The sequence below is a fragment of the Kitasatospora sp. NPDC053308 genome (assembly GCF_055585785.1).
Genome location: NZ_JBVJJY010000013.1, coordinates 123,733 through 216,828, shown reverse-complemented (window position 1 = coordinate 216,828; position 93,096 = coordinate 123,733). Strand labels below are relative to the sequence as shown.

Annotated in this window: 72 protein-coding genes, 4 pseudogenes and 4 CRISPR repeat arrays (1 of these 80 only partly in view); of the genes and pseudogenes, 49 read left to right on the top strand and 27 right to left on the bottom strand. The window is 70.0% G+C overall.

Annotated elements, in window-relative coordinates:
* Positions 1–517: direct repeats of the CRISPR family, unit length 29 nt; unit sequence GTCCTCCCCGCACCCGCGGGGGTCAGCCG.
* Positions 518–608: 91 nt separating this feature from the next.
* Positions 609–1,126: a CRISPR direct-repeat array (repeat unit 29 nt; unit sequence GTCCTCCCCGCACCCGCGGGGGTCAGCCG).
* A gap of 99 nt (positions 1,127–1,225) precedes the next feature.
* From ACZ6Y7_RS26580 to ACZ6Y7_RS26570, 3 genes are all read right to left on the bottom strand, one after another.
* On the bottom strand, positions 1,226–1,363 hold the full coding sequence (locus ACZ6Y7_RS26580; RefSeq protein WP_465760445.1) for a hypothetical protein: 138 nt from the start codon (positions 1,361–1,363) through the stop codon (positions 1,226–1,228).
* Between the two features lie 129 nt (positions 1,364–1,492).
* Positions 1,493–2,872: a hypothetical protein gene (locus tag ACZ6Y7_RS26575; protein ID WP_465760444.1), complete on the bottom strand. Its 1,380-nt coding sequence runs from the start codon at positions 2,870–2,872 to the stop codon at positions 1,493–1,495.
* A gap of 10 nt (positions 2,873–2,882) precedes the next feature.
* Positions 2,883–3,632: a hypothetical protein gene (locus ACZ6Y7_RS26570; RefSeq protein ID WP_465760443.1), complete on the bottom strand. Its 750-nt coding sequence runs from the start codon at positions 3,630–3,632 to the stop codon at positions 2,883–2,885.
* Between the two features lie 26 nt (positions 3,633–3,658).
* On the opposite strand from ACZ6Y7_RS26570, the gene ACZ6Y7_RS26565 reads away from it, so the two are divergent.
* Positions 3,659–4,537, top strand: coding sequence for a glycosyltransferase family 2 protein (locus ACZ6Y7_RS26565; protein ID WP_465760442.1), 879 nt, complete (start codon positions 3,659–3,661; stop codon positions 4,535–4,537).
* A 21-nt stretch (positions 4,538–4,558) separates the two neighbouring features.
* Here the strand turns inward: ACZ6Y7_RS26565 and ACZ6Y7_RS26560 are convergent, their stop codons facing one another.
* The 3 genes from ACZ6Y7_RS26560 to ACZ6Y7_RS26550 are packed head-to-tail and all read right to left on the bottom strand — an operon-like array spanning position 4,559 to position 7,805.
* A complete protein-coding gene (locus ACZ6Y7_RS26560) occupies positions 4,559–5,698 on the bottom strand; it encodes a DegT/DnrJ/EryC1/StrS family aminotransferase (protein WP_465760441.1) in 1,140 nt (379 codons plus the stop codon).
* Positions 5,695–6,750 (bottom strand): NAD-dependent epimerase/dehydratase family protein, encoded by a 1,056-nt coding sequence (locus ACZ6Y7_RS26555; protein ID WP_465760440.1) that lies wholly within the window; start codon positions 6,748–6,750, stop codon positions 5,695–5,697. Before ACZ6Y7_RS26555 ends, ACZ6Y7_RS26560 begins: the two co-directional genes overlap by 4 nt.
* 17 nt (positions 6,751–6,767) lie before the next feature.
* Positions 6,768–7,805, bottom strand: a complete 1,038-nt coding sequence (locus ACZ6Y7_RS26550; protein WP_465760439.1) for an NAD-dependent epimerase/dehydratase family protein — start codon at positions 7,803–7,805, stop codon at positions 6,768–6,770.
* 124 nt (positions 7,806–7,929) lie between these two features.
* Between ACZ6Y7_RS26550 and ACZ6Y7_RS26545 the strand changes: the two genes are divergently transcribed.
* Positions 7,930–9,285, top strand: coding sequence for a tetratricopeptide repeat protein (locus ACZ6Y7_RS26545; RefSeq protein ID WP_465760438.1), 1,356 nt, complete (start codon positions 7,930–7,932; stop codon positions 9,283–9,285).
* 354 nt (positions 9,286–9,639) lie between these two features.
* Here the strand turns inward: ACZ6Y7_RS26545 and ACZ6Y7_RS26540 are convergent, their stop codons facing one another.
* Both ACZ6Y7_RS26540 and ACZ6Y7_RS26535 read right to left on the bottom strand, forming a co-directional pair.
* On the bottom strand, positions 9,640–12,717 hold the full coding sequence (locus ACZ6Y7_RS26540; RefSeq protein WP_465760437.1) for an ATP-binding protein: 3,078 nt from the start codon (positions 12,715–12,717) through the stop codon (positions 9,640–9,642).
* Positions 12,710–12,979 carry a hypothetical protein gene (locus ACZ6Y7_RS26535; protein ID WP_465760449.1) on the bottom strand — a complete coding sequence of 90 codons (270 nt, stop codon included), beginning with the start codon at positions 12,977–12,979 and terminating at the stop codon, positions 12,710–12,712. The genes ACZ6Y7_RS26540 and ACZ6Y7_RS26535 overlap by 8 nt, the downstream gene beginning before the upstream one ends.
* Before the next feature lie 441 nt (positions 12,980–13,420).
* A CRISPR array of direct repeats spans positions 13,421–14,242; the repeat unit is 29 nt; unit sequence GTCCTCCCCGCACCCGCGGGGGTCAGCCG.
* A gap of 185 nt (positions 14,243–14,427) precedes the next feature.
* On the opposite strand from ACZ6Y7_RS26535, the gene ACZ6Y7_RS26530 reads away from it, so the two are divergent.
* Positions 14,428–15,477 (top strand): hypothetical protein, encoded by a 1,050-nt coding sequence (locus tag ACZ6Y7_RS26530; protein WP_465760436.1) that lies wholly within the window; start codon positions 14,428–14,430, stop codon positions 15,475–15,477.
* A 142-nt stretch (positions 15,478–15,619) separates the two neighbouring features.
* On the top strand, positions 15,620–16,279 hold the full coding sequence (locus ACZ6Y7_RS26525) for an HAD family hydrolase (RefSeq protein WP_465760435.1): 660 nt from the start codon (positions 15,620–15,622) through the stop codon (positions 16,277–16,279).
* Here the strand turns inward: ACZ6Y7_RS26525 and ACZ6Y7_RS26520 are convergent.
* Positions 16,260–17,528: a transcriptional regulator gene (locus ACZ6Y7_RS26520; protein WP_465760434.1), complete on the bottom strand. Its 1,269-nt coding sequence runs from the start codon at positions 17,526–17,528 to the stop codon at positions 16,260–16,262. The two genes, ACZ6Y7_RS26525 and ACZ6Y7_RS26520, sit on opposite strands and share 20 nt — an antisense overlap.
* Before the next feature lie 206 nt (positions 17,529–17,734).
* Between ACZ6Y7_RS26520 and ACZ6Y7_RS26515 the strand changes: the two genes are divergently transcribed.
* From ACZ6Y7_RS26515 to ACZ6Y7_RS26505, 3 genes are read left to right on the top strand one after another with little or no spacing between them, the layout of a single operon-like run.
* A complete protein-coding gene (locus tag ACZ6Y7_RS26515) occupies positions 17,735–17,926 on the top strand; it encodes a hypothetical protein (protein WP_465760433.1) in 192 nt (63 codons plus the stop codon).
* Positions 17,923–18,234, top strand: a complete 312-nt coding sequence (locus tag ACZ6Y7_RS26510; protein WP_465760432.1) for a hypothetical protein — start codon at positions 17,923–17,925, stop codon at positions 18,232–18,234. The genes ACZ6Y7_RS26515 and ACZ6Y7_RS26510 overlap by 4 nt, the downstream gene beginning before the upstream one ends.
* On the top strand, positions 18,231–18,413 hold the full coding sequence (locus tag ACZ6Y7_RS26505; RefSeq protein ID WP_465760431.1) for a hypothetical protein: 183 nt from the start codon (positions 18,231–18,233) through the stop codon (positions 18,411–18,413). The genes ACZ6Y7_RS26510 and ACZ6Y7_RS26505 overlap by 4 nt, the downstream gene beginning before the upstream one ends.
* Before the next feature lie 155 nt (positions 18,414–18,568).
* On the opposite strand, the gene ACZ6Y7_RS26500 is transcribed toward ACZ6Y7_RS26505, so the two are convergent.
* Positions 18,569–19,366, bottom strand: coding sequence for a hypothetical protein (locus tag ACZ6Y7_RS26500; protein WP_465760430.1), 798 nt, complete (start codon positions 19,364–19,366; stop codon positions 18,569–18,571).
* 425 nt (positions 19,367–19,791) lie between these two features.
* On the opposite strand from ACZ6Y7_RS26500, the gene ACZ6Y7_RS26495 reads away from it, so the two are divergent.
* The gene (locus ACZ6Y7_RS26495; protein ID WP_465760429.1) at positions 19,792–20,433 is read left to right on the top strand and encodes a DUF4352 domain-containing protein; all 642 of its coding nucleotides are present in this window, start codon (positions 19,792–19,794) and stop codon (positions 20,431–20,433) included.
* Between the two features lie 234 nt (positions 20,434–20,667).
* Entirely contained in the window at positions 20,668–22,260 is a 1,593-nt protein-coding gene (locus ACZ6Y7_RS26490; RefSeq protein WP_465760448.1) for an ISL3 family transposase, read from the top strand.
* 292 nt (positions 22,261–22,552) lie between these two features.
* Here ACZ6Y7_RS26490 and ACZ6Y7_RS26485 read toward each other — a convergent pair whose 3' ends face one another.
* Both ACZ6Y7_RS26485 and ACZ6Y7_RS26480 read right to left on the bottom strand, forming a co-directional pair.
* Positions 22,553–22,969 carry a DUF5959 family protein gene (locus tag ACZ6Y7_RS26485; protein WP_465760428.1) on the bottom strand — a complete coding sequence of 139 codons (417 nt, stop codon included), beginning with the start codon at positions 22,967–22,969 and terminating at the stop codon, positions 22,553–22,555.
* 576 nt (positions 22,970–23,545) lie between these two features.
* The gene (locus tag ACZ6Y7_RS26480) at positions 23,546–24,394 is read right to left on the bottom strand and encodes a hypothetical protein (RefSeq protein ID WP_465760427.1); all 849 of its coding nucleotides are present in this window, start codon (positions 24,392–24,394) and stop codon (positions 23,546–23,548) included.
* 574 nt (positions 24,395–24,968) lie between these two features.
* Between ACZ6Y7_RS26480 and ACZ6Y7_RS26475 the strand changes: the two genes are divergently transcribed.
* The 6 genes from ACZ6Y7_RS26475 (at position 24,969) to ACZ6Y7_RS26450 (ending at position 33,620) form a co-directional block, all read left to right on the top strand.
* Positions 24,969–25,529, top strand: coding sequence for a hypothetical protein (locus ACZ6Y7_RS26475; RefSeq protein WP_465760426.1), 561 nt, complete (start codon positions 24,969–24,971; stop codon positions 25,527–25,529).
* A gap of 299 nt (positions 25,530–25,828) precedes the next feature.
* Positions 25,829–26,749 (top strand): phosphorothioated DNA-binding restriction endonuclease, encoded by a 921-nt coding sequence (locus tag ACZ6Y7_RS26470; protein WP_465760425.1) that lies wholly within the window; start codon positions 25,829–25,831, stop codon positions 26,747–26,749.
* Positions 26,750–27,506: 757 nt separating this feature from the next.
* Entirely contained in the window at positions 27,507–28,124 is a 618-nt protein-coding gene (locus ACZ6Y7_RS26465; protein WP_465760424.1) for a HEAT repeat domain-containing protein, read from the top strand.
* A gap of 543 nt (positions 28,125–28,667) precedes the next feature.
* Entirely contained in the window at positions 28,668–30,599 is a 1,932-nt protein-coding gene (locus tag ACZ6Y7_RS26460) for a DNA/RNA helicase domain-containing protein (RefSeq protein ID WP_465760423.1), read from the top strand.
* A 7-nt stretch (positions 30,600–30,606) separates the two neighbouring features.
* A complete protein-coding gene (locus ACZ6Y7_RS26455; protein WP_465760422.1) occupies positions 30,607–32,043 on the top strand; it encodes a restriction endonuclease subunit S in 1,437 nt (478 codons plus the stop codon).
* On the top strand, positions 32,040–33,620 hold the full coding sequence (locus ACZ6Y7_RS26450) for an N-6 DNA methylase (RefSeq protein WP_465760421.1): 1,581 nt from the start codon (positions 32,040–32,042) through the stop codon (positions 33,618–33,620). The genes ACZ6Y7_RS26455 and ACZ6Y7_RS26450 overlap by 4 nt, the downstream gene beginning before the upstream one ends.
* Positions 33,621–34,473: 853 nt before the next feature.
* Here ACZ6Y7_RS26450 and gcvH read toward each other — a convergent pair.
* Positions 34,474–34,854: a glycine cleavage system protein GcvH gene (gcvH, locus tag ACZ6Y7_RS26445; RefSeq protein ID WP_465760420.1), complete on the bottom strand. Its 381-nt coding sequence runs from the start codon at positions 34,852–34,854 to the stop codon at positions 34,474–34,476.
* Between the two features lie 132 nt (positions 34,855–34,986).
* Between gcvH and ACZ6Y7_RS26440 the strand changes: the two genes are divergently transcribed.
* The 4 genes from ACZ6Y7_RS26440 (at position 34,987) to ACZ6Y7_RS26425 (ending at position 40,557) form a co-directional block, all read left to right on the top strand.
* Positions 34,987–35,262, top strand: coding sequence for a hypothetical protein (locus ACZ6Y7_RS26440; RefSeq protein WP_465760419.1), 276 nt, complete (start codon positions 34,987–34,989; stop codon positions 35,260–35,262).
* A 995-nt stretch (positions 35,263–36,257) separates the two neighbouring features.
* On the top strand, positions 36,258–36,857 hold the full coding sequence (locus ACZ6Y7_RS26435) for a hypothetical protein (protein ID WP_465760418.1): 600 nt from the start codon (positions 36,258–36,260) through the stop codon (positions 36,855–36,857).
* Positions 36,858–37,336: 479 nt separating this feature from the next.
* A complete protein-coding gene (locus ACZ6Y7_RS26430) occupies positions 37,337–37,588 on the top strand; it encodes a hypothetical protein (RefSeq protein ID WP_465760417.1) in 252 nt (83 codons plus the stop codon).
* A gap of 417 nt (positions 37,589–38,005) precedes the next feature.
* Positions 38,006–38,340: direct repeats of the CRISPR family, unit length 29 nt; unit sequence GTCCTCCCCGCACCCGCGGGGGTCAGCCG.
* A 777-nt stretch (positions 38,341–39,117) separates the two neighbouring features.
* Positions 39,118–40,557, top strand: a complete 1,440-nt coding sequence (locus ACZ6Y7_RS26425; protein WP_465760416.1) for a tetratricopeptide repeat protein — start codon at positions 39,118–39,120, stop codon at positions 40,555–40,557.
* Between the two features lie 18 nt (positions 40,558–40,575).
* Here the strand turns inward: ACZ6Y7_RS26425 and ACZ6Y7_RS26420 are convergent, their stop codons facing one another.
* Positions 40,576–40,995: a hypothetical protein gene (locus ACZ6Y7_RS26420; protein WP_465760415.1), complete on the bottom strand. Its 420-nt coding sequence runs from the start codon at positions 40,993–40,995 to the stop codon at positions 40,576–40,578.
* 341 nt (positions 40,996–41,336) lie between these two features.
* The gene (locus tag ACZ6Y7_RS26415; protein ID WP_465760414.1) at positions 41,337–42,323 is read right to left on the bottom strand and encodes a hypothetical protein; all 987 of its coding nucleotides are present in this window, start codon (positions 42,321–42,323) and stop codon (positions 41,337–41,339) included.
* Between the two features lie 272 nt (positions 42,324–42,595).
* Between ACZ6Y7_RS26415 and ACZ6Y7_RS26410 the strand changes: the two genes are divergently transcribed.
* The 6 genes and pseudogenes from ACZ6Y7_RS26410 to ACZ6Y7_RS26385 all read left to right on the top strand — a co-directional run bounded on the left by ACZ6Y7_RS26410 (position 42,596) and on the right by ACZ6Y7_RS26385 (position 48,706).
* The gene (locus ACZ6Y7_RS26410) at positions 42,596–42,997 is read left to right on the top strand and encodes a WXG100 family type VII secretion target (protein ID WP_465760413.1); all 402 of its coding nucleotides are present in this window, start codon (positions 42,596–42,598) and stop codon (positions 42,995–42,997) included.
* 4 nt (positions 42,998–43,001) lie between these two features.
* Positions 43,002–44,711 carry an alpha/beta hydrolase gene (locus ACZ6Y7_RS26405; protein WP_465760412.1) on the top strand — a complete coding sequence of 570 codons (1,710 nt, stop codon included), beginning with the start codon at positions 43,002–43,004 and terminating at the stop codon, positions 44,709–44,711.
* Positions 44,708–45,262 (top strand): hypothetical protein, encoded by a 555-nt coding sequence (locus ACZ6Y7_RS26400; protein ID WP_465760411.1) that lies wholly within the window; start codon positions 44,708–44,710, stop codon positions 45,260–45,262. Before ACZ6Y7_RS26405 ends, ACZ6Y7_RS26400 begins: the two co-directional genes overlap by 4 nt.
* A 1,507-nt stretch (positions 45,263–46,769) precedes the next feature.
* Positions 46,770–47,247, top strand: a pseudogene (locus tag ACZ6Y7_RS26395) (ISKra4 family transposase); the annotation flags it as partial.
* 109 nt (positions 47,248–47,356) lie between these two features.
* Complete coding sequence (locus ACZ6Y7_RS26390) at positions 47,357–47,890, top strand: CbrC family protein (RefSeq protein ID WP_465760410.1); 534 nt, start codon at positions 47,357–47,359, stop codon at positions 47,888–47,890.
* Between the two features lie 417 nt (positions 47,891–48,307).
* On the top strand, positions 48,308–48,706 hold the full coding sequence (locus ACZ6Y7_RS26385) for a hypothetical protein (protein WP_465760409.1): 399 nt from the start codon (positions 48,308–48,310) through the stop codon (positions 48,704–48,706).
* 4 nt (positions 48,707–48,710) lie between these two features.
* Here ACZ6Y7_RS26385 and ACZ6Y7_RS26380 read toward each other — a convergent pair whose 3' ends face one another.
* From ACZ6Y7_RS26380 to ACZ6Y7_RS26370, 3 genes are all read right to left on the bottom strand, one after another.
* A complete protein-coding gene (locus tag ACZ6Y7_RS26380) occupies positions 48,711–48,935 on the bottom strand; it encodes a hypothetical protein (protein ID WP_465760408.1) in 225 nt (74 codons plus the stop codon).
* 619 nt (positions 48,936–49,554) lie between these two features.
* Positions 49,555–50,373, bottom strand: a complete 819-nt coding sequence (locus ACZ6Y7_RS26375; RefSeq protein WP_465760407.1) for a class I SAM-dependent methyltransferase — start codon at positions 50,371–50,373, stop codon at positions 49,555–49,557.
* On the bottom strand, positions 50,370–51,683 hold the full coding sequence (locus tag ACZ6Y7_RS26370) for a helix-turn-helix transcriptional regulator (protein ID WP_465760406.1): 1,314 nt from the start codon (positions 51,681–51,683) through the stop codon (positions 50,370–50,372). The genes ACZ6Y7_RS26375 and ACZ6Y7_RS26370 overlap by 4 nt, the downstream gene beginning before the upstream one ends.
* 203 nt (positions 51,684–51,886) lie before the next feature.
* Here ACZ6Y7_RS26370 and ACZ6Y7_RS26365 point away from each other — a divergent pair, with 203 nt between their 5' ends.
* From ACZ6Y7_RS26365 to ACZ6Y7_RS26345, 5 genes are all read left to right on the top strand, one after another.
* A complete protein-coding gene (locus ACZ6Y7_RS26365; RefSeq protein WP_465760405.1) occupies positions 51,887–52,381 on the top strand; it encodes an ATP-binding protein in 495 nt (164 codons plus the stop codon).
* A 178-nt stretch (positions 52,382–52,559) separates the two neighbouring features.
* Complete coding sequence (locus ACZ6Y7_RS26360; RefSeq protein ID WP_465760404.1) at positions 52,560–52,700, top strand: hypothetical protein; 141 nt, start codon at positions 52,560–52,562, stop codon at positions 52,698–52,700.
* A gap of 13 nt (positions 52,701–52,713) precedes the next feature.
* The gene (locus tag ACZ6Y7_RS26355) at positions 52,714–53,901 is read left to right on the top strand and encodes a cupin domain-containing protein (RefSeq protein ID WP_465760403.1); all 1,188 of its coding nucleotides are present in this window, start codon (positions 52,714–52,716) and stop codon (positions 53,899–53,901) included.
* Positions 53,898–54,794, top strand: coding sequence for an aldo/keto reductase (locus ACZ6Y7_RS26350; protein ID WP_465760402.1), 897 nt, complete (start codon positions 53,898–53,900; stop codon positions 54,792–54,794). Before ACZ6Y7_RS26355 ends, ACZ6Y7_RS26350 begins: the two co-directional genes overlap by 4 nt.
* Positions 54,795–54,948: 154 nt before the next feature.
* The gene (locus ACZ6Y7_RS26345; RefSeq protein WP_465760401.1) at positions 54,949–55,611 is read left to right on the top strand and encodes a phosphotransferase family protein; all 663 of its coding nucleotides are present in this window, start codon (positions 54,949–54,951) and stop codon (positions 55,609–55,611) included.
* A gap of 316 nt (positions 55,612–55,927) precedes the next feature.
* Here the strand turns inward: ACZ6Y7_RS26345 and ACZ6Y7_RS26340 are convergent, their stop codons facing one another.
* Positions 55,928–56,539 carry a L,D-transpeptidase gene (locus ACZ6Y7_RS26340; protein WP_465760400.1) on the bottom strand — a complete coding sequence of 204 codons (612 nt, stop codon included), beginning with the start codon at positions 56,537–56,539 and terminating at the stop codon, positions 55,928–55,930.
* Between the two features lie 347 nt (positions 56,540–56,886).
* Here ACZ6Y7_RS26340 and ACZ6Y7_RS26335 point away from each other — a divergent pair, with 347 nt between their 5' ends.
* Together ACZ6Y7_RS26335 and ACZ6Y7_RS26330 are read left to right on the top strand one after the other, a co-directional pair.
* Positions 56,887–58,080, top strand: a complete 1,194-nt coding sequence (locus tag ACZ6Y7_RS26335) for a hypothetical protein (protein ID WP_465760399.1) — start codon at positions 56,887–56,889, stop codon at positions 58,078–58,080.
* A 334-nt stretch (positions 58,081–58,414) separates the two neighbouring features.
* The gene (locus ACZ6Y7_RS26330; RefSeq protein WP_465760398.1) at positions 58,415–58,780 is read left to right on the top strand and encodes a hypothetical protein; all 366 of its coding nucleotides are present in this window, start codon (positions 58,415–58,417) and stop codon (positions 58,778–58,780) included.
* A gap of 249 nt (positions 58,781–59,029) precedes the next feature.
* Here the strand turns inward: ACZ6Y7_RS26330 and ACZ6Y7_RS26325 are convergent, their stop codons facing one another.
* Positions 59,030–60,421: a sporulation protein gene (locus ACZ6Y7_RS26325; protein WP_465760397.1), complete on the bottom strand. Its 1,392-nt coding sequence runs from the start codon at positions 60,419–60,421 to the stop codon at positions 59,030–59,032.
* Between the two features lie 272 nt (positions 60,422–60,693).
* Between ACZ6Y7_RS26325 and ACZ6Y7_RS26320 the strand changes: the two genes are divergently transcribed.
* The 6 genes and pseudogenes from ACZ6Y7_RS26320 (at position 60,694) to ACZ6Y7_RS26295 (ending at position 66,193) form a co-directional block, all read left to right on the top strand.
* A complete protein-coding gene (locus ACZ6Y7_RS26320; RefSeq protein WP_465760396.1) occupies positions 60,694–62,460 on the top strand; it encodes an asparagine synthetase B family protein in 1,767 nt (588 codons plus the stop codon).
* A gap of 28 nt (positions 62,461–62,488) precedes the next feature.
* Complete coding sequence (locus ACZ6Y7_RS26315; RefSeq protein ID WP_465760395.1) at positions 62,489–62,926, top strand: NUDIX domain-containing protein; 438 nt, start codon at positions 62,489–62,491, stop codon at positions 62,924–62,926.
* A 67-nt stretch (positions 62,927–62,993) separates the two neighbouring features.
* Positions 62,994–64,307, top strand: a complete 1,314-nt coding sequence (locus ACZ6Y7_RS26310; RefSeq protein WP_465760394.1) for a UDP-glucose dehydrogenase family protein — start codon at positions 62,994–62,996, stop codon at positions 64,305–64,307.
* 195 nt (positions 64,308–64,502) lie between these two features.
* The gene (locus ACZ6Y7_RS26305; protein ID WP_465760393.1) at positions 64,503–64,670 is read left to right on the top strand and encodes a hypothetical protein; all 168 of its coding nucleotides are present in this window, start codon (positions 64,503–64,505) and stop codon (positions 64,668–64,670) included.
* 4 nt (positions 64,671–64,674) lie between these two features.
* Positions 64,675–64,815 (top strand): annotated as a pseudogene (locus ACZ6Y7_RS26300) (HD domain-containing protein); the annotation flags it as partial.
* 259 nt (positions 64,816–65,074) lie between these two features.
* Positions 65,075–66,193 (top strand): IS630 family transposase, encoded by a 1,119-nt coding sequence (locus tag ACZ6Y7_RS26295; protein ID WP_465760392.1) that lies wholly within the window; start codon positions 65,075–65,077, stop codon positions 66,191–66,193.
* 30 nt (positions 66,194–66,223) lie between these two features.
* On the opposite strand, the gene ACZ6Y7_RS26290 is transcribed toward ACZ6Y7_RS26295, so the two are convergent.
* Entirely contained in the window at positions 66,224–66,541 is a 318-nt protein-coding gene (locus tag ACZ6Y7_RS26290; RefSeq protein WP_465760391.1) for an Imm51 family immunity protein, read from the bottom strand.
* A 56-nt stretch (positions 66,542–66,597) separates the two neighbouring features.
* Positions 66,598–67,404, bottom strand: a complete 807-nt coding sequence (locus tag ACZ6Y7_RS26285) for a glycosyltransferase family 2 protein (protein ID WP_465760390.1) — start codon at positions 67,402–67,404, stop codon at positions 66,598–66,600.
* Between ACZ6Y7_RS26285 and ACZ6Y7_RS26280 the strand changes: the two genes are divergently transcribed.
* From ACZ6Y7_RS26280 to ACZ6Y7_RS26255, 6 genes are all read left to right on the top strand, one after another.
* Positions 67,403–68,410, top strand: coding sequence for a nucleotide sugar dehydrogenase (locus tag ACZ6Y7_RS26280; protein WP_465760389.1), 1,008 nt, complete (start codon positions 67,403–67,405; stop codon positions 68,408–68,410). The two genes, ACZ6Y7_RS26285 and ACZ6Y7_RS26280, sit on opposite strands and share 2 nt — an antisense overlap.
* Positions 68,305–70,374: a hypothetical protein gene (locus ACZ6Y7_RS26275; RefSeq protein WP_465760388.1), complete on the top strand. Its 2,070-nt coding sequence runs from the start codon at positions 68,305–68,307 to the stop codon at positions 70,372–70,374. Before ACZ6Y7_RS26280 ends, ACZ6Y7_RS26275 begins: the two co-directional genes overlap by 106 nt.
* Before the next feature lie 487 nt (positions 70,375–70,861).
* Positions 70,862–71,212 carry a hypothetical protein gene (locus ACZ6Y7_RS26270; protein WP_465760387.1) on the top strand — a complete coding sequence of 117 codons (351 nt, stop codon included), beginning with the start codon at positions 70,862–70,864 and terminating at the stop codon, positions 71,210–71,212.
* Complete coding sequence (locus tag ACZ6Y7_RS26265; RefSeq protein ID WP_465760386.1) at positions 71,209–71,469, top strand: hypothetical protein; 261 nt, start codon at positions 71,209–71,211, stop codon at positions 71,467–71,469. Before ACZ6Y7_RS26270 ends, ACZ6Y7_RS26265 begins: the two co-directional genes overlap by 4 nt.
* Positions 71,470–72,241: 772 nt before the next feature.
* Positions 72,242–73,318: a hypothetical protein gene (locus tag ACZ6Y7_RS26260; protein WP_465760385.1), complete on the top strand. Its 1,077-nt coding sequence runs from the start codon at positions 72,242–72,244 to the stop codon at positions 73,316–73,318.
* Positions 73,315–73,476, top strand: a complete 162-nt coding sequence (locus ACZ6Y7_RS26255; protein WP_465760384.1) for a hypothetical protein — start codon at positions 73,315–73,317, stop codon at positions 73,474–73,476. Before ACZ6Y7_RS26260 ends, ACZ6Y7_RS26255 begins: the two co-directional genes overlap by 4 nt.
* A gap of 113 nt (positions 73,477–73,589) precedes the next feature.
* Here ACZ6Y7_RS26255 and ACZ6Y7_RS26250 read toward each other — a convergent pair whose 3' ends face one another.
* Entirely contained in the window at positions 73,590–74,030 is a 441-nt protein-coding gene (locus tag ACZ6Y7_RS26250; RefSeq protein ID WP_465760383.1) for a hypothetical protein, read from the bottom strand.
* Between the two features lie 202 nt (positions 74,031–74,232).
* Here ACZ6Y7_RS26250 and ACZ6Y7_RS26245 point away from each other — a divergent pair, with 202 nt between their 5' ends.
* Entirely contained in the window at positions 74,233–75,486 is a 1,254-nt protein-coding gene (locus tag ACZ6Y7_RS26245; protein WP_465760382.1) for a site-specific integrase, read from the top strand.
* A 572-nt stretch (positions 75,487–76,058) separates the two neighbouring features.
* Here the strand turns inward: ACZ6Y7_RS26245 and ACZ6Y7_RS26240 are convergent.
* Positions 76,059–76,825, bottom strand: a pseudogene (locus tag ACZ6Y7_RS26240) (transposase).
* Positions 76,826–76,948: 123 nt separating this feature from the next.
* Here ACZ6Y7_RS26240 and ACZ6Y7_RS26235 point away from each other — a divergent pair.
* Positions 76,949–77,452, top strand: a complete 504-nt coding sequence (locus tag ACZ6Y7_RS26235) for a hypothetical protein (protein WP_465760381.1) — start codon at positions 76,949–76,951, stop codon at positions 77,450–77,452.
* A 17-nt stretch (positions 77,453–77,469) separates the two neighbouring features.
* A pseudogene (locus tag ACZ6Y7_RS26230) lies at positions 77,470–78,156 on the top strand (site-specific integrase); the annotation flags it as partial.
* Positions 78,157–78,176: 20 nt separating this feature from the next.
* Here ACZ6Y7_RS26230 and ACZ6Y7_RS26225 read toward each other — a convergent pair.
* Together ACZ6Y7_RS26225 and ACZ6Y7_RS26220 are read right to left on the bottom strand one after the other, a co-directional pair.
* Positions 78,177–78,482 carry a hypothetical protein gene (locus ACZ6Y7_RS26225; protein ID WP_465760380.1) on the bottom strand — a complete coding sequence of 102 codons (306 nt, stop codon included), beginning with the start codon at positions 78,480–78,482 and terminating at the stop codon, positions 78,177–78,179.
* A gap of 47 nt (positions 78,483–78,529) precedes the next feature.
* Positions 78,530–85,816 carry an RHS repeat-associated core domain-containing protein gene (locus ACZ6Y7_RS26220; RefSeq protein ID WP_465760379.1) on the bottom strand — a complete coding sequence of 2,429 codons (7,287 nt, stop codon included), beginning with the start codon at positions 85,814–85,816 and terminating at the stop codon, positions 78,530–78,532.
* 377 nt (positions 85,817–86,193) lie between these two features.
* On the opposite strand from ACZ6Y7_RS26220, the gene ACZ6Y7_RS26215 reads away from it, so the two are divergent.
* Both ACZ6Y7_RS26215 and ACZ6Y7_RS26210 read left to right on the top strand, forming a co-directional pair.
* The gene (locus ACZ6Y7_RS26215; protein ID WP_465760378.1) at positions 86,194–89,991 is read left to right on the top strand and encodes a ricin-type beta-trefoil lectin domain protein; all 3,798 of its coding nucleotides are present in this window, start codon (positions 86,194–86,196) and stop codon (positions 89,989–89,991) included.
* 231 nt (positions 89,992–90,222) lie between these two features.
* On the top strand, positions 90,223–91,233 hold the full coding sequence (locus tag ACZ6Y7_RS26210; RefSeq protein ID WP_402224327.1) for an HNH endonuclease: 1,011 nt from the start codon (positions 90,223–90,225) through the stop codon (positions 91,231–91,233).
* Positions 91,234–91,405: 172 nt separating this feature from the next.
* On the opposite strand, the gene ACZ6Y7_RS26205 is transcribed toward ACZ6Y7_RS26210, so the two are convergent.
* Positions 91,406–93,096, bottom strand: the 3' portion of a protein-coding gene (locus tag ACZ6Y7_RS26205) for a DEAD/DEAH box helicase (protein WP_465760377.1). The gene runs 3,685 nt beyond the window's last position; only the last 1,691 of its 5,376 coding nucleotides appear in the window; its start codon lies off the right edge, out of view — the gene reads right to left on this strand; the stop codon is at positions 91,406–91,408.

The window sequence follows — 93,096 nt, the reverse complement described above, 5'->3', positions numbered from 1 at the left end:
GTCCTCCCCGCACCCGCGGGGGTCAGCCGCGGACCGTCCACCGGTAGTCGGTGAGCGGGCCGTCCTCCCCGCACCCGCGGGGGTCAGCCGCGGTTCGTGCTGCGCTACGACGTGGCTCCGGCGTCCTCCCCGCACCCGCGGGGGTCAGCCGCGGACCGTCCACCGGTAGTCGGTGAGCGGGCCGTCCTCCCCGCACCCGCGGGGGTCAGCCGCGGTTCGTGCTGCGCTACGACGTGGCTCCGGCGTCCTCCCCGCACCCGCGGGGGTCAGCCGCTGCCCAACGGCAAGTACGACAGCGAGCCGGGGTCCTCCCCACACCCGCGGGGGTCAGCCGGCGTTGTAGGTCTGGGCGTGGTTGTAGAAGCCGTCCTCCCCGCACCCGCGGGGGTCAGCCGATCTTTACCGCGAACATCGTGGAGTACGAGCGGTCCTCCCCGCACCCGCGGGGGTCAGTCGCGAGCTCGGCGGTGTACGACTTCCGGTCCATCGTCCTCCCCGCACCCGCGGGGGTCAGTCAGTTGTAGGACTGATCCTGCCTCACCTGACGGGGTCCTCCCACACCCGCGGGGGTCAGTCGGAGCAGCGCCGCGAGCGGCGTGCGGCTCAGGAGTCCTCCCCGCACCCGCGGGGGTCAGTCGGAGCAGCGCCGCGAGCGGCGTGCGGCTCAGGAGTCCTCCCCGCACCCGCGGGGGTCAGTCGACGTGCAGCGGGGCCGGCTGGTCGGTCACCGGGTCCTCCCCGCACCCGCGGGGGTCAGTCGGAGACATCCACCCATGACGATCACGCCGATCCGCCCTCCCCGCACCCGCGGGGGTCAGCCGACCTGTTCGCTGGTCATCGCGGAGGCTTCATCGTCCTCCCCGCACCCGCGGGGGTCAGCCGGACTTGCGAAGGACTTGGCGAAAGACCCTACGGTCCTCCCCGCACCCGCGGGGGTCAGCCGCGCCGGGTCAGCAGGCCGACGTGCGCACGGCGGTCCTCCCCGCACCCGCGGGGATCAGCGGGAGTAGTGCGGTCGATGCCGTGGCACTCCACCGTCCTCCCCGCACCCGCGGGGATCAGCGGGAGTAGTGCGGTCGATGCCGTGGCACTCCACCGTCCTCCGCGCACCCGCGGGGGTCAGCCGTTGGTCCCGTCCATACCCGGGGGTCAGCCGCACGAGCTTGCAGGGGAGTCGCTGGGACACGCGTCCTCCCCGACCAGCGGGCGGGGTACGGGTCCAGGATCAGAACAGGGAGATGGCCAGCGACCACACATCCGCCTCGGGAGTGGGGATGATGTGGTCGGCGGTGCCGATGATCAGGGTGGCGATCTCAGAGGCCGTGGTGTGGGTCAGGCCGCCGCAGGGGACGTAGAACCGCACCTGGATGGGGCCCTGAGCACAGGCCAGGTCGATGCCGCCCTGCTCGCCTCCAGCAGGCCACGCTGCGGCAGTGCGCCGCGCTGGCTGGGAACAAGGGCGTACCGCGCCTACGTCGGCCGGATCACCGCGTCACTCGGACACGCTGGCGGGGCGCACGGGAACCGGAGGGCGGTTGATCCACCGTTCCTCCTCCGTCCGGTCTCGCAGGGAGGCGACCAGCCAGGGCACGAGCCGAGGGGCCGGAACGGCGGCAATCTGCTCAAGCGGGTGCAGAAGGCCCCTTGCGCAGGGCTCCACTGTCCAGACCGCGAACTGGACGTTGGGGTAGGCCGGGTTGATGCCGATCTCCCCCTTGGGGCTGACGCCGTTGAACGGCGTCGAGATGCCCTTTTTGTTCCAGTAGGCCCACGCCTGCAGGGCCTTGGCCTGCTCGAAGCAGTGGTAGAGCTGCGGGTAGCGGTCGAGGAGCCGGATCTCCCGGAAGATCAACTGGCCGAGGAGGTGTGGTGCCGTCTCAGCCAGGGTGGCCAGGTCCGCCTCGTGGAACCTGAAGTCCCCGACGTCCTGGCGTGGAGTCAGAGACGTGGCGGCGAAGTGATGGGACAGGCGCCGGCGGACGTAGTCGGCCGCCGAGGCCGCCAGGCCGGGCTCGATGTGTCCGACGATGCCGAGGAGCCTGGCATGGTCCGGGTAGAACCGCCCGAGGTCGAAGAGCGTGCCCATCCCGTCCACGGCGGAGAAGGCGAGGTCCTTGTATAGCCGGTTGTTCATCTCCCCGCGGTCCGCGTACCGGCGGGTGGCCCGGCTGGTGGAGTGGAGCATCAGGTACTCGGCGACCGTCTCGAAGTACAGATACCCGAGGTAGGGGAAGACTGGAATCGCGGCGGCGAGCGCGTCGATGAACGGCCCGTCGGATGCCGCCCTGCCGCTCGCGTTGCGCAGGAGGGCGTCGAGGAACGGCGCGGTGACGCGCACACGGTCCGCGACGGACCACAGGACCCGGGAGTCCTCTGCGGCAGTGAGCACGTGCCGGAGCTCCTGGTAGGCGTGCAAGTGGATGCCGCCCAACCGCAGGTAGTCGATGCCCTTCCGTGGCGCCGGACCGTCGGGGGTCACCTCGATGGCCAGGGGAGTGCTGTTGTTCCGGCTCACAAGCCGGTTTCGGCTCTCCAGCAGGTAGGAGCCGAGGTTGTGTGGCCGCAGCGCTCCCCCGGGGAGTGGGGTGAGGGGTGAGCCGTAGATGGCACCGACCAGGCATCCGGTGGAGGCGAGCAGGTGGCCGCTGGAGCGGACAGCGTCCAGGGAACGGGTCAGATGCAGCAGGTAGACGGGGCCGCCAGAGGAGAGCGCGCCGAGCATGGCGTTGTCGCCCTCGCGCAGCAGGTGCCCGTTCGGGGTCTGGGTGAGACGGTGGTGCCAGTCGGCCTCGGTGTCGGCAAGGCCGGTGGGCACCGGGCGGTCGGGCGGGAAGGTGTAGTCGGTGTGCGCAAGATCCCACTCTGCGTGCATGGGGGTTCTCCTACTCGGGCATCACGGCCTGAAGCGCGTGCTCCAGGGCCTGGGCGTCGGTCGCGCCGTCGAGGTGGGCGTGTTCGCTGCCCACCACCAGGTCGTGGGCAAGCACCGGTGCCCAGACGGGAACCTGCAGCCGTAGGCGGCTGGGGTCGGGCCACCAACGGGCCAGCGGCAGCCGGTAGCGGTCGAGCGCGTCTGCGGCCTTGAGGAGGTCCACTGCCACCTGGTGCCACCGATAGGCGCGATCTTGATCGGCGGTGAAGGCGTGGTGCGGCACGTCGTGGAGGGCGATCGCAGTGATCGCCTCCGTTGTGGCCGCCGTCCCGAATGCCGCCTCTACGTCAGCGGTGTGCTCGGTGAGCCAGTCGGCGGCGCGCTGACCATGGCCGGGATCGTCGCGGTCGTTCAACCGCCGGCAGTCGTGGCAGGCCGCTGCAGCAGCGAGCGCCAGCCCCGCGTCCGGCGCGAGGCCGTGGCCGGCGGCGAGCAACTGCACGAGTACGGCGACCCGGGCGCCGTGGCGCACGCCGTGGATAGAGGCGGCGGTCTCCGTGCGGGCGAACCAGAGGACGTTCGCTACCAGCGGCAGCGGCCGGTGTGGCAGTCTGGGCCGGACACCCGCACCGGCGGGCCGGTGGCGGGCGATCCAGTCCAGCGTCGGCCGGTCCATGACCTGGTGGTCCGGCAGGCGGCCGGCGCTAGCCAGCTCGCGCAGCGACTGCCCGCCGCCGGGCCGGGGTGTCTGCGAGATCATGAAGGTTCCTCGAAGGGTCGGGTGCGATGGGCGTCACGCTGGGCGTGGTGGTGCTGACGATGGGAAACCGGCCTGCGGAGCTGACGGCGCTGCTGGAGTCGGTACGGGCTCAGGAGGGCGGCGACAGCGATGTTCGGACCGTGGTGCTCGGGCAGGGCGTGAAGCTGCCTGAGCTGCCGGAGTGGGTGGACGCCGTGGAGCTGCCGGAGAACCTCGGCATCCCCGGTGGCCGCAACGCTGGCGTCGAGCGGCTGCGTGAGCTGGGCGGCACGGACGTGCTGGTCGTCTTGGACGACGACGGGCTGCTGCCCCGCCCTGACACGTTCCGGCTGATCCGGGACGCCTTCGAGCAGGACGCGGAGCTGGGCATCGTCAGCTTCCGGATCGCGGACGAGACCGGGTTCACCCAGCGCCGACACGTCCCCCGCCTCGGCGCGAGCGATCCGCTGCAGTCCGGACCGGTCACCACCTTCCTGGGCGGCGGCCACGCCATCCGTATGAGCGTGATCGACCAGGTCGGCGACTTCCCCTCCCCGTTCTTCTACGCCCACGAGGAGACCGACTTCGCCTGGCGCGCGCTGGACGCGGGCTGGCGCATCGACTACCGCGCCGACATGGTGCTCCAGCACCCGCGCACCGACCCGGCCCGGCACGCCACCTACTACCGGATGACGGCCCGCAACCGGGTCTGGCTGGCCAAACGCCACCTGCCCGCCGTTCTGGTGCCGATCTACCTCACTTCCTGGGCGGTCTACACGCTGGTCCGCCGTCCGCCGCTGTCCGGGCTCAAGGCGTGGTGGTCCGGCTTTTTCGAGGGTGTTCGGACGGCCTGTCCGCCGCGTCGGCCGATGCGGTGGAGCACCGTGTGGCGGATGGCGAAGCTGGGCCGACCACCGGTGTTCTGACGGTCGGCCCAGCACGCCCCGTCAGGTCCAGACGGCGTGGAGGGCGTCGATGACGCGCTGCACGTCCGCAGCTGTCATGGCCGGGTAGCAAGGCAGGGAGAGCTGCCGGGCAGCGATCTGCTCGGTGACGGGCAGGCGGCACTCCAGGTAGCGGTAGGCGGAGAGGCGGTGCACCGGCTTGAAGTGCACGCTGGTGCCCACCCCGTAGTCGTCCAGGAGCATGCCGGCCACCGTGTCCCGGGTCCGGCCGCCCTCCGGTTCGATCAGCACGGCGTAGAGGAACCAGCCGTGCCGGACCCCGTCCAGGACGGTCGGCAGCCGCAGCCCGGGAAGGCCGGTCAGGGACCGGTCGTAGGAGGCGGCGATCTGGGCACGGCGCGCGGTGAAGTCGATGAGCTTGTGGAACTGCTGGATGCCGACCGCAGCCGTGATGTCCGGCATCGTGTACTTCAGGCCCGGCACGGTGACCTCGTAGTCGGCGGTGCGGCGCTTACCATGGCGCTGCCACACGGAGGAGTCGATGCCGTGCCGGCCAAGGAGGCGGGCGGCCTGGACGAGGTCGGCGCGGCCGACGATCATCCCGCCCTCGCCACAGGTGATGACCTTGTTGGCATAGAAGGAGAACACCGCCAGATCGCCGACGCTGCCCGCCCGAAGGCCGTCGCGCCAGGCGTGCAGAGCGTGAGCGGCGTCCTCGATCAGGATCAGGCCGTGGTCGTCCGCGATCTTGCGGAAGGCCAGGAGGTCGCAGGGCTGGCCGCCGTAGTGCATGACCACGATGGCCTTCGTCCTGGGGGTGATCGCCTGCTCCGCCGCCTCGGGGTCGAGGTTGAAGGTGACCGGGTCGACCTCGGTGAACACCGGGGTGCCGCCGCACTGGACGATAGCGTTCGGGGCCGCACAGAAGGTCAGGCTCGGGGTGATCACCTCGTCGCCCGCCTTGATCCCGGCGGCCAGCAGGGCAAGGTGGAGCGCGGCGGTGCACGAGGAGACGGCGAACGCCTCCTCCACACCGAGCGCGTCCTTCACCGCCACCTCGAAGCGGCCCGCCTTCGGGCCGGCCGTGAGCCAGCCCGAGCGCAGGGTGTCCAGAACCTCGGCCTCCTCCTCCTGCCCGAGCGAGGGCCGGTTCCACGACAGGAACGGGGAGGTGGCCGTCACGAGTGCCCCCACGCGGCCATGTACTCGGCCCGGTACCGCTGACACACGGAACTACGCAGGCGCCGCACCTTGCCGGCGGCGAAAGCCGCCGCCAGGCCTCGATGGTTGTCGTACTGCGGCTCCTCCGGGTCAGCGATCTGATGGGTCGCCAGGAGATCAGCGATCTCCTGCACCCCGTCCTTGAGGGTGGTGGAGCACGCCCCGGGGATGTGCCGCTGGAGCCGGGCGAAGCTCACCCGGTAGTCGCGGGCGTCGGCTTCGTCGCGCTCTGGCCCGCGCTGGATCTTCGACCCGGGCACGATGGCGGCCACGGTCTCGGCGATGTCGGCGATGGTGTGGTTCTCCTGGTTGCTGCCGACGTTCCACGCCCCGGTCAGGCTGCTGTCCAGGACGCCGGCGAGCACCCTGGCGACATCGCCGACGTGGACGAGCGGGCGACGCTGGCCGCCGCCGTTGAGCGGAATGCGCCCGGTGGCGACGGCGCGCGAAGCCATGGAGTTGACCACGGAGTCCAGACGCTGGCGGGGCGAGGAGCCGTGGACCGTCGCCAGCCGCAGGCTCGCCAAGGCGGTGACGCCCGCGAGCGCGTCGGGCAGGCGGCGTTCAGCGAGGACCTTCGTCCGAGCGTAGATCCCCAGCGGGTTCAGCTCGGTGTCCTCGTCCACGGTGTCCTCGTGGCTGCCGTAGACGCTGCACGAGGAGAAGAAGACGTACCGGCCGACACCCGCGCCGGCGGCGGCCTCGGCGGCGATCATCGGGGCGGCGTAGTTCAGCTCGACCGCCAGCTCCTCGTCCAGGCGGCAGGCGGGCTCACCCACGATGCCGCCCAGGTGGACCACAGCATCGGCGCCGTCGCAGACCCGGGCCAGCAGACCGGGGTCGCGCAGGTCTCCGTTGACGAACGTGGCGGCTCCGGGCAGGAGCCGGCCGGGGTCGTCGCCGCGGTCGTAGATCAGGCCGTCCACGACGGTCACGTGGTGGCCGAGCGAGACAAGGTGGTGGGAGGCGGCGGAGCCGATGTATCCGGCTCCGCCGAGCAGTACGACTCGCATGGGTCGGTTCCCTTCGGTCAGGCGGCCGGGGCGGTGAACCAGTCCGGGACGGCGTCCGGGGTGGTGGTGAGCCAGTGCACGTAACGGTCGATGCCTTCGGCGAGGGTGATGACGGGGCGCCAGCCGAGCAAGTCGGTGACCCGGCGGGTGTCGGCACACCCTCCGCGCGGGTCGCCCTCGGGCATCGGCGTCTCGACGAACGCGGCGCCGGGGTAGTGCGCGGCGATCAGCTCGGCGATCCGCCGGACCGAGGTGGGGATGCCGGTGCCGATGTTGACGGTCTGCCCGGCGGCCTGGTCGGTGACGAGGGCGAGGATGGTGGCGTGCGCGATGTCCTCGACGTGGACCATGTCACGGACCTGGTGGCCACCGCCGTTGAGACTCATCGGCCGGCCGGTGTGGGCGGACAGGGTCAGCCAGGGCACCATCCAGGAGTGCGAGCCGGGCTTGGGGATCTGCGGGTCGCCGTAGACCGAGAAGTACCGGACGATCGCGTACTCGGTGCCGCTGCTGCCGAGCATCAGGCGCACCTGATGCTCGCCCCACAGCTTGGTGTTGGCATAGACCGAGATCGGGGTCAGCGGTTGGTCCTCGGTGAACCGGGCCACCCCCTCCTCCGTCAGGGTGCCGTCGCCATAGACGGACGCGGAGGAGACGAACACCAGCCGTTTCACCGGCGAGGTCACCACGGCGTCCAGGACGGTCTGGGTGCCCTGGACATTGGCGGCGAAGGCGGTGTCGGGCCGGCGGGTGCAGGCGGCGACATCGGCGTACGCGGCGGCGTGGATCACGAAGTCCGCGCGGCCGGTGAGCCACTTCACGGTGGCCCGCTCGCGCACGTCGCCGAGGACGACCTTGGTACCGTGCCGGTCCACCCGGAACAGGTCGCGCACCGGGTGCGGGTAGGCATCGAACCGGTCCAGGACGATCGGCGTGGCACCGCAGGCGGTGAGCTGGGCGACGATGCGGCTGCCGACCAGGCCGCCGCCTCCGGTGACCAGTACGCACGCTCCGGTCAGCTCGCGCAGGCGCGGGTCGCAGTACATGTCGGCCATGAGGCATCGACTCCTCTGAGGTACGGGTTTGTGCAGTCAGTGAACATCCGGCCACGCTCAGGCGGTACGGTGATGGCCCGCTCATCCCGTTCAATCTGTTCAAGATCGCTTATGGGGGCGCGAGTTGACTGGACGTAAGGAGCCGAACCGGCAGCTGGCGGCGGTCATCGAGGAAGCCGGGTCGACGTACGAGGCCCTGGCCAAGGCGGTCCGCGGCGTCGCGGCGGAGGCCGGCGAGACCCTGCACACCTCGCGGTCGGCCGTGCTCTCCTGGGTGAGGGGCGGAACCCCGACCGGCAAAACCGCGGCCTATCTCGCGGAGGCTCTGACCAGATTGGCGAAGCGGAAGGTGACGACCGCCGAGATCGGTCTAGGCTTCCCGGCCATCGGGGAGGCCATGGCCCCTGATCCTCTGGCGACCGCTGCCGACCTCGGGAGACTTGTCATGTTCCACCGCCGGGACTTCCTCGCCCTCGCCTTCTCCACGGCCACCGTCGGGCTCCCGCTCACCTACGACCATCAAGCCGTCGCCGCCACGCTGCGGACCGCGGGGGGCGGTCGCCGAGCCGGAGCCGAAGAGGTTGCCACCGTCCGGCAACTCACCGAGATGTTCAGGACCGCTGACGAAAGGCTGGGCGGCGGCCACGGCCTGTCCACCGTGTCGTCCTACCTGGCGGATGCCGTCGTACCGATGCTCCAGGCCACGTTCCCCACCGAGGAGGTCCGGCGGAGCGCGTTCGGCGCGGCGTCCGAACTGGCGACCCTGGTCGGATGGAAGTGTCACGACCTCGGCCGCGAGGGCGCCGCCCAGAGGTTCTACCTCCTTGCCTACCAGCTCGCCTGCGAGTCCGACCCTGTAGGCCACGGCGCATGGATGATGCGGGCCCTCACCCACCAAGCCCTCGACCTGAGCCAGACCACGCACTGCGTCGAACTGGCCGAGGCCGCGCTCTCACGGGCCCGAGGAAAGGTCGATCGCAAGACGGAGGCGCTGCTGCTGGTGACAGCCGCCCGGGCGTACGGAGCGAGCGGCCACACCAAGAACGCCGCGGGAGCGCTCCTGGACGCCGAGGACGCCATGCTCGCCCGCGACGACCGCGTGCCCTCCTACGCCGCCGCCTCCGGCCCAGTCGCGGCCACCGTGGCATCGCACACGGGCAAGACTCTGACCGAGATGAACGACCACCGGGCCGCCGAACGGCACTACCGCGCGGCGCTGGAGGGCCGGGTGCCGGGCACGTACCAGCGGGTTCGCGGCCTGACTGTCGCGAACCTCGCCAAGTCCGTGGCCGCCCAGCACCGGCATGAGGAGGCCGTGATCCTCTGGAACCAGTGCCTGGACCTCATGGACGGCGTGGCGTCCGACCGTAACAAGAAAGAGTTGAAGACGGTGTGCTCGACCATGGCCGTCTACAGCAGGCGGGGAATCCCCGGCGCTCCGGAGCTCGCTCAACGAGCGGCCCACCTCGCGTCCTTGTGACATCGGATCAGAGAACGCCACCGGGTCCGCCGTCATCGTCCCGGTCTGCGGCGGCTCTGCGGACCGGCCCTGTCCGCGGGGACGATGGCCGCGGAGCGAGCAACGATGTGCTCGCGCAGTGCTGGTGAGCTCGGTGGGGCCGGCAGCGGCGCCGTGTTGCGGTCGCTCTCGTACTTGTTGACCTCGGCCAGGCGATGGAGGCGTCCCGCCGCTGCGACCCTGGTCCTCCGTTCTGCCTTCTCGTTCTCCTCTCCGCGTCGGCGGGGGATCAGCTGGCCGGCGCCCTCGAGTCCCGTGACGGGAGCTCCTCCTTCAATGCGTGGCCGGGTACGGGGACGAGTAGTGCGACCGCGGTCAGCCCGTCTCCAGGTGCCGCGCGATCCCCTCCCGCGCCGCGGCGGCCCGGGGGTCGTCGTACCCGGTCAGGAGGGCGAGTGCGTCCAGGCGGTGCCGGCGTGCCGCCTGGGGGTCGGTGTCCGTCAGGGCCGCGGCGAGGGCTGCGAGGGCGAGGGCCTCGTGCCAGGGGTCGGCGAGGTCGTGGTGGGTGGCGGCGGCCTGGCGCAGGAAGGCGGCGGCTTCGGTGGGGCGGTCGAGGAGGCGGTAGGTCTCGCCGGTGCCGTGCCAGGCCTGGGCTTCGCGGCTGCGGTCGCCGAGGCGGCGGTGGAGGACGGCGGATCGCTGGTAGGACTCCAGGGCGTCGGTGTGCTGTCCGTCGTCGCGCTGGGCGTCGCCGAGGGTGAGGAGCCAGAAGCCTTCGAGCCGGTGGTCCCTGAGGTTGAGGGCGATGTCGAGGGCGGCCTGGGCGGCGGCGAGCGCGCCGGCGGTGTCGCCGTCCTCGCGGCGGATGTCGCTGAGCAGGCGCAGGGCGTTGCCCTCGCCGCGCTGGTTCTTCAGCGCGCGGTGGGCTCTCAGCGCCCGGTCGACGGCGGCCGAGGCCTCGGGCAGGCGGCCGGCGCGGTAGTGGGTGCCGGCGAGGTTGGCGAGGGTGGTGGCCTCCCACTGCGCCTCGTCCAGGGTCCGGAAGGCGGCGAGTGCCCGCTCGAAGTGCCGTGCGGCGTCGTCGAGGCGTCTGCGGTGCAGGTGGACCAGGCCGATCAGGTTGAGGGAGTGCGCCTCGTTGAGCCGGTCGCCGAGGCCTCGCCAGAGCCCGAGTGCCGCGCGGTGGTGCTCCAGGCTGTCGTCGAGGGCGTTGATCCGGGTGTAGCCCATGCCGAGGTCGGTGTGCAGCAGGGCGCGGGCGTGGTCGTCCGCGAGGCGTTCGGCGGCGGCGAGGCCTGCGTGCCCTGCGGGGAGCCAGTCGGGGCCGGGGGCGGAGGGGGCCTGGGCGTTCCAGAGGACGGCGGCGAGCTGCCAGGTGCGGCGGTCCTCGCCCGCGCCGGCGGCGGTGTGGACGGCGTGCAGGAGGTTGGCGCGTTCGCGTTCGGCCCAGTCGACGGCGGTGTTGTAGTCGGGGAGGGCGGTCGGCTGGATCCCGTCGGTCGGCGGGTCGAGCGGGACGCGGGCTTCATTGGGGCGCAGTCGTCGCTGGGCGGCGTCCGCGGTGTGCAGGTACCAGTCGAGGACGCGGCGCAGGGCGGCGTGGCGTTCGTCGGGGGTCTCCTCGCGGTGGGCCTGGTCGGTGGCGTAGGCGCGCAGGAGGTCGTGGAACTGGTAGCGGTCGGGGGCGCTCTGTTCGACGAGGTGGGCGCCGACGAGGGAGTCGAGGAGTTGGCGGGTGCGGCTGGGGGTGAGGTGGGCGAGGGCGGCCGCGGCGTGGAGTCCGAAGTCGGGGCCGGGGTGGAGGCCGAGGAGGCGGAAGAGCCGGGCGACGTGGTCGGGTAGGGCGCGGTAGGACCAGGCGAAGACGGTGCGGACGGCGTCGGCGTCCTCGTCCTCGCCGACGGTGAGGGCGTCCCAGAGGGCGGATTCGTCGCGCAGGTCGGCGATGAGGTCGTCGAGGCCCATGTGGGGGAGGCTGGCGGCGCGTTCGGCGGCGATGCGCAGGGCCAGGGGGAGCCGGGCGCAGAGGCGGGCGAGTTGGACGAGCTGGTCCGGGTCGTCGTGGGGGCGGTGGTCGGCGGTGACGGCGCGCAGCAGGGCGACGGCCTCGGGTTCGGGGAGGGTGCCGAGGGTGAGGCGGCGGGCGCCGTCGCGGACGGCGAGGCCGGACAGGCGGCTGCGGCTGGTGACGAGGACGAGGCTGCCGGTGTTGCCGGGCAGTAAGGGGCGGACCTGGGCGGCGGTGGCGGCGTTGTCGAGGACGACGAGGACGCGGCGGTCGGCCAGGAGGGATCGGTAGAGGGCGGCGGCCGCGTCGGGGTCGGTGGGGACGGACGCGGCGGGGACGCCGAGGGAGGTGAGGAAGTGGTGGAGGGCTTCGGGGGCGGTGACGGGGCGGCCGGGGTCGTAGCCGCGGAGGTTGACGTAGAGCTGTCCGTCGGGGAAGCGGTCGCGGGCGTGGTGGGCCCAGTGCAGGGCGAGGGAGGTCTTGCCGGCGCCGGCGGTTCCGGCGATGACGATGACCGCGGCTTCGTGGTGGTCCGGGGTTTCCCGGGTGAAGGCGGTGTCCAGTTGGTGGAGTTCGTCGACGCGGTTGACGAAGCCGCGGACGTCGGCGGGCAGTTGGCGGGGCTTCGGTGCGGTGGCGGCGGGGTCGGCGGCGGGCCGGTGGTCGGGCGCGCGGTGGAAGTGGATTCCGCCGCGGATGTCCCGGGCCTGGACGAGGTCGTGGGTCGAGGACCCGGACACGGCGGAATGCGTGCGTCCGGGGCCGGCGGTGTTCCCGTCGTTCCCTTCGTTCTCGTCTGCCACGGTGCTCCGATGCTGCGCGGGTACGGGGGGCGGGAGGTGTGCCACTTCGCGGGCGAAATAGGAGTGCACGTCCTCGCCGACGCGGTAGAGATCCTTGAGGTAGTCCTCCCAGCGCAGGACGAGATCGGGATCCGTGTAGCGTACGGCACCGCCCGGGACGCCTGTTTCCGAATAGAGCACCCGATAGGCCGTGCGCCCGCCGAGAACGACGATTTCCGGCAGTGGACCGAATTCCTCGTCCCCGGAATCGGCGAGCGCCTCGGCGTCGACGATGCGGATACGCTCGCCGCATTCGGCGCGGATCCGCAGCGAGTGCAGCTCCCACTGCACGTACGCCGTCAGCGGTTTCCGGACCACCCGGACGCGGTGGAAGAAGGACTGGCGTTCCTCGTCCTGCCGCCCGATCTCGAGCAGCGCCGGGCGCCGGCCCTCCAGCAGGCGCAGCGCCTGGTCCCAATCACCCCGCAGCACGGCGGCCCAGCTGGCACTGCCCTGTTCCTCGAAGTGCTGGAGCCGCTCCAGCTTCCAGGAGTCCCGACCGCGGACGCGCGCGTCCCGCTCGCGGAAGTCGCGCTTGTAGTCCTGGCGGGCGAGGGTCTCGCCCCACTCGGGCCGCAGCTCGGGGACCCGCCGATCAGGCATCCGTGATGTCCGCTTTCGCCGTGCTCAACATGAGGCCGGGAATGACGACGAGCCGCTCGCCCGGGCCGAGGGCGACACCGTCGGGGAGCCGGTCGCTGTAGTGCTCCGTGAGGTCGCGTCCGATCACGGCGATATCACCGTTGGAGAGCTGCCAGATGTCCGGGCATTCGTCGCGACCTTCGGACGTCCCGAGATCTTTCGCGGATTTCCCCAGACGCTTCTCGAGCGAAGCGGAAGGATCGGCTTCCCATCCACGAACCATGCCTGCCCCCCAGTGATATTGCTCCCGGCACGGAGCCGCGGGGTCAGCATCGTACACCTGGCGACAGGCCAGGGGAATATTCCGTACATTCGCCATGTACTCCTAAATGATCACCATTGCGGCATAATCGACCTTGTTTACGGCACTATTCGGCCATGGTCGGGCCGCGCGCCGGGCGGGGCGAACGGCTGCGGCGGACACACCCGGGCCGGGAGCGGCCCTGTCCTCCTATGCACGAACAAGACGGGCGCGCCTGACCGCGCTAGACCACGTCCCGGTTGCATCACCTGGGGGCCCGATGCCATAGGGCGTGGCAGAATCTCGAGAGCCCTTTGACACCTCAACGGTTCATCGACACCATGCGAGACACTCGTGTGGGCACAACGCGGCCGACAATGCGAAGAAATGTCAAAGCCGCCACAGACGCCCAGGTCGCGAAGGGTCCTCCCCGCACCCGCGGGGGTCAGCCGTGGTCGTTGACCCGCAACCGCCCGGTCCGGTTGTCCTCCCCGCACCCGCGGGGGTCAGCCACCGGTCTGGCGGGCCCAGGTCATCCAGCGGGTGTCCTCCCCGCACCCGCGGGGGTCAGCCGGCCAAAAACGACACGGGTTCAACGGGCAACGTGTCCTCCCCGCACCCGCGGGGGTCAGCCGGTCGCCCAGATGTCGACCGGGCTGGACGACCTGTCCTCCCCGCACCCGCGGGGGTCAGCCGTTGAGCATCACGGTCTCCGGGCGGTTCAGCTGGTCCTCCCCGCACCCGCGGGGGTCAGCCGTGATGTGACATGGCCAGTTCCGCTAGCTCGCGGTCCTCCCCGCACCCGCGGGGGTCAGCCGGCCTTCACCGTCCACGGCGCGCGCGCCATCCTGTCCTCCCCGCACCCGCGGGGGTCAGCCGCTGACCACGAACCCGGGTGTGTGGGTGATGTCGTCCTCCCCGCACCCGCGGGGGTCAGCCGCGCATGGTTCCGGCTACTCAGGCTGTTTACGAGTCCTCCCCGCACCCGCGGGGGTCAGCCGTCTTCCTCGCCGATGACCTCGCCCGTGTCGTCGTCCTCCCCGCACCCGCGGGGGTCAACCGACGTCAGGCCCTTTGGCCGTCGAGATCAGCGCGTCCTCCTCGCACCCGCGAGGGTCAGCCGTTCAAGCCGAACAAGGCCGGTAGCCGCTCAATGTCTTCCCCGCACCCGCGGGGGTCAGCTGGGCTGCGCACGGGTGGGGGTGAGGGCGGACTTGTCTTCCCGGCACTCGCGGGGGTAAGCAGCTGCCCCGGAGCGCCGACTGATCGCTGCTCGCACATCTGGAAGAAGGCAAACGGGGCGGCGCCGACAACCCGTCATCACTCCTGGGACGACGCACCCCCGGAATCCCTGGAGCCGCTGTGAAAACCGATGGATCGTCCGCCGCGCGCGCGGCACAATCCCGGGGAGCCGCAGCGAGGGAGCTTGTTTGGACGTGTTCGCGTGTGCCGGGTGCTGCACCGAGCTGACGGTGCCGGTGTCCCGGGTCGCTCTGCCTGTCCACACCCGCCACGGTGCCTGGGAGGAACTCCACCCGCCGCTGATGGAGCCGGGGACGTACGCCGTCGACCCGCAGCCCACCGGTCCGCCCTGGCGGCTGTGGCAGGAGGTCGGAGAGGAGGCAGCTGCCCGGCAGGGGGTGTATGCGCCGGTGTACGCCGTCTCCTTCGGCGCGCGAGAACGGATCGTCATCGCGCCCGGTGACTCCCGGTCGATGACCCTGATCCTGGAGAAGTGCGAGGGCTACTGCCGCGGAGTGGATGGCCGGGCCGGGCCCAATCTGGCCTGTACGGGGTGCGGACGGGCCGTGGCGACGCGGATTGACGACTGCGGCTCGTGGCAGACGGTGTGGCTGGAGCCCGACGAGGTCGTCCGTCGTCCCTCGGGGCTCCCGGACGACCCGCTGCCCGACTGGGCAGACCTGGAACGTGCCGAACACCGCGTCCCGCCCGTCGAACTCGACGGATCGTGGAGTCGTCGTTGGGAGGCCGCGATCGGCGTCGCGCTGGCCCACCTGGTGGCAGCCACCGAGAACCACCCGGTGACCCTCCCGGCGGGCCCCGTCGCCGAGCTGCTCGGCCACGCCGTCGCCCGCTACCTCCCGTCCGGGTCCGACTCCCGCTCGGTGGGATTGGCCGGCCCGGGCATCCCCGAGCCCCAGCCTCGCCCCGACGTCCTCCTCGTCCCCCGCCACCCCAGGACGGGCGAGCCGTGGCGCCCATCCGACCGAGAGGCGACGGTAGTGCCCCTGGACAGCGGGGTCTGGGCGTATCTCACCAGCCCCGGGGAGGAGACCTCGCCGACGCCCGCCACCGGGGTACTCCCGGCGGGTGTCCTGCGCGACGACTACCCACTGCCATCGCGCCCCTGGTACCCCCTCCAACCCCACGACGGCGCCTTCAGGGACACCCTGGTCAGGCTGCCCGCGATCCGCAGCCCCCGGCTGCGCTGGTATCACGACGCCGCGTACCGATCGTGATAGCGCACGGGGTCGTAGGGGCCGGGTCGATCCGTCCAGCCTCCTGACTGCCCGACACTCTCACCTCGGGCTGGCCGAACCGGCGGGACGACGGCGGAAATGACACGCCCCCAGGACATCCGCTCGCCGTTAGGCTGCGGACATGATCAAGGCTGTGGTGTTCGACGTCGGGGAGTGCCTGGTCGACGAGACCAGGGAGTACGGGACCTGGGCCGACTGGTTGGAGGTGCCGAGGCACACCTTCGTCGCCCAGTTCGGGGCGGTGATCGCGGAGGGCAGGGACTACCGGGAGACGTTTCAGGTGTTCCGCCCGGGCTTCGACCTGTACGAGGAGCGGGAGAAGCGCGCGGCTGCCGGCGATCCGGAGACCTTCGGGGAGGACGACCTGTACCCCGACGTCCGGCCCGCTCTCGCCCGGCTCCGCGCGGACGGCCTGTGGCTGGCCATCGCCGGCAACCAGACCGTGCGTGCCGGCCGGATCCTGCGTGACCTGTTCACCGCCGACGTCGATCTGATCGGGACTTCGGACGACTGGGGTGCCAGCAAGCCCGACCTCGCCTTCTTCGAGCGCGTCGCCGAGGTCGTGCCCGCCGATCCCGGCGAGATCCTGTACGTCGGCGACCGGCTCGACAATGACGTGCTTCCGGCCGCCCGCGCGGGGATGCGTACGGCGCTGATCCGGCGCGGGCCGTGGGGCTGGATCCAGCAGCACGACCCGGCCGCCGAGCGGGCGACGTTCCGGATCGACTCGCTCTTGGAACTGCCGGAGCTGATCGCGAAGGCTAACGCTGCAGGGAGCTGAGCGTCGCCGACCAGGAGTACAGACGGTCGTCCACGCGCTGGACGGTCGCCGAGTCCTGCCATGCGACGAGCGCCCGCCGAGCCTCCCGGACCCGCTCCATGCCGGTGGCGTACCAGGTGACGGCCAGCTGGTCGAGTGCCCGCTCCAGCAGCGCGCACGCCTGCTCCGGTCGTCGGGCCGCGGCCTCGACGGCGGCCAGATCCGCCAGCACGACCGCGCGCTGTTTGCCGTCGGTGTCCGGGAGGTCGGCGAGCGTCTGCTCCAGCGTGGTGCGGGCCTGGGGGATCAGCCCGGCCAGCAGCTCCGTGTTGCCGCGGAACGCGTGGAGGCGGGTCGCGGAGAACCACGTGAACCAGTCCGGCGGCAACACGTCGCCGCCGGTGCTCAGGACGTCTTCGGCATGCCTCAACAGGGCGAGCGCGCCGCGGTGGTCGCCGCACCGGGTGAGGCACTCGGCTTCGACGGCGTCGAGCCACGCCAGCATCTCGGCGGAGGCGGAGACCCGGCGGGTGTAGGTCCGTGCCGCCTGCAGGCGCTCGCGTGCGCGGTCGATGCGACCGTCCCATCCGGGGACGAAGGCGCTGTGGGCGAGGATCGCGGCCCCGAGCAGGTGGTCGTCCGCCTCGCCTGCCGCCTGGAGCGCGCGGACGAACGTGGCGTCAGCGGCTTCCGACTGCCGCAGGTCGAAGAACTCGATCCTGCCGAGCAGCAGGAGCGATTCCGCGAGAGCCGAGGCCAGCACGCCGCGGGCCACACCGTCGGTCTCGCCGAGCAGCACCCGGCCGAGTTCGGTGTGGGCGGCCACCGCCGGGTGTAGAGCGGCCGGGGCGGCCGAGAGGTACAGCCGCCGGTGGGCCCCGGTGACCACGGCGAAGTCGGCGCCGACGCTTGCGGGTTGTGTGCCACTGGGCCCGTACGGCCGAGGCAGTGAGCCCCGGAGGGCGGGCGGAGCGGGTGACCGGACGGGTGCGGCCGACGGCTGAGGTACGGAAGCGTGGGCGGCGCGGTTCCACGGGGCGCGGAACCCGAGCTCCTCGATCGGTCGGTGCAGGACGTGGGTGAGGAGGCGCTGGTACTCCTCGCTGGGCCAGGGCGGAGTGTCGGACTCCCAGCGTCTGACCTGCCGGGTGCTGACCACGATGCCGCCGAGCCCGAGCTGCCGGGCGGCGCGGGTGAGGGCGTCGGCGAGTGCCTGCTGGCTGGCATGGCCGGCCGCCTGGCGGGCCGCCTTGAGCGCGGTGTTGGGCACAGAGTCCTCCGGACGAGCCGATGTCGGGTCAACACTACGGCGCCTGAGGACGTTTCGGGGACCCCTTTGCCATAGATCTGACTGTCGAGTCCGCTAGGCGTCCTCTCGATGTCCTCTGGAAGGCCTTCAGGACGTCCGGCTTCAGGGGAACGATTACCCCTGTCACCGATCGGTGACCTCAGGCGACTGAGAGTGAGGAGGCGTACGTGCCCAAGACAATGTCCCCGCCGCCGACGCACGCCCAGCTGCAGGGCGAGGCCTGCATCCGCTGCGGCGCCACCAACGGCGAAATGAAGCCCGCCGGCCACGTCTACACGCCGACCGGCGAGGGCTCCGCCCCACTCGGCTGGCCCGTTGTGGCCTGCGCAGACGGCTGTCGCCGGGAGGGAGGGCGATGAGTACCGGCGACCGGCTCACGGCGCAGCGGCTTGCGATCACCCCGGTGCAGCTCAGGCCGACCCACGGGCCCCACCGGGAGATCCGGGTGACCCCTGAGCAGTGGCATGGCGAGGCCTGCGTGATCGGCACGCGGTGCACCGGGGATCCGGTGTTCATCGGGGACATGTACGACCTGTCCGCCACCCCCGGCAGCCTGGCGTACAGCCGCGCCGCCTACGCCCACCCCGGCTGCGCGCGCCCCCTCGAGACCTGGCGGCGGCCCACACACAGCCGATGCCGGCCGACTACCCCGCAGGACGACCGGTGATCGCCGGCGGCGGGACACCGGCCGGGGACGGAGTCGAACTGGGACGCTGCCGGTACTGCGGCGCGTGGGTGCGGGGCCGGTGGATCGAGGACCTCACCGCACACACCTCCATCGTCGAACACTGCCCCGAACCGGAGCGCGGGCCGACCGAGGCCGACGCGGACGGCTGCGAAGCCTGAAGGTCCGGCCCCGGCACCTCGTTCGCGTCCTCCCCGCACCCGCGGGGGTCAGCCGTACGCCGTGGGTTTCTCGGAAAAGCCGTGCGCGTCCTCCCCGCACCCGCGGGGGTAACCCAGCCGCTACATGTGGCGGACAGTCCCCCGTACGGAGGCTGCTACTTGACGGCTTTCGAGAGCGGAGTTGCCAGCTGCATGAGGCGCGGCAGGCGGCCCAGAATGTCGTCGCCGCTGAGGAACAGGACGCGGTCGCCGATCCGGGTCACGAGGATCTCTTCGCTGTGGTACGGGCCCTGGGGCACCTTCTTCATGTCGAGGGCCTCGTCGCCGAGGCCCGGCACGGGCTGCTGGGTGACGGTCAGCGGGACCGGTTTGCCGTCGATCCCCTTCCCCGTGAAGGACTTGCAGCGCTCCGCGTAGGCTCGGATCTCGCCGAGTAGCTTGGCCGCGTCGCCGGCGTGGTAGGCGGCCAGGTAGACCTGGGCCATGTTCTCGCCGTCGTAGACCTCTTTCATCGCGCCCGACGCCTTGAGGTCCTGGGAGAGGATCGTTCCGCTGAGGCGCATCTGGGTGCACGGCTCTTGTGGCAGCGTCGGTGCGACCGGATCGTCCACGATGGAGGTGCCGGTGTCGGTCTCGTTTCCGTTGCCCTTGATCGTCCACCCGGCGGGGAGGGTGGCGGTGGTCGGCAGCAGGGCGCGAAGGGCCGGTCCGGTGGGGATCGGAGGGCCGGTCGGTGTGCTGCTGGGAGAGCCGAACGCCGGGCTTCCCGAGGTCCGGAGCGTCGGCGTGGCGGTGGGGGCGGCGCCCGGGGTCGTGGTGCTGTCGTGCGGGGTGATGACCGGCTTGGCGGGGGTGGGCCCGGGCTCGGGGGAACATCCGGTGACGACGACGGCGGCCAGCACGGCCGAACCGGCCATGAGGGGCAGTCGGCTGACGGCTCGGGCGGTGGGCACGGGGACCTCCATGGGAATCGTCGGGTGGGGCGGCCATAACGGTCGCCGGAGTCCGGGGTACGGCCGCGGCACGTCTGCGGCTCGCTGCCGTGGTTCTCCGTGTGCCGCTTGGGGACTCGACGTCGGCCGGCCACGCTTTCGCGTACGACCTCCGTCGTGCTCTGAATCGTGTCCGATCCACCTGGGCGGTGACTTGAGTACCCGTACTCAAGTGGCATCCGTCGCAGTACCCGATGCGTTGAGCCTGTCGGATCGCTCCGCTGCGGCGGATCGACGGCGCCCACCACCGGCCGCCCGTCGCGGCGGCTGCCAGAAAACCGGGGCCGAGGCCGGGCGGGCTCGAAAGCACCGGACTTCGCTTGCGAGGTCGTTCTGTGAGAAGCCGAGCGTGTCGGCGGGTGCGCGTCTGGCGGTTCGGAGGGATCGTGGTGGTCGTGCAGCGGTTACCGGGGATGGTGGGTCTGATGCGTCGTGTGGTCGTGCTGGCGTGGGGTCTGCCCCTGGTCGCGCTGGCGGTGGGATGTTCGAACGGGCAGTCGGTCGTCACCTCGCCGCAGAGTGGTCCGGTGACGTCGGCACCGTTCGGGACAGCGTCGACGCCACCAGGGCAGGCGACGCCGTCGACGCCTGCCGTCGCCACTGCGGTAGCTGCTTCCGTCGGGAGCACTCTCACGCTCCCCGGTCAGAAGCCGGAGGAGAGCGAAGAGGTCACGGTCGTCAAGGTCGTCGACCCCGCACGGGCGAAGGAGACGTTCGAGTCGCCCGCGGCCGGCACGCGGTTGGTCGCCGTCCAGTTCCGGCTCCACAACACCGGAACGGCGGTCTACAAGGACAGCCCCAGCAACGGCGCGCGGCTCGTCGACAGTGAGGGACAGCAGTTCACCGCCAGCGTCGCGACTGAGACATCCGCCGGCCCCGGGTTTCCCGGCAGCGTCACCGTGCCGCCCGGCGATACGGCCCTCGGCTACATCACGTTCGCCGTTCCGGCCTCGTCGACAATCGCGAAGATCCAGTTCACCTTGGACAGCGGGTTCGCTCCCAGCACCGGTCAGTGGACCGTCTCCTGAGCCCGGAGCGACACCGGCCATCCTTCGTCACGCGTACCGCTGCGCCGGTGAACCGGTCCTGAAGAGCTCTCGGGACAGGGCGGGTGGCTTTATACGTGAGTTGTGGTTCTGGCTCAACTTCCGTGGCCTGCATACCGTGAGTGACGGTTCGGCGGTGTTATCGACGTTGGGAAGTTGCCTGAAAATCGCCAGCGGCTGAGCCGCAGTGGCTGACAGTGCGGAACCGTGGACGATCTGGTGCCCCACTTGGAGGGGCTGCTGTTTCCGTCGGTCGCGGGTGTCGCGGTGCTGTCGGTCGACGTGGACGTCGAGTCGGTGAACCTGAGGGTTCAGTCTTCGGCGGCGGGTTACAGCTGCCCGGGGTGCGGGGGCTGGTCGACCCGGGTGCACAGCTGCTACCTGCGGTTTCCCGTCGACGGGCCGGTCGGGGGGAGACGGGTGCGGTTGAGCCTGCGGGTACGGCGCTTCGTGTGTGGGAACTCGTCATGCGGGCGGCGGACCTTCGCCGAGCAGATCGCGGGGCTGACCCGGCGCCACGGCCGATGGACCGAGCGACTGCGGTCGACGCTCGCCGCGGTCGGCCTGGCGATGGCCGGGCGGGCCGGCGCCCGCCTGGCCGAGGTGTTCGGGGTGTCGGTGAGCCGGAGCACGGTGCTGCGGATGGTCGAGGAGCTTCCCGATCCGGAGCCTCCGTGCCCGCGGGTGGTGGGCGTCGACGAGTACGCGACGCGCAAGGGCCGTGCCTACGGGACAGTGCTGGTTGACGCCGAGACCCGTCGGCCGGTGGACCTGCTGCCCGACCGGGAGGCATCGAGTCTGGCGGCCTGGCTGGCCGAGCGGCCGGGCATCGAGGTCGTCTGCCGTGACCGCGCCCCGTTCTTCGCCGAGGGTGCCACCGTCGGAGCGCCCCAAGCCGTGCAGGTCGCGGACCGCTGGCACCTGTGGCACAACCTCAGCGAGGCGGCTGAGCGAGCCGTCGCCCGCCACCGCCAGTGTCTCCGCACGGTAACTTCAGCTCCGAGTCCGAACGTTACCGCCGAACCCGTTCTCCAGGAGGAGAACGCCGACCAGCCCTGGCCGACGGGCTTCCGGTTCGCAGACCGCACTCGGGCCCGGCACGCCGCGGTGCACGCCCTGCTGGCGGCGGGGCACAGCCGGCGCGCCGTCCAACGGCAGCTCGGCATGACCTACCGCACGGTCAAGGTTCTGGCCGACGCCGTGACTCCAGAGGTTCTCTTTCAAGGCCAGTGGCAGAATCGTCCGTCCGTCCTCGACGACTACAAGCCGTACCTCGACGACCGCTGGAGCGAGGGCTGCACCAACGCCTGGAAGCTCTGGGAAGAGATCGTCCCGCTCGGCTACAAGGGCAGCTACCAGCGCGTCCGGGCCTACATCCGGCTCAAACGCACCTCGCCGCAGCCGGTTACCGCACCGACGCCATCGCCCCGCACCGTCGCCAGCTGGATTCTCCGGCGCCCCACGGCGCTGTCCGAGGCCGAGCAGCTCCAGCTCAAGACCATCCTGGCCCACTGCCCCGAGCTCGACGCCCTGACCCGGCACGTCCGCTCCTTCGCCGTCATGCTGACGGAACGCCAAGGAGAGCGGCTTCCGGAGTGGCTCGACGCGGTCCGCCAGGACGACCTGCCAAGCCTCCACACCCTCGCCGCCGGCATCGACCGCGACCGGGACGCCGTCATCGCAGGACTCACCCTCCCCTGGAACTCCGGCGTCGTCGAAGGCCACGTCAACCGGATCAAGATGCTCAAGCGCCAGATGTTCGGCCGTGCAGGCTTCGCGCTTCTCCGCAAGAGGGTGCTGCTGGCGTAACGCGTGAAGGTAGTCGAGGCCGGGATCCAGCGGGGCCTACTCAGGACGCCGATCGCGCGCCACGCGTGCGGCTACCGCCTGCACCGCCTCATACTCCCGCTGGTTCGGTCCACGATCGGACCTCGGGCGCCCCGGCGGCGCCTGTTGAAGCGACCTGGTGAGTCTTCCACATCCGGACCGGCGGAGACCAGGCCGATCCCCGTACACCACCGCCCCTCTCGGGGTGACTGACTGTCACCACGTCACGGAAGTTGAGCCAGAACCTGAGTTGTGACAGCACCTGGTCGGGAGGTCAGCCCACGAGCACCCGCCGCACGTGCTCAAGACGCGCACGGTGATCCTCGATCCAGCCGGCCGGCGGCGCGAGAGGAAGGCTGACCGTCACCTGTGACGACGGACCGTCATGGATCGACACTCCGATTACACCAGACCGCAACGGCTTGATCCCGAGCTGGACCGACCTGCCGGAGTTCAGCCACGAGACCAACCGATCACCAGCGAGCTTGTCGAGGGCTTCCTCCCACGCGTCGAGGTCATCGGACGTGATGCCGACAGGGAAGCTGCCGCTGATGGTCTCGGTCTCCACAACGAACTCGCAGTCGAGGAAGTCGCTGCCCGGGACCCGCTCCAGCACCCGGAGAGAGACCACGTGGCCGCTCGTTCCCGGCGGATCAGCGAGGTGAATCAGGTCGCCAAGGTCGTCATCCATCGCAGTCCTCTCGTCGGCCTCGAATAAGGGGCATCATTCCGGAGGCCACCGACACACGTGCCTCCGGCCGGGGTGCTGTCAGGTCTGGCCGATATTCCGCAGCCTGTTGATCACCACCTGCTGCCCAAACTCACCGACAAAAGCTGCCAGCTCTCACCTACTCAGCCAGGCGGGTGTCGCCGCCGGAGCCGCGACGTCAAGACGGGGCCGCAGAGCGCCCACGGGGTGCCGCCTTCGGGGCGGTGGCGCCCGCCTGGCACGTTACCGACCGCATGCGGCACGTGGGCGGATGAGACCGGTCCACCGCCCGCTCGGGGGTTCGGACGGGGACCGGTCCTCCCCAGTGTGCGCGGGAGGTTACGGCGGGGCCGCCGGGGCTGGTCCAGGAGTGTTGCGCGGAAGCACACCGGGCTTCGGCATGTCACGGCCACTGCACACGACGGATCGTGTGTTCGTACAGGACCGATGATCACACCCGGACGGAACCCTGGCCGCAACCGATCGCGGGGCACGGCGGCCCCGGAGGCGGGTGCAGGTCGCCGCGCCCTCGGGGGTTCGGCGATAGCGTGCTCCGGGTCAGGCCGGTGGCGTCCCGTTAGGCCAGACGCAGGGGGAGCTGACCCGGATGGAGAGGTCGTGGCTGGAGTCGGAGATCCCGTCCAGGGTGGCGAGGAAGTTGTCCTTGGGGTTCATCATTCTGATCCAGTCAGGGCGTGATCCGGCGGCGTCCTTGTCCGGTTCGAAACCTTGGCTGGTCAGGAAGTCGCGGAAGGCCTTTACGGCCTCGGCCTTGGGCGCGGCAGGGACGTCACCGTAGTCGTATTCTCTCTTGCTCTGTGTTCTCCCGTGCGGGCCGACGTCGTTGGCGTCGCATTCCAGGTCGCGGAAATCACCCGAGCTCTTCACAGGTTTGACCGGTAGCTTTGCCTGAATGTCCGTGAGGTAGGCGTCTATCTGCTTCTTGGCCTGGTCCAAGGTGATGGTGGGCTTCGAGCGCTCACTCAGGGTCGCTGCTCCGCAGGCGTTCAGGGCCAGCATGGCGATCAGCATCGTGGCGGTGGCAGTGATTCGTTTGAGCCGAAGGGGTCCGGCTCGTTCGGGACCGGTGCGGCCGGGTTCCGCATCGTCGAGTGAATGTCCCTTCTCGACCTGGCGGTAGTAGGTGGCCGTCGTGGCGAGCTTGGCGCCGACATCTCCCATGTCACCGGCGAGCTTGTCCAGCAGCGTCTTCCAGTTGGTACCGCAGTCGCGTACCGCGGCGGCCGTGAGCCAGCCCTGCAGGGTGCCGGCGGCCTGGTTGCACGGCTCCGAGAGCTTCGACGTCTCGCCCGGTATCAGGCCCCCTATGTGTTGGGCACTCTGCCCGCAACCGTCCAGCTGGGCCGGGCTGACCTTGAACTCCAAAGCCGCGTCAGGATCGGCCACGCTCGATTCCCCTCTGGTTCCGGACCCGGTGTCCCCCCGAGGTCCGCATTCATCTGACAAGTTGTCGCCGGATAGTAACTGATTGCTCGTTGCGGTGATCAGTGGTCGAAGCAACATGAACTAGCCGCGATCAAGCGATTAGCCCGCACTATCGGTGCCGCGCTGACAGTTCGAGGAAATCGGCTGTCAGCCACCGTAGGTGACTGGCCCGACCGGCACCTGAGTATCCGTACTCAAATGAGCGCCGACAGGGACACCGGGTTTGCTGGCAGGGTCCCGCCGACTGTCGGCTCGCGTGGGACCTGGAACCCGGCCCGGCTCGCCAGCCACCGGGCTCACCGTGCCGGGTGGGACGAAGGGGACGAGCCCCGGCCTGACGCAGGTGGGGCGGCCGCCTCGTCAGGGGGGTGAGCGGCGGTTCGGACCAGCCTCAACCTGCCCGGTTCGCCTGAAGCCCGGCCGTCAGTCGTGCCCCCTTCGCATGGGGAACCCCGACCACACGATCAGTCAGTCACGCGTGCTGTACTACGTGCCCATCCTTGTGCACGCCGTGCATCACCTCCGGAGCCTCTCGATGAGCGTCACCTGCCCCACGTGTGCCGCGGCGGACGAAACCGTCGCCGTGGGCAAAGCCCTGCTGGACTCCGACCGGCCTCTCGACCCCACGACGCGAGAGCTGCTGTCGATGCCGCCCGAACCCGGAGGTTCGACCGGGGCCGCGATCACCCTCCTCGTCCTGGCCGGCCTCTTCGGTCTGCTCGGGGTACGCGCCCTGTTCTCCGACGACGACGGCGGCAGCTCCGACGCCGCCTACCGGTTCGGCTACCACTACGGTCCGCTCCTGGTCGCCGTGGTCCTGCTGGGGATCGGACTCACCCTCCATACCGATCACCGAAGCCGTCGCACTGGTACGGCCGACCAATGGCCGCACACCTTCGAACAGTGGCAGCAGCTGCAACGGGTCTGGCGGGAGACCTGGCTGTGCCGACGCTGCCGCGTCGCCTTCCTACACGCCACCTCGCTACGCCCCGACTCCAGCCCTTCGCCTGCGGTACCCCTGCCGCAGTTCCCGCAGTGGGTGGTGACCGTCGCCAGCCAGAACGACCGCCCCGCCACCCCGCCGCCCCCGAACTGACCTGCGATAGTCCAGGCCCACCACGGATCCGACGTGACACGCCTTGGCCGTCGATCCTCCCCGCCTTCGCGAGGGGCGGCCGGCGACGTCGTTCTCGTCGGCGGCGTGCCACATTCGCTCTTCTTTCTCGCCGAGGTCGTCCACAGCGGCGGCGCGGCACGCTGCGCCGCCGGACTACCCGAGCCCCTTCCCGGCCCGGACGACCCGCTTTCCCCCGGGGCGGGCTGGCCGCCTCGGGGGCCTGACTCCCGACGCCCCGGCGTGGTCCCCCGTCAGTCGCGCTGACTACCCTGACGGCCATGGACTGGCTCGATCGGGTGGCGCGGCTGAGGCGTTGGACGAGCAACGGCGTCCGCGCCCCGCACAAGCCGTTGCTGCTGCTGTACGCCCTCGGCAGCTACCAGCGCGACGCCGACGCCGAACTGCGCTACAGCGCGGTGGAGGAGGAACTGAAGCGGCTGCTCGCCGAGTACGGACCGTCGAACCCGACGACGCCTGCCTACCCGTTCCACCACCTGGTCAGCGACGGCGTGTGGGAGGTCAGGACCGACCAGGGCCCGGGAAGCCCCGGCAGCGGCATCGGGCTCCTACGCTCCAGCGGAGCCACCGGTCGCCTCGCGCCCGGACTGCGGGCCGCGCTCGACCAGGAGCCGCCCCTGCTGGGCCGAATGGCCAGGGTGCTGCTGGACGCCCACTTCCCGGCGTCGCTGCACGCCGACCTCTGCGAAACCGTCGGCCTCGACCTGGAACGCGCCGAGACCGGCTCCGTCCACGGCGCCGGCACCGTCGCAGCCCGCAGACAGCGGGACCGGCGGATGCGGGACCTCATACTCACCGCCTACGAGTTCCAGTGCGCGTTCTGCGGCTACGACGGAGCCCTCGGCGCCAGTACCGTCGGGCTGGAGGCCGCGCACGTGCGCTGGTGGTCGCACGACGGACCCGACGAGGTCGACAACGGCCTATGCCTGTGCTCACTGCACCACAAGCTCTTCGACAAGGGCGTCCTCGGCGTGGGACAGGACCACCGCATCCTCGTCTCCCAACGCTTCATCGGCCGCAGCGAGGCCAGCCACCGGCACGTCCTCGCCCTCGCCGGCCGCCCCGTCATCGGCCCCCAGCCCGGCCTCCCAACGGTCGCCCCTCGGCACCGCGAGTGGCACGTCCGGCAGGTCTTCCACGGCGCACCCCGTCCCCCCGCAGACCAGGCGGACCCCAGGTGACGGCCACTGCTTCCGACGGACCGGAACCCGCTCAGCTGCGCCACTGGTGGGCTTGTCGAGCCCGCGCCGCAAGCACCCGGCAGAGTGTGGTCATCACGACCTCGAGGGTCCGGCCGCCCTGGGGCACCTGCACGGATACCCGGACACCTCTCAAACCCTATGAGACCTTTACTGCTTGGACGCATGAGAAGCTTGCACAGCAAGTCACCATCATTGCAAAGAAACAGCAAAGCCCCCGCATCACACCAGGTAGCGAAGGGTCCTCCCCGCATACGCGGGGGTCAGCCGGCGGAGACGACGGCCCGTCAGGCGGTGGCAGAGTCCTCCCCGCATACGCGGAGGTCAGCCGCCGCCCGCCACCCGAGGGCGGCCTCCACCCCGGTCCTCCCCGCATACGCGGGGGTCAGCCCCGGACGATGAAGTCCAGTTTGATCCATGTATCGTCCTCACCCGCGTACGCGGGGGTCAGGCGGCCCGAGGGGGCGAAGTCGGTGAAAGCGGTGTTCGTCAGCGGACTGCTGTCGGGGAAGCGTTCACCTGAAGATCGAGGTGTCGGGACGGCTGTTCGAGCATGCTCCTGTGATAGCCGCACCCGACCACCGTCCCGCTAGGAGACGCTCGGATCGCTGCGTTCGGCGTTCGTGCCCGAATGGCGGGAGCCGGCTCTGTGCCGAGAGGAGTTCGTGGCCTGGGGGCCGCGAACCACGCGTTTCCGCAGCCCTACCGGACCTCTTCACAATGGAATGGGGGAGCCGATATGGCGCTGACGTTGGATGAGGCCGTGGCGCAGCTCCGTCATCGGCTCTCGGCCAAGCGGCGGTCCGCTGCGGCACGGCTGTGTCGGCTCGGCGATCCCGCGGCGGGTCCGTCGTTGCTGGAGGCCCTTCGGCGGGAGGTTCAGGACTCCCGGACGTGGGAGACCCAGTATCAGATGGTCATGGCTCTGGGGATGTGCGGTCATCGGCCCGCGCTCGGGCTGCTCCGGGAGCTCGCCCGGCGTCCTTTCGAAGCGACCATGGTGTACGTCGCGCTCGGCGACGCCATCGTCCGGCTGAGCGGTCCCGAGGGCACCGCCGATTCTCTGCGGTGGTGCCTCGGCAGCGGCACGCCGATGCTCGCCGACGGGGCGCTGCGCGCGGTCGCGATGCAGCGGCTCCGGCTGGACGCGGCCACGGTCGACTACGTGCTCGACGTCCTCGGCCCGTTGGAGCCGCACGACGGCCTCCGGTTCTGGGCCGCTGCCGCGGCGGCGGGATGGTCGGGGCCTCGGGTCCGGGGGTTCCTTCGGGACTGCGCGGCCGGCCCCCGGGCCGACGTGGCCACCGCGGCCGCCTCGTCCCTGCGAGGCGAGTACCGAACCCATTCCCCCTGGTAGAGGCCCACGTCGGCCCATCGCCGGGGGAGGCGTCACCGCAAAGGTGTGACCCAGGGACGCTCTGCGACCTGGCAGTGGTAGCAACGCGCCACCGCGCCGTCGTGGTTGTACCACTCATGGGCTCCGCAGTCCTGGCTGCCCTTGTCGGCGAGCCCTCGCGCGACGAGGAACCAGGGCAGGTGCCTGCGCAGACGGGTACGCCACCGATATCGACCGGTCCGAGTCATTCCGCGAGGCTAACCCGATCCCGCTGACCCTGGAGATCATTTACCGGGCCGAGGGTCTGGGCCGAGCCGCTCGTGGGCCGGGCGAGATGTCGTGGGAGGCGTCCGTCATGTGCGTGACGGGACGGTGGGCGTCCGCGCGTCGACCTCGCGCCCGCTGTGCCCCGCCCGACGGTAATTCCTTGTCTCTTGCTGTCCGGTACTGGGATACTCGGCGATCATTGAAGTTCGCCGTCGACCGATGTGTGTCGGTGGCGGGTTCGGCATGAGTGGTTCGGCCGTGACGGGGTCCGGTCGGTCATCGGGGGAGTGGTTCGGGGTGGCGACCGGTGCCGTGTGGGGGGACTTGGAGGCGTACTGGCCCGCCGAGGAGCTGGTGCGCAACCGGCTGGGGCTGGTCGAGAAGATCGAGCGGTGCTACCGGGAGGCTCATCCCGAGGGGAAGGACCCGTCGACGGGCGATGTGACGTCGTGGCGGGAGAGTCTGTACGAGCTGGCGACCGTCCTGACCGACCTCGGGCGCGGCCAGGTGTGGATGTTCGTCGAGTACCGCGTCGCCCCCGGGATGAGCCCGATCGACGTCGTGCTCGCCGGCGACCACCCGTCGGGCGGGTTGAGCTTCGCCGCGTTCGAACTCAAGCAGTGGGACGTCGTCGAGCGCCCCCGGGCGGACAAGCCCAAGGGTCTGTGCGCGTCGTGCCGGTCCGGGGGCGGGAGCGGGCTGTGTGCCGGGTGCGCGGTCGACCGCGTCTTCGTGCCGGGGTACGACAAGCACAAGAAGCATCCGGCCGTTCAGGTGCGGGACAACATGGTGGCGCTCAGGAAGCACCACAGCATGTTCGACAGCCGCTACGTCAACCTCGCCGGCGCCTCCTACCTGCACAACCTCAAGCGCCCGGACGCGCAGTGGATCGGCAACGTGGCGCCCTGCCCCGGCATCCCGACGTTCACCGCCCGCCGGCCCGCCGACCTGCGGACGTTCCTCGAGGCGAATTTCGCCCCGGCCTCCGGTGCCGAGGCGGCCCAGACCCTCCTGGACCGCCGCCGCTCGGAGACGCTCCTCACCGACGAGATCGGCGCGATCATCGACGGCCACACCCGCTTCAGCCTGGTGGAGAACCAGCTGCGCGCGGTGAACGACGTGATGGACTCCGTCCGTGCCACGTCCGCCCCGGGCACCAAGAAGGTCTACGTGGTGAGCGGCCGGGCGGGCAGCGGCAAGTCGCTGGTGGCGCTGACCCTGCTGGGAGACGCGCTGTCCGAGGGCTACCGGGCCGCCTTCGTCTCCGGGGGGATCGCCTCGCGCGACACCTTCCGCCGCGCGGCACCGGGCCGGCGCAGCGCGTTCACGACGCTGAACAGGGTCGCCGACGACCTGGCGGTGGACGAACTCGACGTCATCCTGTGCGACGAGGCGCACCGGTTGTCGGAGCGCCCGATGCGGGGCTCCTTCCACATGCGTCCCGGTGAGTCGTCGGTCGAGGTGATCGTCTCCCGGGCGCGGGTGCCGGTGTTCTTCATCGACGGTGACCAGCGCCTGTTCGCCGAGGAGGTGTGGTCTCCGCAGGCGCTCGTCGAGGAGATCCAGCGTCTCGGGGCGGAGGTCGTCCCGATCACCCTGGACCGGGTGCTGCGTGCCGTGGGCAGCGCGACGTACGACGCCTGGGTCCAGCCGCTCATGGCCGGCGCTCCGATCGTGTGGAACCCCGACGACGGTCCGGACCCGGAGCCGTTCCAGCTCTACTACGCCGAGAGCGCCGGCGAGATGGAGGGGTTCCTGCGGGAACGGCTGGAGGCGGGTGCCAGTGCCCGGATGAGCGCCGGCATGTGCTGGCCGTGGACCGACTCGAGCGGCACGGTGCCGGAGGTGGCGCCGGAGGCGGGGTGGGCCCGTCCGTGGAACGCCGGTGACGATCACAGGACTCCCGGTGTCCCGAAGCGGAAGTACTGGGCGACGGACCCGGGGGGTTTCGGGCAGATCGGCTGCGTGCACACCGCGCAGGGGCTGGAGTACGAGTGGGGCGGCGTGATCATGGGGCCCGACCTCACGTGGGAGCACGGCGCTTGGGCCGTGCACCGCGAGCACGTGCTCAGCAAGGCCGACCGGATACGGTCCGACGAGGAGCTCGCGCGGGCGATCCGCAACGCCTACGGCGTCCTCATGACGCGTTCCATCCGCGGCACGGTGCTGTACTCGGTCGACCCGGCGACCAGGCGGCTGTTCGCCGATCTCGGTCTCCAGAAGATCTGAACCCCCGATGACCGACGGTGCCCGCCGGGCCGCCCCCGGACGGACCAGGACGGGAGGCGAGAACCGGTTGTCCCCCGCTCTGCCGCTGCCGCCCGGCTGGGCCCTGCGCAGGATCGACGCGATCGCCACGGTCCAGCCTGGCCGGGGCGCCACCCGTGCCCGGGTCCCCGGCACACTCACGCGGCGCCAGCTGAGGTGCTCCAACCTCGGCTGGGGCGTCCTGGACCTCGCGAACGTCTCGACCACGGAACTGACCCGGGAACAGGCCCGCCGATACGACCTGCGCCCCGGCGACGTCCTGCTGGCCGAGGCCTCCGGAAGCGTCGAGCGCATCGGCCGTCCCGTGCTGTGGAACGGCGAGATCGAGGACTGCTCCTTCCACAGCGGTCTCATCCGCGTCCGGCCGGTCCCCGGGACGGACCCCCGCTACCTCTGTCACGCCCTCTCCTACGACGCTTTGCGCGGCGAGTTCGGCCGCCGTGCCAGGGGCGCCACCGGGCTCAAGCACCTGGGCTCCGACGCCGTCCGGGAGTGGCGCGTCCCGGTACCGCCGCCGGCCGAGCAACGGCGCGTCGCCGACGCCCTGGACGAGCTGCTGGGCCGTCTCGACGCCGGCGAGGCGGCCCACGATGCCGCGTATCAGGGGCTTCCCCGCCTGTGGGACAGCGTCCTGAACGCCGTCGTCACCGGACGTCTCACCGACGACGTCACCGCCGACGGCCCGACCGAGGCCCCAGCCACCGGACCGCTGTCACCGATCGGCGAGGTCGCCGAGGTCACCGCGGGGCTGCGCACGCCCGAAGCCGCGGAGACCGGATCCTCGCATCCGTACCTCGGCGTCGCGAACGTCGCGCGCGAGGCCCTGACGCTCGGTGACGTCCGCCGGGTCACCATCCCCGTGCACGCCCGCGACTCCGTGCGCCGCCACCTCGTCGAAGCCGGCGACCTCCTGGTCGTCCGGCAGAACGGCAGCCTCGAGCGCATCGGCCAGGCCGCCCTCTGGCACGGCGAGCCCGCCGGTGCCCTGTACCAGAACCATCTCGTCCGCATCCGGCCCGGCTCGCGGCTCCTTCCGCGGTTCCTCGAGCTCGTCTGGAACGCCCCGGCCACCCGCCGCCGCCTCCAGGACCAGGTCAGGGGCACGACGGGCAGCCTCTCCGTCCGCCTCGAGGACGTCAGGGCCGTCACCGTCCCCGTTCCCGCCCTCCCCGTCCAGGAACGGCTCGTCCGGGCGGCGGAGGTCTGGAGGGAGCACGTGAACGCCACCCGCGCGCTCGTCGCCGACGCCCGACGATCCGCTCCGGAGCTGCGGCTGGCCGTCCTCGCCCACGCGTTGTCCGGCCGGCTCACCGGCCACGGGACCGCCGACGATCCCACCCAGGCCGACGAGCCGACGAGGTGCCCCGAGACCGGCTACGAGCAGCAGGAGTTCGACTTCCGATGAGCAGCGGCCGCCCCACCGACCTGCCCCTGCCGCTTGAGGAGGCGGAACCGCCGAAGGCTCTGGCCGACCGGCTATGGAGCCGGTACGAGCGGCTGCGCGAGGACGGCGTCCCCGGCTGGATGTTCCTCGAGACGATGTCCCACCTCCTCCTGCTCAAGCGGGCCGACCGACCGACGACACCCCGTCCCGGGCGCCCGGCCCACCCGGAACTCGCCGCCGCGTCAGGCGCCTGGACCGCCCTCCGCGCCGCTCCGGACGGCGACCTGCCCGAGGTGTACGAGCGGATCCTGAAAGACCTCGGCAACCGGCCCGACACCGCGCTCGGCCGCGCGCTCGTCGGCGAGCGCGCGGCCGTCACCGACCCGCTCCTGCTCCGGGAGCTGATCGACGACCTGGAGGAGGGCCTCACCCCGGGTCCCGACGGGAGTGAGGAGGAGGGCGATGTCCTGGAGGCCCTGTTCGACCTCGCCGCCCAGGACACCCGCAGAAGCAGCCCGCACCACATCCCGCGCTCCCTCGTCGACACCCTCGTGCGCCTCGCGGGACCGGGCCCGGCGGACGGCATCGCCGATCCCGCGTGCGGAACAGGCGGCTTCCTCGTCGCCGCGCTACGCCACATCCGCGAGCGGCACCCCGGCCCCGTGTTGCCGCCGTCGACCCGACGCCGCCTCGCGGGCAACGAGCCGTCGCCCGCGAGCCGCCTGGCCGGCGCGAACCTGCTCCTGCGGGACACCGGCTGGTACGGCGGCCCGGTCCACGTCACCAGCACCGACCCGTTCGACGCGCGCCGCTTCACCCAGGCCGACGTCGTGCTCAGCAATCCGCCGTTCGGAACGCTGGGCACCCCGCCGGAACGCCCCGACTTCGCCGTCCGGACACGCGACAAGGCCCTCAACCACCTCCAGCACGTCATGTCGGTCCTGGCCCCCGGCGGCCGGGCGGCGGTGATACTGCCGGACGGCGTCCTGTTCGGAAGCGGCCCCGCGGAGGCGGTACGGCGGCTGCTGCTGCGCGACTTCGACCTCCACACGCTCATCAGGCTGCCCACGGGGATCTTCCACAGCGCGCCAGGGGTCCGTACCAACGTCCTCCACTTCACCAAGCCGCAGTCGCCCTCGGGCACACCCGCCACCACACACCTGTGGGTCTACGACCTGCGCACCGGCCACTCGTTCCACCCGACACAGCGCCCGCTGCGAGCGGACGACCTGACCGGCGTCCTCGAAGCCCTGCGCCCCGGCGACCGCGCCTCCCGCACGGAGACCCCGGACGGCCGCTTCGCACGCTTCACCTACGAGGAGCTGATCAACCGTGACGACGCCAACCTCGACCTGATCTGCCCGATCGCCCAGCCGACCCCGCCGAACGACAGCCCGCCCGAGGTGATCGCAGCCGAGATCGCGCAGAACCTGCGGGCGGCGCTCGCCGAGTTCGAGGCCATCACCCGCACGCTCGGCCAGGCGCCACCGGCGTCCCTGCCGTCGGCTTCGGCGGACATCGCTTTGACACCTCAACAGTTGACGTGCGACGTTGGGGCCACTCGAGCGGGGACACATACGAGGTCGGCAAACAAATAGCAAAGCCGCCGCATCGCCCCAGGTCGCGAAGGGTCCTCCCCGCACCCGCGGGGGTCAGCCGATCGTCAGCGGCGAGCTGGCCCACGGCGACGCGTCCTCCCCGCACCCGCGGGGGTCAGCCGACGGCGACCTCGGCGCTGATCCCCACCCGGTCGTCCTCCCCGCACCCGCGGGGGTCAGCCGAAGCTCGCCACCCAGGGGTTCGAGGTGGAGGCGTCCTCCCCGCACCCGCGGGGGTCAGCCGTGGACGGCGAACCGGCGGCCGGCCTGGTAGGCGTCCTCCCCGCACCCGCGGGGGTCAGCCGCTGGTGCTGGCGAGGTAGCCGAGCACCTGCTCGTCCTCCCCGCACCCGCGGGGTCAGCCGGCCGGACGGGGGTGGAACCGGGGGTTGCCCTCGTCCTCCCCGCACCCGCGGGGTCAGCCGCGTGGGACTGCCGGGATCACGGCTGCGGCTGTGTCCTCCCCGCACCCGCGGGGGTCAGCCGATCGAGACTACGTCCCTGGCTGTTGGTCAGCTGTCCTCCCCGCACCCGCGGGGGTCAGCCGCTGTCGACGCAGCTGCTCTGGCACGCCGACTTGTCCTCCCCGCACCCGCGGGGGTCAGCCTCCACCGGTTTCGACCGGACCAGGCTCTGTTCGCGAGAACGAACAGATGTTCACCACTTTGGGAGTCACCTGAGAAGGCGTGGAAATCGAACTCCTCGCTTGCCTGGCGCAGCTGGGGAAGCGGCTTCGAAGCCCGCTGTCTCGGTCTCGCCGGGCGGACCCGCCAGGGCCTCGGCCAGTCCAGGTCCGGCGTCGAACAGCGTGGTGAGCCGGCGCGGTGCCGACCGGCACCGCACCGACGGAGCGTCAGCCGATCAACTTCGCGTAGGCGGCGGCGTCGAGCAGATTGTCGATAGAGGCGTCGTCCGCCAGCTTGATCTTGAACAGCCAGGTGTCATAGGCGTCGGAGTTCACTTCCTCGGGAGTGTCGATGGCGTCGCCGTTGACGGCGACGACCTCGCCGGTCGCCGGGCTGTAGAAGTCGCTGGCGGCCTTGACCGACTCCACGATGCCGATGGCGTCACCGGCCTTGACCTGCTTGCCCACCGCGGGCAGTTCAAGGAACACGATGTCCCCGAGCGTGCTCTGGGCATGATCCGTGATGCCTACCGTCAGCGTTCCGTCGGCTTCGACGCGCACCCACTCGTGCTCGTCGGTGTACTTGAGCTCAGCAGGGACATTCGGCATGGCAGGGTTCCTCCAGGGCGTGGCGTGATCGACCGATGACACAGTGCCATGTCGATGGTGCTCCCGTGATGGATTCCGGGGGATCCCGCGCGAAGTCATGACCACTCGGTGCGCGACTACCTCGCTGAGGCCTTGGCGATGCTCGGACCCGGCGGGCACCGCTTCGCCACCCCCGACGCGCGGGCTGGACTGGAGGCCGAGATCGGCATTTGCTTCCCCGAGGACTACAAAGCGGTCGTCGACGCCTACGCCCCGGTACAGATCAACGGGCACCTGTACCTCTCGTATCCGGCCACCGAGCGCTGGAACCTCGGAAAGGAGATCCGCGAGACCTCCGGGATCTGGCCCGGACTCGACTGGGAACTGGAGGACTGGCTGGAGTCGGAGGAGAATCGAGCGTGCTGCTGAACCTGATCCTCGCCGCCGAGTCCTCCCCGCGCCCGCGGGGGTCGGCCGATCCGCAAGGCCACCGACCCGGAGACCGGTCAGTCCTCCCCGCACCCGGCGGGGTCAGCGGCTCGGCCCACGGTCGCGTGGTCAGCGCATAGTCGACGGCGGGCATATCGACTCCGCGCGAGCAAGCGACGACGGGGATGGGCGATGCGGTCGGACAGGGCCATCCGGTCAGACAGAGCGCAACTGACCGCGAGAACGGCTGTACGGCCGCGCCGTGTGCTCGCGCAGGGTTGCCAGACAGACTCGTGCTGGCAGGCCGCCTGGGCAGGCCACATGCGCAAGTCACCGCCGACGTGGAGGCCGCTGTCGAGGACCGGGTGCAGTCCCAGTACGTTCGCCTCAGCGAGCGGGCGCCGGCCCTGCTGTCCGAACTCTTCCGGGCTGTCGACAGTGCACCGGGTGGTGAGCGGGAACAGGCGGCGCACCTACTGGCCCTGACGGTCCGCTCAGCGAACGCCGTGGCCTACAAGGACGGGTACCTCGCCCTCAGCGTCCGGCTCGTGGAACTGATGCGGTGGGCAGCGACGATCGCAGCCTCGCCGGCGCTCGACGCGGCGGCGGCGTACGTGCGTATGGAGACGTTCTTTGCGACCCGGCATCTTGGCCCTGGGCTGCGGTCACTGCGAGCCGTACTCCACCCCCGGCAGCCTGACGTCGGTGCCGTTCGCAAAAAAGCCGTGCGTGCTGCTCGGATGAATGATCATAATGACCGTACTCGTCCCGGCCTGTGCGGAGGCTGTCGTCCGACGGGGAACGGGAGATCAGGAGACACCCCTTTGACGCGGTTCGTCGTCCGTGTGGCGCCGGTGACGCTGGCGATGACCGGTCTGTTGGCGGGTTGTTCCTCGGCATCGGCCCCGGGGCCTTCGTCTCCGGTCGGTCCTGACCATGGTGCCGCTGCGTCTCCGTCGGCTCCACCAGCTGCGCCCCTGCCGACCTCGTCGGCCGTGCCGTGGAAGGCGCTCGCGCCTCTGTCCCGCGAGCAGCTGGACGCCTCGCTCCTACAGGTTGCCGACCTGCCCCCGGGCAGTACGACCGAGCCCGCCAAGGCCGCGCCCGGCACACCGGCCGACCTGGCCGACCAGGTCCAGCGGTACCCGGCGTGCGGGCCGGTCCTCACCGCGGTTTCCGAGCAACTGCCGAACTCCGCCCGTCGCTGGTACGTCACGGGCGACAACGTGCTCGGCAACCGAACCCTGGCGGACATCGGGACCGTTCCCGACGGTCGGTCCCGGGAACGCTTCGACGCGCTGGAGCACGCCGTGTACAGCGGCGGCTGCACCGGCTTCCGGGCGGACGGCGGGCCGCAGCTGCGGGTCGAGGCGGTTCCCGTCGAGGGGTTGGAGGTTCCGGCCGTGGGCTTCCGCGTCGTCGCACCGACCGGCGCGGTGGCGTCCCCGGGCGGGTTCACGCGTGTCTACCTCTACGCGGCCGTCGGCGACAACCGCGTCCTTCTCCTCACCGCCGACGACACCGCTCACACTCCTGCCCTGCGCAGAGACCTGGTGACCGCCCAGGTCCACCGCCTCGCGACCGCCTCCGGCTGATCCGGACCGGGGCGACGAGAAGGGGTACAACCGAGGGGCCCGCCGACCTCGCCCTACTCCGGGACGCCGAGGAATGGGAAGCCCATGGGGCCACACGACGGCTGGCGGTACCCAGTCCCGTCACTGCGTTACTTGCTGGGGACCGGGGCAAACGGGGGTCCGCTGTGCCTGGCAAGCCCCCCAGCGGCGCTCTGAGCGGCACCTGACGGTCCGGGACGGAAGGGTCCACTCGGCAGAGTGAGCGGTAATGGATGAGCACGGAAAGGGCCGTCAGGGCCCGAGTCCGGCGGCAGCCGGACTTCCGTGATCGGCGCAGTGAGGGCAGCCCGACGGCACGTCCAGGAAACGACGAAGACCGACCCGGGTGGCGGAAGCGAAACGGACCGCAAGTCCCTCCGCCGGAGGCGGCCGCTTCCTGTCTTCGAGTGCCCAGTCCGACGTCGTGGTCATGTCGGTCCCGCTGCTTACTCTGGCTGCTCATGGGCTACGACGTGCACATCACGCGGCGTGAGAACTGGTGGGACGAAGCGGGCCGAGACATCGAGGCGGCGGAATGGGAAGCGGTGGTGGCCGCTGATCCCGACCTCAGGGTGGCTCCGATGTGGTGGAGCGCAGGTCGGATCGTGTCCAAGGCCCCGAGCGATGCGGTGATCGCGACGATGGGAGAGGTGGCGAAAGTCCTGGAGGCAAGGGTTCAGGGGGACGACGGCGAGTACTACGCCGCCTGTTGAACGCGGGCTCCGAACGGACGCAGGGGCCGCCTCGTCCGCCGCGCTGCCGTTTCGACCTCGGGTTCCCCTGAGGAGCAGTGGGCTGCCGGCGATGTCCAGGCCGTGCCGCTAGCCAAGGATGCGTCGAGTCCGCCCAGGCCCGCCGGCACGCGAGCGCGCGGCGACGACCTGCCCATCCGCTGGCGGCGGAGCCCTGCTTCCGCCAGCAGCGCTCGACACTCCGCTGCGACGCTCCTGGCCGTCGGCGGGCTCCCCGTTGTCAGCCTCGGTTCGCCGTCGGCACCGACGCATAGGATGCGGTTCAGACTCTTTGACACCTCAACAGTTGCCGTGCGACGTTGGGGCCAATCGAGCGCGGGCACATACGAGCTTGGCAAAGAAATACCAAAGCCGCCGCATCGCCCCAGGTCGCGGAGGGTCCTCCCCGCACCCGCGGGGGTCAGCCGGTATCGTCACTCCGCTGACGATACGGCCGCCTGTCCTCCCCGCACCCGCGGGGGTCAGCCGGACTGGATCGAGCTGTCCGTCAGCTACGAGGCGTCCTCCCCGCACCCGCGGGGGTCAGCCGCACCGCGTCCTGCACCAGCCGGCATCCCTCGAGTCCTCCCCGCACCCGCGGGGGTCAGCCGACCTACTACTCCCTGGGGACGCGCCACCTTGAGTCCTCCCCGCACCCGCGGGGGTCAGCCGGTCTTCATACGGCGGTTCCTGCCGCCCTTGTTGGTCCTCCCCGCGCCCGCGGGGGCCAGCCGATCGCCACGCACATGATGGTGTCGCCCGAATAGCCCTTCCCGCACCCGCGCTCGTCCACCGCAAAGCACACGGCCGCCTGATGTACCCGCTCAATAATCCGTGACTGGGCCCGTGAGAGTCTCAATGAGGGGTGAACACGCATCACGCTTCCATGTGAGACTCACCAGCTCGTCCGGAGGCCGCACCCCACCCGACACCGCAGACACGAACACCTCGAGATGGAACGTTGAACGACTGGCCGAAGCGTTCATCACGATCGCCACTGCTCTTCAGTCCGCAGGCAAGTAGAGCGCGGGCCGCGGTCTGCGACCCTGTGCGTTCACCCGCTCGGTGGGCATGCGCCCGGCAATCGTGGGGACAGCCCACCTCCATCGCGGCAACCTCGACCAGGGCCTGGAAGCGATCAGCCGGCCCGCTACCGAACGACGCGGATTTCCGGCAGCGGCAACCGTTATCTCGGGTGCCAAGGGGCCGTCGGGCATGTAAGGCAAGTGGGCCTGATCGGTCCGTGCCTTACAGATATCCGGGGGTTCGTCAGGCACGTACGGCACGTCAGCGGGGAAAGTGCTCGGCGGCCTGGGCAAGGTCTGTCGCGAAGTCTGGGTTCTCCCGGCTCCAGCTCGGAGCGCGGCCTCCCAGTCGGCCCGGGTCCGCCGGAGCGCCTGGTGGAGGCGTTCGGCCGGTACCTCAAAGCTCGCAGGCTGAGAAGGGCCACACCCCTGGCGTGGGCTTTTCGCCGGGCGAAGTCTGTCGGCGGCGGTCCGTAGGGTGCGTGCGTGAACATTGATGATCTTTCTTGGCAGGCGAGCCACCAGGGTGGTATCTACCCGCAGCTGGCGCGGACCCTCATCGACCTGGGGCAGCTGGAGCTGCTGATTCGGGTGGCGCGGGAGCGCGGCGACTGGAACGGCACGGAGGCGGCAGCCCGGGGGCTGTGCGCGGCCGGAGATGCCGACCGGGCGGTAAGCCTGGTGGCTCCGTTCAGGGAGATCGGATGGCGGGAGGCCGAGTGGTTCACCGCGGAAATCATGATCGGTCGGGGCGATGGCGACGAAGCGCTCGCGATGGTGCGCCCGGACGCGGCCGGGCTCGGTGACGGCCACGTGTGCGCCCGCTACGCCGGGCTGGCGGCGAAGGCAGGGCGGGCCGGCGAGGCGATCGACGTGCTCACACCCCATCTCGGGGAGTACTGGCTCCGCTCCCGCCTGGTCGAGGTGACCGAGGGTCAGGGGTGTGACGACCAGGTGCTCCAGGTGCTCACCCAGGAAGCGGAGCACATGGAGCGCAAGGACAGCGCGGGGTGTGGGCGGTGCGGTCAGGAGTGCCAGGGGTCCCGGACGGACCGGTGGCACGTGCTGCTCCTGATCTCCCAGGTGCTGGAACGGGCCGGGCGGGCGGAGGAGGCCGTCGAGGTCCTACGCACCGAGATGGCCTCGGGTCGGCGCCATTCCCTCAACTTCCCCGAGTACTACGCGGAGCTCCTTGCCCGGCAGGGGCTGATCGAGGAACTGAGGGCCCTCGCCGCGGTGGAGCACCGCGCCGCCTTCGACGTGTACGCGAAGGCGCTGGAGGACACGGGGCGGGTCTGCGAGGCGGAGGCCCTGCTGCGCGAGGCGATCGGGGCCCACGACGACCCGAACGACCGTGCGGCGCTGATGCACCTCCTGGTGCGCCAGGGCAGGATCGACGAGGCGGTGGAGGTTGGGCGGCCGACCTACGACTACTACGACTGCTGGAACTTCGTGTATTGGGCGCTGGAGTTGCTCGTCAGCGACGGCCGGCCCGGCCGGGCTCTCGAACTCCTGGGCGGGCTCACCGGTGCGTGGGCCGAGGGGCACCCGGACCAGGTCCTCGGCCTGCGACTGTGGCTCCTGGGCGAGGCGGGCCGATGTGCGGAGGGCATCGCGGAGGCCACCGCCCTCAACGAGAAGGAGCCGGGCGAGTGGGACCTCAGCCTGGCACGCCTGTTGGAGTGGGACGGCCGGCTGGAGGAGGCCCTGGCCCTGCTTCGCTCGTCCACTCAGCACCTGGCCACCTATGACCTGGTCGACATGCTGGTCAAGCACGGCCGCCCGGCCGAGGCTCTCGCCTGCATCCCCACGATCGCCGAGAAGCGCGCGGCCCACGAGCAGCGGGAGCGGGAGTCGGCGGCACGACGGCCGCAGGACGATCCCTGGGCCGTGCCGGACTGGTTCACCTCGGAGCCTCCGTCGTAGGAAATGGGGCCATGTGCCTTACGTGCCTGACAACTCCCCATGCCCGCTTACCTGCTGAGCCGGTCCCGCAACCCCAGATGACGCAGGCCACTCCCCCGCCACCTCGACGAGTACGCGCCGAGCCAGCTCGAGGGCTTCGCCCCAACCCGGATCAGCCGCCAGAGACTCCCTGCTCCACCGATCCGAGTTCTCCCGGCCCCTCATCCCAGCGAAGACCGCATCGATCGCCCGCAGCGCAGAAAGCACCTCGCGGCTGACCTCCCCGTCCTCGGCCGGGCTCTCGGCCATGCGGAAGGCGTGGTCGAAGTCCAGGGCGATCTCGTCCGTCGGAACCCCGTGCTCGTCCACCCACGACAGCTGCGCCGACGGATCAGCCGCCACCACGGTCAGCGACTCGACAAGCAATCGCGCTCGACGTGCAGGATCAGGAATCCCCATCCGGCGATCGTCGCACGCTCCGGCGCCAGATGGATACCGACTTCCTCGCGCTACGGCCGATCGCGCTCATCTACCGAAACCGGTTGAACAGAGCCGGGCTTTTCGCGGCCCGCCAATCACGTCGGGTGTCTCGCCCGGGCGCGAGTCCGGACGACGTCGGGCCGAGCACGTGATCGGGACGCCCACGCGGGCTCGCAGGGCGTGACGGATTGCGTCGCCCGGCCACCACGACGGACCGGGCACCGGAGTCCACCGCCGGTGCCCGTCCACCCCGGTCGCGTCGACCGCCCAAAAGATGGCGTCTCCGGATCACCTGCGGGCCGGCCGGTCCCGGGCAGGCCTCAGGCGGGACAAAGGGACCGGGTGGGACCCGGCCCGGCGGGCTGTCGTGGGCTCGAAGCCGTCCGGGCTGCGAGGACGGCCGCCCGGACGCGGGCGGCTCCGGCAACCGCCAGGGCCACCGTGCCCATCGAGCCGTCCGGCCTGGCACGTTGCCCGCTGAGACCCGAACAGGCGGCGCAGATACCGGGCTGCGGCACGGGGTCGTGGCACTGGACGCACTCGGCGTAGCGGGGCCGGGGTTGGCCGGAGGGCCGGTGCGGGTCCGGAGTGGGCGGCAGTTTGTGCTGGAGACGGTGGCGGAGCACGCCGGCCGGTGAGTGCACGGGTGTGGGCAGGCCGGGCAGGAGTGCCTGGGCCAGGTCGGCCGTGGTGGCGCCGCGCTGGAGCCATCGGCTGACGAGCGGGGCCAGTTCCGCCGCCTCGGCCTCGCCGAGGCGCAGGCGCGGTTCGGGGCGGATCACCCGGAACAGGGTCGCGACGGCCTCGCGGGTCTGTTCGTCGGGCGGTGCGGGGGCTTTCCGGTCGCTGTCGAGGTGTTCTTCCCGCCGGTCGGGCGGAGCAGGCCGGTCAGGCCCGTCGGCCGGTTCGGTGGGGTGGGAGGGTTCTTGGCACCGGTTCTTTGAAGGGGCGCCTGTGGCGCCGGTCGCCGGTGGACCGGGCGCCGGACGGGGGACACCCGGTGCGGCCGGTCCGAGCTGCGGGGTGTCGTAGACGTGGGCCTCCGAGCGGACGGTGCCGTCGGGCATGCGGACGACGTCGACCCGGTAGTACCCGGCCTGGGTCAGCTCCTTGAGGGCCCTTCGGACCGCCCCGCGTCCCTGGGGGCTGGTGTCCGCCGTGTGCCGTCCGTCCTCGCGCCGGCCGTCGGGGCGGGAGAGGAGGTCGGCGAGGAGGCCGCGGGCGGTGTAGCTCAGCCGCCGGTCCTGCAGCAGGGCGTTGGGCAGCACGGTGAAGTTGCGCGCGTGGGCGCTACGATGGTTCCGCATCGGGAGTGTGTGCTCCTGGTGCCGGACCCCGGAGCGTTGGCGCGCTGCCGGGGTCGACTGTTTTCGGTTGGGTTACGGAACGTACCACGTCGCTCACCGGGGCAGGGGGTCTTCGCCGAAACGGGCGGGGTCGCAACTCCTCTCCAGAGAAGGTGCGTTCGAGCGTCGGCCGGTCAGTTTCCGTCCGTAGAGAAAGGATCCGATAAAATTCGGTGTCAAATGATCTCGGACCTCGGGGGGACACCAGGTCCGGAACCAAGGGGGAAGAGAACGTGGCAGATCCTGACGCTGCATTGGAATTCAAGGTCAATCCGGCCGAGCTGGACGGCTGCGGGCAGAGCGCCCAGCACATCGGGGGTCTGATACCGGGCGAGACGTCGAAGCTCTCGGAGCCGTGCAACCAGGCCGCCGGCACCCTGCGGGGCTGGCTCACGGCCGCCGCGGTGCGCGACTGCGGCACCAACTGGAAGACGCTGCTGGACAAGCTCGCCGGTGACATGGGCGACGTCGGCACCAAGCTCGCCACGACCGCCGCCTACTACCGCCAGGTCGAGAAGGACATCCACGCGAACCTGCGGAACCCGGCCGCACCGGTCCCGAACGAGCCGGACCCCTTCGGCACGGTGGTCGTCCCGGGCCCGGTGAAGCCCGCCGGCGCGAAGGCCGCGGAGTAGCCCCGTGGACATCAAGACCCTCTATGACGCGAACATCAACAACATCACCATCGCGAAGAACGCCTTCGACGCGCTCTACTCGGCCTTCGGCCGGCACATCGAGTCCTGGCAGCACGAGGTCGCCGACCGGCTCACCAACTCCCACTGGACCGGCACCGCGTCCAACCACGCCCAGGCCCGGATCCAGTTCCTCGGCACCGAACTCCAGTCCGCGCACAGCGAGCTCGACTTCGTCGGCAAGGCGCTCGCGAAGGCGGCCGAGCAGTTCGCGCTGGCCCAGTCCCACCTGGTGTCCGCCCTGGACGACGCCAAGGCCGCGAAGCTCAACGTGGCCCCCGACGGCACCATCACCTGGGACAAGGAGCCCACGTCCGCGAACTACGCGGGCGCCGGCGCCGAGACGACGGCCATCGCCATCAGCAACCGCATCACCGCCGCGCTCAACGAGGCCGCCCACGCCGACCAGGAGATCAGCGCCCGGCTGAACCACTTCGCGACCAACGCGAGCAACGGCACCGGCCTCGACGCCGCCACCGTGGCCAAGGACCAGGCCGCCGAGAACGCCCGCGAACAGATCCCGCCCGCCGGCACCGACCCGGCGAGCGTCAAGAAGTGGTGGGACGGCCTCACCGACACCGAGCGGCAGAAGTTCATCCAGGACGACCCCGCCCAGGTCGGCAACCTCGACGGCGTCCCGGCCGCCGCCCGCGACCAGGCCAACCGGATCAATCTCACCCGCACCCGGGCCGACCTCCAGAAGCAGCTCAGCGACCTCGACAAGTCCGAGCCGCTGTCGGTCACGGGCACCCCGTACGGGGCCACTGAGAGCCCGGACCACATCGTCTGGAAGGCCGAACGCGACGCGCTGCAGGGCAAGCTGAAGGGCCTCCAGGCCATCCAGGACCGCCTCGACAAGCCGGTCACCGACCAGGACCCGCGCCCCTACCTGCTCGGCCTCGACGCCGCTGCGCCGGGCGGCCGCGCGATCCTCGCCCTGAACGACCCGGACACCGCCGACCACGTGGCCACCTTCGTCCCCGGCACCGAGTCCAAGCTCGCCGGCGTCGGCGGCACCATGGACAAGGCGAAGGAGATGTACCGCAGCGCCGTCGACGCGAGCCCCGGCAGCAAGGTCTCCACGATCGCCTACGTGAACTACACGGCACCGCAGTCGGCCAAGCCCAGTTTCCCGCAACCGATCCCGGACGCGGCCTACGAGGGGTACGCCAAGGACGCCGAGCAGAACCTCTACAGCTTCCAGTCCGGTCTGCGGGCCACCCACCAGGGGTCCCCGTCCCACAACACGATCATCGGACACAGCTACGGCAGCACCGTCGTCGGCTACGCCATGCGCGACAAGGGGCTCCCCGTCGACACCGTGGTCTTCGCCGGAAGCCCCGGCGTCGGCGTCGACAGAGCGGCCGACCTCAACACCGACCTCGCGAAGGGGACGAAGATGGACCCGTCCCACGTCTACGCGGTGCTCGGCGGCGACGACTCGATCACGGACTGGACGCCCGACCCCCTCTCCGCCGACAACTACAACCCCGCCAGCGACGACTACCACCTCCGATTCGGACGCGACCCGATGAACCCCGCCTTCGGCGCCCAGCACCTGCCGTCCCAGAACACCGACCACGACCACTACTGGAACAAGGGCACACCGTCCTGGAAGGCCTTCGGCCAGGTCATCGCGGGAAGGCCGGTCTCATGAGCCGCCCCGCGCAGGTGATGCAGCAGAACGGAGGGAGCGTCGGCCGCGGCCGGCCCGCACGGCGCGTCGCCGTCCTGGGCCTGCTGACCGGGGGCGTCCTCGCCCTGGCCGCCTGCGGGAGCGACGCCCCGTCCATGAACCTCGGACAGGCCGAGGAGAAGGTCAGGGCCTACGCGTCCGCCGCGCTCGAGGCGCTCCCGGACAAGGCCACCGTGAAGATCCCCGATCCGCTGGTCGACAAGGACGAATGCGAGTCCGGGCCGGCCGACTCGCCCACCCGGTACATGCCGTACGTCTCCTACAAACTGCGCGGGATCCCCGGACCGAAGGTCCCGGGCGTCTTCGACGCGGTGAAGCAGCGGCTGAAGCAGGACGGCTTCTCCGTCGAACGACGTGACGACAAACGGCTGGACCTGTCCAACGACGCGAACAAGTTCACCGCCTCGGTCGTGGTCGGTGACCCCGAAACCGCGCCGGACACCCTGGACCTGACCGTCCTCGCCCCCTGCGTCCCACGCGCCAGCAGCCCCGGCGCCCCCGCCCACGGCTGACCGCGCACCCGCCCGGCACGGTGGAGACCGCCCGCGCGGTGCGCGGCGCCGGACCACCGTCCCCGGCGGTGGAGCCCTGCTTCCGCCGCCGACGCCCGACACTCCTGGCCACCGGCGTGCCCCGCGCTGTCGGCGTCGGGCCGCCGTCGGCACCGGCACATAGCGTGCGGCTCAGGCTCTTTGACACCTCAACAGTTCACGTGCGACGTTGGGCCAATCAAGCGGGGGCGCATTCGAGCTTGGCAAAGAAGTAGCAAACCCGCCCCATCGCCCCAGGTCGCGAAGGGTCCTCCCCGCACTCGCGGGGGTCAGCCGCCGCCCACGTCATCAACCAACTCCTCGACGACGTCCTCCCCGCACTCGCGGGGGTCAGCCAGCCTCTGCTGTCGTCAACGGCGTCAAGGACATCGTCCTCCCCGCACTCGCGGGGGTCAGCCATATCGGAGATCAACTCTCCCAGACCCTCTCCCGTCCTCCCCGCACTCGCGGGGGTCAGCCGTGCGAGGGGTGCGCTGGGTAGCACGTCACGCAGTCCTCCCCGCACTCGCGGGGGTCAGCCATCAGCTTCGGTCACCGGCTCATCGTAGGTCGCAGTCCTCCCCGCACTCGCGGGGGTCAGCCGGACGTCGTCCACGGCCGGACCCGCCGCTGGGGCGTCCTCCCCGCACTCGCGGGGGTCAGCCGTCCAGGGCCAGCCCGAAACTGCCGCGGAACCCGTCCTCCCCGCACTCGCGGGGGTCAGCCGGCAGCCACGCCGAGGCCGGCCAGTGCGGCCTTGTCCTCCCCGCACTCGCGGGGGTCAGCCGTTGTTGTTGGTCGTCTGCATCCAGGTGAGCCAGTCCTCCCCGCACCCGCGGGGGTCAGCCGCCGCCCACGAGTGCTGGCGGGCCGGGCACGTCGTCCTCCCAGCACCCGCGGGGGTCAGCCGAGCGTGGCGGCCGCGCAGGCGGCCCCGGCCGGGTCCTCCCCGCACCCGCGGGGGTCAGCCGTTCGTCCGGGCGTTGCGGCGAACGTCGACCAGGTCCTCCCCGCACCCGCGGGGGTCAGCCGCCGGGTTCTCCGCCCGCGCCGGAGATGTGGCGGTCCTCCCCGCACCCGCGGGGGTCAGCCGATCGAGAGCTACGGCCAGTGGGTCCTGGTCGAGTCCTCCCCGCACCCGCAGGGGTCGGCCCGGGCGCGGCTGCTGCCGCTGCGGGCGGGGGACGTCCTCCCCGCACCTGCAGGGGTCAGCCGCAGTCCCGATCCAGAAGAAGCCGACGGGTGCGGATCTTCTGGGAGGGAAGGGCTGAGCTGGGAGAACGCTGATCGGGGCTGTGCGTGGGGCTGTTCGTCTCTACCGTGGAAGCGGGAGAGAGGTGACGGACAGGCTCGCTGTTCGAGGAGCTGGCCACCCGCGAGGCGACTGCCCGGGTGCGGGTCAAGGAGCTGGCAGCCGAACTCGCCGTCGTGTCCGGGAGGTCGGAAGAGTCCAGGTTGGCTCTGGAGCGGTTGCGGATCACGCGGAAGACTGGACTTCGTCCACGTCGCCGAGTACGTCTGGGACGCCGCCCACGCCTTCCACGGCGCCGAAGCCTGGGCCGCCGACCACCTGACCGCGATCCTCGCAGGCCACGCCGCCCGTACCGCCGGCGAGAGGACCGCCCAGGCCTACCGGGAAGGACCGCTGTCCGCCCGGCGCGAGGCCGTCGATGCCTGCCACCGTTACCTGACCGGCCATCTCAAACAGCTCCGCTACGACACCGCCCTCGTCAACGGCCGGCCGATCGCGACGGGCGCGGTCGAAGCTGCCTGCCGCCATCTGATCGCCGACCGCCTCGACATCACCAGTGCCCGCTGGGGCCTGCCCGGGGCCGAAGCCGTCCTCCGGCTCCGCACCCTGGTTGCCAACGGCGCTCTCGCCTCCTACTGGGGCTTCCACACCGCCCCGGGAGCACGAGCGCCTCTACCCCACCCCCGACCAGCAGAGCTTCGAACTCACCGCTTGATCACGGGCCCGGTTGCGGACAGACTGCGACCCATGAGGTTCACAGGAATACCCGCCGACGCACCTGCCGGCGTCGAGGCGGACCTCTCCATGCACCGGCAGGCTCATCAGTGAGTGCCAGCCTGCCCCACTTCCGCTACCACTCCGACCCCGTCGCAAGCGGGTCCGTCGGCGAGAGCGCCGAGACCTGCGCCTGCTGCAACCGCAGCACAGGGTGGATCTACACCGCGACCTTCTACAGCACCCACGACGTCAGCGGGAGATTCTGCCCCTGGTGCATCGCCGACGGCAGCGCCGCCGAACGATTCGAAGGCGAATTCACCGACGCGTACGGCCTCGACGGCGTCAGCGCGGAGACCCTGGAGCAGGTCACACGCCGCACTCCCGGCTTCCACGCCTGGCAGGATCCGCACTGGCTTGTCCACTGCAACGACGCCGCGGCATTCATCGGCGAGGTCGGATACACCGAACTGGCGGCACACCCCGAGGCACTCGACCAGCTCCGATGCGACCTGCGCATGAGCGGATGGCACGACGCGTCCGAGCTCGAGAACTTCCTGACCCACCTCGGGCGGGGGGCCAGCGCCATGCTCTTCCGCTGCACCGTTTGCGGCACCCACCTCGCCTACGCCGACGCTTCGTAGCCATGGCCCAGCTCAGCGCGCGCCTTTCCCTTCAAAAGATCTACACCCGAAGCCGACCTCGGGCCCCACGCTGGGGTTGAGGATCGTGGAGGTGCTGGGGGTGCGGGCGGCCAGCAGCATCGCGGTGACGTCGCACCCAGGCTCGGCCCCCGCGCGCGGGTCTCGGTGTCGGTGACGAACGGCAGGCGCTTGCCGGTGAAGCGGGCCCGCGCCCGCAGCAGGTTCACCTCGGCCTCGGCGCCGCTCCCCTCGTCGCACGGCTGGGTCCTCGTGGACGAGCCGCCTCCGTCACGGTCGACGCTCCGGGACGAGAGGTTCGGGCACGCGAAATCGGCTGTCTTCGAATCGGTGTCTAATCCATGATCACGAGACGGAGGCCGTTCTGTCGCCTCAGCCTTTCAATGACCAGGAGCCTGTATGTGGGTCGAGCTCGACATCCCGGAATTTCCCGACGAGGAGCCTCCGGGCGGGATCGCTTGTCGGCAGAAGCCTTGGAACGGTGTGCTCGTACGGGTGGACCGGATTCCCGGCAAGGCCGGGGACACGGTCACCTTCAACGTCACCGTCTGCACCGACATCGCGGGGCAGACACCGGCCGTGGCGATACAGGACATCGTGAGCGTCACCGCTGACACCACCACGGTCGATTACACCATCCCGTGGAACGGCGTCCTGGACGCCGTAGACGAAGGTTCCATCACGGTCTTCTACAGCCTGACGCCCGCCGACGGCAGCAAGCCGACGAGCTCCGAGGACGCCATGGTCCGGTACTCCCGTCGGCAGCCGGGCCGCGCCATCTGCGGTCCGGGCATCTGAACGGTCACCCGTCGGCAGGCTGGTGGACGGCTCGCCAGACCGTTGCATCCCGCAGTTCGGCGAGGTCGGCGGCGCCGCCCCGGCCGGTCCCGCGATGGGCGGAGGTGTCGTCGGCGGGGCTCACCAGCCACCGGGTCACCGGCGTCGTGAAGGCGGCAAAAGCGAAGCTGGATCCGGTGAGGAAGTCGCGGCGGTTCACCGAACTCCAGAACGAAGCGGCGACGCGCACGGCGTCGGCGGGTCTCGCGGGAATCCCACCCCACCGCGGCGTCTGGTGTCTCGGCGTCCGCCATACCGATCTCCGCCAAGTGCACGGGTCGGCCGAGCCGTTCGCCGATCGCCTGGGCCAGCAGCCTGGGCACCGGCCACTCGGGGACCATGCCCCGACGGCACCAGTTCGCGATCGAGGTGTGCGTATATGTAGTAGTCAGCCCGGCTTCTCGGGCCAGCTGGTTCACGCGGAAAGCCAGCGATTTGTGGCTGGCTCCCTCACTTTTCGATCATCCGGGCCAGCGCGTCGTTCGGCGGCTTGGCCCGGCGGGTGGTCGACGCCACAGCGTTCCCCTCAATCGGTCCCCGGGTGGGCACGGGGAGTCGTACTCGACTGGGCAATCGGGGACCCGGGGTGCGGGCCATCTGCCCCGGCCGAGGCCCGGCCGGGGCGTTGACCGCCGTTCCGCCGTCCAGCCGGTCGAGCTGGAATCCCGCGTCGGCGAACTGCCCCGGAGGACGGCTGACCCCCGCAGGTGCGGGGAAGGAGCAGGACGCTGTCGAGAGCCTGACGGAACCACATAGCCTCGGCCGCAATTCGCCCAGCGCCGCGCCGGAGGCCAGCTCGCATAGCGCATTCACAAGCGGCACACCAGGATCCCGCCGAGACATTCGATCTTGAATGAGCCCCTACTCGCGATCGTGCTGCCAGCAACTGCGGCCGCTCGGCTTACGGTCTCATGGAAGGGAACCCCGCATTCGTCGGCCCACGCTTCATAGGAGGCGAGGTGGGCTACGACCGGCGCGGGGTCGGTGATCTCGATCGTTCCGGGTAGTTCCCTCACCCGAATGTCTCCGAATGCCGCGCCGAGGTAGCCGCGGGCCTTCTCCAAGGAGAAGCGGGAGCTGAGGGAGACCCGCGCCGGCCCCTCGGCAATGCCGAGGACGTCGCCGGCCGCCTCGGCCCAGAGCTGGTCCAGCTCCCGCTTGTCGGTTTCGCTGTTGGTCGAGGCGATGAGCATGCCGCCAGGCCGGAGGACGCGGGCCAGTTCCTTGATCGCGGCCTCGATGTCGCTGACGTGGTACAGCATGTGCAGGGCCAGCACAGCGTCGGCGCTGTTGTCGGCGAAGGGCAGGGACTGGGTGTCGGCCACCAGGACCGGCTTCTCGACCTCAGCGAGGATTCCCGCCGAGATGTCCACCCCGATGACCCGAAGGTCTGGGCGGTCCCTGTGGAGACGGCTGACGAACTTACCGTTGCCGCAGCCGATGTCGAGGACGGTCCCCCTCGTGCCGACCAGCTCTTCGACAACGATTCCGGGCAGGTCGTACTGCGGCTGCTGCCACTGGTAGATGGACTGGCGGGCGGCCAGATGGCGTCCGTCCGCGTAGGCGCTGTTCGCGAGGATCGACTTGTCGGCGACTGCGGCGTCCTGTTGTGCGGTGTTTCTCGTCACTGGGGCAGCTCCGGAGAGTTCGTGAACGCGGGTCGAGAGCAGGCTTCTCTGACATTCTCACGGAGACTCAGGACGACCGGAGAGCCTGCGTAGGCGGGCTCGCCGAGACGAGCGCCCAGCGCCCGAAGGCGGCTGGAGATGCTCGCTGTTCGTCGGCCCGGAGCGGCCTCCAGCACCATCGAGAGCTTCTCCCGCACGCCGTCGAGGTCACCGTGGGCGAGATGGGCGTTGGCGAGGTCGAGGCGGGCGGCCAGCAGGTCCCCGGAGGACTGTTCCCGCTGCGGTCCGGACTCGTACATGGCGATGGCCCGGGAGGACGCCTCGATGGCACGGTTCACATGCGACCGGGCGGCCAGAGCGAGAAGGGCAGTGCCGGCATAGGCCCACTGCTTGGCCTCGGGAAACGTGAACACCCCAGGAAGATCCACGGCGGCTACGGCGCTCCGCGCCGCCTCGGCGGCTTCCACGGCCCGTAGCGCGCTCACGCTGTCGCCGAGCGCGGCAGTGGCCCGCGCTTCCAGGCTGAGCAGCCGAGCTGCGATCGTCCCACCGTCCGCGTACGGCAGTCCGGCTCTCGCCAGCTCGGCGGCCCGGTGGTGGTCCTGCTGCCAGTAGGCGATCAGGGACTGGACGGATCGGATCCAGGCCCGAAGACCGTCGTGCCCGGCTGACTCCGCGCAGCGCCAGGCCGTTCGCGAATGCGTCGCCGCAGCTGCGTAGTGGCCGAGGTCGAGGGCGCTATGAGTGGCCAGGCCGCAGAGGCGCCCGGCCTGCAGGTAGAGGTGGCGTGTTTGATAAGGGTGTTGGCGGCCTCGGAGCAAGTCGAACACTCCACGCCGGAGGGTTCCGATGTCGTAGAAGAGCTCGGACACCGGCATGCTCACGTAGTCCCGTGCCAGCCTCGCGATGTCCGCGTCGATCTGCTCGAGCAGCATGTCGTCCACGTTGGACACGCTCGCGAAGCGGAGGAAGAACGCGGACTCGGCCGAGTCGGCTGCCACGGCCGCTTCGAGATCGTTGCCGTGGTCGGTGCGTCGACCGGGCACCGGTGGCGAGGTGTAGCCGACACCGCTGGTCAGTGTGACTGCTTCGGCGCCCACCGAGGGCACTGTCAGCAATTCGGCCAGCTGCTCGACCGAGAGTCCCAGCACACGGGCAAGCTTCGGCCGCATCCAGGGCTGCGGGGCACCCCTGCCGCTCTCCCACCGTCCTACGGTCGTGCGGTCCACGGCGAGGGCTTCAGCCAAGGATTCCTGCGTATGGCCGACCGCCTTCCTGCGCTGGATCAGCCGGGACCTGCTGGATTCCATCCCGTGTCCTCCAGAGGTACGTCGGTTCGCCTGCGGCTACAACAGTCCAGGTCATGCCTGGCCCTGCAGCACGAACGCCTCATTGCCGCATCAATTCTGCTCTGGTTCAACGCCGTTGGAAGCGGTTCCGTAGATATCCGCCGGGTGAATCCCGGCGCGAATCTGCCCGCTGCCGACCTCGTCCCGGTGAAAGGTCCGCGATCATGTCCGTCGCCACCCGGCAGGCCACTGTCCCCGCCCCGTTCAGCTTTCGCGTGCTGCCCAGTGCCAAGGCCGTACCGAACGCGCGGCGGCGGGTGATACGGATCGTGCGCGGTTGGGGCCTGCCGCTGGCGAAGAGCGCGCTCCGCGACGTCGAGTTGCTGTCCAGCGAGCTGATCACCAACGCCGTGTCCCACACCCGCGCCCCGTGCGTCGTGTGCGTGTCCTGGGACGGTCACCGGCTGCGCGTCGAGGTGACGGACGTCGGCCACGACCTGCCGACCGCCGGCGGGATCGATCTCGACGCCACCGGCGGGCGAGGGCTGCACTTGGTGGCTGCGCTCGCGACGAACTGGGGCGCCGAGCCGGACCCCGCCGGAAAACGCATCTGGTTTGAGATCGGCACCACCGCCGCTGTCTCGGGCGACGAACGACTCACCGCGCTGGTGAAGGCCGCTGCCCCGAACGCACGGCGCATCGTGCCGCCCGGCGCCTGACACGACTTCCTCCCGTCCCAACGAGGGCTGGGGGATCCGGGTGGCCGCGCGGACCAGCAGCCACGCGGCACAGCACCCGAGGTTCCCTGTCGGCGGCTTGCCCTGGCAACGGATCCATCGCTGCACCCACGACGGGGCCGGGCAGTCGGCCCACCCCATGAAACCGAAGGAGTGCTTCATGACCGAGAACCTGACGACCGGCACCGAGCCGGAGGACGACGGCCTGCTGGTCGCCCGTACGAAGGTCGCCGCGGCCCGCTCGCGTGGCGAGCAGCCGTCGGACGGCGGCTCCACCGGCCGAACCGACACCAACGACTGACGGCTGTATCACGATGACCGCCGAGCACTTCTCGGTGGTTGAGCGTCTGGGCGGGGATGACTTCCTCGCCCAGACGCTCGGCCGCAGCTTCAAGGTCGCACGCGGTGAAGCCGCGTCGCTCGCCGGGCTGATGAGCTGGGATGACCTCAACGCCATCCTGACCCACCACCGGTTCGAACCCCCACGCTTCCGCCTCGCCGCCAAGGGAGAACAGGTGCCCGCGCACACCTACTCCCGGCCGATCACCACCCGACGCAGCACCGTGTGGCACCAGCTCCAACCCTCCGAGATGCACCAGCGGCTCGCCGAGGGTGCCACGCTGGTGCTGGACGCCGTCGACGAACTCGACCCCGGCATCGGTGCTCTGGCCGGCCAGCTGGAGCGCTGGCTGCGTACCGGCGTGCAGGTCAACCTGTACGCCTCCTGGACCGACACCGAGGGCTTCGGCGTCCACTGGGACGATCACGACGTGGTCGTCGTCCAGCTCGATGGTGCGAAGCGCTGGCGCATCCACGGCCCGACCCGCACGGTGCCGATGCATCGCGACGTCGAGACGCCCGAGCCGCCGCCCGAGGAGCCGGTCGCCGATCTGGTCCTCACCGCCGGCGATGTGCTCTATCTGCCTCGGGGCTGGTGGCACGCCGTGGCTGCCTCTGAGGGCCAACACTCGCTGCACGTCACGTGCGGGCTGCAGAGCACGACCGGCGCCGATCTCATCACCTGGCTGTCGGAGATGCTGCGCGTCCACGAGGCCGTTCGAGCGGACATTCCGCGCTTCGGGGCCGCCGAGGAGCAGCGTGCCTTCCTCTACACGATCGGCAAGCTCCTCGCGGCCGAGCTCGAAAGTGACGACCTGCTCGCCCGCTTCTCCGCTGCTCGCGACGCCACCGAGCGAGCCCGGCTCGCGACGTCGCTGCCCCACATCACGGCGGCCCCGCCGGATGCCGACCTGCACGTACGTCTGCTCACCACGCGGCCCGCGCTCACGGTCGTGTCCGACGGCACGGTCCGGCTGACCGCAGGCGGCGAGGAGTGGACGTTTGCCGCCAAGGCCGAGCCGATGCTCGCGCTCCTCGCCGACGGGGAACCTCACCGGTTGGCCGATCTCGCACAGGCCGCAGGCGTCACCCTCGGGCAGGCGGCCGGTGTCGTGACGGAGCTGGTCGACGGCCAAGCCGCCGCGATCGGAAGCCCACGATGACCGCCCGACTGGGCCTCGGCACCTATCGTTGCCCCGATGTGGCCGAGGCCTCGTTGATGGCCGCCTCCCGTGGTGCGGACTGGGTGGACACCGCGCCCAACTACGCGGGCGGCCGGGCGGAGGCGTCACTTGCGGTGGTTCTGGCTGCCTACCCCGAGCTGTGCGTCTCCACGAAGGTGGGCTTCGTCCCGACCGGCGCCGGGCACATCGGTGTGCGGGCCGGTGCCCTTTCCACGGCGGACGCCGAACGCGGGCACTGCCTCGCCCCCGACTACATCGCCTGGCAGCTCGCGCGGAGCAGGCTCATGCTCGGCCGGGTGCCCGACCTGGTGTTCGTACACAACCCCGAGCACGCCTGCCCGGGCGGCGAGATCACCGGCAGGCTCTACAACGCCTTCCTGGCTCTCGAGGAGGCGTGCAGCCAACAGATCATCAGCGCCTATGGAGTGGCGACCTGGTGCGGCTTCAGTAGCGGCCTGTTCGACGTACCCACGCTGCTCGAACTCGCGACCAAGGCGGGCGGGCCGAATCACCACCTGGGTGCCGTCCAGCTCCCGGTCTCCCTCGTCCGCCTCTCGCCCGTCGCCCAGGCCCTCGACGGACACGGCCCGTTGGCCGATGCCCTGGCGGCGGGACTGGAGGTATTCGCCTCCGCTCCGCTCCACGGCGGCGAGGTCCCCGGTCTGGTGACCCCCGAACTGTCCGAGCTGATCACCCCTGGCAGGACCCCTGCCGATGCCGCCCTCGCCGTCGTGGCGTCAATCCCAGGGGTGAAGCGCGTGCTCCTGTCGACGGGACACCCGGAACACTGGACACGGGCCGCCGAAGCCGTCGGCCGATCGCCGTTGTCTCCGGACGTACTTCGAAGGGTCGTTGATGTACTCGGAACCTGAGCCGGACACCGCCAGGCGGATGCGCGGGATGCACGCAGCGGCAACGACGGCTCTCGGCGCGGCGCCGATCGGCTCGCGCGAAGCATGGGGTTGGCGTGGGCGTACGCTCAGCCGCCCGGTCGCCACAGCGTCCGGTGAGGGATGGCTCCGCCTGGTGTCCGCCCCGGCCGACAAGGCCGGCGGAAAGCTCTGGGAGGGGCCGCAGGAGGCCGAACGGCTCATGCCTCCTGCGGTACCCCGGCCGCGCCTGCGGGAGCGACGCACGTGGACCGAGGGCGAGCACGGCTACCTGGCGGAGTTGTACGACAGGATCACCGCCTCCACCATCACCACCCACGATCCGGTCCTCCGGGAAGCCCCTGATCTGGACGATGCCTGGTGGGACGAACTCGGCACCGCCCTCGACGCCATCGCAGCCGTCCCCAGCGACCGGGTGGCGGTCCGGCAGGAGTACCTGGACCGCGCCATGCCCCAGTACCTGGGAATCCCGATCGACACCAAGGTGACGGCCTGGACGACGGCCCACGGCGATCTGCACTGGGCCAACCTCACGGGCCCGACGCTCACCGTGCTCGACTGGGAAGGCTGGGGCACCGCGCCCGCTGGCTACGACGCGGCCCTCCTGTACGCCTACAGCCTCCTCGTCCCGGAGACCGCCGCCGAAGTCCGTCGCCGTCTCGCTCACGTCCTCACCACCCCAGCCGGGCGCTTCGCTGGACTGGTCGTCATCACCGAACTACTCCAAACCGCCACGCGAGGCGACAATCTCGACCTCGAAGGGCCCCTGCGTACGTGGCTCTCGGAGATCACCAGATGAGAACGCCTCTGCGAGCGGCGCCACGACGGCGGTCCTTCTCGGCCTCGCGGGATCGGCTCTCCCTGCCGGTGAGCCTGGCCACGGGTACCAGGTCTTTCCCGCAGCTCGGAACGTCGGAACCGTGCTGCCCCCCGCCGGGAGCTGATCTCACGGGTCGGCGGCAGGCGAGTCTGCGGGGTCGGTGAGGTTGAGGACGGCACCTGTGAGCCCGCCCCGTGGTCACCGCGCCGATCCCGGACGTAGGGCTCGCGGAGTGGCCAGGCGTGCGGCGACCGGCGGGCGCGCGCGGTGCACGGCGCGCGCCCGCCGGAAGGGATCAGCCGCTGACCTCGAGGGTCGTGGGCCAGCCCCGGGCGTCGAGCTTGGCGAACAGCGCCTTGATGTGGTCGGGGTGCAGCTTGATGCAGCCGAACGAGCGGTAGTCCTGGTCGCCGTCCCAGCGCGTGGGCTCGGGCTCCTGGGGCGTGCCCTGGGTGCCGTCCGCCTTCATCTCGCTGTGGATGAAGAGGTCGGACCGCAGGGTGCCGTCGGAGCACTTCTTGTCCGCGAGGGCGATGGCGAGGCCCTTGATGACGCTGTCCCGGTGGCGCTCGTGCCCTTCGATCCGGTAGGTGCCGTTGGGCAGCCAGCCCTTGTTGGTCCGGCAGCTGTCACGGCCCTCGGCACTGGCTCCGATACCGGATCCGGCCCGGTAGGAGGCGATGGTCTCGCCGCCGACGCGGACCGAGAGGGTGGAGCGGTCGGGGTGCTCGTGGTTCTTGACGAAGGTCAGCCGGACGCCGTTGTCCGCCGCCTGCGCGGTGGGCGCGGTGCCGGCCGCGACCGCGGCCGTCAGGCCCGCGGCGAGCAGCAGCGCCGTGAGAGGCCGCTGCCGGGAGGTGCCGTGGTGGGAGGTGCCGCGGTGGGAGTACGAGGGGATCGTCCGCATGTCCTGCTCCTGTCCTGCTTTCGGTTCGGGCTTGCCGTTCTGGTTCCTGGCGGGGGCCGCCATGGCCCGGGGACGGGCGGCGCCGACGCGCGGCGTGCCACCCGTTACGCGGTGTGCGCGCCGACCGGCCGCGTGCCACCAGCGCCCTGACCACCGCTGCCGCTACCGCTTCCGCTTCCGCTTCCGCTTCCGCTTCCGCTTCCGCTTCCGCCGCCAACGAGCTTCGCGGCCGACGGGATTGGCCGTCCATCAGGCGCGGAACAGTGCAACTTGCACTCTGTCTTGCACCGCGCTGACCTGCGCCCGAACGGCCCGCGGTGCACACCGAACCACCCCGGAGGACGCCTGTGGAGCATCGGCAGAAGGCTTTCGAGGACGCCACCGGCGAGCTCGCCCGGGCACTGGACGACTGGGCCAGGTGCCTGTCCGACGTCACCGACCGCGCCCAGCGGCCGTCCCGCAAGGCCCTCGTACGGCGGCTGCGCCTCGCCGGACACCGGATCGACGAACCCTTGCTCTCGTACTGGCTGAAGGGACACCGCCAGCTGCTCGTCGCGAAGTCCAACCGGATGCCGTCACAGGCCGACACCGCCGCTCTCGCCCAGGCCCTGCGCCCGGACGCCGCGGCGGCGGCCGAGCTGCTGGTCGGGCACGGCGAGGAGATCGCCGTACTCCGGTCACGCCTGGCGGAGCTCGGCGGCGCCGGGTGGCGGCGGAAGGCGGTCGCCCAGATCGATGGCGGACGCGGCGGCCCTGGTGGGGACGGCACGGGCGAGGACGGCACGGTGCCGGCCCCCCTCGATGGGACCGGCGAGGGGGGCCGGCGCTCCGACGGAGACGGCGCGAGCGCCACGCTCGAGAACGCCGCCCCGGCGCGCGCCAGGAGCACACACCCCGTCAACACGACTGTGCGCCGATCGCTGCCCGTCGCCGCGGCCGTCCTCGTCCCGGCCGCCGTCCTGCCCTTGGTCCTGCTGGCGGGGCGCAGCGGTGCGGGTATGGACGCGGCCGCCCCCGCACCGCCGCCCCCGTCGGCCGCGAGCCCCGCGAGCCCCGCGAGCCCCGCGAGCGAACCGCCGGCCGCCACTCCCGAGCATGCGGACCTGCCGCTGTTCTCCCCGGTCCCCGGGGCCCGCACCGAGATCGGCGGCAACCACCGGTGCGGACGGATCCGCTACGTCGAGGGCCTCGCCTGGACGGCGTGCACCCGGGTGGACGAGTCGGGCCTGAGCTTCGCGGTCCGGCTGACCAACACCGGTCCCGACGCGGTGACGGTGCGGGCCAAGGTCGGCTGGGTCCGCACCCGCGCCAGCCATCCGTGCCCCGGCTCCTGGGGCACGGGAGTGCGGATCGTCGTGGCGCCGGGCCAGACGCTGCTGAGCCCGCCGGAACTGTGCGTCCAACCCCTGTTCCCGGCCACCGCGTTCCAGGCCCGCGCCGAGGTCGGCGAACTGGACGCGGTCTCCCTCTACCGCGAGATGTCGATGACCGTCCACATCCAGCCCGACGGCCGCACGGCCATCTGGGCGGACGAGGCCTGAGAAGGACTTTGCATCAAGGCCCCCTGTGTACGGGGGCTTCATCTCGTGGCAGGACGGCAGCGGCGGTCTCCCCCCGACCTTCGGGCGTCGGCTACCGCGCGCCTATGGCTTGGTGGACCCCGGAGGTCCTCCCCGCGCCTGCGGGGATCAGCCGCAGTCCTTCTCGGGCGTCGCGCTGGTGAGCGGATTCTCCCCGTGCCCGCGGGGGACCGGAGCACCGAGGAGAGGAGCGCCGCCACGCGCCGGCCCGCACAAGCTGATCCCCCGGCCCGACCGGAGTCCGGCCGCGCTCAAGGCCGCCCTGGCAGTCGTCGCCGCGGACCGCCTCCCGGAGATGATCGACGGGCAGACGCGCGCCATGGCTGAGGCCATCGAGACCGGGAGCGTGCAGCCGGTCCGCTCGTTCGTCGCGCACTGGGCCGCCGTCGTCGAGATCGAGCGGCACCCGCAGTCCATGAGCACCGGCCTTCCCCGAATGTGCCAGAGAACCAGCCACCTGATGGTCGCCGCCCTTGTGACCGTCGGCAAACCGCTGGATGACCGTACGTGCCCCCCGTGCTCGTCGAGGCGCCGCCCGGCGTTAGAGGGAGTCCCGTCCCCTGCGCCCCGCCCCGAACGCAGTCATGTGCTCCCCGCCAAGCTGCGCGAAGAGTTGAAGACGACCGAGGAACAGCTGGCCGAAGCGATCTTGGAGATCTAGCGCCTTCAGAGCGACGTCGACATGTTCGCCCGCGTGGTCAACGTCCCCGAAGTCGAGAACGACCAGCTTCGCTGCCAGCGAGGCCGTACGTGGGCATCGGTGGCACTGTTACCCACTGCACCCGAATCCGGCAACTGACTTCGGCTGGGAGCGGGTGCCGCGCCCCCCTGTCGCCCGGCTCATCGGAGCCGGGCGACAAGAGTGGCCCGTGGTCGAGCCCAGCTGAGTACACGTGGACGTACTCAGCCATCAGGCCGCGACGCCGAGTTCCTGGCGGGTCCGGTGCAGGAAGTCCCGAACCGCCGTCTCGCGCCGCCAGGGAGTGAGGGCGGCGTTGAGCTCGCTTACGTAGTCCTTGGCCCGGCTGGACTGGACGCGGGCGAGGATGTCGACGGCCTGGTTGCCGTGCGCGAGGCCCTGGTCGAGGTCACCGCGGTGGAGGTGGGCCGTCCCCACGATTGCCAGGCGCATGCCGACCGAACGGGTGAACACACCTGGTTGCATGGCAGCAGCCTGCGCGTTCCAGGTGAGCGCCTCCTTCGGCCTCCGCAGGTCGCGGAAGACCTCGGCGGCGTCGGCGGCGAGCCGAGCGTGGTGGTAGAAGTCGATCCACGCCGGCTCGTCGCCGCCGCCGCGAGCCTGGTCGAGCAGGCTTTCGGAGGCGGTCAGCGCGGTTGAGGCGGCCTTGGCGTTGTTGTCGCGGGCATGGGCGCGGGCCTCGATGAGCTTGGTGAAGGCCAGCACCCTGGGGGCGGCCTGGCCCTTGGCCCGTTCAAAGGCGCCCTGGGTCATGTCGATGGCCTCACCCGCGAAGCCCCGTAGAAGCGTCTGCATCGCCATCGTGGTGAGCACATAGCAGCCGAGCTGCACGTCACCGCCGGCCCGCGCGAGGCGGAGAGCCTGGATGAAATGCCGCTGGGCGACGTCGTGCTGACCGACGTCGAAGGCGGTCCAGCCGGCCAGGCGGGACAGCTCGGCGGTCACCGAGAACAGCTCGCGTCCCACCTCGTCGCTGAACGAGCCGGTCAGCAGCGGCACGGCCCGCTCCTGCAGGCAGGCCGTCACGGAGTTGGCCTTCCAGTTCCCGCCGCCATACTTCGAGTCCCACCGCCGAGCGTCGTCGGCCGCATCCCGCAGTTCGGCGAGGTCTGCGGCGCCGACCCGGCCGGTCCCGCGATGGGCGGAGGTGTCATCGGCGGGGCTCACCAGCCACCGGGTCACCGGCGTCGTGAACGCGGCAACGGCGAAGCTGGATCCGGTGAGGAAGTCGCGGCGGTTCACGGAACTCCAGAACGAAGTGGCGACGCGCACGGCGTCGGCGGGGTCTCGCGGGAAATCCAACCCCACCGCAGCATCCGGTGTCTCGGCGTCCGCCATACCGATCTCCGCCAAGTGCACAGGTCGGCCGAGCCGCTCGCCGATCGCCTGGGCCAGCAGCCTGGGCACCGGCCACTCGGGGACCATGCCCCGACGGCACCAGTTGGCGATCGAGGTATGCGTATATGTCGTGGTCAGCCCGGCTTCGCGGGCCAGCTGGTTCACGCGCAGGGCCAGCGATTTGTGGCTGGCTCCCTCACACTTGTCGATCATCCGGGCCAGCGCGTCGTTCGGCGGCTTGGCCCGGCGGGTGGTCGACGCCACAGCGTCCCCCTCAATCGGTCCCCGGCTGGGCACGGGGAGTCGTACTCGACTGGGCACGAGAACTCGTACGCCCGGCACCTGACGCCGGATCACCGAGGGTATTGCCTCCACCGCTCGCAGTGAACCGCTTTCACGAGTTGTGAGCCCCCCTGCGAGCCCTGCCCCCGCGAGCCCCCAGGCGGTTGTCTGGTGTTCCGGGCCTCCGCCGGGACCTGGGGAAACTCCTCCCGGCGGGGGCCATCACCGATTTCACGCTCGGGGGTGACAACCAGATGTGCGGAATCGCAGGACTGGCCGGCGCGGATGCCGCCCGGCACCAGACCACCGTCGCCGCGATGGGCCTGGCCCAGCACCACCGCGGACCGGACGGCACCCGGCACCTCACCTCGGCCGACGGCCGGGCGGTGCTGTCCATGAACACCCTGCTGATCATCGACACCGCCGCCGACCCCGGCCCCTACAAGGACCCGGCCAGCGGCATCGTCCTCTCCTTCAACGGCGAGATCTACAACTACCGGCAGGTCGCCGCGGCCTGGGGCATCCAGCTGGAGCCCGGCGAGACCGACGCCCACCTGGTCCTGAGGGCCTGGGCCAAGCTCGGCCCCGGCTGCCTCGCCGCCCTCGACGGCATGTTCGCCCTGGCCGCCTACGACCCGCGCGAGGGCCGACTGTTCCTGGCCCGGGACCGGCTCGGCGAGAAACCCCTCTACTGGCGTCTGGACGGCAGCCGGCTCGCGTTCGCCTCCGAGGTCACCACCCTGACCGGCTACGGCACCGCCCCGCTGGTCGTCCGCCCCGAGATGCTGAGCATCGAGACGCCGACCGGCGCCGACACCCCGTTCCAGGGCATCCAGCTCCTCCCGCCCGCCCGTCTCCTGGCCTTCGACGTCGCCACCGGCTCCGTGGCCCAGCGGACCTGGTGGCAGCTGGAGGGCCTGGAGCCCTGGCAGGGCGACTACCAGGCCGCGCTCGCACGGTTCTCGGTCCTGTTGGCCGACCGGATCCCGATGCGAGTTCCAGCCGGCGACTTCGCGCTGCTGCTGTCGGGCGAGCTGGACTCCTCGATGCTGGCCTACCTGATGCGTCCCCAGCTCTGCGTAACGGTCCGCTACCCCGGCCAGGACCGCCTGGACGAGTCCGCGACGGCGGCCGTCGTCGCCCGCGACATCGGCGCCGAGTTGGTCGCCATCGAGCCGACCATCGAGGACTTCACCCACTCGCTGCCGCAGATCATGCACGCGCTGGACTACCCGATGGGCAACGCGTCCACGTTCTCCGAGCACATGGCCTACCGGGCGGTCGCCGAACGCGGCATCCGCGTCGTCGTCGGCGGGCTCGGGCCGGACGAGTTCCTGATGGGCTACGTCCGCCACGCGCTCGTCCTCTTCGGTCCGGAAGCCGTGCTGGGCGCCGGCCTGGAGGCCTACCGGCCGCTGGCTGCCAAGCTCCTCGGCTCCACCGGGGAGCCGTTGGAGCCTGCCGAAGCGATCGTGAAGCTGATCCTGCGCGGGCAGGACCCGGACGGCCGCCTACGGGAGCTGGCCGCCGACGCCCTCCGTCGAGCCGGCGGCGACCTGGCGCGGGGGCTGACGCTGGCAGACCTGGCGACGGCCTGGCGCCCGCTGGTGATGACCTCGGACAAGCTCGCCTCCGCCTTCGCGCTGGAACGGCGGTCGCCGTTCCTCGCGCGCGACCTCGTCGAGTTCGCCTACCGGCTGCCGGTCGAGCACAAGATCGCCGACCCGGCGGCCGGGAAGCGGATCCTGCGGGACGCCGCGAAAGCCCTCGGCCTGCCCCGGGAGGTCTGGGGCAGCTGTGACAAGCTCGGGTTCGCCTCTCCGGTCCCGAGCTGGCTCTGCGGCCCGTTGGAGCCCTGGGCGACCGCCCAGATCAGCTCGGTACTCGACCAGGCGCCCAGGGGACTGCGGCCGCTGCTGGTCGGCGGCCTGAAGCCAGGCGGCCGGTTCGACCGCACCCGCATGCAGGCCCTCATGGCCGCAGCCTGGTTCACCGACCACGCTCTGACGACCGCGGCATGACGACCAGTCGGCTCACTACGGTGAGCACATGGACACCCATCCCCAGAACCCGGCCGCCGCCCAGCCGCGCGGAGCGGTCGCGATCATCATCAACCACCGCGGTGAACTCCTCCTGCACCTGCGCGACGACCTCGACGGCATCGCCTGGCCCGGCCACTGGAGCCTCCTCGGAGGCGGCTGCGAGCGCGGTGAGACCGCGGCGGAGGCGATCGTCCGCGAGCTCGACGAGGAGGCCGGTCTCACGGTCGGCGGCCTGACCGAGCTCTTCGAAATCAAGGACTCCGACGGCTCCGGGCAGATCATCACCTTCTTCGCCGCCTCCTGGGACGGCGACGAGACCGCGCTGCCGCTGGCTGAGGGCGTCAAGCTCCAGTTCTTCGCGCCTGAACACCTGCCCGTCCTGACCATCCCGCCGTTCATCCGCGACGGCATCCATCACTGTCTCGCCGCCCGGCCCGGCACCTGACGCCTCCGTCCTCAGGGGAGGCGGGCCCCGCCGGGCGGCAACCCCGCCCCCTTGGAAGGACACGTTCGTGAAGCTCACCGTGATCGGCTGCGGCTACCTCGGCGCGACCCACGCCGCCGCGATGGCCGAACTCGGCCACCAGGTCCTCGGCATGGACACCGACATCGACAAGGTCGACGCCCTGAACAAGGGCCAGGCCCCATTTGTCGAGCGCGGCCTGGACGACCTGCTCGCCGAGCACACCGCCACCGGACAGCTCAGCTTCACCGCCTCCTACGCGGAGGCCGCCGCCTTCGCCGACGTCCACTTCCTGGGCGTCGGCACCCCCCAGCAGGACGGCACCGGCGCCTACGACCTCACCCACCTCCACACCGCCGTCCGCCAGCTGGCCCCCAGGCTCGGGGATGGCGCGCTGATCATCGGCAAGTCCACCGTCCCGGTCGGCACCGTCGCGAAGCTGCGGCAGACCCTCGACGAGCACGTCCGCTCCGGGGCGAGCGCCCGCCTGGCCTGGTCGCCGGAGTTCCTGCGCGAGTCCTTCGCCGTCCTGGACACTCTGGAGCCCGACCGGATCGTGCTCGGCATCGAGGACGGCGACACCAGCAGCGAGGCCGTCTTCCGGGACGTGTATGCCGACGTCCTGGCCACCGGCTCCCCGCTGATCGTCACCGACATTCCGACCGCCGAGCTGATCAAGGGCGCCGCGAACGCCTTCCTCGCCACCAAGATCTCCTTCATCAACGCAATGGCGGAGCTCTGCGAGCTGGCCGGCACCGACGTCCAGCAGATCGCCCTCGCCTTGGGCTATGACCACCGGATCGGGGCCAAGGGCATGCGGCCCGGCCTCGGGTTCGGCGGCGGCTGCCTGCCCAAGGACTTGGCCGGGTTCACCCACCGCGCCGAGGAACTCGGCGCCGACGCCGGCCTTCTCCGCCAGGTCGCGGCGATCAACCGGCGCCGGCGCGAGCACACCGTCGCCCTCGCCCGCGAGGCGCTCGGCGGCACGATGATCGGCAAGCGGATCGCCGTCTGGGGCGCCGCCTTCAAGGCTCACACCGACGACATCCGCGACTCCCCGGCCCTCGCGGTCGCCGACGCCCTCCATCGGGCCGGCGCCGAGGTCACCGTCCACGACCCCGCCGCGTTGGAGAACGCCCGCCGGGCCTACCCCCACCTCGACTACGCCGACGACCTCACCCAAGCCGTCATCGGCGCCGGCCTGCTGCTGCACCTGACCGACTGGCCCCACTACTCCGACGCCGACCCCGCCGACCTCGCCAGCCACATCGCCGCCCCCCACGTCATCGACGCCCGCGGCACCCTGAGCGCCAACCGCTGGCGCGAAGCCGGCTGGACCTTCCGCGCGCTCGGCCGGCCCTGACCGCACCGCCACACGGCACACCTACAGACTCCTCGGCCGGCAACGACTGCAAGTCCGTCGCCCCCTGCATCGGCAACGGTGTCGGCGCCGCGTTCGAGCCGATGCTCTGACCCACCACACCCGAGTGCCCCGAGCCGTCCGGACGGCTCGGGGCACTCGGGCATCTGGCGCCTCGGGCCCCAAGGGCCCGGCCGCTTGGCCCACTACCTGTGCCTGAACATCCACACCATGCGGTCGCTGCTCCAGGTCCGACCGACCTTGCTCCTCGCGATGTTGGATAGCGGGCAGGTGCCGCGGCACATTCGCCGCGAGCTGGAGAGCACCCGTTACGCGATTCGCCTCGTCGAGGCGTGGGAGCAGTAAAACGGTGGCCGACGACCTGTCCACGGTGGCGCGGTTCCTGTTCGAAGCGGGAACCCTCAAGCACAGCAAGCGCACCGGTTGGTCGATGGCCGGTGTCCGCGACCCCGAGTCGATCGCCGAGCATTCCTGGAGGACATCCCTACTGTGCGAGGGCTTACGGCGCCGGGGGCCTCCCCGCACCCGCTGGGGTCAGCCAATCCCGCACACGAATTCCCGCGACGGCCCTGTCGTCCTCAGCACACCCGCGGGGGTCCGCCGTAGCCACTCCTTTCGGCGGTGCGTTTTCAGCGTCCTCCTGCACCCGCGAAGGTCAGCTAGTGCCGTGACCAGGATGGTTCGCCGGGTTGGTGCTGCGGGCGGTCGGATGTGCGGTGACGTCCGTGGGTCCGACCCTTGGGGGTGTGGTGGCTGAGCCTGTCCGTGTGCGCAGGTTGACCGACCAGGAGGGGCAGAAGCTGCAGCAGATCGTGCGGCGGGGCAGCACCAGTTCAGTGCGATTCCGACGGGCGATGATGCTGTTGGCCTCGGCCGGCGGGAGCCGGGTCCCGGTGATCGCGCAGCTGGTGCAGGCCGACGAGGACACCGTCCGCGACGTGATCCATCGGTTCAACGAGATCGGCCTGGCCGCTCTGGACCCTCGGTGGGCGGGAGGCCGTCCCCGCCTGCTGAGTCCTGACGACGAGGACTTCGTCGTCTCGACGGCCACCACCCGCCCGACCAAGCTCGGCCAGCCCTTCACTCGCTGGTCGATCCGCAAACTCGCCGCCTACCTGCGGAAAGTCCACGGCCGCGTGATCCGGATCGGCCGCGAGGCATTACGGTGCCTGCTCGCCCGCCGCAGCATCACCTTCCAGCGCACCAAGACCTGGAAGGAGTCACCCGACCCCGACCGCGACACGAAGGTCGATCGAATCGAGTACGTTATGGCCCGTTTCCCGGACCGGGTGTTCGCGTTCGACGAGTTCGGCCCGCTCGGCATCCGTCCCACCGGTGGCTCCGTCTGGGCCCCCGCCGGCCAGCCCGAGCGGCCCCCCGCGACCTACCATCGCACTCACGGCGTCCGGTACTTCCACGGCTGCTACTCGGTCGGCGACGACAAGCTGTGGGGCGTCAACCGGCGCAAGAAGGGCGCCGCGAACACCCTGGCCGCACTGAGGTCGATCCGGGCGGCCCGCCCGGACGGCGCCCCGATCTATGTCATCCTGGACAACCTGTCGGCTCACAAGGGCCAGCAGACCTGGCGCTGGGGGTCCAAGAACCTCGAGTTGTGCTTCACGCCGACCTACGCGTCCTGGGCCAACCCGTTCGAGGCCCACTTCGGGCCCTTGCGGCAGTTCACGATCGCGAACTCGAACCACCGCAACCACACCGTCCGGACCCGGGCCCTGCATGCTTACCTGCGCTGGCGCAATACCAACGCGCGCCACCCCGACGTCCTGGCCGCCCAACGGCGCGAGCGGGCACGCGTCCGCAGTGAGAAGGGCGTCCGCTGGGGCGGACGCCCAGCCACCGGAGTGGCCTGAACGAACCGGGATTTCTGTTCTCTGGAGTTCCTAGTCGTCGAACTCGAAGCCCGAAGTCTCCGCCTGGGCGATGATGTCGCCGACCGTGTCGGGGCTCGCGATGACTGGCTCAAGGGCCGTCTTGAGTTGCGCGAGGTCACTCGGACTACCGACCGCGCAGAACATGCCGGCCTCGCTGTCGAAGTTGAGGCGCTCGGCAATGTCCGGCCAGGCGAACTGCACGAGACCTTCCCAGAAGTACCCGTTCGGCTCGTGCCCTGCATCGGCTACCGCCGCGTCAGCAGCCAGGCCACCGACGTCCAACGTCAGCGAGTGTTCGCCATCGAAGTCATGAAGCGAGATGGTCACGGCCGCGATCTTCTCACGCCAAGCTCCCACCCCGGTGATCCTTTCCGGTCACGGCACTAGATGCGCGCCTTACGCACCGAGTGCAACGTCGCCCCGGCCAGAGCCAACGTCGACCGGACAAGCGACAGCCGCTCATGGTCGCGGTAGAGCTTCCAGTTGTGCTCCACCAGCGACAGCTTGTTCGAGGACAGTGATCCCGCCCGCCCGGACCTGTAGACCGCCAGAGGTTCCTGCAGCCCCCGAGCGGGGTGTCCCTCCCGCATGATGCTCAGCCACAGCGCGGAGTCCTGGCGCTTGCGCATGTCCGGCATCAGTCGCGTGCCCAGCAACGACCAGTCGTACATGGCGGTCAGGGCCCCGATGTGGTCCTGCACCAGCATGTCCCGGTACGTCACGCGCTCCCGCGCCGCGACCACGCGCCCGTTCGACGTGAAGGTCTCCGCCTCGCCCACGTAGTCGCCGTCGACCTTGTAGTAGGAGGTGAACGTCAGCGGAGCATCCCCGGCCTCGGCGAAGGCGAGCTGCCGCTCCACCTTCTCCGGAAGCCACATGTCGTCGGCGTCGAGGAAGGCCACGTACTTCCCCCGCGCCCGCGCCATAGCGAGGTTGCGGGCCTTGGCCGCACCTCCCTGCTCGGGTGCCGGCTGCGGACGAACACGCTCGTCCTGGCGGGCCAGGTCCTGAAGCACGTCCATGGAGCCGTCGGTGGACGCGTCGTCGGTGACCAGCAGTTCCACGCCGGCATGGGTTTGCGCGAGAACGGAGCGCACCGACGCGCCCACGGTGGCGACGGAGTTGTGTACCGGCATCACCACAGAAACCAGGGGCCCGGCCGTGCTCCTTACCCGGGTTGGAGTCGTCATGGATGTCGTTGTCGCAGGTCAAGGCTATGTGGGGCTGCCGCTCGCCGTGCGCGCCGCCGAGGTGGGCCATCGCGTCGTCGGCTACGACGTGGACCTGCACCGTATCAAGCAGCTCACCGCCGGCGACTCGTACGTGGAGGGCGTGACCTCCTCGCGGCTCCGCGCGGTGCTGGACTCCGGGGCGTACGGCGCGACCGCCGACGCCGCCGAGCTGGCCGGCTTCGACATCGCGGTGATCACCGTGCCGACACCGCTGCGGGACGGCGTGCCCGACGTGACCTACATCGAGTCCAGCGCCCGGACGCTCGGCGAGCACCTTTGCCCCGGCGCGACGGTGATCCTGGAGTCCACGAGCCACCCCGGCACCACCGAGGAACTGCTCGTGCCGATCCTGGAACAGGCATCGGGCCTCAAGGCCGGGGTGGACTTCCTGGTCGGCTTCAGCCCCGAACGCATGGCTCCGGGCAGCCCACGCTGGTCGTTCGAAGGCACGCCCACGGTGGTATCCGGGATCGACGCCACCTCACTCGACGTGATCAAGGGCTTCTACGGTGGCATCTTCCAGACCCTGGTTCCGGTGTCCGGGACCAGGGTCGCCGAGATGGCGAAGCTGATCGAGAACGTGGTCCGTCTGGTCAACATCTCCCTGGTCAACGAGCTGGCGATGTTGGCCCCGGGCCTCGGCGTGAACAACTGGAAGGCGATCGACGCCGCCGCGACTGTGAACGGTCACCGCGCGTGCCCTGTCCGAGCACCGAGAGACGGTGTGAATCGTGGGTGCCGAAGAAGGACTCCCGAAACTCGCTCTCGGAGGGCAGCTGGCAACCGCTACCGTGGACCGACCGGGGAGTGCGTCCACTCCGTAGCTCCCCACATATGGCAGCTGAGGGAGGTCCGCACGTGGCGTCATCGGCGCACGAGCGCGAGCACGGGATTGAGCCCGAGCCCGAGCGCCAGTACCTGCACCAACACGAGCCTCCGCACGTCGACGTCGACAACACCGTGAGCGGCAGCACGATCAACGGGCCCCTGATCCAGGCCGGAGTCGTTCACGTCCACGTCTCCGAACCGCCCACCCCCCGAGGCCCTGCGGGCCTACCCGTGCGCTCACTCACCGATCCGACGGCGCTCAACGTCCGTCGGAGCATCACCACCGGCCAGGGCGACAACGGTGAACTCCCGACGTACGTCACACGAGCCCACGACGCCGCGCTGCGTGCCGTAGTGCGGCGGGCCGCCCAGGGCACGAGCGCCACGGCCGTGCTGGTCGGCGACTCATCGACCGGAAAGACCCGGGCGTGCTGGGAGGCCCTGCGAGAACTGCCACCGCACTGGCGGGTATGGCATCCGCTGACGTTACGCCGACTCCTCACCGCGCTCCGAACCCCCGGCGAGATCGGGCCGTACACCGTGGTCTGGCTCGACGAGGCGCAGTCCTATCTCCTCCAGTCCTCCAGCCCTCTCGGCGAGGAAGCCGCGGCCGCCCTCCGCGAACAACAGACCACCCCCGGGCACGGGCCGGTCCTCATTCTGGCCACCCTGTGGCCCGAATACTGGCTGCGCCTCGACGAGGACCGCCACCGGCACGCCAGGGCCCTGTTCGAGGGTCGCAGCATCCGGGTACCGAACGCCTTCACCCGGCAGGACCTGGCCGAACTGGCCCGCATGGCCGAGGCGGACCCAAAGCTCACCGAGGCGGCCGAGCAAGCGCAGGACGGCGAAATCACCCAGTACCTCGGGGCTGCGCCCCTGCTGTGGGAACGGTACGAGACGGCCTCGTCGGGCGCCCGCGCCCTGATAGAGACGGCCATGGACCTGCGGCGCCTCGGACACGGCGCGGACCTGCCGTGGTCCCTGCTGGCGGGTGCCGCGACCGCCTACCTACCACGCAGCCAGCTGAAGGCGGCCGACGCCGACCTCTGGGAACAGGCCATCGTCGCCGCCACCACACCGTGCCGCGGCGTCCCAGGACCGCTCGCAGTTGTCCCGGCTCCTGACCCGGACGGCGCGAGCGGGGTTGACCGTGCGGGCAGCGCCACCCCGCTCATCCCTGCCGGCGGCACGATCGCGTCCATCCGTGCAGGCGGTGCGATCGCGTCCACCCGCACGAAGGTCACGAACGCGTTCCATCACGCGAACCGCGTGGCTGCGCCCGACCAGCCATGGTTCCGGTTGGCCGACTATCTGGAGCAGCACGGCCGACGCACCCGGAGTCACGAGGTCCCGGGCGCCGCCTTCTGGGAGACGGCCGTGGACCATTGCTCATCCACCGACGACGCTGTCGCCCTCGGCAGGGCGGCCCTGATACGCCTGCGGCTGCGGCACGCCGAGCCGCTCTACCGGAAGGCCCACGAGGCCGGGAACCCCGACGCGGTGAACGGACTCGCCGAAATCCACGAGCGGATCGGCCGTTTGACGGAGGCGGAACATCTCGCCCGGCAGGCGGCAAGCCGACGGAACATGTCGGTCTTCCAGCGTCTGGCCCGCATGCGTGCACGGGCCGGGGCACCACAGGAGGCGGCACGCCTGTACCAGGCGAACGCAGAGGCCGGAAGCCTCTTCGCCCCCTGGGATCTGGCATGGCTGGCGGAACGCAACGGCGACCCCTCCGCGATGGACCGGCTTCTGGCCAAAGGGCGAACGTCAGGTGACCACGACATTCAGATCGTCGTCCCATGGATGCGGATGGGCCGAAACAAGCACCCCACGCTGGACGAGCTGGTCCACGACGCTGCGGCACGTGGAAGCACCGTCGCCCTGTGGGCAATCACGACGGACAATTACGAGAGCGACCTCGCCGAGCAGGAGCCGGAGCAACCCGAGGAATCCTGCCGCCGCGCCGCAGACGCCGGGCGCAGCGAGGCCCTTGAAGCGCTGGCCACCCGCCGGGCCGCCAGCGACCCACAGTGGGCCCGGCTGCTGCGCTACGGCCTGGAGCCGGACGGCCGAACGTCCCCGCCCTGGAGCTGATCGGCAGACACTCGACGACACCTACCGCCCACCGCATCGTCCGGTTCGCGAAGGGTCCTCCCCGCACCCGCGGGGGTCAGCCCTTCATGGTGACGGGGGCCTGCCCGTGGTGGTCGTCCTCCCCGCACCCGCAGGGATCAGCCGTAGCCGCAGCTTTCGGCGGTGCGTTTTTCGGCGTCCTCCTGCACCCGCGAAGGTCAGCTAGCCAACACCAGCGACGGTCGCGAACCACCGGCGTTCTTCCCGCACCCGCGGGCGTAGGCTGCCGCGTACCTACGGCATGATGGAGATCCCATAGGTCCTCCCCGCACCCGCGGGGATCAGCCATAATCCTTCTCGGGCATCGCACTGGTGAGCGGCTCCTCCGCGCGCCTGCGGAGGTCGGCCGCAGCAGGCGCGCCGCGGTCTACCGCCAGCGCTTCGCCTCGCGCCCGCGGGGGTCGGTCGGAGGGCCGGGGACCGGAGCATCGAGGAGAGGAGCGCCGTCATGAGCCAGCCCGCGCACGACGGGATCGAGCTGATTCCCCGGCCCGACCGGAGTCCGGCCGCGCTCAAGGCAGCCCTGGCCATCGTGGCCGCGGACCGCCTCCCCGAGATGATCGACGGGCAGACGCGGGCCATGGCCGAGGCCATCGAGACCGGGAGCGTGCAGCCGATCCGCTCGTTCGTCGCGCACTGGGCCGCCGTCGTCGAGATCGAGCGCCACCCGGCCACCGCCCGGGACTACCACCGGGCCAACTACCTCGCCAACCACGCCGCGACCTCCGACGAGTGCCGAGAGCACGCCATCACCGTCGCCGAGCTGTACCGCGCCGCCTACAGGGCGGTGAACGCGTGACCTGGAGCTGGGAGTACCTCCCCAGCGAAGAGCACGTCACGGCCGGAGCCCCGGCCGACTTCCTCGCCGCCGTCGAGCACCGGGCCGCCGAACTCGTCCGGGCCGCCGCGGCGCTCTACCTGGACGGCACCTCCTACCAGGGCAGCGGCGAGCCGATGCGTTACCTCGACGTCGCCGGCGGCCTGCTCGCCTACTACGTCGTCCCACGTCTGGAACTCGTCGTCGTCTGCCAGGTCACCCCGCCGCCCGCTCTCTGATCCGCCCTACGAGCACGGTAAGGATGTCCAGTGCTGCCGAGGGCTGGCTGCCTTCGACGATCCGGGGCTCCGACAACGCCGTCACCTGACGAATCCGCCGTCCTGGTCTCCTCCGTGGGCGTTCTCGAGGGCCGGACGTGCACGGCGTTCGGGAGCGAGCACTCGGGCTCCTCCGGCCGGCAGCGTGCAGGAGCGGGGGTGTGCGGGCGGCTGCGCCTTGTGGAGGGCCCCGCCTGCCGCACGAAAGACAGCGGCCGGGCATCATGACGGATGAGCGCGGAAAGGGCCGTCAAGGCCCGGGTCCGGCGGCAGCCGGACTTTCGCGATCGGCGCGGTGACCCCCACCCGGCACAGCGTGGCTGCTGACGACCGCGACCGGCCCCGGGCGGCGGAAGCGGCACGGATGGTCAGCCCGCCGGAGGCCCCTGCGGCAGAGCGTCGTCGCGGGTCTCGCTCCGTCCTCGGTCATTCATGGTCAGCCCATCGGGCTGTGAGCACGGCCTGGCCAGGCCGGCGTCCACCGTCACGCCCGAACCCTCCTGTACTGGGTGGCTTGCGCCTGGGAGGTGCCGTGCCCCACACTCGGTGTGGCCCTTCAGGAGGCCACCTCTGATCCCGCGTCGCCCCTTCGCGGGATCACTCAGAGGTCAAGGAGCCTTAGCCCCACCTGTGCGTGCACCGCGCGACGCTGACCATCATGCCCTCAAAGAGCAGGGCACTCAGATCAGTTGTCGGATGCCTTGGGGCGACGGTATCCGAGGACGGATCGCACATGACCAGCGGTGGGCGTCTCCCCAAGCTCGCACGAACCCGGCAGCTCTACACCGGTGAGCTCTTCCACGTCGCGAAAGCGGCACTGCGCGGTGGGGACAACCGCTCCCCTCTTCCCGCAGGCCCCACGCTGCAGGCCCGTATCGAGGCCGAGGTCTTGAACAAGATCTGCACCGGCGGGCAATGGTGGGCTCACCCTCTCGGCGTCGCCTCCGTGGAAGCGACCGTACGGGTGGCTGTCGTACACCTCGACAGCCACACCACGTTCCGCAAGGGATTCTCATACCCTCGCAGTGCCCATGTCCTGGACAGCCTGTTGCCTGAAGGCGAGGCCGATGGGCAGGTCAGCGGCGTCATCGGCCTGCGCGTCGCAGGCATCGACGGCCCTGACCTCCGACTGACCCTCGCCGGCGGGGGATGCGACCTCGTGCTGCGCGGCGTCCCGGGCACGAACTGGGTTGGCGAGCTCGAACACCGCCGGCAACGCTTCGAAAAGTCGGGAACGACCCCACTGTGGGATGCGCCCCAGCTGACGACCCACGAGGAGCAACACATTCGGGAATTCCCGGGCGACTGGAGCTCCCGCAGACATCTGGACTGGATCGGATCAGCACTGCTTCGCCGCATCGCGATCTTTCACACGTCGAGCACCGCGCACTCAACTCACGCGTGGATCCATGACGATGAGTGGATCTTCGAGTTGGACACGGTGCGGGGAATGGAAATCGACCACGATATCTTCCTCAGCAGACTCATGGACCCCGTGTGGGGGATCCCACTTCGGATTCGCGGCCAGTACTGCTCGTGCAATCCCCGTCACCGGCGGGGTCACAGCCTTTACACCACCCAATGCACCTATCACCTCGAGCATACCGATGGTCCCGGTCGCGGCGGCCTGCAACTGCGCTTCCGCCATGGGGCGGACGCCAACCTCAGCAGTACACGAAGGACACTTGCAAGCGTGGGCGCGCCGCCCGACTGGCTCGGTCGCGTCCTTCCAACGACCAGCCCGGATCTCTCGCCACCCGCACGCCACGAGGGGCCGTCAGGGTTCTCCGGCGAGGAGGGCCGCCCGTGAACTGGGACGCCATCTCGCTGTTCTTTCTCGCGGCGTTCGGAGCCGCCAGCTTGCTCGTTTCGCAGCTTCACGAGCTGGTGGGAAAGCTGCCGGCACTCATCCGCGCTTGGCGTGAAGTCCGTCGCAGCTGGCGCGAGGAGGGGAGTGACGGGCAATAGGGAGGGCCGCCCTGTCTCGCGGATCCAGAACCCCTCTTCCCGTGTGCGACCGACAGTTTGCCCGGTCCTACCAAAAATTATTCTGAACACGGAGCGCCCGTCAAAGGAGGTCGTCAGCGGCCTTTTGACAGCAGATCGCGCAGTCCCTTTTCAAACGCAGGGTGCGGATACCGATCGGTGCCGCAACCCGGCATCTCAAGCTTCTTGAGCTGCCCGCCGACGATATGGGATACCAGCGGGACGGGCAATCCGTCAGGCCAGAGGCCGGTCCGCTGACCCTCGGAGAGCACCCGCCTGAACGCGCCGGTGGATCCTCGCAGGCTCCGACCGTTGGCCCTCAACTCCTCGGCGGCGCATTCGCCCTCGCCTTCGACGACCTGGAGCAGGATCTGCTGCGCGCGGGGCGGCAGGCGGTCGTAGTACGAGCGCGCCCGCTCCGGCGTCCAGCGGTCGTCGGGCACCGCGGTCACGACGGCGGCCGGCATGGCGGCGAGGGCGAGCAGCTTCTGGAGCGCCTCGGGGGTCGGATTCTCCACGGTGATCGTGATCTTCATGGCAGACACCATCGCATCGCAGGCGCCTGAACACAAATAACCACCACAGACGGCCTGGAAACGGATGGCTGAGTCCGAGCGCCTCTTATGTATCAATATCTGTATCGCGTCCTCTAACTGGATTTAGAGGACGCAATACATGGGCTGGTACAGATAGGCTGTCCCGGACGGATCATCAGCCCGCGCGTGGGAAGGAGCACCTGTGGACGAGGACACGGACAACCTGCCGGCTCTGGCAGGAGCCACCGCCGAGATCGTGCTCGGCGAACTGGTTGACGAAGGCCAGGCACTCGTCCCCTTCAGCCGCGACGGGCTCGACCCGAACGAGACGCTGACCGAGGACGCGGCCGACGACCTCGCCACCGCCCGGCCGGCGCGCACCAGCCAGACCTACGCCGAACAATGGCGCTACTTCGCCCGCTGGTGCGCCGCCAACGGCCGCCACCCGGGCCCGCGCACCAGCGAGGCGAACATGGTCTCCTACATTTCCAACCTGCGCCGCCGCGGCGGCCGCGACGGAACCGGCGCGCCGGTCAGCTCGCTGCGTCTCGCGATGGCCGCGATCCGCGATGCCAACGCCCGCGCGGGGTACGAGAACTGGCCGCCGAAGAAGGCGAGCGCCGAACTGATCCGCAAGCAGGCCGCCGACCACGCCCGCGCCCGCCGCACCCCGAAGTCCAGCCCGCCCATTGACGCCGCCCGCATCGCCCACCTCCAGCAGGGGGTGACCGCCGACATCCCGCTCGCCCGCTGGCGCGACCTGACGATCCTGCACCTCGGCTACCGCACCCGGGCCCGCCGCTCCGAACAAGCCGCCTACCGGATCGACTCCATCGCCTTCGAACGCCTCAAAGACGGCGCCGAGCAGATGGTCGTCGGCAAGCGAACCAGCAAGAACGACCACTGGTCCACCGGCCGCGAGTACGTCATCCGCGACCCGGTATCGATTACCGTCGTGCGCACCTACATCTCCCTGCTCGCCGAACTAGGCCAAGCGGAGCCACAGTTGCCCCTGCTACGCGGCATCACCCGCTGGGGCAAGCTCATGCCCGTATCTGCCTCCGGCACCGGCATGACTGGCCATGCCGTAAACTGCGCTTTCAAACGCATGATCACCCGCGCCCCGGGCTTCGACGCCGAGAATGCCACCAGTCACGGTCTTCGCGCTGGCGTCCCCGCCGACCTCGCTGCCCAAGGCTTTAGCCCCGCCGAGATCTTGGTCATCACGGAGGACTGGAAGTCCACTGCCATGGTCGAGAAGTACGCGAAGGCTGGCCTGCGCCGTGCAGGAAAGGACAGCCTCGGCCGGGCCCAGAGAGCCCTCGATGCTCTCTCCGTCCCCTCACCGACCGACCCCACGGATTGGCGATCTCCCGCCTGCCCTGGCTCTTTTCACGAGCGAGAAGTCGGATCCGAGACCCCTGACGTCCCGCCACGTGCGGAACCCGTCCGTTGACGTCGCCGTCCTCGCATCAGCAGCCAGCCCCCACGTGCCGACGTGGCTGGCGGTGGAATGCCGGAAGGACGGTTCGATGGCGTCCGCCGTGGCAACGGCCACGTCTTCGGCCTCGTCGAGGCGGCGCTGGCGCAGTAACAGCCAGCACAATGAGACCACGTTCGGCCCGGTCGAGGGCCCGGCTCAGCGCCTGATAGGCGAGACGAGCGCCGCCCACCCGCGTTGCCGCCAACAGCCGACAGGGCCTCGCCAGCAATATCCGGCGAGGCCCTGCCTATTTCACGTTTCCTTACGGCTCTGCAGCTGCCTCATGGACTTTTCCTGAATTTGATGCCAGGAGTGATGAGAAAATATCTCCAATGCGCGAGTCGGAGTTCCAGGATTTCCGGCAATCGAAGACAGTACCGCTTCATGGTCATCGCGAGAGAGGATCTCCAGGATATCACCAGGAGCGTCCTTCCTGCTCTCCGCCTTGTCCCTGACACGCCAGTCGGAGTCGCTCGCTAAGGGCTGTCCCGTAATTGATCTTTGAGTGGTTCGCGGTACGGTCGGGCGACCGACGGTGCGTGGGTTTATGTGCCCTGGAGCAGGTTGTGCAGGCGGGCGATGCCGAGCATGGCGTGGTGGACGCCGTCGCCCTTGAGGCGGCAGTCGCGGAGGACCTTCCAGGTCTTCATCCGGGCGAAGACGTGCTCGACGCGGGCGCGGACTTGTTTGTGCTCCCGGTTGTGCTCAGCCTGCCAGTCGGTGAGCTCGCCGCCCTTGGGGCGGCGGTGCGGGATGACCAGGCCGGTGCCCGGGCAGCCGCCGTCGGCGATCGTTGTCGTCTGTCCGACGGCCGCTTTGGCGCCGGATTCCTCCCATGCCTTGCAGTCGTTTCGGTTGCCCGGCAGAGGTCTGCCGACCGCCACGACCAGCCGGGAGTGGGCGTCTATGACCACCTGGTGGTTGGTGGAGTACCTGTAATTCTTGGACTGCTCGGCGATGGTGTGGTCGCGGGTGGGGACCAGGGTGCCGTCGACGATCAGCACGGTGTCCTTTCGGAACCGCCGACGGGGCTTGAGCGCCAGGAGCGGGCCGGTGTGCTCGATGATCCTGCCAGCCGCCGACTTGGACACCCCGAACAGCGGCGCGACTGCCGCAGCGTCAGGTTGGTGCGCCAGTATGCAGCGACCAGCAGGACCCGGTCCTCCAGCGGGAGGTTCCACGGTCGGCCAAGGCGGACCGTGCCGGCACCCTCAGCGCGAAGCATCGTGATCAGCTTCTTGAACTCGCGCGGGCCCAGGCCGGTGAACGGGGCTATCCAGGACGGTTCCGATGCCGTGATCACTCCAGTCACGGCAAGATCATGGCACCAAGCCGAGCCCCCGCGGCACCTGACGGTGGGAGTGCCGCCCGCCCGGGGTACCAGTAGCCGGAGGATGGCCTGAGGGCGGGCGCGAGATCTGAGGAGGAGCAGGGCGTGGGAGGTCTGTTGAGGAGCGTCTCCGGAGTCCGATGGGCGGACCTTCACGACGCGACGGGCGCGCTGGCTGGCGGTATTCCCCCTCTGCTGTCCCGGATCGCGTACGGGGATGAGGATGCGGCCCGCACCGCGATCGATGAACTGGGCGATGCCGTCTGTGCACTGGGGTTCGTCGTCGGCGAGGCCACAGCCCCCGCAGTTCCGTTCCTTGTAGAGCTGGCAGGAGCTCCGCACGTGGCTTGCAAGGCCGAGTTGCTGGACCTGCTGGGAAGCATCTGCAAGACCGACCAGTGGCACTCCACCGCTGCGGCGGCCGGGGGCAGCAGGCGCGACACGAGCTACTGGCAGCAATCCGGCTGGGAGGCAGCCGCACGGACAGCCGTCTATGCAGGTCGGGCAGTCATCGAAGGTGTGGCTTCCTCCGTACGGCCGGAGGAGGCCGCAGCTGCAACGAGGTTGTTGCAGCTGATGGACCACGTCCCGCCGTTTCCGGAGCTGTGACCGGTCATTGCGGGACAGCTTTTAGGACTCTCCGACTGAGCGCACTGTTCGAACTCGCCCTGCGTACCGGACTGCGCAAGGGCGAACTCCTCGGCCTGCGCTGGGAAGACCTCGACCTGGCCGGCGGAATGGCCAGCACCCGTCGTACCCTCCAGCGCACCAACTCCGGCGGCCTGACCGCACTGCCGACCAAGACCCAGAGTTCCGAGCGGCGCATCGCCCTGCCCACGCCGTGCCTGCACTCCCTCGAACAGCACCGCAATCACCAACGCCGGGACCGCGAAGCGGCGGGCGCGGGCTGGAAGGCGAGCGGCTACGTGTTCACCCTCACCCGGCACTTCAACGCTCTGCTCCGCCGCGCCAGGCTCCGCCGCATCCGGTTCCACGACCTCCGGCCCTCGGCGGCGACGCTGCTGCTGGCACAGGGCGTCGAACTCCTCGTCGTCAAGGAACTTGTCGGCCACGCCCACATCGGCGTGACCGCGACCGTGCACGCCCACGTCCGCCTCCAGCGCCAAGCCATCGAGACCCTTCGCGACCCCGCCAGCCGATCCGAGACGGCGCCGAACCACCACTTTGTGCAGCACCCGTCCGCTGACCCTGCCGCCAAGGCGGGCATAAGCCCCGCCAAAATCACATTGGCGGGGCTTCTTATTGACAGTCGTTCAGTACTCTATTTCAAAAATAGAGAGCGATTGTCATGACAGCCAGATGGGTATCGAATTCATTCCCAGATTCGCTCGAAGCCCACTAGAGCCTGCTGGGCCGCGAGGCGTAGTTCATCCCATTCGGATGCCTCTGAAAGCGATTCATCATTCCAAAGATTTTCTTTGCTGTCGGTCATTTCTTTCAGCTGAAAATCGATCGGCAAGAGCAGCTCCAGAATCTCGGGGCTCAGCGACCCTTCGTCCACTGCTCCCCGAACTAGGTTGAGAGCATCGTCAAATTGAAGAGCAATTTCATCGACGCCCACGCGCTCGGCCTTAATGTATTCAAGCTGCTGAGCCGGGGAGCAACCAACCAACTCCACGACACGAACTACCCAGTTCCTGACCGCCTTCAAGTCCCGACCGCCACTCATTGGATCACCCCTCCAAGATCCCCGTTCACGCCAACAACCCTCCAGTATGGGAGTTCGCCATGGTGTCCCCCGCCCGGATGCCAACGAATCATTCGACCGGTCGGGCCGCCTTGTACACCGTACTCACGAAGAACATAACCCTGGCCCGCACGACTCCCATGCGCCAAGGTCTCCTCCCTCCAACCTGGAGCACCGCTCACCACACCTCGAATCTGGTCGGGAGTGGCACCTCGCAGCACAGACGGCGTGTCGAAGATATCGTCCATCGTTCGGATCGAGCTCAGCTGCCCGGCCTCGGCGCTGAGCTGCTGACGCAGGCGCTCAGCATTTGCTGCACTCGAAGCTCCTCCGGGGATGTCGCAGTTGTGAACCAGGACCGGAGTATCCCCGGCGAGTACATAGTACGTGTGAAGGCCTGCGACCGTGAGATTATAGGTGATTACTTCCTGATGGTAGTTACGTACATCTGCGATGGCGACTGCAGCGCCGTCAGGCGCTCGAAGCTTTTCTCCCGACTGAAGATCGCTTGCTTCAGTCCAGCGCCCGTTGGTGATGCTCCAGAAGGGGTGGTGCCATGTGGTCGTAAGCGTCGCTTCTCCAGCAGCGTTCGAAGACTCTCCAGGTTGTGTCCCCTGGAACGACAGGTCAGTGAAGTCCTCGTCATTCGGGGTCTCTATGACAGCCGTTACAGCCTTGTGGCTGTTTTCTCCAGCCTGAGGGTCTGTGGCTAGGACCGAGTCTCCAACTTTGACTTGTTCGATGGGCTCGCTCTGGCCGTCCGCCATGACAACCAGAGTTCCAGCGACAAAGCTCTGGCACAGACGTGCTCTAGCTCCGGCGGAAAGGCCGTTGAGTTCGCCTGGTTTACCGGCCCCGCCCCTGGCGCCGAGGGCCATCATCGAACCGGCGACCGAGTTCGCAGTCTTTTCGGTAGGCGATGGCCCGAAAGGCGTCTCGAGGGGCGCGCCTATTGCCCCGTGTCCGCTCGTTTGACCTTCCAGGCTGCAGTCGATGTAGAGGCAGTAGTTGGCGCGGAAGTAGTCGGCCTCCTCTTCGCTGGCCCCGTACTCCCACATCTGCAGAGCGGCCCAGTCGATGGTGCTTGAACCGAAGTTGTACTTTTTCAGTACGCGGTTTATCTCCGCCTCGCTGGTATTGCTGCTGTTCCTGACGATGTCCTGCTTCTGAGACATCTTCGCCGTGCGCAGGAAGGCGCTCATGGTGCGGTCTGCGAGGGTTACCGCGCACGAGTTGTCGTGGCGGCAGTCGGTGGAGCCATATCCCTTGGTGCCGGTGTAGACGGTCTTTTCGATGTCGACTGACCAGTCACCGTGATCGCTGGTCCAGGTTTCCTTGATGGGGTTGCCTGCCGGGTCGTTGCAGGAGCCGAAGCCTCCGCATGTGCCGTCCGGGCGCAGCCCGCTGGGGTCTGCGAGGTTGACGGGGTTGTTGTTGCTGTATGCGTAGCCGTTCCATTGCTGGGGGTCGGCTCCGTCCAGGATGGGGTCGGGGCTGATGAAGCGTCCGCTGGTGGGGTCGTACTGGCGGGCGCCGAGGTTGGTGAATCCGGTGGTGTCGTCCTTGGTGCCTCCGACGAAGCCCTTGGTTCCGGCCCACTGGGTGGACGTCGGCTGGGTGCCGCGGGGGTTTCCGAACGGGTCGGTGAGGCGCCGGGTGACGGTCTGGGCCGTGTCGGTGTTGATCTGGACGCCGTTGGTGCCGTGCGGGTCGGCGGCCTGGATGAGGACGGTGCCTCCGCCGATGGCGGCGGTGACGCGGGTGTAGGTGAGGCCGCCGGGGGCGGCGATGGAGCGGACGTTGGTTGTGGAGCCTGTCGCCGTGTCGAGGGTGAGCTCGTCGGTCGGCAGGTTGAGGGTGGTCTTGCCGGGGTTGCGGCGGATGAGCTGGTTGCCGTCGGCGTCGTAGAGGTACGTGGTGAGGCCGGCTTGGCCGGTCTTGGTGACGGAGTTGAGCTTGTCCTCGCCGTTCCAGGTCAGGGTCGTGGTGCCGCTGGTGTCGGTGATGGCGGTGGTGTTGCCCTTGGCGTCGTACTGGTAGCTGACGGCCTTGGTGCCGGCGGGTCCGCTGGTGGTGGAGGTCAGCAGGGCGTGGGGCCCGCCGGTTCCGCCGCCGGTGTTGGGGGCGTTGGTGGCGGTGTTGGTGGTCTTGGCGGCTCCGAAGGTCTGGGTGGTGGTGGTGTCGTTGAGGCTGTTGCCGGTGATGTCGTGCTGGATGAGGCCGGTACGGTTTCCGGTCGTGTCGTAGGTGTAGGTGTTCCAGTAAGGTGCCGGGCCTCCGACGGTGCGTCCGCCAGGGCTCAGGGTTGCGGGACCGTCCTTGTTGATGCAGGCGCCGATGCCTGGGACCGTGCTGGAGCTGCCGGTTCCGTGGATTTCACCGGAGGAGTCGGTCCAGTCGGCGGTGGTGGTGACACGGCCGGTGTCGGTCCAGGCGCCCGTCAGACGGTTGAGGTGGTCATAGGTGAAGCACTGGGTGTCTGTGGCGGCGGCGTCCTGGATGTCGGTGACCGACGTGATCCGGCCGGAGGGCGTGTAGGTGTAGCTGGTCTGGTCGGTGGCGACCGTGCTGGTCTGGCGGTCGAGGAAGGAGTTGATGACCCGGCCGGTAGCCCAGTCGTACTGCTGGGTGGAGACCACCTGCTTGCCGTATTCGCCGGCTGTCGTGCGTACGGGGCGTGCGAGGGCGTCGTACGCGACTTGGGTGATGACGGACTTGCTCCGGCTGGTGGCCGATGTGAGCAGCCCGGTGATGGTCCGGCCGTAGCTGACCGTTTCGGCCGGCAGTCCGCCGGCGGCGGGGATGCTGACCTTCGTCAGTGATCCGATGACGGCGCTGTAGGTGTTGGTGGTGGTGTAGGTGCCGGCAAGCTCCCTTTCCACGGACGGGATCGTGAGGGAGGTTCCGAGCGGCCGGTAGGAGGTGTCGTAGTCGGTGACCGCCGTGGTGTAGGCCGCTCCGCCGGCGCCGCCCACGTAGCGGGTGGATGAGGTGGGCTGGCCCTTGAGGATCGTGTCGTAGGTCCAGGACGCGAGCTGGTTCGCGGGCGTGGCGCTGCCACTGTACAGACCGGTCTTGCGGCCGATCAGGTCGTAGCTGTAGGTGAGCGTGTTGTTCGTGGCGTCGACCGTGTGGTCGATGCGGGAGTTGGCGTCGTAGAAGGTCCGCGTGGTGCCGGTGTCCGGGTCGTTGACCGCTGTTTGGCGTCCGCGCAGGTCGTAGTTGTAGCTCCAGGTGTTGCCGCTGCTGTCGGTCCGCGATGCCACCGAACCGCTCGGTGCGTAGTTGTAGGTGGTGACGTCCGCGTCGGCGGGGTTGCCCGTCGGCGTCGGAGTCCGGTACTGCCAGAGAGCGGTGGTGCGTCCTCGGGCGTCGGTCAGGGTCGAGGACGGTGCCGCGCCCGAAGGCGGTGTGACGTCGGTGCGGTCGACGCCGGGGTAGGCGGTGGTGGTGGCCCATTGGAGGTTGCCGTTGGAACGGAACTCGGAGCGCACGACGCGGCCGGTGCCGTCGTAGGTGTTCCATGTCTGGCCGGGGACCTGGCCGTCGGCAACGGGGATGAAGACGGACTCGGTGGGGAAGGAGCCCTTCTCGTAGTACGGGGCGGAGGTCTTGATCACCCAGCCGTGGCTGTCGTAGATGTTCTCAGTGATCAGGCGTCCGGTGGGCTTGGCGGCGCTGGTGCTCTGGGTCTGCCGGGGCCGCGCCAGGCCGTCGAAGATGTCGATGCTCGCGGAGTAGGAGAGCGCGTCGTCGTTGATCGACTCGGTTGTGATCGCGGAGGGTGCCTTGGTGCCGTTCAGCGAGTAGGTGAACCTGCGGCTCGGCAGTTCCGAGGTCGGCCGGTCGGGTGCCCAGACCGCGGTGAGGCGGCCGAGCGCGTCGTACTGGGCGGTGGTGACGCGGTCGTTGATGTCCTTGCTGGTCAGCGGCGAGCCGCGGGCTGGGTCCTGGGTGACGACGGTGGTCCAGCCTGCTCCCATCGGCCCGGTGGTGCGGATCTCGGTCGGGAGCTGGCCGGAGGCCGGGGTGACGGCGATAGACGTGACGGCGGGCGTGACCGTCGGTCCGGTCAGCTGCGCGCCGTTGCGGTCGTAGGTCGACCCGTCGGTCGTCGCGGTGGTGAGCGGCCTTCCGTAGACGTCGAAGGTGCCGCTGCCGCCGTGGACGTAGACCGGGTTGCCGTTCTGGTCGAAGTGGTCGAGGGTCTGGCCGCTTGTGGCGTCTCCGGCGGCACCGGCTTTGGTGAGGGGCTTGCCGTCATAGAGGACGCGGCTGCCGGACAGTGTGTTGGATGCGGTGGCCGCTGTGGAGCACGACCCCTGGTAGGTGGTCTTCTCCGACACCAGGGTCAGGATCTGGGGGTTGTCGCTGGTGGCGTAGCTGGTGGTCGTACAGATCTCGGGGGTGGCGGCGGTGCCGTCACCCTTGTCGTCGACCTTGACGGTGCGGTTGCCGTTGGCCGGCTCGGTGGTCGTCACGGCCGTGGTCGTACGCCAGCTGCCGTCGGCGAGCTTGGTCTTGGCGATTGAGGTGGTCTCGGAGTCCGGACGCCAGGCGTAGATTTTGGGCATGCCCGCGCTCTGGCTGTGGGTGGCGGAGGCCTGTTGTCCGTTGTAGGTGCTTCCGGAGATCGCGGTGACCGTTCCGCCAGCCTGGTCGTAGATCTCGGCGGCCACGGTCCGGCCGAAGAGCTGGGCGCTGTCGGTGATGGTGCCGCCGAGGGGGCTGGGGATCTGGACGGCGCGCTGGGTCTTGCCGTCGGCGAGGTAGTCGCCGTTCATGCCCCGCAGGTAGGTGACCGTCTTCTGGGTCTTCGGGGCCTCGCCGGGGCTGGCGTCGCCGGTGGTGGTGGTCACCGTCTGGTAGCCGCGGAACTGGTCCCAGGTGCGGACCTTGGGGTCGGTGAATTCGGAGTCGTTGCGGTGCCAGGCGGCCGCGCCGTTGTAGGTGTACTCGGTGGTCTTGGAGACGGCGGGAGTACTGACGAGGTCCTGCTCGGTCACCACCTTGACGAGGGGCTTGTCGAACCAGTCGTTGACCGGGTCCTTGGACGACCAGAAGTCCGGGTACCACTTGACCGGCATGCACGCCATTGTGTTGCCGTCCTCGGAGGCCGGCATACGGTTGTTGACCCGGGAGCACTGGGGGTCGGCGTAGATGACGTTGATGCGGCCGCCGGTCTCGGTCGTGACGCCCGTGAGGCGCGGGCGCATGTACATCTTCTCTGCCGGGACCAGGCCGTCGATGCGGTTGGCCCGCATCTTGTACTGGAACAGGACGGGAGGCAGGTCCTTGATCTCCGCCTGGCCGTTGCTCGGCACGCGCTGGATGGAGTCGAGCTGGAGGAGGCGCTTGGTGCCGTCACCGGGGTCGGCCAGTTCCTGGTTGAGGTTCCAGGTGTCGACCGTACGGGGCGCGGAGCCGACGAAGACCTGGGTGCTGATCGTGGTCAGGCGCTTGGTCGTGAAGAATGTGGGCGCCGAGTTCACGCAGGAGCTGTCGGTGCAGATCTGGTCGATCGGGGTGTCCGGCCAGGCGTCGGCGTTCGCGGCGGTGCGCTGGCTCTCGGAGCAGGTGATCGCGCCGTTGGGGACGCAGCGTTCTGCGACGGTGAAGACGACCTTCGCCGCGGGGTTGGCTCCGCCCTTGGCCGCCTTCTGCTCGTCCAGGCGCTGGCCGTAGGCGATCTCCTTGAGGTAGCCGGCCCGCTGGTAGTCCGTGAGGGTGCCGGTGCCGCCGCTCTGGACGCGGCCGCGGTTGTACTTGTTGCCCTCCGTGGCGTACTTGTACGTGGTCAGGTTGCCGTGCGGATCGACGACGTAGTCGAGCTGCCAGCGCCAGGCCATCTGGCACCACGAGCTGTTCCCGCTGCCGGAGTTGTAGCAGGGGTCTCCGCTGTTGGGCGAGTAGACCGGGGTGGTGAGGACGGAGTTCGCGGCGGGATCGCTTCCGTCTCCGCCTGGCAGGTGGTTGAGGCCGAAGTAGTACTGGACACCGTCAGGCGTGGTGATCCGCCAGTACTCCATGCCCTGGTAGTCGATGTCGCCCGCAGACTTCGTGGCGCCGGTGAGCTGCTCGACCTTGGAGCCGTCGTCGACCGCGAGGTGCCAGGTGCCGGAGGCATCGTCGCGCACGATCGCGCCGGAGTGTCCCGGCAGGGAGAGAGTGGCGTTCTGTCCGCCCCAGCACAGGTCCGTGGACCCGGTGATCCCCGCCTTGTCACAGCCGCGGTAGGAGCGTTCGATGAAGCCGGGCTCATAGCCCCAGCCGTCACCGATCCACGAGGGCTGCGCGTTCGAAGCGGACGTCTTGCCGTCCACGTCCGCCGAGTTGTACCCCAGCGCCACAACAGGAGAGCCCCCGGCAAGGGCCGGAGGCACCTCGACCGGGTAGTTGTAGGAGAAGCTGCCCGTGTTGGATCCCGCTGTCCAGGCCGCCGACGGCGACAGCGATGTCGCGGTGTAGTTACCCAGCGGGCCGGCGGGAGCGGGTGTCGGCGCCAGGACGACCGGCCCGCCGGTGGGCCCGGTGCCTGCGCCACCGGATGCCGAGGCGGGTTCCAGCGCCTTGGTGTACGACGCCTTCACCGCTCCGGTGTGCTTGTCGTCGGGCACCGCGGCGGGGGGAAGGGTGATGTCCGCAGTGAGCGTGCCGTTGCCGTCGGTCTTGGCCGTCACCGGTGTCTGCGTCCGGCACTCGGGGCGCTCCGGTGTCGTCAGGGAGCAGGCCGGAAGCGCGACGAGACCCGCGCGGTCCGACCATCCGCCGGCCTGCAGGGCCTTCAGGTCCAGGGTGACCTGGGCCCCGCGGCCGTTGCCGCCGGTCGGGGCCTCGGCGTCCTTGACCGCGATCAGCGGGCCGCTGACGCCTGCGGCCTTGCCCTTGTCCTGTCCGGCGACCTCGACGACGGCGGCGTGGACGCTCTCACCGCGCCCGGTCCCGGGGGCTACCCGGACGGCCAGGTTCCCGGCTTTGGAGCCGGTCTGGCCGCCGGAGGCGGGCGATGCCCCGCCTGTGGCCTTGCGCGCGGCCTCCGACTCGGCGCTGTCGGCTCCGACGGCGACCGTTGCCGTCCCGGTGACGACCGGGGCTGCGACCTCGGGCTTCCAGTCTGCGGCCTTTCCCGGGGCCGGAGCGCCCGGCGGCCGGGCGTCATGGCCCCTGACAGAAACGCCCGCGCTTCCCAGGGGGGTGTTCGGGGGAGTCCAGACCTCGCCCGCCGGCTCGGGGTAGGTCCACGCCACCGCCGGCGGCACGGTCACCCCGGTCAGTGCGAGCGCTACCGCGGTTGCCACCGCCGGCGAGCGCCAACGCCCGCCTATTCGTCTCCCGGCCCGTTTCCGGGCAGGCCAAACCACCACGTGCGATCTCTCCTCACCATTGTCGACACAGCGTCATATAGGCATGGCTGCGTCAGGATCCAGGTGACAATATGTGAGCTGACGATCACGTCGCTAGATTGTTCGAGTGCCATGCATGAGATTTTTATTAAGTCTTGACCTCACAATCCCTGCTTGTCAGGACATGTCCGTGCGGGTGGGAATCGGGGTTGACCAAGGCGCAGTTCAGGCCGCATCGTTCCCACCCGAACGCTCCCCTTGAAAGGGCAGCCGACCGGGAGGGATCTCACAGCTTCACCATGTCCAGCACTCCACGCGCCACCGCGCACACACCACCAGCACGACTGATACGCGAGCGCATCCTCGCGCTCACCGCCCTCGGCACCGGCTGCGCACTCAGCCTCGCCCTGCTCAGCGCCCCGGCAGCGCTTGCCGACACCACCCCCGTACCGCCGCCCCACGGTCCCGTGGGAGGCGTGAAGTTCCCCGCGCCCACCTCGCCCGCACCGGCCCGCACGCCCGAGCAGCAGGCAATGCTCGACGCGATCGCCAAGGCCAAGTCGACCGGCAAACCGGTCCCTGTGGAGACGCTGACCAACGAGCTCTCCAAGACCGTCGCCAACCCGAACGGCACGCTGACCACCACCGACAACGCCCAGGCCGTGCGCACCAAGCGCAGCGGCACCTGGACCGACATCGACCCGACGCTGCGCGCCAACGGCAACGGCACGCTCAGCCCGGCCGTGGCTACGACCGGTCTGAGGTTCTCGGGCGGCGGGGCCGGCCCGATGGCGACCGTGACCACCGACGACGGGAAAAGCCTGGCGGTGAATGCCCCGTTCCCGCTGCCCAAGCCGTCGGTGGCCGGTGCCAACGCCACCTACGCCGACGTCCTTCCCGGGGTGGACCTGCAGCTGACCGCGCTGCCCCAGGGCGGCTGGCGGGACGTCATCATCGTGCGCACCAAGGAGGCCGCGGAGAGCGCGGCTCTGAAGTCGCTGACCTTCCCGGTCTCCGCGCAGGGCCTGTCTGTCGTGTCGGACCGGTCTGGTGCGATCAGCGTCGTCGACGACAAGGGTGCCACCCGCTTCCGGGCCCCGGCACCTCTGCAGTGGGACTCCAGCAAGCCCGCGAGTCCTCCCACCGCCGCGGTCCGCGCTTCCAGGTCGGAGCAGCGCGCCGCGCTGGCCGCCGCTCCGTCCCCGTCGCCTGCGGAGGGCGCGACTGGGATCCCGTCGAGCGCCGAGGCGCCGGGCGACGGCGCGAACGTCGCCGCGATCAGCACCAAGGTCACCCCCTCGGCGATCGAGCTGACGCCGGACCAGGACGCCCTCGGCGCTGGCGACGGCCCGTGGTTCATCGATCCCGCCTTCGTCGCGGCCACCAGCTACTCGCAGGGCTCCGTCGAGGTCCAGGAGAACCACAAGGAGGCTCAGAACTACAATCTGAAGTCCAACGTCGCCACCGGCTACTGCGGGTACCACAGCAGCGACCCCAGCCTCGACTGCGGCAAGGAGGGACGCCAGCGCGCGTACTTCCAGTTCGGCATCAACCCGGCCATCTACACGGTCCCCGCAGGCGCCCAGTCCGCTCCGACCATCCTCGGTGCGGCCTTCAACGGCCAGGTCACCGGCGCATCGAACATGGCGACCGACACGCCGTTCGTCATCTATTCCGCCCCGCCCGGCAAGAACATCGGAACCACCACCAACTGGTTGGTGCAGCCCTGCGGGGACAACGGGTACGTCGTCATGGAGGGCTGCGCCCCGGTCAACGGCCAGCGGCTCAAGGGCACCGGCCCGCTGGCCATCGACGTGACGGACACCATGAAGCGCGCCGCGGCTGAGAAGTGGCAGGTCTGGACGGTCGGCGTCGCGCCTCAGACCTCCGAGTGGAACCTGGACTTCCGCCACTTCCTGGCGAACAACCCGTCCATCACTACCACCTACGACATCACGCCCACTGTCTGGTGGCCGCGCACCACCCCGACCCCGGGCTTCGCCGGCACCAACAGCACGGCGGAGTGCACCAGCGGGGGGGCCAACCCCTGGGACAACCCCGGGTGGGTCGGAAACAACCAGAACATCTATCTCACCGCCAACAGCTGGTCGCCGACCGGGCAGAACCTCTACACGGGCTACCAGATGTGGGACGACAACGATCCCAACTTCGGTGCGGCGGAAGGGGACTGGGGAGGCAGCTACAACGACCCCGGGCCCATGAAGGGCGTGGGGTCGCTGTCAGACGGCCACCAGTACGGCTGGGTCGCCCGCGCCGACGACACCACTCTGACCTCGCCCAACAGCGCTTGGTGCTACTTCCGTGTCGACAAGACCAACCCGCGCGTCAGCATCAAGTCGACCGACTTCCCACCCTCGGGCACGCCTAACCCCAACCCGGGCAAATACGTCAACGACCAGGGCGCCTTCACGATCAGCGCCGAGGACCCCGCCCCCGGCGCCGGTCTGCAGGCCTCGGGCGTCGCGTGCGTGCGGGTGAGCACCGATCCGACCCCGGTCGTCGGGTGGAAGTGCGGCCAGGACACCCTGGCCCCTGGCCAGCCCTACACGTACAAGCCCAAGGACTGGGGCACCAACACCCTGTACGCATGGGCCATGGACAACGCCGGGAACTACAGCCAGCCGGCCGTCTACAACTTCTACGTCCCCTGGAAGCCCGACACCCAGCCGCTGTTCGGCGACGTCGACAACGACCAGAAGCCCGACATGGTCACCGTCGACAAGAACGGCGACCTGCGCGTCATCGGCGGCACCACCGACCCGACCACATCCCTGGCCGCCCCCGCTGCAGCGGCGCCCAACAACCGGGACTACGGAACAACCTGGGCTGACTACCAGGTCAGCCACCATGGCACGTTTGTCATCGGCCGGGCAGTCGACGAGATCCTCGCCCACTACAACAAGGACACGACCTCCAAGCTGCGCGAGGCCCTGTACCTGATCCCCAACGACGGCACTGGACGCTTCGACACACTGACCCCCACCGCCCTCAACCGGCCCGCTTGCACAACCTACGAGACCGGAAAGCCCTGCCTCGGCTACAAGCAGGCGAACTGGAGCAACGCGGCTCAGGTCATCGCGATCGGCACTCCAGAGGGTGAGGCGGTGGGCGGCGAGCCGGGCAACGCGAACCACAAGGTCATCATGACCCAGACCTCCATCCTCTCTCTGGAGAACAACAACCTCTACCTCTTCCAGTCCAACGGCCTCGCCGACGCCCTCGACGCCGCCACCTACCTCCCTGCCGCCTCCGGCAGCTGGGCCGATCTGGAACTGATCAACCCGGGCGCGGCCAACGGACCGACCACCGTCCCCGGAACCACCGACCCGACCAACCAGGCAACCGTCTGGGCGCGAAACCGCACAACCGGCGACGTCTACGCCTACCCGCTGGGCTGGAAGGCCGACGGCACCGTCGACTACAGCGCCCTCACCAAGCCCGACCAGGGGATCAAGCTCGTCGTCGGCCAGCCGCTCAAGGCGTCCGACTACCCGCGCATCGGCGCCGGCGACCTCAACAACGACGGCACCCCCGACCTGTGGGTCATGGACGGCACCAACTCGATCTCCATCTACCCCGGCAAGAGCACCACCGGCGTCAAGGGCAAGGTCGACGGCTTCGACCACTCGGCGTTCGCCGGCTACTCCGACTCCAGCGTCACCGTCCACCCCCAGCTCGTCGACTGGCAGTGCATGGACTCCATCGGGGGGCCCAACGAGGGCACCGACGTCGCCGTCTACGCCTGCTGGCAGACCGTCAACCAGCGGTTCAACTTCGCCATCGACGGCACCGTCCGGTCGGGAAGCTGGTGCGTGTCCACCAAGGGCAACGCCCTCGCCAACGGCACCGGCCTGATGCTCTCCCGCTGCGTCGGCAACACCGGCCAGAAGTGGGCCGTCCGCCCCGACGGCCGGATCTACCTGCCCGCCACCGTCACCGCGGACAACCCCGGCGGCCGCTGCCTCGAGCTGCCCGGGTGGCACACCGAGCAGGGGACCCGCCTCGGCATCTGGGACTGCCCCGGCATACAGGCCAATCAGCAGTGGAACCTCACCTACGAGAAGCACGCACCGTAGTCACTCCGCTAGCGGACTGCTCGACGCGGTCTGGCTGACACCCGAGGGCGGGTCCCGGCGAACGCGCCGGGACCCGCCCTGTGCGTCCGGCACGAAGACCATCGCCGAGTGGAACAGCTGCCGGACGGGACCCGTAGCCCGCCGGGGAAACAGTGCGGCACTACCTGGGCACACCGGTCTCAGGGCGCGACCCCGGGCCTCCGTATTCCACCAAGTCCTATGCTGGGACGCATGTTTAGAGGAGTCATCAGTCGCGAGTCGGTGCTCAGCGCTGTAGAGGAGTACGACCGCGTCGGCCAGGACGCCTTCCTCTCCCAGTACGGGTTCGGCCAGGCTCGCACCTACCTGCTCGTGTATGAGGGTAGGGAGTACGACTCCAAGGCCATCGCGGGCGTGGCTCACCAGTACGAGCACGGCACGGCGCTGCTGCCCACCGAGTTCCATGGTGGTACCGGGGAGGCCGTCGTGTGGCTGAAGCGGCTCGGTTTCACGGTCAAGTCGGTCCGCAATCCCGACTGGGCCTGGGACGAGGTCGTCCTCGCCTGTGACGTCACCGCGGAGAACGGCTGGAGAGGACTGGCCGCAACCGACCCCCGCGTGGTTGAGCTGTCCCGCCTGCTCCAGCTGCTCCCGATCCATGACGTCTCATCCAGGAACGACACGTTCCGAAACGCCAACGGGGTGGCGCGCAAGACCTTCGACATCGCTACGCGCCATCCGGACTACAAGGGCAAGCCCACCAACGGCGGCGCTACGGACCGCGCTGTCCTGCAGGCGTTCCTGGACAGTCCGGTGGAAATGGCTGCTGCCGCTCAGCTCATCCGGGCCGGGGTCCTTACCGGCGGCTTTCAGGCGCCAGTGGCACCAGGTGAGGACCCGGAGGACTTCGATGCACCGGAGGGCCGTCTCCTGCTGCGGCAGCACCTCGCCCGGGAACGCAGTCCGGAACTGCGCCGACGGAAGATCGACTCAGTGGTGCGGCAAGGCCGCCGCCTTTCCTGCGAGGTCTGCAGTTTCGACTTCCAGCAGGCCTACGGTGACCGCGGCGCCGGGTACATCGAGTGTCACCACGTGGTCCCTTTGCACGCGGCAGGAGAAAGCAGGACGAAGCTGTCGGACCTTGCCCTGATATGCGCAAACTGTCACCGGATGATCCATCGCCGCGCCCCGTGGCCGACGCCTTCGGAACTGCGGCGACTGATGTCGGAGGCCAAGACAGGCTCTCAGGAGACCAGGACCTGACCTTGCGCTGCTGCCGGATGTGATTCGGCGTGGCTGGTGTGACGGCTGGGTCGTTGGATTCGTCATGGGATTGACGGGTGCGGTTGGAGCGTTTCTGGCGGCACGGTGTTCCCCGGTGGGCCGTTGACACGGCCCACCGGGGAACGTCTCGCCTGACCGGTACCGGCTGTGTTCAGCGGGTCTGGAGCAGCTCGATGATCTGCATGGGGCTCTTCTCCAGCGTGAACCAGTCGGCGACGATGACCCGGTCGGCGTCCTGTGTGAACGAAAGGGCGGCGTCCAGGGCAGGCCGGAGGTCGTCGCTCACCAGTTCCTCCTCGCACATGTGGAGCGGATGCTTCGCCACCACCGCGTGGGGCAGGCCGCTGCGGGAGGTGAAGGTCACCCCGGGCAGGTTGCCTTCCAGGAAGGTGCCCTTGTGCATCTTCTGGAGGCCGGCCAGGGACTGGCGGGCACGGTCGTCCGAGGTGCTCGCGAACCCTCCGGAGAGGACGGTCAGCAGGTCGCCGGCCAGGCGCCAGTCGAGCAGGGGGTGGTAGGCCATGTTGGAGTAGTCGCGCAGGCAGCCTGGGCACGAAGAGGTGCAGACGGCGGAGTGCTCGGTCTCCCTCAGCGAGTCCAGGTACGCGTGGGTGGCCCGCATGTAGTCGCCGATGACCTGAGGGCTGCCGAGGTGAGTGCTGAACCCTGCTCCGTTCTCCAGGGCGTCCGCCAGGAAGGTGTAGGCGACATGGCCGTCCGGATGCGCTCCCGGGTGGATCCCGGCCAGGAGTTCCTGCCGGCCGACGTCGAGGAACTTGGCGGCCGCGCTGCGCAGCAGGAATGCGAGCGAGTACCAGGCGGCCCGGCGGCCCTGGCTGATGTCGCTGCCGTAGGCGGGAGGAGCCGGGGAGAGGTTGAGCCGATACCCGTGGGTCTCGTCGACGGCGGATACGGGGCCGAGGAAGAAGAAGTCCGTGGGCAGGACCGCCCCGAGAGCCACCTGGACTTCCTCATCGCTTCCCGGTCCGTTGCCCTTGACAGCGGTGTACCCGCCCCAGCTGCCCGAGGTGCGGCGCAGTCTGAACAGGTCGCCGTTGTTGTCGTTGATGATGTAGCGCTCGCCCGGGCCGGAGTAGACGTGTGCGCCCTCCCAGGAGGTGAACTGGAGGGCTGAGAGGTTGGCGGCGGCCCGGGACGAGACGGTGCGCGGGGCCCAGGCGAATACCCCGTCGAAGTCGCGCGGCTCGCTGGCGCGGAAGCCTGCGGGCTCCCGCAGTTCTACGACACTGTAGTTCTCCGAGCTGCACTGCGGGCAGGGGCCCTCGCCGGACGGTGCCGTCTCGACGTGGTTGCAGACCCGGCACAGTCCTACGGCCTGGGGGTTCTCCAGGGGGTCCGCTACGGGCCTGGGGCTCCTGGCTGTGGGCTCGAAGTCGGTGATCCCCTTGACGGTGAACACCTGGCCGTCCTTGACGACCTCGCTGCCCGGGGCGAACTGGGAGACGGACATGGCAATGTCGCGGTCGATCGTGTGGTCAGGCGGCCATGGAGACCTCCTCTGCGGGACCTTCAGGTAGAGCTGCCTGACCCGGGTGGGGAACCCGAACATGGGCAGCACGCCCGCGTGCGCGAGCCGCTCGCTGAGTTCCTCGGAGCCGGTGGGCTGGGCAGCCACCTCTGTGACCTTCTTCAGTAGCTTCTCCAGCCACTGGCTGGTGAGGATCTCAGTCGGCTGGAGCGGGGTGAAGGCGCTCAGCGCCTGTGCTGCCGCGGCTAGTACGCCGTCCTGCTGGTTGAGCCACTCCCGGACGGCTGGCTGGGCCGCGGGCCAGTCCCGGGCTTTGCCGAACTCTCCGTGCACGCTGCCTGAGCCGCCGTGGG

Bases quoted from the DNA above. Each gene is read 5' to 3' on its own strand.
- ACZ6Y7_RS26285 (WP_465760390.1), bottom strand. From the start codon at position 67,404: ATGACGACTCCAACCCGGGTAAGGAGCACGGCCGGGCCCCTGGTTTCT.
- ACZ6Y7_RS26510 (WP_465760432.1), top strand. From the start codon at position 17,923: ATGAGTACCGGCGACCGGCTCACGGCGCAGCGGCTTGCGATCACCCCG.
- ACZ6Y7_RS26340 (WP_465760400.1), bottom strand. From the start codon at position 56,539: ATGCGGACGATCCCCTCGTACTCCCACCGCGGCACCTCCCACCACGGC.
- ACZ6Y7_RS26260 (WP_465760385.1), top strand. From the start codon at position 72,242: ATGACCAGCGGTGGGCGTCTCCCCAAGCTCGCACGAACCCGGCAGCTC.
- ACZ6Y7_RS26535 (WP_465760449.1), bottom strand. From the start codon at position 12,979: ATGGTTCGTGGATGGGAAGCCGATCCTTCCGCTTCGCTCGAGAAGCGT.
- ACZ6Y7_RS26355 (WP_465760403.1), top strand. From the start codon at position 52,714: ATGACCGCCGAGCACTTCTCGGTGGTTGAGCGTCTGGGCGGGGATGAC.
- ACZ6Y7_RS26450 (WP_465760421.1), top strand. From the start codon at position 32,040: ATGAGCAGCGGCCGCCCCACCGACCTGCCCCTGCCGCTTGAGGAGGCG.
- ACZ6Y7_RS26475 (WP_465760426.1), top strand. From the start codon at position 24,969: ATGAGCGTCACCTGCCCCACGTGTGCCGCGGCGGACGAAACCGTCGCC.
- ACZ6Y7_RS26385 (WP_465760409.1), top strand. From the start codon at position 48,308: ATGTGGGTCGAGCTCGACATCCCGGAATTTCCCGACGAGGAGCCTCCG.
- ACZ6Y7_RS26210 (WP_402224327.1), top strand. From the start codon at position 90,223: ATGTTTAGAGGAGTCATCAGTCGCGAGTCGGTGCTCAGCGCTGTAGAG.
- ACZ6Y7_RS26430 (WP_465760417.1), top strand. From the start codon at position 37,337: ATGGGCTACGACGTGCACATCACGCGGCGTGAGAACTGGTGGGACGAA.
- gcvH (WP_465760420.1), bottom strand. From the start codon at position 34,854: ATGCCGAATGTCCCTGCTGAGCTCAAGTACACCGACGAGCACGAGTGG.
- ACZ6Y7_RS26350 (WP_465760402.1), top strand. From the start codon at position 53,898: ATGACCGCCCGACTGGGCCTCGGCACCTATCGTTGCCCCGATGTGGCC.
- ACZ6Y7_RS26420 (WP_465760415.1), bottom strand. From the start codon at position 40,995: ATGGGGATTCCTGATCCTGCACGTCGAGCGCGATTGCTTGTCGAGTCG.
- ACZ6Y7_RS26270 (WP_465760387.1), top strand. From the start codon at position 70,862: ATGAGCCAGCCCGCGCACGACGGGATCGAGCTGATTCCCCGGCCCGAC.
- ACZ6Y7_RS26570 (WP_465760443.1), bottom strand. From the start codon at position 3,632: ATGATCTCGCAGACACCCCGGCCCGGCGGCGGGCAGTCGCTGCGCGAG.
- ACZ6Y7_RS26555 (WP_465760440.1), bottom strand. From the start codon at position 6,750: ATGCGAGTCGTACTGCTCGGCGGAGCCGGATACATCGGCTCCGCCGCC.
- ACZ6Y7_RS26400 (WP_465760411.1), top strand. From the start codon at position 44,708: ATGAGCCGCCCCGCGCAGGTGATGCAGCAGAACGGAGGGAGCGTCGGC.
- ACZ6Y7_RS26415 (WP_465760414.1), bottom strand. From the start codon at position 42,323: ATGCGGAACCATCGTAGCGCCCACGCGCGCAACTTCACCGTGCTGCCC.
- ACZ6Y7_RS26280 (WP_465760389.1), top strand. From the start codon at position 67,403: ATGGATGTCGTTGTCGCAGGTCAAGGCTATGTGGGGCTGCCGCTCGCC.
- ACZ6Y7_RS26250 (WP_465760383.1), bottom strand. From the start codon at position 74,030: ATGAAGATCACGATCACCGTGGAGAATCCGACCCCCGAGGCGCTCCAG.
- ACZ6Y7_RS26320 (WP_465760396.1), top strand. From the start codon at position 60,694: ATGTGCGGAATCGCAGGACTGGCCGGCGCGGATGCCGCCCGGCACCAG.
- ACZ6Y7_RS26565 (WP_465760442.1), top strand. From the start codon at position 3,659: ATGGGCGTCACGCTGGGCGTGGTGGTGCTGACGATGGGAAACCGGCCT.
- ACZ6Y7_RS26575 (WP_465760444.1), bottom strand. From the start codon at position 2,872: ATGCACGCAGAGTGGGATCTTGCGCACACCGACTACACCTTCCCGCCC.
- ACZ6Y7_RS26370 (WP_465760406.1), bottom strand. From the start codon at position 51,683: ATGGAATCCAGCAGGTCCCGGCTGATCCAGCGCAGGAAGGCGGTCGGC.
- ACZ6Y7_RS26465 (WP_465760424.1), top strand. From the start codon at position 27,507: ATGGCGCTGACGTTGGATGAGGCCGTGGCGCAGCTCCGTCATCGGCTC.
- ACZ6Y7_RS26315 (WP_465760395.1), top strand. From the start codon at position 62,489: ATGGACACCCATCCCCAGAACCCGGCCGCCGCCCAGCCGCGCGGAGCG.
- ACZ6Y7_RS26330 (WP_465760398.1), top strand. From the start codon at position 58,415: ATGATCGACGGGCAGACGCGCGCCATGGCTGAGGCCATCGAGACCGGG.
- ACZ6Y7_RS26455 (WP_465760422.1), top strand. From the start codon at position 30,607: ATGACCGACGGTGCCCGCCGGGCCGCCCCCGGACGGACCAGGACGGGA.
- ACZ6Y7_RS26550 (WP_465760439.1), bottom strand. From the start codon at position 7,805: ATGGCCGACATGTACTGCGACCCGCGCCTGCGCGAGCTGACCGGAGCG.
- ACZ6Y7_RS26365 (WP_465760405.1), top strand. From the start codon at position 51,887: ATGTCCGTCGCCACCCGGCAGGCCACTGTCCCCGCCCCGTTCAGCTTT.
- ACZ6Y7_RS26540 (WP_465760437.1), bottom strand. From the start codon at position 12,717: ATGCCTGATCGGCGGGTCCCCGAGCTGCGGCCCGAGTGGGGCGAGACC.
- ACZ6Y7_RS26485 (WP_465760428.1), bottom strand. From the start codon at position 22,969: ATGGATGACGACCTTGGCGACCTGATTCACCTCGCTGATCCGCCGGGA.
- ACZ6Y7_RS26215 (WP_465760378.1), top strand. From the start codon at position 86,194: ATGTCCAGCACTCCACGCGCCACCGCGCACACACCACCAGCACGACTG.
- ACZ6Y7_RS26360 (WP_465760404.1), top strand. From the start codon at position 52,560: ATGACCGAGAACCTGACGACCGGCACCGAGCCGGAGGACGACGGCCTG.
- ACZ6Y7_RS26525 (WP_465760435.1), top strand. From the start codon at position 15,620: ATGATCAAGGCTGTGGTGTTCGACGTCGGGGAGTGCCTGGTCGACGAG.
- ACZ6Y7_RS26470 (WP_465760425.1), top strand. From the start codon at position 25,829: ATGGACTGGCTCGATCGGGTGGCGCGGCTGAGGCGTTGGACGAGCAAC.